The following is a 115,121-nucleotide window of genomic DNA, read 5'->3' as shown; positions in this document are numbered from 1 at the left end:
GAACCCGAACCCGAACCCGAACCCGAACCCGAACCCGAACCCGAACCCGAACCCGAACCCGAACCCGAACCCGAACCCCCGAACCCTGAACCCAAACTGCGAAATATGGTTTCCATCGAGTTCCTTCGGTTCAAAATGTGTCTAAAGGACTGCTACGGACCCCACAGCCCTTATGTTCTTTATTCAGCATAATTAAAAGGGCTAACGGACCATATCGCGCTTATTGCTTTTTCACCATCCATATATGAGATGAAATCTAGTAAATAGCGCCATCTGAGTCCGTAAGCTTGGTAAAATTGTGCTTTTTGTAGAAATAGGTGCGCCTCGGTCCGTTACAGCTGATTGATACCTCTACTTCTCACGCTCACAGCCACGGAATTCAAGTGTTTTTATCATATCAGCTTTATAATTCATGCTCCTAAACATACGTTAAACTCTAAGCTGATATGTCCGATAACGCTGCTGTCCTCCGGCCACATCCAGTAACTGTTGTTCGACCAAATGATGCAGAATTCGTCTGGAGTGCCTATCCGTTACCCTGAGATGCTTAGCAAGCTCGAAAGGTGTGAATGCCCTGAGCAGACGTCTTGCGTAACGAAGGGTCTCCGCTTCCAGCCAAGTTAATGTGGAACAAACATCCGTAGCAATGAATTTGCCGATAAAAGACAACACCAACTGTTGACATTGCTTGGGTTCTTCGATAATCGAAGGATAAGCAATAGGAAGAAAAGTCCAACTATCAAGTGCCAGTAAGCAATGCTGGCGGCATAGATCCTTGAAGCGTCTGACATCCAGATCTCTGGCGTGAGGTCCATATCCTTGAATCTCAATCCCGCCTTTTGCACCTCCAGGCATATAAGCCAAGTCCAGATAGCGGTACCCGTTATTGAAATCACGCACTTCCCATTCTGGAAACAAATGATCGAAATTACCGATTGCCGGAAACCATACCTTGCGGAGAAATTCAACTGTTCCGTGGCCTAATCCTTTGCCAAGTAGCTCCTTGCGCCTGTGGTTGCTCTCATTCTTCAGATTGCTAACTAACCATTCCTCGTACTGCTGCTCAAATCGCGTCATCGATACTCCTCCTTTAACACTCAAATTAGCGTTGATTCCCAAGCAAAAAAGCCGCTTCAATACTCAACCCTCTCCAAGAATCTAACTCGGAAGGGGCAGAGCATTACAAGCGGCGTGTGCTTCACAACCTATGTTTCTTATTATAGCGCTACAAATCCAGGAATCAATAAGTAGTTACAGAGGTTCTAATCGTGCAGTATACTATAGAGGATTTATATTTTTGTTTTCTTTTATTAAACTGTACAATGAGGTTCGGAGAATGCGTGAGGAAGAATGAATTGATAAAAGGGGAGAGTCCGATGACTAAGAATGAACAAGCCAGATTATTCAAAGTAACCTTAAGCGACTGGAACGGTGCGGTGCGTGGTCGGCCGACCCGGAAGATTGCAATTTCTGCAAAGGCGTCGCTGTACGATCTTGCGGCAGTTACGATTGAATCTTTTGATTTTGATCTGGATCATGCCTTTGGATTCTATGATAATCTTAAAAACTGGACACGCTCTGAGGAAGGCTATGAATTATTTGCTGATGTGGGGGCGGGGGATAGGTTTCCTGGAGTGCAAAAAGCAAAAATCAGTAAAGTTTTTCATACCCCCAAACAAAAGATGCTGCTCCTATTCGATTATGGCGATGAGTGGAGAATGATTGTTCAATATCTGGGAGAGACTGAAGTGAAGCCGGGACAAAAACTGCCTATGGTCACGGAGATCGAGGGAGAGGCACCGGATCAATATGGCGGCTTTGATGAAGATGAAGACGAAGAGGATGAAGAGGCATAACTGGAAATAAGATTCAGATCGGACAGGTATTAAAATCACGGGTGCGGGAGCCGGAGAAATGATGGAGGAATTAATCCACGTTATCCGGAACATTCCGAACCTTTTTTTATTTACACACTAATTTACAAACCAACGGTCGGTATGTATAATCAACAGTAATCATATTTTATATTAACCCAATCTTAACTATGTAAGGCAGAAGAGGAGAATAGCAATGAAGAACGCAGACCGGAGGAAGCAGACGATCCGGCAGCTGCTGGAGGGGACCAAGGAGCTGCTGCGGGACAAGAGCTGTCATGCCATTACCTTGAAGGATATTATGGAGCAGTCGCAATTATCTAAGGGGGCGATATTTCATTATGTGAAGAGCAAGGATGAGATTTTTGCCTGGGTGCTGGAGGAGCGGCTTGACGCTGTGAATGATCGTTTTGAAGAGGAAGTAAGAGGCAGCATTGATAAAAGCTTCGACGGGCCGATGCATGCCATCGCCAGAAGTCTTGCCGGATTGGAAGACAGCCATGAAGCGACTAACAAGGTGCTTCTATACCTGCTGGGCAAGGAGAATGAACCGGCGGTAGCGGAGGTGCTTGAGCATTTTCATGAGCGGTCGGTGTCGGTCTCTAGGCGGTGGATTATCACGGGGCAAAAGTACGGGGTGATTAAAGAAACGGTGAACCCTGATGAGACGGCGGAGCTGTTCGTTCTGCTGTCATTAGGTCTGCGTGTGCGGGCGTCCCTGCGTGCCTTTTCCGGGACCCTTTCTGCGAAAGAAATATCCGGTTTTATGGCTGGTATTCTGAAGAATTGAGATGAAGCAATATGAAGTAACAAGAAGGGGTGAGGTCAAATGGTTCCTTTTATAGCGCTTATCGTAACCTTTTTACTGTTCCGGATGGTTGGTCTGCTGGGTTTGACTTATTGGGATGACTGGCAGACATCTCTTCAATGGGCCGTATCCATTATGCTGCTATTTGGTGCTTCTGCCCACTGGGGACGGCGGCGCTCCGATTTGGTAAGAATGGTGCCGCCTGTTTTTCCTCAGAAAGAATGGATCGTGACGGTTACCGGGATGCTGGAAATGGCCGGAGCTATCGGCATCCTGTTGCCCGCTTTCTCAGCAGCTGCTTCTGTGTGTCTGATTTTACTTCTTATTGCCATGCTCCCCGCCAATATCTATGCAGCACGCATGAATATGACAATCGGGGGCAAGCCTGTGCCGAAATTAGCGGTCCGCGTAGGGATTCAGCTCATTTTTATCACTGCGGTACTGTTTGCTTCCCCGCTGCTCTTCCTGCCTTAACTGTGAATAGACTCCAGCTCCTCTTTTACAAATTGCATCAAAAGCTTCTTGGATGAGGATAGATACTCATCGTTACGTAATTGCAGCAGGCCTACGGGAATGGCGGCTTCCTTCAGCGTGACCTGGAGTCTCACCACATTAGGCGGTAACGGCGTAGATTCGAGGACGGCTCCTACAAAAGCGATTTGCTGGACGAAGCCCGCAATGGCAGAGATTTGACTTACGGTATGCAGAAAGGGAGTTTCGGTGTACCGGGAGAACTGCTTCGATAATTGGGAATGATATAGACAGGTAGCTCCCCCGGCAATGATTGGATAACCAAGCAATTCCTCGAAAGCGATCTCATCTTTTGCGGCCAAAGGGTGGTTGTTCCCTGCGATAAAAGATATCCGCTCCTGATACAAGGGTTCGAAGTGATACGAAGATAGGTCAACAGGCTCTCCACAGATGGCAAAATCCAATTGATTCTGAAGCAGGGCATGTGAGAGCGAAGCGGTGTTACCGATCACAAAATGGCAGGATACATTAGGCTTATGCTCCATGAACCGCAGCAGTGATTTTGGTAGTATCTGCTCTGTCAATGATTCCAGCCCTCCGATCCTGAGCGTACCGATCTCCTCTTTTTGCAGAGCTTTTGCCTGGTCCGCAACATAGTTCCAATGTCGGATCAGACTGTCGATTTCAGCGGCAAATATTCGCCCCGAAGCTGTAAGCTCAGAATCCCAGCCCCGTTTGAACAGCTTGATGCCCAGTTCCTTCTCCAGACGTTGAACCTGATTGGTGATTGTGGATTGTGCGTAGTTCAGTTTGGCGGCTGCTTTAGAGAAGTTTCCTTCTTGCAGGATAGTTTGAAATGTAGTTAGTTCTTTTAGGTCCATTAGCAGATATCTCCATCGGGTAATTTGAATTTACGTATCATTTAATTCAATTATACAGAATAAGAGGCGGGGAGTACAATGAAGTTACACCAGTAAAGGAGTGAAATGACATGCCTTTTGTCAGAGTCAGTTACTTGGAGAACAAATACGATGACCAACAGCTGCCTATCATTAGCCGCGAAATTATGAGTGCTCTAAGGGAATATTTTAACGTGCCGCAAGATGATTTCTTTCAAGTCTACCATGCCCATAAAGCAAGCGAATTTTATTACAGTCCTAATTATTTCAACATAGAGCGAACGGATGGGCTGCTCTATATTCAGATTACGCTCAAATCCGGGAGAAGCAAGGAGCAGAAAAGGGGCTTTTACAGCAAGCTGGCCGAGACGTTGTCGAGCACACTGGGCATCAGGAAAGAAGACGTCTTCGTCGTGCTGGTCGATACAGAATTCGAGGACTGGACGTTTGGCAATGGCATCGCACAGATGATTGAATGAATGTTCATATAAGGAAGAGAGGTATTGGGATGAAGCATCGGAGAATTGCATCGAATGCTCTTGAAGCATTTGGAGATATTGCTCCTTCGTTCGCCCGCTATTCGGAGGAGGTTCTCTTCGGGGAGGTATGGAGAAGGGAACAATTATCGCTTCGGGAACGCAGTCTCCTGACGATATCGGCCCTGGTTGCCGGTGGACTTACCGAGCAGTTACCCTTTCATATCCGTCTGGCCCTGGAGAACGGTCTATCCGAAGAAGAATTGATCGAGGCAATGACTCACCTCGCCTTTTATGGAGGTTGGCCGCGTGCCGCATCGGCGATACAGGTTGCCAAGGGGATTTTCGAGGAAATATAACCAAAAAAAGCGCATGTGAGCGAAAGCTCCGTGCGCTTTTTTTGGTTTAGACAATTTTTTTGATAAGAGGTTAGAAAATCGCTGTTTTTTCATTTTTTTTAGAGCTATACCCCAATTAGGTCCTGATGAATCGGTTTTTGTCGAGAATTGTTAAGAGTTTGTTTAGAGCTGTCTGATAGAATGGGCGCAGAAATGAAATTTTCTAAGGGGGCAGATGCTAGACTCCAGCAGAACTTGCAATATAGCGCACAGGATGAATGAACAAGGGGGAACGATACATTTGTTTAAGGGTAAGGGATTGAAAAAATATTTCTCGTTGTTACTCGTGATCAGCTTGGTTTGGACCGGAGCCTTTCCGGTATATGCGGGTTCAACAGACAATGGTGAGGCAAGCTGGGACAATGTTGGTCCGCTGCCAGACGACATCAACGTAAACGGAGTTGCTATTGGCTCAGATACTTTAGTTGCAGTGGGGGAAGCAGGAAGTATTGTTACCGCAAGCAGCCCTTCGACATGGGCAGTTGGTAATTCTGGGGTAAGCGAGGATTTGAATAGTATTATTCATAAAGGCGCAGGCGGCGAATTCGTTGCAGTCGGTGACAATGGGATCCTCCTAACGTCAACAGATGGCGTGTCCTGGACGCCCTCCGATGGCTCCGCCGGTTTTAACTGGAATGGAGTCAGCTACGGCGATGGAACATTAGTTCTAGTCGGCGATTCAGGAATGATTATGATCAAAAATGACAATCGCCCTGACTGGGAGATCGTATTCTCAGCCACTAATGAGAATCTGAACGCTGTGGCTTACGGTAACGGTAAGTTTGTAGCGGTGGGTGATAACGGTACAGTGGTAATGTCCAAAGATGGATCTGATTGGACCAAGGTGACAAGTAAAACAACCAACAAATTGAACGGAATCACCTTTGGCGGCGGAATGTTCGTAGCGGTTGGTGCGTCTGGAACTATTATTACTTCTCCGGAAAGTTCGAAAGGCGCAGCAAAGGTCCTTGAATCGAAAGTGAACCTGAATGGAATTACTTTCGGAAACAGCATATTTATGGCCGCAGGAGATGGCGGAAAAGTCTTCTCCACTACCGATCTGGGGCAAACGTGGAAGCCTGAGACTACAAACGCAACTGCTAATCTTAACGGCATTGTATTTTATCAAGTTCTTAATCAATTTATTGCAGCGGGTGATTCCGGAGAGATCATTATGTCTTATGTCATTCCTAACATCCCGCGGGTGCTCAGTTTGACTCCAGGGAATGATGAGACCGATGTAGCAATAGATGATAATCTGGTTGTGATGTTTAATCAGCCGGTGACGGCAGCCACTGGAGACGACAATAATATTAAAATTTTCAAGGCTGCGGATACATCTGCCCCGGTTGAAACCATCCCGGCGGATGATGCCAGCAGAGTAACAGTAAATCCAGCTACCAATACGGTAACTATTAATCCGGGTAAGGATTTTGATGCAGGGGCTAAATATGCCGTTACAGTTGACGCGAATGCTTTTACTAACGGTGCAAGCGGCAATGCAGCAATCACAGCGGAAGAGTGGAGCTTCACGACAGTTGCCGGGCCAGGTGATACGAAAGCTCCAACCGTAAGCGAGTATTCTCCTGAAAAGGGAGCAGTGGGAGTAAGTATTGACGCCAATCTGACGCTTACATTCGATGAGTCTGTAACGAAGGATAGCGGAAACATTGAGATTTACAAAAGTACGGATGAAGTTAATCCAGTAGAAGTAATTCAGATTGACGATGTTACAGTTCTTGATAAGGTTGTAACAATTGATCCTTATGCAAAACTAGAACATGGTACAACCTACTATGTAATCATTAGTGACGGAGCTTTCAAAGATCTGGCGGACAACCCTTATGTGGGTATTTCGTATAATGACACTTGGACCTTCACAACCGCCGAAGCGCCTGATACTACGCCGCCGGTGGTGAGTAGTTATTATCCTGCAGATGGAGCAAAGAATGTAGAGATCGGCACCAACCTGACCCTTACCTTTAATGAGGATGTACAGAAGGGTGAAGGCGAAATTGAGATCTACAGCGATATTATAAATGCCCCAATGGCGAGTATTCCTGTCACATCTGACATTGTAACCATTGACGGCAAAGTAGTAACGATTAATCCAGAGGATGATCTGGATTATGGTAGAAACTACTATGTACAGATTGATAATGGTACATTTACGGATATGTCGGGCAACAGCTATGCCGGTATCACTAACAATACAACCTGGCGCTTTAGTACCACCAGCGAACCGGATACGACCGCGCCAATCGTAAGCACATACTCGCCTATGAATGGGGCAACAGAGGTAGCTATCGGAGCTAACCTGGAGCTTGCTTTTAGCGAGAATGTGATGCCTGGTGAAGGCAGCGTTCAGATCTACAACAGCACGGCTGACAAATTGGCAGCTACGATCTCCGCCGGGGACGTAAGTATTCTGAATAATGTTGTAACCATTAATCCGGTAGACAATCTGGAGTATGGTACAAGCTACTATGTAAGAATCTCAGGAGATGCCTTCGCAGATCAATCCGGCAACTTCTATTCCGGTATCGCAGACGATACAACCTGGCACTTCACCACCACGGCTGCGCCGGATACTACAGCGCCAACTGTGACTGCATATTCCCCTGTACAAGGGGCAGAAGGTGTAGCGGCAACTACCCCATTGACTCTAACCTTCAGTGAGAGTGTACAGGCAGGGGCAGGCAATATTGTGATTTACAACAGTGCGAATCAAGAACCGGTGGCGAATATTCACGCCATTTCCACGAACGTAACCATTGAGGACAATGTGGTGACCATTCATCCGGCAGATGCTCTGAAGTATGGAACAACCTACAATGTACGAATTGGAAGCGGGGCCTTCCAAGATTTAGCAGGCAATCGTTACGCCGGAATCAAGGACAGCACCACGTGGCAGTTCACAACCACAGATGCGCCGGATCGGATCTCGCCAACGGTGATTACCTATTCGCCGGAGCCATGGGCCACCGAAGTGGCCGTGAACGCGAATCTGGTCCTTACTTTCAGCGAGAATGTGAAGGCGGCGGCCGGGAACATTGAGATTTTCCGCAGCTTAGATGATAATCATCCGGTCTTGACGATTCCAACACTTTCGGACATGGTAACGATCCTGAACAATGTCGTAACCATCAATCCGGCGGCTAACCTGGAGCATGGGACGAGTTACTTTGTACGGGTTACAGAGGGAGCATTCACAGATAACGCGGGCAATAGCTATGCCGGCATCTCAGGTATCAACGCCTGGCGATTTGTGACTACCAGTGCGCCGGATACAGCAGCCCCGGTAGTGACATCTTACAGTCCGGCAGGCAATGCAACGCATGTGCCTGTATCCGCTGCACTCTCACTGACCTTTAGCGAGAATGTGTTAGCTGGAAATGCCGCTATTGAGCTTGTAGATGCAGAGAATGGTGAAGTCGTTAAGTCGATTAAAGCGGACGACAAGACGCTAGTTTCGATTGCGAACTCAACCGTCAGCATCAACACGAACGGCCTGCTGAAGCAGGGCGGCAGCTATTACGTGCTTATACAACCTGGTGCTTTTACAGATGAAGCAGGTAACAGTTATGCAGGACTTGCGGATAGTAAGCTCTGGAGCTTCGCAACAGTTCCTGTTCCAGTCACGCCAACTGATCCTCCTACACCGGCACCGGGCGGCGGTTCAGGATCAGGGGGAGGAGCACCGGCACCGGCTCCGGTTCCAACACCAAGTCCTCAGACAGAAAGTATTAACGCAAACGTTGAAAACGGGGCTGCTCAAGGCTCCATGGTATCCTCCGTTGTCATTACCCGCACCAAGGATGCGAACGGTGTGAAGAGTGATACCCTTACGTTCACATTGGAACAAGCCATCCGCGCGGTCAATGAGCTTAAGGCTGCCGGTTCGAGTATTGCCAGAATCATCGTGCCTGATAAGAATGATGAGGTTGCCGGAACCAGACTGACCATTCCAGCAGCTTCCAGCAAGCAATTTGCTGATAATCAGATCATGCTGGATCTATTCACAGTGAATGCTGAGGTGAAGGTGCCGGGCAGCTCAATGGCTGGATTCGGTACAGATATTTATTTCAACCTCGTTCCACTGAAGACATCACAGCAGAGCGCAGAGGTTGAAGCACTTGCCAAAGCACAGGTGCAGAGTGTATCCCGCGGTGCGACAGTTACGTTAGTAAGCCGTCCTGTAACGATTGAGACCAATCTGCAGAGCCGTCCGGTTACACTGGTATTGCCGCTTGGCAACTCTTCGTTAACGGCGGAGCAACTGAAGGCACTTGCGGTCTTCATTGAACATAGCGATGGCACCAAAGAACTGGTAAAGGGCGAAATTGTACCTTTTGGACAGACCGGAAAATCAGGCATTCAATTTAGCATCAGCAAATTCAGTACCTTTACCGTTGTACTTGCACAAGATCCTGCGGTACAGGTGAAGGCGTATATGACGGGTTATGCCGATGGCACCTTCAAGCCAGGGAACAGCATCACCCGGGCAGAAGCGGCTAGCATCATTGCCCGCACCTTCAGCCAGTCAGCAGTCACTGCTGATGTAGCGTATTCCGATGTTCCTGCCGGACACTGGGCGGCAGAAGCAATCGGTCAAGTGACGCGAAGCGGCATCATGAAAGGTTATGGGGGAGGCAGCTTCAAGCCTAACCAGACGATTACAAGAGCCGAAATGGCGACCATCCTGTCACGCTTGATTACAAATGCCCAAGACCATGCGACCGGCTTCAGTGATATTGCCGGACACTGGGCACAGGCCGCGATTGAGCGGACGTCCCAGGCAGGCATGATTACCGGCTATCAGGACGGCACATTCCGTCCAGACCGGACGTTAACACGTGCGGAAGCCGTAACCATCGTTAACCGTGCTCTTGGTATCGCTCCGCTGACCAGCGCGGCCCAGAAATGGACGGATGTCCCAGCGAGCTACTGGGCATTCGGCAGCATCCAGGCAGCATCTGTAGATCATACTGCGGAATAAAAAATCACGTAACAAACAGCCCTTCCAACCGTCTTAGACGGGGAAGGGCTGTTTTGTGTTGTATGCTGAATGCCCTAGGCCGCCGTGAAAGCATGGGGGTTGGGGTGTGCGGCTGAATGTGTGCGGAAAACCGGACATATGCACAATAAGCGGCATCACCCTCGCGGGCGATGCCGCTTATGATTATGCTGACTCCCTACTTGCTTCCGGCCTCCCACCGCAGATTCCACTGATAACGCTGGTCCAGCTCCTCGTGCCCGCTGAAATACTCTACAAGTCGTTCCACGCAGAAGGATCCATCCGGCTGGCGGTGCAGCATGGCGATGGCACACATGCCTTTATCATTGTTGTGCTCGTCCAGTTGCACTTTGATCTCCGGCCCGCCCTGTTGGCGGATGGTTACCACGGCGCCAGCCTGCGACCAACTCGCCGCTCCCTCATAGATTAGGGCAAAAATAACAATCCGTTTGATCTCGGAGAGATAGCGGCTGTTAATCCGCAGATTCTCGCCTGTGGCAATTGTACCCGTACGGTCATCCCCGTCCAAGATGATGTATGGCGGCCGGCTGAAGCTGCCGAAGGACTCACCGAGCGCCTGGACAGCGCCTTTGAGCCCATTGCTCAGTTCAAACAGGCAGCCTAGATCCAGATCAATACTCTTCCTGCCGAACCAGCTGGAGGATTCGGTCTGAGCCCAGTTGAGATTGATGACAATCTCGCCCGCAGCTCCCGGTCCGTTCTGAAGCCGGACCGTCTCCCCGCGGTTCTTCAGCAGCCGGTCTCCCGGATTTTCAGTACCCCCCGGCCCCTGCTTAGGGCGTGACCGCAGCTCCGGCAGCACAAAAGGAGACTTCCGGGACGGAACCTCCGGTTCCGCCATCTCCGGTCTCCCCACCTCCGGTTTTACTGCCTCAACCAACGACTGAGCCTCAGCCGCCGGTATCCCATAGCTATGGCACAGGGCGTGCAGGCCGCCGGCATAGCCGGAGCCGACCGCGCTGAATCTCCATTCGCTCCGGTACCGGTAGAGCTCTCCGGCAACGATGGCCGTCTCCACCGAATAACCGCCTTCCAGCGGGTAACGGAGCAGCTCTGTTCCATCCGCAGCGTTCATGATCCGCAGATAAGCACCGTCCAAGGAAGAGAAGCTCTGCTGCCGTTTCTGGGCTTCATGGATCGTCAGCACAAACGCAATGCGCTCGTACTCCGCAGGGATCAGGTCCAGCCGGACCGCAATCTGTGCGCGGTCAGCCACGCCGGTACCAACCCTTTGTTCAGGTTGCAATAATACTACAGACTGATGATGTGCAGCGGGATTCCCATAGAATATAAGATCCGCCGCAGTAGAGACCCGCTGTGCCTCCGTAAGAAGAACAGCAGAGCTATCAATCTCAATCCCGGCTCCCGCAGCCTGCCAGCCCAGGCCGATGATGATATGCGTAAGGAGGGGGTTGTCTTTGGTTATGCTGTATTTTTGCCCCTTGATAAGCTCAAATGTCATGAGAACCAGCCTTTCCTATGAGTAGTTCAAGCATGTATAAGTGCGGGTGGCAGACTCAGAATCTGCCCCGGCTTCCGGCATCCAGATTGGGATCATTCAGATCCGTCAGCCGCTCCAGCGCCTGCTCGTAGATTCGTACAATATCCTGTATCTTCTGAAACTCGGGGTCCGAAGGGCCCAGGTTGTCCATGAACATGCGCTGCAAGATTTTTTGGTAAAAGGAGATACGGCTCCCGACCAGCTTGCATTCGTAGTCAATGACCTCTTCAATCGAGTGCTGCTGAACGAAGTCCATCAGATCATCTGCAGGATTATTACGGGACTCGCGTTCGTTGCGTGCTGCCACCGGTGTGTTCACATTTTCGAGATTGACGGTCGAGCGTATATCGGTGAACAGAATGCCTTCTTTTGCCAGCATGACCTGAAAAGGCTTGTGCTTGAACAGCTCCTGCGCGACCAGCGTACACATCGCCGGATTCCGCAGCAGCATCCCGTCGAATGGATGAAGCACCCACCCGTCGTCATCGCGGTACAGGCTGAACGTGAAGTACTCGCCGCCGTACTCATATTTCAGGTTGATCGAACTCTCTGAGGTAAGCTCATATTGAAATGCATCCATTCCGGGTTACGCCTCCTGTATCTACTATGAATTTCTATTAGCATAGCAGAATATAGCGAATTTTGGGAGAGATGGGTTTCACCCGAAGTTCTTCTTTGTGAGAAGACAAGATTAGTTTGAACTTTCAGGATTTTCGGCGATTTAGCAGTGTGCGAATTCGACAAATCGTGCTATTATCTTCTTGAATTTATGATTAAGGAGGGAATTTATGTTAAAAAAGATATTGATTATTGGATTATGTCTATCCATTCTGTGGGTTAACTATCCCGGCATGATGAATCCGGTATTTGCAGCAGTTGCTCCACCGTCCGCTACGGGAGGAGAGGAAAGTATTGTTGCAAGCGGCTACACCTCCGGGGCGACCTTGAAGCTGTATCTGACGAATGGAACCCTGAAGGCTACAGAGCCCACGGTAACAGCAGCTACATATTCATTCATAAATGTAGAGCCGAACCCTCTAGGCTATTATGTGACACAGACTGTGGGCGGTGTAGAGAGTATGAACTCGGCCTTCGTATCCGCGAGTCTGCGCACACCTACGGCCAGCGCAGGCATCGGCTATATTGATGCCGGAAATATCTATCCGGGAGCTTCTATTGCGTTATATGAGAGCAGCGGACAGGCCATATCGGCTGTACCTGTGGATCAGGGCAACGGCAAGTTCCGGTTCAGCGGATTGACGGCCAGAACTACCTATTATGTTACGCAGAGCATCAACGGGGTGGTTAGCGGGGGGTCAACTCTAGCAACCGTCCAGCCGTCAGTGCCAAATGCACCTGCGGCAATGGGTGAGGAAGAGAGCATACGTGTGAGCGGGTACACCTCCGGGGCGACCTTGAAGCTGTATCTGACGAATGGAACCCTGAAGGCTACAGAGCCCACGGTAACAGCAGCCACGTATTCCTTCATAGATGTGGAGCCGAATTCTCTCGGCTATTATGTGACACAGACGGTGGGCGGCGAAGAGAGTACGAACTCGGCCTTCGTATCCGCGGGTCTGCGTACCCCCACTGCCAGCGCAGGCATCGGCTATATTGATGCGGGGAGTATCTATCCGGGAGCGTCCATAACGTTATATGAGAGCGGCGGACAAGCCCTTCCGGCCATACCTGTGGAACAGGATAACGGCAAGTTCCGGTTCAGCGGGTTGACGGCCAGAACCACGTATTATGTGATACAGAGCATCAACGGGGTAACCAGCGCCAACTCTAATTTCGCAACCGTGCAGCCGTCAGTTCCGGATGCCCCGGCAGCAGCAGGTGAGGAAGAGAGCATCAACGTGAGCGGATACACCTCCGGCGCGACCTTGAAGCTGTATCTGGCGAACGGAACCCTGAAGGCTACAGAGCCCACGGTAACAGCAGCCACGTATTCCTTCAAAGATGTGGAGCCAAATTCTCTTGGCTATTATGTGACGCAGACGGTCGACGGTGAAGAGAGCGTGAACTCGGCCTTCGTATCCGCGAGTCTGCGCACACCTACTGCGAGTGCAGGCATCGGGTACCTTGACACCGGGAATATCTATCCGGGGGCGTCCATTACGCTATATGAGAGCGGCGGACAGGCCCTTCCGGCCGTACCTGTGGAACAGGATAACGGAAAGTTCCGGTTCAGCGGGCTAACGGCCAGAACTGCCTATTATGTCACGCAGAGCATCAACGGAGTGATTAGCGGGGGCTCAACCCTAGCAACCGTCCTGCCGTCAGTGCCGGATGCCCCGGCGGCAACGGGTGAGGAAGAGAGCATCAGGGTGAGCGGATACACCTCCGGGGCGAACTTGAAGCTGTATCTGACGAATGGCACTCTGAAGGCAACGGCTTCATCCGTTACGGCAGCTACCTACAAGTTCCTGAATGTGGAACCCCACACTATGGGCTACTACGTGACCCAGACGTTGGATGGGGAAGAGAGTGTGAATTCCAGCTTTGTGAATGCCAAGCTTAGAACCCCTGTTGCGGCTGCCGGTATCGCCTATGTCGATGTCAGCAATGTCTACCCTGGGGCAGATGTAACCCTATTCGAATACACTGGCATCGAAGTGTCTGATACCCCTTCCGATCTTGGAAACGGAGCCTTTCGCTTCAACGGGTTAACAGCAACACAGTCCTATTACGCTGTTCAGAGCATTAATGGTGTAATCAGTGAAGCAACCAGAATCGTTACTGTGCTGCCCCTGCCATCTGCCCAATTGACGGCTGGAGCGGGTAACCGGCAAGTAACCTTGAACTGGAGCAGTGTAACCGGAGCTACCTATTATAATATCTACATGCAAGCTCCGGGGGAGAAGCTTCAATTACTTGAGACAACAGACGCTGTAACAACGAGCTATGAGGCCCTCGGACTCGCTAACGGGAAAACCTATATGTTCGTGGTAAGAGCGGGGAATGCCGGGGGGTTAGGCACTAAGTCTAATGAGGTAACTGTAACGCCGGCGACAGTCCCATCTGCCCCTACAGGGATTTCAGCAGTTGCGGGAGACGGTTCGGCTACAATTACGTTTATACCGCCTGCAGACGATGGAGGTTTTGCCGTTACAGAGTATAGAGTGACAGCTTCTCCAGGTAACATCGTGGCCAAAGGAACAGGAAGCCCTGTTACAGTGACCGGATTGGTTAACGGGACAAGCTATACTTTTACAGTGGAGGCCGTCAACGCACTGGGCAGCAGTGAGGCTTCTGCCAAATCTAATACGGTTGTCCCGGCAGCCCCCTATAGTGGCGGCGGTACTTCACCTGCACAACCGACAGCCGCTCCTGCAAGTACAACTGCGGATGTCCTGGTGAACGGCAAAGTTGAAAGTGCAGGCACAATAGTTACATCTTCACGCGGTGATCAGACTGTAGCTACTATTATTGTGGATACCGGTAAGCTGCAGCAACGGCTCGCTGAGGAAGGCAAGCAGGCGGTTATCACCATCCCTTACAGCGGTCAGGCGGCTGTGGTCATTGCTGAGCTTACCGGCCAAATGATCAAGTTCATGGAGGACCAGCAAGTAACACTGCTGCTGCAGACCGGGGCAGGTTCCTTTACACTGCCAACCTCGCAGATCCAAATAGCTTCCTTGGCCCAAAAGCTTGACAGCTCTGCTGAGGATATTAAGGTGCAGATTGAAATATCCAGACTGCCGGAGAGCAAGCTGCAAGTGGTCAATCAAGCTGCTGCACAGGGATCATTTACTTTGGTAGGACCTCCGGCAGATTTTGCGGTACGGGCTATCCATGGAAGTGCAACTGCCGAAGTGTCGATATTCAATACGTATGTGGAACGCATGCTTGTTTTGCCTGACGGGATTGATCCAGACCAAATCACGACAGGCATAACCGTGGACCCGGATGGCAAGGTGCGTCATATTCCAACCCGGTTAGTCATCGCTGGCGGCAAGGTTTACGCGAAAATGAACAGCTTAACTAATAGCATCTATGCTGTTGTGTGGCATCCGCTTGAATTCAAGGATCTAACAGGACACTGGGCCCGCCAAGCCGTTAACGATATGGGTTCGCGGATGGTGATCGAAGGTACAGGCGGTAATCTGTTCAGTCCGGACCGCGACATTACCCGGGCTGAGTTTGTAGCCATTCTCGTCCGTGGCTTGGGAATCAAGCCCATGACCGGACAATCTGCCTTCGCGGATGTGAATCCGACAGATTGGTATCACGGGTTCATCCAGGCGGCCCAAGCCTATAAACTGGTTGACGGCTTCGCGGATGGCAAATTCCTTCCCAATGAGCGGATTACCCGCGAGCAGGCCACGGTCATTATCGGCAGGGCCATGTCGCTTACGAATCTGAAGACCAGGCTGGCTGTCCAGCAGACGAGTGAAAATTTGCGCTCCTATGCAGATGGGGCTGAGGTCTCTCCTTGGGCGGCAAGCGGCATGATCTCCAGTATCCAGTCAGGTATTATTAATGGAAGAAGCAGCACGATACTGGCACCGGCTGCTTATATTACCCGGGCTGAGGTTGCTACGATTATCCAGCGGTTGCTTCAGAAGTCAGATCTAATCTAAACCATACACTCAGCGGTAAAAGCTAAAAAGCAGCGATTCTCCTGTATTGGAGGATCGCTGCTTTTCATTTGCAGGCGCTTGTGTTCTACTTGGGCAAAGGTATAGCAGGCAGCTTCAACACCGCGCTTAGTCCTTCCCCAGGAGGACTCTCCAGAACAAGCTTGCCCTTATGGGCTTCGGCAATGCGGGCGACCATCGGGAGGCCAAGCCCGTGGCCCTGGCGGACGGGATGGGTCCGCTTCCCGGAGTAAGGCAGCAGGACCAGCTCCGGCAAGTGCTCCGCCGGAACTCCCTGACCATTGTCCGATACGGACAAGGCGAAACAGGAGTCTTCCCCGCTGCGGAGGATGCTAATCTCAATCCGGCACCCATCCGGGTTATGCCGGATGCTGTTCTGGACCAGATTGCTTACTGCACGGTAGAGCAGCTTCTCATCGCCCATCACTTGCAGGCGCTCGTCCATATTGCACAGGTCCAGTGAATAACGCTCCTCCAGGCCGTTATTAATGAAGTCGGATACCACGGTCCGGGCCAGAGCGGATAAGCGTACCGGCTTAAGCTGCAACGGCTGCATGTCATACTCCAGCATAGAGACGAGGTTCAGGTCGCTCACCAGCGACCTTAGCTGCTCGCCTTGGCGGCGGATTATGGCAGCCTGCTGGCGTTGCTCTCCGGTCAGGTTGTCCTGCTCCTCCAGATTGCTCGCGTAGCCCAGGATCATCGAGAGCGGGGTGCGGATGTCATGGGAGATCCCGGCGATCCAGTTGGAGCGGGCTTCATCCCGTGATTTCAGCTGCGAGCTCCGGGTCTGCAGGGTAGCGGAAGCCGAATTAATGCTCTCGGACAAATCACTGAAGAGTCCGGCAGTCTCCAGGTTAACCGGCTTGTCTTTGGCCAGGGCATGAATGCTGTTGATCAGGGGCCGGATATTGCGGATCAGCCGGGTGCCGATGAACAAGGAGAGGGCCACGGCCAGTACCACATTGCAGATCAGGAGCAGCAGCACTCTTAAGGGAAGGGAGCGCAGCCAGTCCGTCAGGTATCCGAGCTGGTATTTTTCATATGAATATTTAGGATAGCCTACGACAATAAGTCCTTCTGGATGCTCCCACATATACACAGGATATTCCAGCAAGTAGTAGCGTGAGAACTTCGCCACCTCTATGATGTTGTAAGCTTGCGGAACCTCCGGCGGCAGCTGCTCACTCCACGTTACCTTGCCTCCGGCATCCAGCAGCATGGCCCAGGCCCGGTTCTGCTGAAGCAGCGCGGCCGCCTTGGGATTCAGGGAGTACTTGCCGTCTGACCCTTGCAGAGCTGAGGATATTTCCCTTACGACCTTCTCCGGCGAAGCCTCCTGATGGGTCTCCTTGAAGATTAGCAAGCCGAGCAGAATCAGATTGAACAGGAGCAGGAGCGCAGAGACCAGCAGGGTGGAGCCTACGAATTTGCGTAAAATCCGGACCGCACTGTCCATTAGAGCGCCTCCAACACCAAGAGCTTATACCCAAGCCCTCTGACCGTCAGCAATTGTACCGGCTTCGAGGGATCGGCTTCGATCTTCTCGCGGATACGCCGCATATGCACCATTAAGGTATTCTCATACCCGTAGCTGTCATCTCCCCATACCGCCAGGCAGAGAGCATCGCTGGTCACAATCCGGCCGCGGTTCTCATAGAGCTTGACCAGAATGGCGTGCTCTTTAGCCGTCAGAGGCAGCTCCTGGCCGTCTCTTCGTACCACAGCGCTGTTCAGATCCACCACTTGCTCACCTGACTTGAAGACAGGCAGCCGTTCTGGAATCGGCGAGGCATATACCCGCTTCAGCACAGCGCTCAGACGCAGCATTAACTCCCTCGGCAGAAAAGGCTTGACGATATAATCGTCGGCTCCCAGGCCCAGCCCCAGCAGCCTGTCCTCATCTTCACCTCGCGCAGACAGGAATAGTACCGGCATATCAGAGAAGGTGCGTATGGCGGAGAGAAGCGAGAACCCGTCCCCGTCCGGCAGCATCACATCGAGAATGGCGATATCCGGCTTTTCCTGGCGGCACATGGCGAGGGCACTGCTATAATCTCCAGCCGCATAGATGCGGTAATACCCTTCTTTTCGTAAAAAAAGCTCGATCATCTCACGTATTTTCGGTTCGTCCTCAACGATCATTATTTTGCGGTTCTTCATGTTATTCAATCGTCATCACCCATGAATTAGTATACACGATCAGGCGGTGAAGAATGGAGGAACCGGTGTATTTAAGGTAGGCGTAAGGTTATCTTCAGCCTGGAGCAAGGGAAGGCCTCTATGCTTGGAAGCAAGAGCCAACTTGAGAGAAATGGAGCTGAACTGGAACCTATGAACACTCAACCAATTATCGAGACACAGCAATTGACCAAGACCTATGGGGGAACGCCCCGGGTGGATCAGGTAAATCTAAAGGTGCAGCAGGGAGAGATTTTTGGCTTCCTGGGTCCGAATGGAGCAGGGAAGACGACTACGCTCAAGATGCTGCTGGGACTGGTGCAACCCACCCAAGGAACCGTTAAGCTGTTCGGCCAAGAGCTGCGGAACCACCGGCTGGAGATTCTGAACCGGACGGGTTCCCTGATTGAGTCGCCTTCCTATTACGGACATCTGACGGGCCTTGAGAATCTGAGAGTCATGCAGCGGCTGCGCAGCCTGCCTGCCAAAAATATTGATAAGGTATTGCAGATTGTCCGGCTGGATAATCACCGGCACAAGCCTGCCGGGCAGTATTCACTCGGAATGAAGCAGCGCCTGGGTCTGGCTATGGCCTTGCTGGCTTTCCCGAGTCTGCTGATTCTGGACGAGCCTACGAATGGGCTCGATCCTGCGGGGATCGGAGAGATCCGGGAGCTGATTAAATCCTTGCCTGCCCAGTATGACATGACGATTGTGGTATCCAGCCACCTGTTGTCGGAGATTGAGCAGACTGCTACATCGGTTGGCATCATCAGTGACGGCAAGCTGCTGTTCCAGGGGGCGATGGCTGCGCTTCAGGCGCAGAACCGGGCGGCGGTTCACTTTCGGATCGATGATCCCGCCCGGGCAGTCCGGATACTGTCGGAGCACGGGTATAGGCCCATAATGCAGGAGCGGCAGCTGGTGTTCAGCGCCATGCCGGACTCTGAGGTGGCCCGGGTCAATGAAATTCTGGTGTCCGGCCAGATTGCTGTGAGCCGGATCGTGGAGTCGAGGAAGAGTCTGGAGGATATCTTCCTGGATCTTACCGGAAAGGAGCGGAGCCTGTGATGAAAGCCTTGTTCCTGGAATACTACAAAATCCGGAGGAGAAAGGTATGGGCGATGCTGACCCTCTTTCTGGCCGCCGAGCTGGGCTGGGCGGCCATGTCCATGAGCATCTCGATCTCGCGGAGTGCGGACAATGCTACCTGGGAAGCGCTGATTTTCAGCCTCTCGTCCATGAACGGGCTGTTCCTGCCGATTCTGTCGGCGATTGTGGTGTCAAGGATTTGCGACATGGAGCATAAAGGGGATACCTGGAAAATGCTGATGACTACTTCTGTCGGACGCCAGACGGTGTATGCCGCCAAATTCTTCTGTGCCGGAAGTTTGATCCTTTACGGCATTCTGGCCCAGGTTGTTTTTATTGCCGGCTTCGGTATGTTCCATAGACTCGCAGAACCGCTTCCGGCAGGCCTGCTGCTGCAGTTCACTGCGGGTACTCTGATTGCCAGTCTGCTGATTATTGCGATGCAGCAATGGATATCGCTGGCGGTGAAGAATCAGGCATTTGCCCTGTGTCTTGGCATGCTGGGCGGGTTCCTGGGGACGACCGCAAGCTTGTTCCCTGCCGCTGTCCGTCAGTTAGTCGTCTGGTCTTATTATTTGGATCTCAGTCCGGTGACTTATGTGTATAAGGCTTCATCAGGAACCTATGTTACCGGAAGCATGCCTCTGATTCAGTTAAGTGCAGCTCTGATACTGACACTGGTTCTGTATGTTGCCGGGAATACCCATGTCTCCAAACAATCGGTCTAAGGAGGAGAACTTATGCTTAGAAGTGTTGCTGCCGAATGGCCCAAGCTGCGCCGCTCGCGGATGGGGCTGGTGCTGGTCAGTCTGCCTGTGGTCAGCCTGATGATCGGCTGTGCTAATTTTGTGATGAACCGGGAGGCCTTACAGGGAGAATGGTATAGTCTATGGACTCAGGTAAGCTTATTTTATGGAGAGTTCTTCCTGCCGATTCTGATTGCCATCTGCTGCGCGTTTGTCTGCCGGCTGGAGCATGTGAACCGGAACTGGAACATGATCCTGGCTGCTCCGGTATCCATAACCAGTCTCTTTATAGCCAAGCTTGTTATTGTGGGCGTGCTGATTGCCGGAGCGCAGACGCTATTCCTTCTAATGTATTGGACGGCAGGACAGATGCTGTCTTTGACGGGGGACTTTCCAATGGACATCATCCTGTGGACCCTGCGCGGCTGGGTGGCTTCGCTGAGTATTGCTGCCCTGCAGCTCGGCTTGTCCATCCGTATCCGCAGCTTTGCCACACCCATCGGAATCAGTCTATGTGCGGTTTTTGTCGGGCTGGGCCTGTATGTGCTCAAGCTGGGGCTGCTGTTCCCATATTCGCTGCTGACCATTGGCATGGGCGTGCTTACCCAGCGCGGACTGACGGCTATGGAGAATCTGCTATTCTTTCTGATGAATGGAGTGTACCTTGTAGTTCTGTCAGTCTGGTCGATCCGCAGGCTGAGGTATAATGATGCGGGTTGAGCCCTGCCTGAACGATGGGAAACGGACAATGCATTCACTTGTTCCGGTATTCCTGCGGCGTACAGCCATAATGCTTCTTAAAGATTTTAATGAAGTGGGGAGGAGCCAGGAAACCAAGCTGCCCGCTGACTTCCGTGATTTTGAGGTCGGTGCTGCGCAGCAGGTGAACGGCCCGCTCCATTCGGGTATGGTACAAATAATCGCCGATTGTTTCGCCGGACACGGTCTTATACACTTTGGATAAATATACAGGATGCAGCTTCACATGGTCTGCAACCGTCTGAAGGGAGATCCCTTCGGCAAGATGCTCCTGGATGAATGTCCGAACCTTGGAGGCGATCTTCTGGTGGGAATCCTCAACCTGACGGGAGGCCTTTGCGCGCAAGGCAGCGATCTGCTTCTCGGCCCACTGGAAAATTCGCTGTCTTGAAAGCTGCGATTTCTTCCGCAGGAGCAGGTAGAACTCTTCACCGAGCTGGGTTTCCACATCTCCTTCCCCGGAGGAGAACGTCACGGCGAAGGAGGATGATAGATATAGAAGCGTTGTAAATAACTGGTCATGTGTCGGTTCGTTGTCAAGCTCGCTCACGGACAGAATCCGGCCGATCTTGGCAAGGGCCTCATCCCAGTTTTCCGATTCCAGTAAGGAAGGAAGAAGAGGGGGGAGGTGCAAATGGTTGAGGTTTTGCCCTTGCGATTGTGACTCGGATTCGTCAATTGTAATGAAGTAGCTTTTATTTTTGCCGACATTTCTTATAAGTGAGGATACAGAGGCTAGGTATGTTTCTGATATGTTCTCAGGGAATGTCTGGATGTTGCTTAGACAAATCGAAAGGGAGCCTGACAGGAATTTTTGCACGTTGTTTTGTACCTTGACCGCATAAGAATCGATTAGCGAAAGGTCTGGCGCTTCGTTGCTTTTGATCAGAAAAACAAGATAGCCTTGCTCGGTATTGCAATGCCATAGCTCGAAGAGCTCCTGAAACACCTCTTCGGTGATGTTGCCGACAGCGAACTCCAGAAGGGACAGCGATTGAAGATTGTATCTGGAGAAATCCTCCTCCAACCGGATGAGCATCAGCATATAGGAGTCGCCCGGGAGGAACGAGATATCAAGCATGGCCAGGCGTTCCTCCAATATGTCGGCCTGCATCGGTTTGTTCTGGAGCAGGTCTGTGAGCAGCTGGCTGCGCAGCAGCGGCTTGTTGGCGTGCAGCGTATGTTTAATCCGTTGGAAGGAGCTGATTTCGGCCCATTCCAGCTCAATATCGGTTATCGCCTGCCCAACGGCATGCGTCAAGGCAGCGATGTCAACCGGTTTTAACAAGTAACGGATTGTTCCATACTGAATCGCCTTCTGGGCATATTCGAATTCGTCATGTCCGGATAAGATGATGCACCTGATCTTGCGGGAGAAATGCCGGATGCGTTCGATGAGCTCAAGACCGTCCATCTCCGGCATCCGAATATCGGTAATGATGATATCAATGGCATGTCTCGTCGCGGTCTGGAGTGCTTCTTGGGCCGAGTAAGCCCGGTGCACCTCTTCAATGCCGTATTCTTCCCATGGAATGGTAAGTGCTAAGCTATCGACAACTGATGTTTCATCATCGACAATAAGTAATTGATACATACGGGGCCATCCTCCTAATCTTTCCTCTTGGGCCAATGCAGAATAACACATAAGCCGCCTAAAGTGCTGGGTTCGATCTCCATGCGGGAGGGCGCATCGAAATAAATCTGCATGCGCTGCCCGATATTCCACAACGCGCAGCCCATTTCCTCCCCGGGTGGCTGCTTGATACGTGTCATCAATTGTTGGATGCTTTCGCCCGACATTCCAATGCCGTCGTCCTCAACGATGAGCTGGTAATGGCCGGTGTCTTCGATTCCGGTAATCCGGATCAGCCCCTCGCCTTGCTTCTTCTCAATCCCGTGAATGACACTGTTCTCCACCAGAGGCTGCACCAGCAGCTTCGGTACGGACAGCAGCTTCATCGAATCGGGCACCCTGATTTCGTAATTCAAACGTTCCATGCGCAGACACAGAATGTTTAAGTAGTTCCCGACGACTCCCAATTCCTTCTCCAGTGTCGTCGTCGGCTTGTCCAGCCGGGTGGTGTACCTGAAATATTGAGCGAGATTCTGCGTCATCGCGGTGACAGCCTCGTCATTGCCGAGGCGCGTCATATTGTCGATGAAGAACAAACAATTATACAGAAAATGCGGATTGATTTGCGCTTGCAGCTGTTTAACCAAGGCTTCCCGCGACATGATTTTCTCCTTATATACCTTCTCGATCAAGTCCTCGATCTGCGCGGCCATCTCGTTAAAGTTAATATAGAGATAATCGAATTCGTTGTGGCTGCGTCTTACAATCCGGTGCGAAAAATCTCCGTGCTTCAGCAGCCTCACGCCCTTAAGCAGCTCGAGAATCGGAATTTGTACCTTCCTGTACAGGAACAGTGCTGTTACCACGCCGCCCATAAAGAGCATAGCGCAAGCGGCGTAGAAGTAATTCCGGGTTCTCTCAATAGGCCGCAGTGCTTCGTCCAATGGCAGATAATCTACCAAGTACCACCCCAGCTTGTCGGATTGCAGGAAATTGACCATATATCCGATCCCGCCTACCGTTATGATTTCAGAGCCTTCCATTCGATTGTTCAGGAGAGGCAGCAGCTGCGGCAAGAGCTCGTTCACTTGGTCGTCGCCCGAGTAGCCGCTTAGAATAACGGAGTCACCCTTGCGGTAGAAGAACGAATTATTACTGCTGCTGTCGGACCTGCTCAGCATTGCACGCAGATTATCCTGGGGGAAAGTAACCCGAATGGAGTACGACGGATGAATCCTATAAGCAACGAACTGCCCGGATTGTGTCTCCAATGTCCATTGATTATCCGGCGTAGCCTGCGGAGGGCTGCTGTCGGAGGATGGGGAGCCGATCCATTGATGCAGCAGGGAAGAATAGATGGAAATCTGATTGTTCCATCCTTCAGAGAAGCTTTGCAGCTTCATTTTGTCCGTCAGATCCTGAATCAATTTAATTTGATCATATTTGTCCATTAGATCGATGGAGGGCAGCAGGCCGACCTTAGAATCCGTCTCCAGCGCGGTAGCTACCATCGAGAGTTGTCCTACGTTATGATCCAGGTTCTGTATTAGAAAACGCATCCTGTTCAAATTGTTAGTTTTGATATCCTCTTTCACGGTGGTAAGACTGGTATTAATGGTGACTGTGTACATAACCATCACAATGACTGTGGATAGCAGGATGAGCGAAAGGATCGTATAGAATGTCCGGTACTGCTTGAACATGAGGCATCTTTCCTTCATTAGATAGACTGGTGTACACCCATTGTAGGATTCCTTATGTCTTTTTACAATGTCCCCCGGAGCGGATATTAAGATCGCGTTATTCACCTTTGGATCGCGCTATATCTGTATGGAGTTTAGGGGTCTTACAATAAAGGAGACATAGAAATTCATTTCACAGGGGGAGCTTATGGAAACCTATATTAACACATCATCCAAGAAAGCGGTGCGCCTGAAAAAAGTGCACAGAAATGACAGCTGGCATCTCTACCTAATGCTGCTTCCTGCTGTTGTGCTGACCGCTATATTTGTTTATGCACCCATGGGAGGCCTTGTCATGGCGTTCCAGGACTACAAACCTTATCTGGGCATCACAGGCTCCAAATGGGTCGGACTCGATCAATTTAAGTTCCTGTTCGAGTATCCGGACAGTGTTCAGGTGATCTGGAATACACTTCGGATCTCAGTGCTCAAGCTGATTTTCGGATTGATCTCAACGTTAACCTTCGCCTTGCTTATCAATGAGGTGCGCGTAAAATTTGTACGCAGTGCGGTTCAAACTCTGGTATTTCTTCCCCACTTCCTGTCGTGGGTCGTGCTTGGAGGTGTCTTCATTGAATTGTTGAACCCGGATTACGGGCTGGTCAACCGGCTGCTTCAAGCATTAGGTATGCAACCGATCTTCTTCCTTGGCGATAATAACTGGTTTTTGTTTACTCTGGTATCGAGTGAGGTATGGAAGGAATTCGGGTATGGATCGATTATCTTCATTGCGGCTTTGGCAGGGATTAACCCGGCCCTTTACGAAGCGGCGCAGCTGGACGGGGCAGGGAAGTGGCGGCAAATGCGGAGTATTACGCTCCCGTCACTTCTGCCCACGATTTGTGTAGTCTTTACGCTGTCGCTGAGCCAGGTGCTCAATGCCGGATTCGATCAGGTATTTAACCTGTATAACTCTCTGGTGTATGAAAAAGGAGACATTATCGACACGTTCGTTTACCGAATCGGTTTGATTGGCGGCAACTTCAGCTTTGGTACGGCAATTGGGTTATTCAAGTCTGTTGTGGGCTTGTTCTTGATCATCGGAGGCTACAGGCTGGCCTATAAAGTGGCAGGCTACAAAATATTCTAAGGAGCGTATCATATGCATGCAACTAGAACGAAAGAACGATGGTTTTATTCCATAAATAATCTATTCATGCTGTTTCTGGCAGCGATTTGTATTTTACCTCTCATCCATGTCGTATCCATTTCATTGAGTTCAAGCCCTGCTGTCCTGTCGAACCAGGTGACATTTTGGCCCATTGGTCTCAATTTTAACGCTTTTGAGAAAACGCTGGGGGACCCCCGTTTACTCAACTCCCTCTGGGTATCCATGCAGCGGGTCTTTCTAAGCTTGTCCCTGGGCTTGCTGATCAATTGTTTGGCGGCATATGTTTTATCGAAAGAAGGGGGACGGGGCGGAATTGCCGGGTATAAAGCGTTTGTAGCTTTTTTCGTCATCGCTATGCTCTTTAATGGAGGGATGATCCCCACTTACCTGGTTGTGACCAAGGTGGGGCTCTACAATTCCATTTGGGCGCTTGTGCTTCCAAGCTTGGTGAATGTCTTTTATTTAATCCTGATTATGAACTTCTTCAAGGCATTACCGAAGGAGCTGGAAGAAGCGGTCTTCATGGATGGTGCCAATCATTGGCAGGCTTTTTCGAAATTGTTCTTGCCGCTCTCGCTTCCGGTACTTGCGACGGTTGGATTGTTCACGGTTGTTCATGACTGGAATGAATGGCTTGCCGGTTCGATCTATATGAAGGCGGATAATCTTCCGCTTAGCTCGTTCCTGAAGACGATTATCGCCGTTCCGATGGTGAACGGGAATAATGCCGCAGACATTGCCAAATTAAACAGCCGTTCGATCAGTTCTGCACAAATTCTGGTTGGAGCGCTGCCCATCCTGCTCATTTATCCGGTGCTGCAGAAGTTCTTTACGAAGGGCTTGGTGATTGGGGCGGTCAAGGAGTAAGCACAAAATCATGGATATTGTGGAGGTCACGAGAATGATAGGAACATGGCATGCGATAGTGGAAACGAAGATTGCCAAGCTGAAAATTACTTTCAGCATAAAGGATACAAATGGAGAGTATTCCATATCGGCAGTAGTGGAATCCTTCCCGGTAGCATTGGATTTCGATCACGTTACAGTGGAAGGCAGCGGTCTGCGGGCATCCGGGAGAGCGAAGTCCCTGCAGGAGGGGGAGGCTTACCTTGAACTGATATTCTCACAAAATAAGTTCACAGGAACTCTTAATATTCCAACTTTTGGAACCCTTTCCTTGGCGGGAGAGCGTGGCCCAGGGACATCTTTGACTGATTTGTTAGAACAAGAACTGGACCAGTATCGTATGACTGGAGTCGTGGAACGAACAGAGGAGAGTATTGCGGCAGCTGTGGAGCAACTGCTCGGCCAGTTGTCCTTGCAAGAGAAAGTGGGGCAAATGAGCCAGTGCCTGGCGTCGGACTTCTCGTTTGGGGAGGAGGTTGCTTCTGAACCGCCGGAGAAGCTCGTTGCAGAGGGGAAGGCCGGTTCCATTCTCGGGGCTTTCGATATCAACCGTGTGCTTGAGCTGCAGCGTATTGCTGTTGAGCAATCACCGCATAACATCCCGTTATTCTTCAATGCCGATGTCATTCACGGCCATCAGACCATCTTTCCGGTGCCACTCGCCTGGTCTTGCAGTTGGGATACAGAAGGAATTCAGCGGGCATGCGCGATTGCGGCAAAAGAAGCTTCCTCCGCAGGCATTACCTATAATCATGGCCCGATGGTAGACATTACGCGTGATCCGAGATGGGGCCGTGTCGTTGAAGGTGCAGGAGAAGATCCTTATTTGGGCGCCCGGATTGCAGAAGCACAAGTAAGAGGCTTTCAGGGCAATTCCCTATTTGATCAGGACACGATTATTGCCTGCTTAAAGCATTTTATCGCCTATGGTGCGGCGGAGGGCGGCCGTGATTATAATACAGTCGATATCTCGGAAGGCACGCTAAGGAATGTTCATTTGCCTCCGTTCCAAGCGGGAATTCAGGCCGGTGCCGGCTCGGTCATGAATGCATTCAATATTTATCAAGGCGTTCCGGCGGCTGGAAGCAAGTTCCTGATGAAGGATTTGCTCAGGAACGAGCTCGGCTTCGATGGCATCCTGCTTTCCGACTATGGGGCTATCGAAGAAATCTCGATTCATGGCTGCGCCGAGGATGAGGCCGAAGCTGCCCGAATGGCGCTTGATGCTACGATGGATATCGAGATGGTAACCCGCGCATTTGCGAACCAATTACCGAAATTGATCGGGGAAGGCATCGTGAAGGAAGAGCAGCTGGATGAGGCAGTCCGGCGTATTCTCACCTACAAATATAGAATCGGCATTATGGATGATCCATTCCGGTATATCCGGCCGAAGAAAGCACTGGAGTGTCAGTTCTCTGAGGAACATCTGCAGGAGAGCAGGGCGCTTGCGCGTAAATCGATCGTGCTGCTCAAGAACGACGGAGTTCTTCCATTGAATGCAAGTTCCGGTACGGTTGCGTTGATCGGTCCGTTCGCAAGAAGCAAGGATTTGCTGGGTACATGGCAATTCTCGAGACATGGGAATGCGACGGTTACCCTGGAACAAGGTGTAACGGAAGCTGTTAGCGGAAGACGGGTGTTCATTGCCGACGGCTGCGCAGTTGACCAGCCCATTGACGGTGGATATGAGGCTGCACTGCAGGTTGCTGAAGAAGCGGATGTAATCGTATTGGCGTTGGGAGAATCCAGCCGGATGAGCGGAGAAGCCGCTTCCCGTATGAATATTACACTCCCTGAGGTTCAATTGAAGCTGGCCGAAGAGATAGCGAAGCTCGGCAAGCCGACGGTGCTGGTCTTAACGAATGGGCGTCCTTTGATACTGGATTGGTTCGATCGTCATGTCAATGCTATCGTGGAGACCTGGTTTCTGGGGTCCCAAGCTGGACATGCTATCGCCGACGTGTTATTCGGCCAGTATAATCCTTCGGGAAAACTGACGATGAGCTTCCCTAGGCATGCAGGTCAAATTCCAGTCTATTATAATCATTTCAATACGGGAAGACCGGCATCACAGGAGAAGCACTTCAGTTCCAAATATTTGGATGGTTCCAATGATCCGCTGTATCCGTTCGGATTCGGGTTAAGCTATACTACCTTTGACTATTCGGAGATTAAGCTGGATAAGCATGTACTGAAGCGGGCAGACAGTCTGACAGTTCAAGTTACAGTTGCGAATACGGGGCAGGCTCAGGGTGAAGAAATCGTTCAGCTGTACATTCAGGATATCTGCGGCAGCGTCGTCCGACCGGTCAAGGAGCTGAAGGGCTTCGAAAAGGTATGCTTATCCCCAGGTGAAAGCAGGGAAATCCATTTTATAATTACGGAAGAGGATCTGAAATATTATGCCGCGGATCTTACCTTCAAAGCGGAAGCCGGTGATTTCAAGATTTATGTGGGTCCGAATTCGCGGGATGTTCAAGAGGTGAGCTTTCGGCTGGAATAAGTGACACCTATGTTTGGATTAGGTTATCTGAAGTTAAGAATGCGTTATATCTGTGGAGTGACAGCGATTTTATAATCAAAGGGTAAGATAGAAAACAAATACGGGGGGTTCAGTATGAATCACACAAGAAAGAAGTTGTCAGCATTACTCGCAGCAGTCCTCATGTTAGGAACACTGGCGGCTTGCTCCGCGCAAGACAAAAACTCGGATGCAGCAAGTCCGGAGAGCACGGCCGGAGCGGAGTTAAACATCGTAAACGGCAAGATTGAGCCTGCGGTCACCATAAAAACCATCAGAGCTGAGGATCCGACCGGGAGCTTCAGAGAAGGAGAGAGCTGGTCTGATAATGTACACACGCGCTGGGCTAGAGATACACTTGGAGTCAATATTGAAACCTTGTGGGGATCGGCCATGGCGGATGGGTCATACAATACGAAATTAAAGCTGATGCTTTCTGCCAATGATACATTACCGGATGTATTCGTCGTCTACGATAAAGATGTTGCGAACATGTTTATCGAATCTGGCAAAGTGCTGGATGCAGGGGCTGCTTTTGAGAAGTACGCCTCTCCGGTCTGGAAGGAAGCGATGGCTGAGAATGAAAGGGCATGGCTTCCGTTTACCAGAGACGGACAAAAATTCGGCATTCCGATTATCAGTAATTCGATGGGAAGCCAATCCGCGATGTGGATTCGCCAAGATTGGCTGGATAAACTGAATTTGAAGGCTCCCACGACCGTTGAGGAATTGGAGCAGGTCATGGATGCCTTCGCGAACCAAGATCCTGACGGCAATGGACAGAAGGATTCGGTTGCGCTGGCGTTCGGCATGAAGGATAAAGTTAGCGGCTATGTCATTGGAGATGGATCGTGGATTTATGGGTTGTTTGGAGCAATTCCTGAAAGATGGTATCCGGGAGAAGACGGCAAACTTCAGTACGGATCTGTTCAACCCGGTGTGAAGACAGCGCTCTCGAAGCTTAAGGAATGGAAAGACAAAGGTTATATTGCAACCGATGTCGCGCTTCATGATATCAATAAAATGGTGGAATTGGTTGCTGGGGGGAAGGTGGGTATCATTGGCGGCCAAAGCTGGTTTATGACCTATCCGGGAGCGCTGGCGCTTGGCTCGAATCCGAATGCAATGTTTACCCCGTTCCCGCTTCCTAAAGGGGCCGATGGTACGAATATGAGAACTGTCAATGATCCTTATAACGGTGTTATCCTGATCAGCAAGGATATATCGGAAGAAGCGCTTCAAGCCTTATTTCACTACCAGAATAAGATGTTTTCCGCTTATGAAAGTGACGATCCGTTTATCTTCAAAGGTTACCAAGAGGGCTACGACTATGTAATCAAAGATGGTAAGGCTACCGCTGATACCAAGGATATTCCCGGCGGCAAAATAGGGACGGACAAGTATACGCTGACGGGTGTATATGCCATGTATCCATCTAAAATGTTGGCAGTTGATCTCAAACTGGCAAGAGGTGAGGAACTGACCAATAATGATCTGGCAGTCTTGGCGAATGTCGGGATCGTATCGGGTGATATTACTCCATTGGACATGACGACAAGAAAAGGATTACTGGTTATTTCTGAACAAACATCCGCGGATGTACCGGATTATTTCCAGGGTCCAACTACAGACACGATGTTATCCAGAAGCGAGCTGCTTAAGAAGCTTCAAATGGACACTTATACAGAAATTCTATATGGGAAGAAGCCGGTGGAAGCTTTCGATGAGTTCGTCAGTAAGTGGAAATCCTCCGGTGGTGACGAAATCACGAAGGAAGTCAACGAATGGTATGATTCTGTAAAATAATACGGTGTAACGGCCTTGGTTAAGAAATTCCAGGGCCGTTTTAAATGAGATTGAACTCATATATTGGATTGTAACTCTTCCCCGCTACGACCCCAAAAATCTGTGAAGGAGAGAATTAGGATGGAGAAAGAAATTCCTACTGCCATAACACAAGGTGATGTTTTGTTTGATATAGATGAGGTTGATGGACAAATTTCCATGTTCGACCGGAGCTTTGCGGGAAGCATTGTTCTTCCGCTGTTCAGGAAAATGGATGAGACTATTAAGGGGAAAGTCACGGTGAACGATATCGAGCTGGACAGGGTCTGGTTGCGCACGTTCACGCAAATAAAAAATACACAGGTGCTTGGATTGCCTGTACGTCACATCATACGGGAGTATGGAAGGACATATAAGGTTCGAATCGAGGGATTCGTAGACATGACAGGGGTTATGATGGAGCCGCAAGAGATCACCGTTACGACTCTGCCCCGTAAAGAACCCGTATCCGGATATGAAGAGCATGACCGTGTGGCGTTAGAGGCCGCCAGAGAGGGCATTGTGCTGCTTAAGAACGAAGGCAATATACTTCCACTAAGCAAGGGTGAGCTGCTGAATGTGTTTGGCACCGGCTTGTTCGATTTTCGCGCGGGTACTGTAGGTGCGGGTAAAATTAACCCCCGATACCTGATCAGTATGATTCGGGCCATTGAGGAGCACAGCGAGTTCACTTTGAATTCTGAAGTCCAGGCCTTATATGGAAACGGAACAGAAACACTACCAGACAAGGGGATTTTGGAATCCGCATATCGGCAGTCTAAGGTTGCCCTGATCGTGATCTCCAGGAGATCCGGAGAATATCTGGACAACAGTGCCGTCCCGGGCGAGTATTACTTGTCTTCCGACGAGGAGGCAATGATTAGCGCTGTCTCCGGAACCTTTGAACAGACGATTGCTATTGTGAACTCGGGGTATCCGATGGATATGGCCTGGGTGGAGAAGTATAACATCAAGACGCTGATCAATTGCGGATTTGCCGGGATGTTCGGCGGGCTGGCTTTGGTTGAAATTCTTGACGGAAGAGTTAATCCTTCAGCCAAGCTGCCCGATACATGGAGCTATGACTATTACGATCATCCGGCAAGCCGCAACTTCTATGATGCTGTGGACGGGAAGCCGGTTCTGAACAGCAGCTTGCCGCAATTTGTAGACACTTATTATGAAGAGGATATCTATGTGGGATACCGTTATTTCGAGACATTCCGGAAAGCGGTAGCCTACCCCTTCGGATTCGGGCTTAGCTATACGACCTTTGGCCTGAATATCAGCAGCTTGGAGCATGGCGATGAGGGAACGACATTGAAGGTGCAGGTTAAGAATACAGGAAATACCTCAGGGAAAGAGGTCGTCCAGGTATACGCAGAAGAGCCGGACGGAAAGCTGGAGAAGCCGTCCCGTAAGCTGATTGCTTTTGCCAAGACGGAAGCCTTGAAGCCTGGTGAAACGCAGGAGATTATTTGCCATATTCCTATTGTACGTTATGCTTCCTTCGACTCAGATACGGCTTGCTGGCTGATGGAAGAAGGCCGCTATATCATCTGGGCGGGTACATCAGTGATGCATGTGCAAAAAGCCGGAGAATTCGAGCTCACAGAGAATCGTACGCTGAAGAAAGTCGTTAACCGAATGGTCCCTCCTGTTCCTATTCAGACGCTGTCCAAGCTTGATCCCGAAGCGACCTATCCCCAAGGGGCCTTCTCCGGGTTAAAGCCGGATGCTACTGAGCTTACACCGAAGGCGAATCGTCCGAAATATCAAGATAAGTTGCCGGTTGCCACAGAAGTACCGGACACCATTATTAAATTTACGGATGTGATAAAGCAGCCGGAGCGGCTGGACAGCTTTGTGAAGCAGCTTTCCGACGAAGAGCTGGCACGATTGTCTGTGTGCGGATCCAGCGGCTGGGGCATGCATGAGAAGGGCGAGGCCGGAAGGGTATTCCTGCTGGACCGCTATGATATGAAGCCTTTTGTGGTCGCCGATGGCAACAGCGGGGTTAATCTGAAACAACCGAATATAGGGATGCCGACCAGTACTGTCGTATGCTCTTCATGGAATACGAAATTATCCTATGAAGTAGCCAGAGTCATAGCCGAGGAAGCATCGGAAAATAACATTCATATGATCCTCGCTCCAGGGATGAATATTCACCGGAATCCGCTTAACGGCCGTCACCCGGAGTACTTCTCCGAAGATCCTTACCTTACAGGCATGATGGCAGGTTATTTCAGCAAAGGTCTGGAAGAGCACGGGGTATCCAGCTGCTTGAAGCATGTTGTTGCGAACAACTGCGAGACAGTCCGCAACCGCAATCACAGCTTGATCACGGAGCGCGCACTGAGAGAGATCTATCTGAAAGCCTTCGAGGTGGCGCTTGAAGTCCATCAGCCGGATTCCATCATGACGGGGTATAACGCAGTGAACGGCGTGTTTGCAGCCGCCGATGAAGAGATGATTCAAGGCATCTTCCGGGAAGAACTCGGATTTGGCGGGTATGTCATGACGGATTGGGGATCTTATGAAACCGCAGATATAGTTGAAGCTGTACAGGCGGGGAATTGCTGGATGACGCCGGGTACGAACGACGACACGTATGTTCTCCCCATTGTGAATGGCGTGAATGAAGGAAGAATTGAGCGGGTTCGTCTGGAGAAGAACGTGTGGTATCTTCTCAAAGTCGTTCTTAAGAGGGCACAGGGCTAAGGAACAGCATACCATTTATCAGAAATGAGGAGAAGTTTATGGGGAGAAATATCCGTGAAATCGTGGAACAGCTGACGCTTGAGGAGAAGGCGGGACTATGCTCCGGAGATACATTCTGGACGACGAAGGCGGTTCTGCGTCTCGGCATTCCTTCAATTATGATGACGGACGGTCCGCATGGTATTCGGAAGCAGGCTGGAGCGGCAGATCATCTCGGACTGAACCAAAGCGTGCCGGCGACCTGCTACCCTTCGGCGGCCGGATTAGCAAGCTCATGGAACCGGGAATTGATTCGCAGCGTCGGGGAAGCGCTGGGGAAGGAGGCTCAGGCAGAAGGGGTTTCGATTCTGCTGGGCCCGGGTGCGAACATCAAGCGTTCGCCGCTGTGCGGCCGGAATTTCGAGTACTTCTCTGAAGATCCATATCTGACCGGCGAACTGGCGTCTGCACATATTGAGGGCGTACAGAGTCAGGGGATCGGCTCGTCGATCAAGCATTTCGCCGTGAACAACCAAGAGCATCGCCGTATGACGGCAGATGCAATCGTAGATGAACGGACGCTTCGGGAAATCTATTTGCCCGGCTTCGAGATCGCTGTGAAGAAAGCTCAACCCTGGACTGTCATGTCTGCTTACAATCGTGTAAACGGAACCTATTGCTCAGAGAATGAGGCATTATTAACTTCTATCCTGAAGGAAGAATGGGGCCATGAGGGAATCGTGGTGTCGGATTGGGGGGCTGTGAACGAAGCTGCTGCAAGCGTTGCTGCAGGTATGGAGCTGGAGATGCCGTCGAGCCATGGAATCGGGCAGAAGAAGATCATAGCGGCAGTGGAAAGCGGGGAGCTCGGTGAAGAGGTCCTGAACCGTTCGGTGGAAAGGCTGTTGACGGTTATTTTCAAGGCTGCAGACCAGAAGCAATCGGGTGCTGCATACGATCAAGAGGCTCACCACCAATTGGCGCGTGAAGTCGCGCGGGAAACGATGGTGCTGCTGAAGAATGAGGATCAGCTGCTGCCTCTGGTGAAGACGGGCAAGATTGCGATCATCGGCGCGTTGTCGGAGCGGGTACGTTATCAAGGCGGCGGGAGCTCTCACGTGAATCCCACCAGGCTTGATTCGATTCAAGAGGAGATCAGGAAAGCGGCAGGCGAAGGTGCAGAGATAATTGTCGCACAAGGCTATGATCTGGATAGTGATGACAGTGATGAGGTGTTGCTGGACGAAGCAAAGCGAATCGCGGGCGAAGCGCAAACCGCTGTTCTGTTCATCGGCTTGCCTGACCGGTATGAATCGGAGGGCTACGACCGGAAGCATCTGGACTTGCCGGCGAATCAATGCCGCCTGATCGAACAAGTCGCGTCCGTCCAGCCGAATATCGTAGTGGTGCTGAGCAACGGAGCCCCGGTGGTTATGCCTTGGCTCGGGCGGGTAAAGGCAGTGCTGGAAGCATATTTGGGCGGACAGGCGCTGGGCGGAGCTATCGCCGACCTGCTGTTCGGCGACGCGAATCCAAGCGGAAAGCTGGCCGAGACATTCCCTAAGCATGTGAAGCAGAATCCGTCACATCCATATTTTCCAGGGGAAAGGGATCGGGTTGAGTACCGGGAAGGATTGTTCGTCGGATACCGGTATTATGAAGCGAAGGATATCGAGCCGCTATTCCCTTTCGGTTACGGCTTGAGCTATACAACATTCGAATACAGCAATCTGAAGCTGGCCTCGAAGGAGATTACAGACCGGGATACGCTGCAAGTCAGCGTAGATGTGAAGAATACGGGCAGCCGGTCCGGCAAGGAGACGGTTCAGCTGTACGTCCGCGACGTGGAATCCGGCGTTATTCGTCCGGAGAAAGAATTGAAGGGCTTCACGAAGGTAGAATTAGCGCCCTCTGAGACGAAGACGGTAACGTTTACGCTAAATAAACGCAGCTTTGCCTATTACAACGTTGACCTGAGCGACTGGCACGTGGAATCGGGTGAGTTCGAACTGTTGATCGGAAGTTCCTCCCGGGATATTGCAAGCCGGACTTCTGTTACAGTTCAATCGACGCAAGAATTCATCGCACCGATCCACCGGAATACAACGATTGGCGAGCTGATGGGCAATCCGAAGACCGCACCGATTCTTGAGCAGCTGAGAAACAGGAACAAGCAGACGGGATTTGCACCCTCCGACGCCGTTTCATCTGAGATGATGGCTGCCATGCTCCGGGATCTGCCGCTGCGCACGTTCTTGTCCCTTGTTGGAGGGGAGATGAACGAGGAACTGCTGCCCGAGCTGCTAGACCAGTTGAATCAGGTAGCAGGTTCGGTTCAATGAGTGTGTGAAGATAAGAAATGAAGGAAGAGTATTTGCCGGATCTGATCTGACTTGATCCACTCATATGTTATAACAGTAAAAGCTAAACAGAGCAGCGATTCTCCTGTGATTGGAGGCTCGCTGCTCTGTATTTTCGCTCAAAATGTTTCTAGTTGAATGTCAGTTGTAGAGCTGCCGGTTATTATTTGCTCATATCGTAATCCGGCATTCCAATGGTAGAGAACCACTGACGGATCTGCTCCTGGTCCTTGGAGAAGGTAAGGCCCAGCTGAAGCAGGATTCTTGCCTTTTGCGGGAGTAGATCGCCTGCACCGATGATGCCTTTGGCTCCGGTGTCGTATACTGCCCCTGAGCCTGCTCGCGTAGCGCTTACGAATAGAACACCCTTCTCGATAGCCGCCGTACGGGCTGCTTGCTGCGCGGTAGAGATCCCGCCGGCACCATGGCCCGCCGTTACAATCCCTCTAACTCCTTCATTAGCCAAGGCTGTAATGGGCGCAGCGGAGGCTTCTGTATAGCTGTATACAACATCAACCTTAGCCAAATCCTCTGGCTGGATCGTACTGAGATCAAAAGGAGTTTTCCACTTCTCTGTTCCGGCATCCCTGACGCGGGCTGGCGCACGAACCGCACGAATCCGGTTCTCGTCTACCGTTCCCAGAGCGCCGTACCGGCCCCCGTCAAAGGTATCCAGGCGCAGCGCATCCGTCTTGGTAACTTCCCTGGCTGCAAAGAATTCATCGTTCATCATCAAAACTGTACCATAGTAAGTGGTTTTCTGACTTGCAGCCAGCCGGATTGCATTCAGCAGATTAGCTTCTCCGTCGAAGGAGATCGTATTGGATTGTCGCATGGACCCGGTGAAGATAACAGGCTTGGGACTGCGGACAGTGAGATCAGTCCAGTAAGCCAACTCTTCCATGATGTTGGTGCCGGTAGTAACAACTACAGCATGAACAGCCGGGTTGGCCAGTTCCTTGTCGATAGCGATGGTAAGGTTGTATAAGTCCTTGGAGGTGGTTTGCGCCGAGCTGATATTGCTTAGCTCTGTACTGGTGACATTGGCTATTTTGGATAGCTCGGGCTGTAGTCTTTGGATAATATCATTAATGGGTACCTTTGGCGTTCCGTACGTCTGAAACAGCTCTCTGGAAGGAGAAGTGGAGGTGATGGTTCCTCCGACACCGACTACTACGACATTCGGTATGATTCTCCCGGGAGTGGTGACTTCGGCGGCCTTCGTGATAGAAGGGAAGGATAACATGGTGAAGAGAACCAACAGAGCGGTAAAGAGACTTAGACTTCTTTTGTGCATAAGATTCATAAGTGACCTCCTCTTAATTTGATTTCTGTGTAAGTATATATGACATTATTCATAATTGTCAAAATGATAATTTTACTTATATGTAAAATAAATTCATAAATATGCATAAAAATTTAATAAAAATTAATTTTATGTGATTATACAAAACATATAAATGACACATACTTTACATTTAAGTCCGTAACGATGAGCGATCGCCCATCAGGTGTATAGAGGGAAATTCATCTGGAGCTGCAATTGCCGCACAAAAAGGCCGCTTTCATGCTCTTCCCCTCCTTAAAGCTGACGCGGATGGGTAGGGCAATAAAAGCGGCCGCTGCTTCACAACCTGCCTGTGGGAATGCGGTCAATCGTCCGGATGCCCATTGCTCATCCAGCTGTCCACACGCAGATCCCCAGTATAATCCTCGCGCGCAGAGATTTCAGCAAGCTTCTGCTCAGCTTCTTCACGAGTGGTGAAGCCGCCGATGACAGCAGCGAAATCACCAGAGGCTGTCTTCAGGAAGGTAACATCGTCATCCAGATAGATCTCTTCCAGGATAGCCAGTGATTCTCCCGGAGGCATTCCTTCACTGCGTACATAGTAGACTTCCTTAGATGCAGGGGCCTTGCCCTCTGCTGTCAGCTTCAGCTCAAGCGTACCCGGATTGCTGTATTCGGTAAGGGTATGGCGGGTACCTTCCTTCAGTTCAACCACGAACCGCGTGGCGGAATCATCCAGGATGATATTTCTGTACACATCACTGACCAGCGGAGAGGCCAGGATATCCTGTTCCAGCGCATCATAATCGAAGCTGCGGACACCGTTAAAGGTGAAGATCAGACGGTCCGGAGCCTCACTCTGGTCGACTGTATAGGAAGGTACACTTGCGGCTGTATCGCCTTCCTGATCGAATACAATGCGGACGGTATCCTCTGCAGTAACGGTGCTCACGGCGGCTCCGTCGGTCCGCTCGCCTCCAGTCCCGAATTGCAGCACCTTCACGATGCTTCCGACTACGGGAACCTTAGACAGGGCGTTTGCTACATCGGGAATATTAACGACAAGCAGGCAGGCAATGATGGCTGCGGCCAGCGAGCTGTATCGTTTCAGCCGGACTGTTCTTCTCCGGGCCACTGCCTTTCTCTGCGCTGCCTCCAGAATGTCTCCAAGCTGTGTGGGAATTTCAATCTGTGCATAGCGGTCTTTTCCTGTCATATTCCCTCGACCTCCCCATCCTTTAAGTGAGCCTTCAGTTTGCCGATTATCTTGTAGAACCTGGTCTTGACGGTGTTCTCCGGCAGCTCCAGAATGTCCGCCATATCCTTAAAGCGCAAATCCTCAAAAAATTTCAGGATAATATACGCCTTCTCTTCCGGCAGTAGTCTGTCAAGAGCCTGGTACAGATCCAGCTTCTCTTCCAGTGGAACTGCATGCTCATCCCCGGTATAGCTCTGCGGGTGATCCTCCATGTAAGTCACCCGTTTGTTTCGGTTAAGATGGTCAATAGCGGTGTTGATGACAATCCGGGTCATCCAGGTCTCGAAATACTGCGGTGTCTTCATCCGTCCGAACGCAAGATACCCCTTATAGGTAGCCTCCGAGACAATTTCTAGCGCTTCATGCTCGTTTTTAACATAACAGTAGGCCTTGCGGAACAGGTTGTTCCGGCAGTCTTGAAGTTGTTCAGCGAATGGTTGGTATACTTGCGGCTGGGCTTTCAGTTCTTTCACTCCTTTATTGGCTTCTTGAAGCATTTGATTGACCATTAGACCGTCAAGGGGTGAAAATAGTTTCAACATCCTGCAAAAAGAATAAACCTGCGGGCACAGAGCCGCAGGCTGTAAAAGATTCTCGCTGAAACGGTACCGTTCTTTAAAAGGACGGCAAAGCCGTTTCCATTTGTCCCGAAGATTACCTTGTCTCCAGATAGGCGATGCCCAGCGCTCCAGTGACCGGATTGCGGTAGGTCTCACACTCCACATCGAAGACCTCGCGGATTAATTCCTTCGTCAGAATATCCTCCGGGGCTCCGCAGGCCGCGACCCGGCCTTCCTTCATAACATACAGATAGTCGCAATATTCAGCGGCCAGGGTGAGATCATGGAGGGCGGCGAGAATGCCGATATCCAGCTTTCGGACGATATTCAGAATCTGCAGCTGGTATTTGATATCCAGATGGTTGGTCGGTTCGTCCAGAATCATGAATTCCGGCTGCTGGGCCAGCACACGCGCCAGAATGACCCGCTGCTTCTCGCCGCCGGATAAGGAATTATAGCTGCGGCCAGTATGCCCCTCCAGATTGACCTTGCGGAGTGCGGCCGAGACAATGTCAGCGTCCTGCTGGCTGTCGGTTTCCAGCATGCCTTTGTGGGGCGTCCGGCCCATTGCCACCATCTCACGAACGGTGAAGTCGAAGCTCAGCTCGTTGAACTGGCCGACTACGCCCAGCTTCCGGGCAACAAGCTTCGGGCTGGCCTTGATCACATTAAGCTCAGAGAGGAAGACATCGCCCTGGCGCGGTTTAATGACTTTATAGATGCTCTTGAGCAGCGTCGATTTGCCGCAGCCGTTCGGGCCGATCAGACCGACGAATTGCTTATTTTGCACCCTCAGCGAGACCTCCTGCACAATCTTCGCCTCACCGAAAGAGACGCTTAGCCGTTCAACATTCAGATTCATCAGCTTTTCCCTCCGAAGGCATAGCCTTTTCTAATCAGCATGTACATGAACATCGGCGCGCCAATCAGGGCGGTAATGATCCCGATCGGCAGCTCCACATTCGGGACGATGGTCCGGGCAATGACGTCCGTCCAGATCAGGAAGATCGCCCCGAACAGAATCGACGCCGGCAGCAGCCTGCGATGGTCCGAGCCTACCAGTCCCCGCACCAGATGGGGGATAATCAGTCCCACGAAGCCGATCATCCCGCAGCTTGCTACCATAACGCCGGTAATCAGCGCTGTGAGAATCATGTAGACTCTGCGGTAGGCACCCAGATGAATGCCCAGCGTAACCGCCGCCTCATCTCCTAGCAGCATGGCATTCAGCACACGGAACTGCGAGAGGAACAGGATAACGGCGAGGATGACGGTGACCGAGATCAGCGGCAGCTTGTCCCAGCTGGAGGCGGCCAGGCTGCCCATCGTCCAGAAGGTAACTGTCTTAATGCCTTCGGCATTGTTCGCGAAATAGACAATGAAATTGGCAAAAGCGGTACATAAAGCGTTAATGACCATCCCGGCCAGCACCAGCTTGACGGAGGTCATTTTGCCGCCCGCACTGGCAAGTGTGAGGACCAGCAGAGATGCGCCAACCGCCCCTGCAAAAGCCCAAAAGGCGACTCCCGACTGGCCGAGCAGCCCCATCGAGCCGAAGCCGATCAGGATGGCGAAGGTTGCGCCCAGCGAAGCGCCGGAGGAAATACCGAGTATGTATGGATCAGCCAGGGGATTCTGTACCGCCGCCTGCATGATCGTCCCGCACAGCGTAAGTCCGGCGCCGATGAACATCGCCATCAGGACGCGCGGGAAGCGGATTTTCCAGATAATATCCACGAAAGAACCGTTCGTCAGCTCCTGCATATCTCCAATCTGGATGCCTGTGATGTGATGAAGCAGAATCCGGTAGGATTGGGAGACAGGAATGTCCACCTGTCCGAAGGAGACCGCAGCCCCGGCAGACAGCAGGGTGATAATGAACAGGACGCCTATAACAGCCATGAAGCCGTAACGGGAATGAATGAGAGATTGCTTAGGCTGTGAAGGTACGGCTAGATCAGTATGCATGACAATGGGAAGGCTCCTTTACATTAAAAGATTAGTATGGACGGACTCATCAGAAGACACTGTGAGCAGAATATCGTAACATGTTTTTAAATATAAAGGATATTGAGAACGATTGTCAATGATAATAATTCTCATTGACATGCTGTCCAACTTTCTATATTCTACGGAGGTATCCCCTGCAAGGCTATGGGCTTAATGCCCTACCCGCAGGATAACTAACATACATACAGAAAAGGGGAACCAAAGAATGAAGAAAATATTCAAACGATATGTACCGCTGCTGGCGGTTCTGGTGATGACAGTTATGCTGGCGGCTTGTTCATCAAGCACAAGCAATACGAAGGAAGCGGCGGCAACGGCTGCACCTGCATCGGCCAGTCCTGCACCGGCGGAGACTGCACAGGCAGCCAAGACGATATATCCTCTTACCATCGAGAATCACACGAATAACGGGGAAGGCACCGAATGGACGACTAAATCGCAGACCTTTGATAAGGCTCCCGAGAAGGTAGTAGCGAATACCCAAGGTGCGGCGGAGCTGCTGATTAAGCTGGGGCTTACCGACAAAATGGTTGGGGTTGCGGCTCTCTACGGTGCAGGCGATCCGGCGGTTCAAGAGGAATTCAAGAAGATTCCTGTCATCTCCCAGGACTATGCCAGTAAAGAACTCGTTGTGGGCGCAAGCCCGGATCTGGTGATGGGGCGCGGCGGCCTGTTCGCAGATGCGGATTGGGGAGTCGGGACGGTAGGCGGACTCAATGAGCTGGGCATCAAGACCTTCGTGCAGAGCACCAGTCTGCAAGGGGCAACACTTGACAGCCTGTACAAGGATATTGAACAGCTCGGCCAGATCTTTGATGTGCAGGAGAAGGCTACTGCATATATTGCAGAGCTGAAGGAGCGTGCAGCGAAGCTGAAGGAAGGGGCAGCAGCAGGAGGGAAGACCTTTGCTTACGTCTCTGACGGGGGCAACGGCGCGATCGCCGTCTATAGCGGGAATGTGGATACTTTTGCGGGAGATGTGCTGGGACTGCTTGGACTGACCAACAGCTACGCGGATGTGACCGGTGAGATCAGCAAGGAGCAATTAATCGCGACCAACCCGGATGTCCTGCTGATCTCGGTATACACAGGCGGTATTGATGCTGACCAGTCGATAAAAGCGTTCTATGCCGATCCGTCACTGCAGAGTCTGAAGGCAATCCAGAACAAAGCGATCTATAAAATTGACTTCAACCAGTTCTGGGGCTATAGCTATTCCATCTTTGACGGGGCGGAGAAGCTTGCGTCTGAGCTGGCTGCCGGGAAGTAAGACGAAGCTGCCTAAGCGGGAGTTACTCCGTCCATAAGAGCTAATAAATGCCTGGAAAAAAGCAGCCTGAGCTGTCACGGTAAAGTGACGGTTCAGGCTGTTTGTTGGTTTATGCTTGTGCACTCTCATAAATATTCATGACCACCTGCTGAATCGGCAGCTCCTTGACCGAAATATCCGAGAAGCCGTGCTTGCGGGAGATATTCTCGATGAACTCGCTGATCGAGATGCGGGCGGTGTCCACCTCCAGCGTAACCTGGAAGTCTGACGGCCGCTCTACCACCTTGGTGTAATCGTTGTCGAAGGGGGTGTTCTGCACAGACTCTACAAAGGTAAAGCTGACCTGCTTCTTCTCTCCCAGAAAGACTTTAAGCCGCTGCAGCGAATCATCGAACACCTTCTCGCCATGGTTAATGACGATGACCCGGTGCGCCAGCTCCTCCACATCCTCCAGATCATGGGTAGTCAGGATACAGGTCATATTCAGCTTCTTGTTCATCTGGCGGATGAATTCGCGGATCTTGACCTTGGCGATCACATCCAGCCCGATCGTCGGCTCATCCAGGAACAGGATGTCCGGCTGGTGCAGCATGGCCATGACGAATTCGCATTTCATGCGTTCGCCCAGCGACAGCACCCGGGTAGGCTTCTCAATGACCTGGGAGATTTCCAGCAGCGCCGCGAGCTCCTCCAGCCGATGATTGAAATCCGGGGTGGAGATTCCGTAGATGGCCTTGTTCATATTGAAGCTGTCGATGGGCGGAATATCCCAAATGAGCTGGGATTTCTGGCCGAAGACAGCTCCGATTTTGCCGACATACCGCTTCCGGTCACGGGCCGGGGAATAGCCGAGGACCGAAATCTCCCCGCTTGTCGGGTAGAGTGCGCCGCAGAGCATTTTGATCGTCGTCGATTTGCCGGCCCCGTTAGGCCCCAGCATGCCGCAGATTTCGCCCTGCTCAATGGCAAAGCTGATATCGTTCACAGCCTGGACCGAGACTTCTTCACGCTTGAAGAAGCTCCTGAAAGTCTGTCCCATACCTGCGCCCCGCTTATAAGTGGTGTATGTCTTCGTTAAATGCTTCACATCTATAACCGGCATCAGCCGCCAACCCCCTCATATAATCTGATCATGTGCCGGTAGACCCAAATGCCTGCCCAGAGAAAGACAAAGCAGGGCAGTATCGCTGCAAAATCACTGGCTCCTACCCGGCCAAGCAGCGCCGAGGCCGGGAGGAAGCCGACCATGCCCACAGGAATGATCATCGTCGCTGCCGCCTGCACCGCCTTCGGGAAGATCGGCAGCGGATACTTGCCGACACTCAGTACACTGTCGGCCAGCTCGGAAATCCGCGAATTACCGACCCATTTGAAAGACATCGCCGCCATCATCAGTGATAATCCGGCCAGGACTGCCGTTCCGGCGAAGAACATGCCTGCGAATTGCAGCCAGGCTAAGGCCGGAATCGCGCCTACATGCCAGGCGGAGAACACGAATAACGCCGCTCCGCCCAGGAACAGCCCGGCACTTTCGGTGGAGAAGGTCGTAGCCACAAGGTAGAACAGCGGATTCAGCGGCTTAAGCAGCACTACCTCGAAGCTGCCCTCCCGGACATGCGACATGGTGGTCCACATGACCCCTCCGAAGACAAGGCTGGAGAGGCCGCTGGACATCGTGAATACGGACTGGATCAACAAGACCTCGTATAAGCTCCAGCCGGGGAAGCTGGTGCCTGCCCGGTAGATCAGCAGGGTCACCAGCGGAAACAGTATATTACCGATGAGGGTAATCAGACTGCTGACGATGAAGTTCATTCTATAAGCCGAAGCCGTCTGCACGGCGGAGTACATGCACTGCTTGTATACCTCTACATACCTTTTCATGTCAAGAATGTTCCTTTCTTCGGTGCATTCATTCACGCGCCGACCGCGGTAAACTGCTTCATGGCCCGGCGGCGGACCAGCTCATTGCACCCGAACATTACCATTACAGCCGCTCCCTGCATGCCGACAGCCTCCGGGATGGATAACTCCAGGCCGCCGAGTGAATAATGGCCGGTGAACACCATGGCAGGCATATAAGCAATGTATTGAAATGGCAGGAACAACTGGGTCACCTGTAGCCAGTGCGGGAAGAAATCCAGCGGAATCAGCGCACCTGAGAAAATCCCCGACACCAGCATGAACGCGCTCCGTATGCCCCCTGACTGCACCAGCCAGAAGGAGGTGAGGCCAATCGTATAGTTGACATAGAAATTCATCAGAAAAGCGAGCAGCACGGACACTATGGTCCACGGCAGGCTTGCCGGCCGCATATCGATGCCGAAGATAAAGATAAAAATCAGCAGGCACGGCAGAAATTCAAACACGAAGCCGAGGAAGCGGTGTCCGAGCTTCTGGAACAGCGCGAACGAACGGTGATCGACCGGACGCAGATGGAAGGTCAGAAACTTGCCGGTGCGGACAAGCATCGACAGATTCCAGTCGGCGAAATCCATGATCAGGTAGCCAATCAGCGCCGTTGCCCCGAAGTAGCGGATCATTTGCTGGAGATCAAGCCCGCCCAGTGTAGCCTGCCCTCCATAGACTGCGGTCCAGATGAAATATTGCACCATGAAATAGACAGGACCGACAATTACGGACACCAGGGAGTGGGTGCGGTAGGCACTCCACTCCTTATAGGTTACCGCCGCCACGGAGCGGCAGATCCTCCAGTTATGCTTAAGGCGGTTCATCAGATCACGCCTGACCAGATGATATTGGTGACATTGAACAGCGCCTCCGCGTACCAGTTATCGTCCTTGAACGGCACGAACCATACCGCAGCAAGCTGCTCGGCAGGGTCCATCACCATACAGCAGGCTCCGGCTCCTTCATGGAAATAACTGCCCTCGGAGTAAAAGAAGGCGGGACCCTTCCGCATATCCAGTCCAATGCCGTAGCTCCGGTCTTTGACATCATTGCCCCAACAGTAGTCGGGAACCCCGTAGAGTGTACGGGTGGTGAGCTTCTCGACGGCTTTACGGCCGAGAATGCGGGTCTCGCCCAGTCGGCCCATGCCCAGCAGCATGTTGGCGAAGCGGATCAGGTCAGCCGGTGTGGAGGACAGCCCTCCGCCGGTGCTGGATACCGTCTCCCACAGCTTTTCTGCCGCAGAGACCTCGGGCTGGATGCCTTGGGCCAGCTCATTCAACTGCTTCTCCCGCATTTCGTTGCGGATAATGAAGCGCCCCGCCAGCTCCGGCGTCGGCTCCCACATCGTATCCCTCATGCCGAGCGGCTTCAGGATGTTCTCCTCTATGTACTGCTCGGCGGTAACGCCAGTCACCTTCTTGATAATCTCGCCAAGAATACAGAAGCCGAAGGAGCAGTATTGCCATTCCTCGCCTACCTTCTTATTCACGCCGCAGCTCAGCGCGGCGGTGATCCAGTCCGGCTCCCCGTCCTCCGGCCTGTAGCTGTCGAAGTATTCGCCGATAAGCTGCCAATAGCTTTTGTGATAGGGAATCATGCTGCCCGCGCAGTCGGGAAACAGGCCGGAGGTATGGGTAAGCAGGCTGTAGATATCGATTTTGGCAAAGAGCTCCACGTTAAACGGTTTCAGAAAAGTGCCGACGGGAAGGTCCAGCCGGAGCACGCCATCCTCCACAAGCTTGGCTATGGCCACGGAGGTAATGGCTTTGGTGATTGAAGCAATTCTATGAACGGTAGTCGGCAACAACGGCTCCGTCCGCTCTTCGCGGTAGGAGAGGGGGCCGATGGCGCCGTGCATGAACGTCTTGCCGTATCTGGATATACAATATGAGGCGGCTTGAATCTTTTTGTCATCGATCAGTTGCTGGAAGTGGGTATGCAATACCCCGATTCTTGTTGCGTCATAATTCACCTCTGCCGGTGAGCAGTCGGTAATGCCTGGAGTGTACAGCATAAAGGTATATGCCTCCTCGAAGGTTGTGGCGCTGAGCGAACCAGCTATGCCCAGGGAAATACGCCCAGGCTTCAGTATATCTTCCATATAGTTTTAGTTACAATGGGAAGTTTGGTTTATAACCAATTTCTCCGTCTCAAAAAGAGGGGTGAACAGGACAAATAGAGAAATAAAAGCATGATAAATATTTCACAGAACGGAAGGACAATGAATCACATCATGACAACAAAGCCGTTAACCAAAAGTATTACGTTCATGCAAGCCCTGGCCCTGGTGGTCGGGATGATTATCGGATCGGGGATTTTTTTGAAGCCCGGAATTGTATTGAATAATGCGGGTAGCCCATGGATGAGTATTCTGGCCTGGGGTGTTGGAGGGATCATTACGCTGGCTTCGGCGCTTAGTGTGGCGGAGATCGCTGCGGCCATTCCAAAGTCGGGAGGCCTATATACTTATTTAAGTGAATTGTACGGAGGGGTATTCGGCTATCTGCTTGGCTGGGTGCAGGCGGTGATCTCCTATCCGGCTTCTGTGGCGGCGCTGGCTATTGCCTTCGCGACCTATTCGGGTTACTTCCTGCCGCTGAATGCATGGCAGCAGAAGCTGCTTGCCGTGGGCATTCTGGCCTTTATTCTGCTGATGAATGTTATAGCGACGAAGTTCGGCGGGATCATTCAGACGGTGGCTACGGTTGGGAAGCTGATTCCGGTGGTGGGCATTGTGGGCGTCGGACTGTTCTCGGATCTGGCTCCAGGCTTCGGCGGCATCGGTACAGCGGCTGCGGGTGCAGGCTTCGGGGCTGCAGTGCTCGGCACACTCTGGGCTTATGACGGCTGGATCAGCGTAACCAATATGGCGGGAGAGATCAAAGACCCGGCCAGGACGCTGCCGAAGGTCATTTCGATCGGTGTTATTTTTGTCATTGCCGTATATGTGTTGTTCAATATTGCGGTGTTCCAGGCGCTGCCCTATGACCAGATTGTGTCGTCCCCGACTCCGGGTGCCGATGCAGCAGAGGCGCTGTTCGGTAGCGGCGGCGGAGCCTTTATTACGGCAGGCATTATTGTCTCTGTGCTGGGTGCGCTGAACGGTTATCTCATGACCGCAGCACGGGTGCCGCATGTGATGGGGGAGCGGGGACAGCTTCCGTTCTCACGGGTGCTGAGCAGCATTCATCCGAAGTTCCAGACACCGGCGAATGCGCTTGTTTTTCAGAGTATACTGGCCGTGATCTATATCTTCTCCGGGACCTTCAATACGCTGACGGATCTGCTGGTGTTCGTGCTCTGGATCTTCTTCACCATGGGCGTGTTCGGCGTGTTCCTCCTGCGCAGGAAGTTGCCGCCCGTACAAGGCCGCTATCGCGTGCCGCTCTATCCGTTCACCCCGATCCTTGGCGTAGCAGGGGGGCTCTATATTCTGGCCAGCACGATCATCAGTGATCCGCTGCGCTCGCTTATTGGGATTGGCATCACGCTTGCCGGACTCCCCGTGTATGTGGTGATGATGATGCGGAAGAATCGCGTGTAGACAGCTGTTCATAGCCGGGGGTGAGAAACTTTTAATAAAACAGTTGACAGCGCCCGTTCAAAAAAGTATACTATGAAAGTACTTTTGAGCGGACGCAGTCAGCTTAGAGATCATCGTCTAGAAGAATCATACATAGACACCATACGGACTCTTAGCTCAGTTGGTAGAGCAGTAGACTCTTAATCTATTTGTCCAGGGTTCGAGCCCCTGAGAGTCCATCCCTTAAAAAACGGCAGAAATGCCGTTTTTTTGCTGTGCAGGAAATTATAATTCCTCCTGTTGTGGACAAGGTCAGTCTACATTTGTGGAAAAGAGCTCTTTGAATGATTCGTAGAGTGACTTGGTTGCTTAATGGGACTGAAGGGTCGCCGGGAGAGCAGGAGTGTATCTAATTTCATCGGTAAAAGGCTGAATGTATGCGAAAAACCGAGTACAAACGGCTGGTACAGCGGTATATAGGCCAAATGTATGCGGGAAACAGCATACATTGTGCTGGCATGCAGGCGCGTGGGTCAAATGAGGAGCACTAATGCATCTCATTAGGCCCAATCGCAGGTTAAATCAGCAAATCAGGTACACTACTAGTGCTAGTCCGTGGATAGCAAGCCCATCCGAACGCCGTTACATATGCTCCGCAAGCTGCACCTCGAACCCGTCTGGGTCCAGAATATAGAAGAAGCGCAGGCTGGGATTCGGCGCGATGGGGCCGCGGGCTACCGGGATTCCTTCCTTAGCAAGTTCGGCCATAGCCTTGTCGAGCGATGCGACCTCGAAGCCTACAGACACTCCGCACTCCGGCTTCACCGGCGGGTCATTACCCTCTATCAGCTCAAGCTTCGGCTGCCCCTCTATCCCCAGCATGACGATCTGCTTCCCTCTGCTCTCAAATCTGCGCTCCACAGGAAGCCCTAGAATCCGGTGATAGAAATCAAGGGAAGCCTCCAGATTGCGTACCCTGAGTGTAATCCAATTCATCGTGAGCTCCATCATGATCCATCCTTTGCTGTACATTTCAATTGCTGCTAAGATAAGCTATCCGCATATTTTAACATATTTGATCAGGAGGTTATAACAATGAACATAACAACTATAGAAGCTGGCGGCACGATCATCGCTGTAGTGAGCGGCAACGAAGCCGTGGTAAGTGATGTCCAGAGTGCGCTGGATCTTATGGCAACGGTACGCTATGAGACCGACTGTGACCGGATTGTGATCCATAAGGCGCTGCTGAGCGAGGAGTTCTTCGACCTCAAGACTCGGCTGGCCGGTGAGATTCTGCAGAAGTTCATAAACTATCAGGTGAAGGCAGCCGTGGTGGGTGATTTCAGCAGCTATACCAGCCGCAGCCTGCGTGATTTCATCTATGAATGCAACAACGGGAAGGATGTATTTTTCGTAGCGGATGAGCAGCAGGCAGTTGAGCGGTTGAGCCGGGTCTAGATTCTCGCAGCTTAAGAGCTGAGGGCTGCATCCGTTAGCCTGGTCCTCTATGCAGCTCATAGTGGAACCGGAAACCCCGGATATGATAAGCTCATGGAATCAGGGCAGCCCTGAACTAAGGAGGGGAAAGATATGAGCAGCTTAATAGCAGGTGAGGTCTATTCCGGGTTTCAAGTGATACGCAAGGAGTACATACGGGAAATCGAATCCTCCGTATACACGCTGGAGCATCAGCAGAGCGGCGCACGGCTGCTCTATGTACAGAATCAGGATGACAATAAGGTGTTCAGTGTTACGTTCCGGACTCCGCCTGCGGACAGCACGGGAGTGTTTCACATTCTGGAGCATTCGGTCCTCTGCGGCTCCGGCAAATTCCCGGTAAAGGAACCGTTCGTGGAGCTGCTGAAGGGCTCGATGAAGACGTTCCTGAACGCTTTTACCTTTGGCGACAAAACGATGTATCCGGTAGCCAGCCAGAATGACCAGGATTTCGCCAATCTGATGGAGGTCTATCTGGACAGCGTCTTTCAGCCGAACATTTACAGTCAGCCGGAGATTTTCGAGCAGGAGGGCTGGCACTATGAGTTGCCCAATTCCGGGGATGAGCTGATCTATAAGGGTGTCGTCTACAATGAGATGAAGGGCTCGTATTCCTCGCCGGTGACGGTGCTGATTGACCGGATCAAAAAATCGCTCTACCCGGGTACGATCTACCGTCACTCCTCCGGCGGCGATCCGCAGCATATCCCTGCATTGACCTATGAACAGTTTCTGGAGGCGCACCGGAATTATTATCACCCCTCGAACAGTTATTTCTATCTCTATGGTGACCTGAATATCGAAGCACGGCTGCAGTTTATCCATGAAGAATATCTCAGCCGCTATACCCGCAAGGCTATGGATACTTCGATTGCACTACAGGCACCGACCGGCATGACCCAGCTTACGGCGGAGTATCCCATTCTGGAGACGGAAACGGCTGCCGACAAGACATACCTGAGCTTGAATTATGTAATTGGGACCTCTCTGGACCGGGAGCTGAATCTGGCCTTTGCCATTCTGAAAAGCATGCTGATGGACAGCAATGCGGCCCCGCTGAAGCAAGCGCTGCTGGAGAGCGGCCTGGGCAAGGATGTGGTTGCTTTTTATTCAGATAGTATGGTTCAACCTATGCTGGGTATTGCCTTGACACATTCTAATCCTGAAGCCATGGAGGAGTTCGTGAATCTGGTCAGAGCAACTCTGAGCCGCCTTGCTGCGGACGGTCTGGATGAGAAGCTGGTGCTCGCTGCGGTGAACAGCAAGGAATTTGAACTGCGTGAAGCCGATTTCAGCCAATATCCGAAGGGTCTCACCTACAACATGGAAGTGATGAAGGCCTGGCTGTATGACGGCTTGCCGTCCACGTATCTGGAATATGAAGCGGCGCTTGCGGCGATCCGTGAACAAAGTGCCAACCGTTATTTCGAGCGCCTGATTGAGACCTACCTGCTGAACAGTAACCACTGTAGTGTCGTTGTCCTCCAGCCCTCTCAGACTCTTGCAGGGGAAAAGGATGCGGCAGTCCGCAGCCGTCTGGCGTCATATAAAGCGTCTTTGGCCCCGGCACAGCTGGATGAGCTGGTGCTTAGCACGCAGAAGCTGCTGGCCCGGCAGAATACTCCTGACCCCGCAGAGGAGCTGGAGAAGCTGCCGAAGCTGACCCTCCAGGATGTTAACCCTATTGCCCCGGCCGGGGTACCCACAGTGGAGGTTGCGCTGGACGGGATTAAGGTGCTGCATCATGAAGTGGCTGCCGGTGCAATTGCCTATATCAAGCTGTACTGGGACACCAGCGTGCTTGCAGCACAGCAGATTCCTTATCTGGAGCTGCTGGCGAGAGTGCTCGGACAGCTGGAGACGGAAGCCTACAGTATTGAGGAGCTGACCAGTGAGATCGGGATTACTACGGGCGGCATTCGTTTCCAGAATGAGGTGTTCGGAGCCGGGAAGTCTGCGGAAGGAAGCTATCAGGCCAAATTCAGCGCGCGGATCAAGGTCATGCAGGGCAACATCGGCGGTTCCCTGAAGCTGCTGCATGAGCTGCTCTACGGCAGCAATCTGGATAACCTGTCCAAGCTGCAGGAGATTGTCCGCCGGGAAGCCTCCGGGATGGAAGCGATGCTGACCCAGAAAGGCAATGAGATTGCAGCCAGCCGGGTGCTGTCCTACTTCTCGGACCGGGGGATGTACGAGGAGCAGCTTGGCGGCGTGGCGTATTACCGCTTCATCAAGGAGCTTGCCCGCAGCATTGACCAGCAGGCTGAGGGGCTTGCAGATACCTTGAAGGAAATCTGCGGGTTGTTGTTCAATACGCAGAATCTGACGCTCTCCCTCACCGGTACGGCGGATTCGTATGCGGAATTCGCCGCACATGTGCAGGAGCTGGACCTGAGCAGACGGGTGGTAGAGTCCCAGCCGCTCTTATCTGCACAGGGGCAGGCGGTCAACGAAGGCTTCATGTCCGCGAGCCAGGTGCAGTATGTAGTCAAAGGTTATGACTATAAGAAGCTGGGCTTCGCCTATTCCGGCAAGCTGCAGGTGCTTAAGAAGATCCTCAGCCTGACCTACCTGTGGAATACGGTCCGGGTCAAGGGCGGAGCATATGGCGGCAATCTGCTCCTGCGCCGCGACGGGGTAATCCTGTTCACTTCCTACCGCGATCCGAACCTGCTGGAGACGCTGGAGGTCTATGACCGGGCCTCTCAGTTTGCCGGAGAATATTCGGCTGATGAAGCGGAGATGGAGAGGGCGATTATCGGGACCCTTGCCATGCTGGACCAGCCGCTGAGTCCCGGCGCTACAGGCCGTCAGGCGGACCGGCATTATTTCGAGCAGATTACGGCGGAAGACCTTCAGCAGGAGCGTAATGAAATCCTGTCGGCCACCGCCGGGGATATCAGGAGCTATGCCAGTCTGCTTGAGGCGGTAACGCAGCAGAATTACTTCTGTGTGGTCGGAGGCGAATCCAAGCTGAAATCGGCTTCAGGTGCCTTTGGCAGCCTGGAGGAACTGGTGAAATAAGCGGGAGCGGCTACGATTAACCAGCTAACACACAATAGGGTGCCTCAAGAGCTGTTGACACAGCCGGGGCGCCCTGTTTGCTGCCGGTTAAAGTTTTCTTTGAATATTTGACTATTTAGTTTTAGAATATAAAGATTACTGACTTTTAGGAGGAACACAAGTGGAACTTGGAATAAGCACCTTTGTCGAGACAACGCCTGATGTGAATACCGGAGTGACTCTAAGCCATGCGGAGCGGCTGCGCGAAGTGGTGGAGGAGATCGTGCTTGCGGATCAGGTCGGACTGGATGTATACGGCGTGGGTGAGCATCACCGGCCTGATTTTGCAGCTTCATCGCCTGCTGTGCTGATGGCGGCGGCTGTACCGCTGACGACCCGAATCCGCCTGACCAGTGCGGTCATGATTCTGTCCTCAGCCGATCCGGTACGGGTATTTCAGGATTTCGCAACACTGGACGGAATATCGGGCGGCCGTGCCGAGATTATGGTGGGCCGGGGCTCGTTCGTCGAGTCGTTTCCTCTATTCGGCTATGATCTGAAGAACTACGAAGAGCTGTTTGACGAGAAGCTGGATCTGCTGCTCAAGCTGCGGGAGCCCGGCAAGGTGAGCTGGAGCGGCAAGCACCGTCCGGCCATAACGAATCTGGAGATCTATCCGCGTCCGGAGCAGAATCCGCTGCCGGTATGGATTGCGAGTGCGGGAACTCCGGAGTCTGCGGTCCGTGCGGGTACCCTGGGTCTGCCCTTTGCCCTGGCGATTATCGGCAATGTGAATCCTTCCGATTATGCCATGCATGTACGGCTCTATAAGGAGGCAGCAGCCAAGGCGGGTCATGATGTGTCCAAGCTTCCAATTGCTTCACACTCTCATGGTTATGTTGCGGAGACGGACGAGCTTGCGGTAGAGGCCTTCTTCCCGTCTACACATGCGCGGACGAATATCCGGGCGGTGGAGAAAGGGCTGCCTTCGTATCACCGTGCGGATTACGATGCTGCCCGCAGCTTTGACGGTGCTCTATATGTGGGCGACCCGGACACAGTTGCCCGCAAAATCCTCCACCTCTACGGGCACGTAGGGATCACCCGCTTCCTGCTGCATGTCCCGCACGGCTCTATGCCGCATGCCCAGGTGATGCAGGCCATCCGCCTCTTCGGGACAGAGGTAGCGCCTAGGGTGCGGGAGGGAATTAAGCGGTTGAAGCAAGCATAGCTCCTGCTAGAGCAAGAGCGCTACTGCTATGAAATCCTGCCTGAAATACAACATTCTCCCCACTAAACAGGTCTTGATCGAAGATTGTTGCAGGAAAGGCAGCATTTCCCCTCTTTTGTGCGGATTAGCTCGAGAAATCCTGTATATCATGCAACATCTCTCCCGCATACCCAGGTATACAGGACTGGAAGTTGCAGATCCTGCAACACTTTAGATTTGTTGCGGTGACAGCAGCGATCAGCCGGTGATTTATCAGGCGTAGTTTTGAGTTCGGAACTTATATTCGGAATATACAGAAGAGGACCCCGCGGCACTAGGCCTGGGGTCCTCTTCTGTATATGAAGCTATGAGCTTAAATGAGCATGGATCTGATCAAGTAATCGAAGCCTCATAGATGGCCTGGATCGACGCAGCGAGGGTGTGGTCAAATTCCTCTTCCGTCTGCTGATCGCTGAGCCCCTGGGATAAGGCGCGGGAGAAGCTGGCAATCACTCCATGCTGGCGGGCCAGCTTCTCGTTGGCTTCAGCCTGGGTATACCCTCCTGAGAGTGCTACGATCCGAATCACATGGGGATCTGCGGCGAGCTCACTGTATAAATTATCCTCTGTCGGGATCGACAGCTTGAGCATGACCTTCACGCCATCTGGCAGCTCAGACAAGCGTGCGGCCAGTTCATGCTTCAGCAATTGCTCTGACTCCTGCTTGTCCTTGCTGAGGATATCTACTTCCGGTTCAATAATCGGAACGAGTCCGAAGGCGGCGATCTGCCGGGCTAGCTCGAACTGCTGCTCCACGACTTGCCGGACACCCTCCGGGTTCGCCTCATGGATCACGGAGCGCATTTTGGTACCGAAGATATGCTTGCTGACTGCCCGCTTCAGCAGATCATCGAGGGCGGGGATAGGCTTCATGAGCTGGACTCCGTGCTGAGGAGCGGCCAGTCCCTGGTCTATTTTGAGAAAAGGCACGACGCCCTTCTGCTCCCACAGGTAATCGGCGGTATATTGCCCGTCTATGAGGCGGTCCATCGTGTTCTCGAACAGAATTGCACCTAGAATATGCTCCCGGTTAAAGGCGGGACTCTGAATAATGCGTGTTCTCATGCTGTGAACCATGGTGTACATCTCTTCGTCCCCTGAATAACGGTCTTCCTTAATACCGTATTGCAGCAGCGCTTTGGGGGTGCTTCCTCCGCTCTGATCCAGAGCAGCTATAAAGCCTTGGCCAGTGTGAATCCGGTCCAATTGTTCAGTATTCATGGTTAGGTTCATTCCCTTCTGCAAAATGAGATGGTTACTGTACCCTGTCTAGTATAGCACTTGCGCATAAGGACATACATGGGGGTCCGGCAGAGCTTTCCATTTGAGTTGAGAGATATGGTATGTTACCTTGTTCAATAGGATGGTATGATAGAAAGTGGGGTGAATTTAATTATGACAAACGAAACTACCAATGAGACCACGAATGAGCCGGTGAACGGTGAAGCGGAAGCTGCCGGGCAGGCCATGACCGAAGAGAATTGGAATGAGCTGCTCAAGGCTGTTTTTCATAACGGCATTGTAGCGCTCAAAATGAGCTTCAGCGATGTGGAAGGACAGGTGCTGAACCTGGACAACTACGGCCCGGTATTTGTATTCCGTGTGAAGGATAAAGATAACGCTGATTATTACTGCGGCTTCTTCCTTCGTGAGCTGGCTGGCCGGTTCCAGTCCGGCAATAGTCCGGAGATCTGGATGGCGTCCTTCTTCCACGAGCTGATGAAGACCAAGGGAGGCAACTCCATGCCTAAGCCGCTCGCCAGTGAAGAGGAAGCCAAGGCCGCTGTTGATAATGTGCTGGTTCCGATGTGTATCGCCGCTGTAACGGAGGAGTTCGCACCGGAGCAGGTGCATGCCGGACTGGCCTGGAACGAGGAGCATGGCCCGGTCTTTGAAGCAGGCTTCCCTGCAATCACGGACGGAAATAACGTATGCGCTATCCCGCTCCATCTGTTACTGACGCATCTGCAGCTTAACCGTGATCCTTCGGAGCTGCTCGTGCAAGGGATGTATAAGATCCGCGAAGAGCACGGACTCGAGTAGTACGACAATCAAGGTATCATCTTTGCAAAAGCATGAACCGCCTCCGTTGGAGAGCGGTTTTTTGCTGTGTTTGGTCTGACAAGGCAGTGTCTTCCGAAGGCCAGACCCCTCCTTTTCCTCCAGGTTCGCTGAATTGTCAAATTTCTGGTTCTTCCGGGAAGCAAAAACGATATATATGGGATGTAGCAGAAGAAGGCGCTGCCATTATCCATGTCCGAAACCGGTTGGGTAAGGTTTCAACTGCACGAACGTACGCGTGCATTGAAATAAGGCTGGCCATTTTGAAATCAATAGAGGAGGGCAATAATGCTTAAAAGAGGTAAAGTCTTAAGTCTGTTCATGCTGTTCACGTTATTCATCGCACTGGTTCCTGCGGGGAGCGCAAGCGCAGCAACCTGGAATCTGGCCTGGAGCGATGAGTTCGACGGCTCCTCCCTGAACACCGCTAACTGGACGGCTGAGATTGGCACAGGTACCGGCGGCTGGGGCAACAATGAATTGCAATACTATACGAACCGTTCACAGAACCTTAAGGTTACCGGCGGCAACCTGGTCATCACGGCGCAGAAAGAATCCTATGAAGGCATGAATTATACCTCGGCGCGGATTAAGACACAGGGACTCAAGAATTTCACCTACGGCAAAATCGAAGCCAGAATCAAGCTGCCTTCCGGGCAAGGATTATGGCCTGCGTTCTGGATGCTCGGCTCCAATATCAACACCCCGCCCGGCTGGCCTGCCTGCGGTGAGATCGATATTATGGAGCGGGTAAATAATAACGCTGCTGTCAACGGTACGGTGCACTGGGATGCAGGCGGCCATGCCGAATTCGGAAGGGTATCCGGTAATCTGGACTTCTCCCAATACCATGTATACAGTGTGGAATGGGATTCGAAGTACATCAGATGGTTCGTCGACGGCAACCAGTTCAATGAATTCTATATTGAGAACGGAACCGGCAACACGGAGGAATTTCAGAAACCGTTCTTCCTGCTGCTGAATCTTGCGGTAGGCGGCAACTGGCCTGGTGCTCCGAATGGAGCTACCAGCTTCCCGGCACAGATGCTCGTGGATTATGTGCGGGTGTATCAAGCGGGCGCTCCTTCGAGCGGAATTGTCAGCGGCGGAGTCTACACCTTGATGAACAAGGCAAGCGGCAAGGTACTGGATGTGACAGATGTTTCTACAGCAGACGGGGCCAAAATGCATCAGTGGACCAATTACACCGCCGCCAATCAGCAATTCAGAGTGGAGAGCACGGGAGACGGCTTCTACAAGCTTACAGCGATGCATAGCGGCAAGCTGCTGGATGTGCCGAATGCCTCCACGGCAAGCGGAGTCCAGCTTCAGCAGGCGAATGACAACGGCAGCAACGCCCAGCGGTGGAGCATCGTCGATGTGGGCGGCGGATACTACAAGCTGATCTCCAAAGCGAGCGGGCTGGCCATGGATGTCTCGAACTCCTCCACCGCAGACGGAGCGGTCGTGCAGCAATGGACGGACAACGGAACCGACGCCCAGAAATGGCAGCTTACCAAAATTAATTAGGAGTGGAAGTTCCAAAGTCCAGATAAATAAGCAAGAAGCCCCGCAAGCCTGTCGGCTGGGCGGGGCTTCTTGCTGTTTGCGGCAAGCTTCTATTTCTTCGCAAACAGCTCGATACTTTGTGTCTCCACAATTGGATTCCAGATACGCTCTACCGATAGAGTAAGCGGCTGCGGATAATCTGCAGCTTGACTGTCAAAAGATAAACTTATCTCACTGGTTCCCGTACCATCTCTAGAGATCATGGTGCCGCCGAAGTCGATTAGTGGCGTTTCCCGATTCGTTCTATTATGCACCTGGCCGTTCGCATCGGTGAATTTGTCGGCCAGTTGTGCGCCGATGTTCTCCGCCTGTACCGCCCCTTGCGAATCGGTGAAATAAGACAGATGGGTCACCTTACGCCGGAGCAGAATCTCTGCCGCTGTTGCATGATGTTCTTCCTTGGATGTGACCATTTCCCAATCGTTTGCCGGTGCTTCAATCACTTGCTGCTTGTTCAGATCGACCACAAATTTCATACGGTCCGGCTCCAGCGCCGAGATCCCGGCAATCTTCAGCGTGGTGGAGTCCGGCTGGTTAAGCTGGGTATACCTGAACACCAGCGTTGCCTGCGAGTGGTCTTTGTACACCTCGGAATTATCGGCCGTGATTCTGCCCGGATAAACCAATTTCTCGGTTTGACTCCCGGTCGTTGCGATCAGAACAGGATTCAGCAGGCTGAAAATCTGTTTGGTGTTCGCCTCGTCATACTCCAGATCGACATAAGTATTGAACGGAGTATACTGCACTTGGCGCACTTTGATCTGTTGACCGTCCACTATAAGCGTGCGATTCACAGGGAGTGTGCGTACCTGGTCTTTGAATTCGTCTGGGTCAAGCTGAAACGATACCTCCAGGCTGGTCCGATACTTGTTGCTGCTGGAAGTGAGCGCCTGGTCGGATGTTTTGGTGAGAATTAGAGTAAACTTCAGATCCTTGGAATCAGTGATGGAAGCCGGATAGTTAGTGGAATAAATAAAATTCTTGTCTTCGCCGGGCTGAATTCTGGATTCGCCACTGTACACTAATTCGAGGGCCGCGCCCCGATGCGGATCTGGAACCTCATAATCACCGAATTGAATTTTTGTATGCCCATAATCGACTACTTTATCCGTACCGTTGTGTACATTGAATAGGATATACACTTTACGGCCATCCGTGACGGCGCCATCCACATCCATGCGGTATCCATTGTTTGTTGCGCTTTGACGGACCGGTTGAACCAAATTTCGTTCCAGGATGCTGCCAACCAGCCGGTTTTTTAATGGCTGTTTGCGATAGTCCGCAAAATCATTCCAGCTTGTGGTACTGGCCGCCTGCACTGAACCGCCGAGGATCGAATCGTCTGTACCTCCGGCCGGCAAGCCGATGGATGAGACAAACACAAAAATGGCTGCGGCTGCGGCTAATACGGCGCCGGCCCCATAGGAATAGAAACGCCGTTTGCTGCGTTTTTTCCCTTGCGCCATTCCACTGCGCATTGCATTATGAATTTTCAATTCCTGAATCTCCTCTGCATGAAGATGGACCTCCTGGGCATCCTGTTTCAGGACACGCTCTTCTTTTTCCAACATTTCTGTCACCTCCGATTTGCTCACAGATATTTCCGCAACAGCCTAAGTCCTTCACGCAGCCAGGTTTTGATCGTGCCTTCGGGCTTATTCAGTACCTTGGCAATTTCAGTGGTCGTCATATCCTGGTAATACTTGAGCATCACAGCATGCCGGTATTTCGGCTTCATCCGGCTCATCGCCCGCTCCAGATCGAGACGGTCACTGCTCCTCATCTCCTGGGCTTCCTTCTCCTCCAGCTTCTCCGCCAGCACGACGCGTTTTTTACGCCTTAGCTCATCCATGCAGCAGTTGATGGTAATCCGCAGCAGCCACGGTGTGAAGGCCTGCTCGTTCTTAAGCTGTTTGCGCTTCATCCAGGCCCGGCACGAGGCTTCCTGCACCGCTTCCAGGGCATCTGCTTCTGAGCGCAAATAGCTGTACGCGAGCGTATACAGTTTACGGTGCTCACTTGCAAGCCGCTCGAAGAACACCTCTTCATCCATCAGCGCCAGATCTGCTGCATTGGCTTTGTTCATTGTCTTCCCCCCATTCACCATCCCCTCTTCCTTATTGTGTTGGTCTATGGAAGAAGTCGTCCTTTAAATATGTTTTCATAAGTAAGACGGAGCTAACCGGAAAAACGATTGATTTTTATTAAAACACATATCAGTTAGGCCAACCAGTGACAAACAGGCCGCAGCCAAGCGCTATAATTGTACTACTATAAATATCCAGAATTGTGGTACTGTTAATTGTAAGCGCTACGATTGTGGCGGAGAACGGGAGGCGGTCGATATGAAAGGTTCTCGAAGCGCCTGCCTGTATCTGCTTCTGATCATACTGTATATAGTGCTGGGTGGTTGTTCACGGAACTCAGGCGAAGACTCTCAAGGGGCAGAAGACAAGGTTGAGACGGCACCGCTGCAAAGCCCGGGCGTACAGAATCTGGTTTTTCACAGTGAGGCCCTCGACCGGGATATGCGGCTCAGTGTCTATCTTCCTGCAGGGTATAATGCCTCTCAGCGTTATCCGGTGCTCTATTTCATCCATGGCTACGGCAGCCGGGAGACGGATATTTTTGACGGACTGAACCTTCAGCAGAATGCAGAACGACTGATTGAGGCCGGTCAAATCGAGCCGCTCATTATCGTCGCTCCCCAGATGGACAACAGCTATGGGCTGAATGCTGTAGCTAATCCGGGTGATCCCGCAGCGCTGGGCGGTGAACGGTATGAGGATTATCTGGTAAAGGATGTTGTGGAGTATACAGATTCACATTTCAAAACTCTGGCTGAGCGCGATTCCCGCTATATTGGCGGTATATCGATGGGCGGTTTTATCAGCCTGCATTCGGCGTTTTTGCATAGCGATGTCTATAGCAGGGTTGGCGGGCATAGCCCGGCGCTGTTCCTGGATGACTGGTCTCTTGCCGGAGGCGAGAACGGCCTGGTCCAGTTTCTCTATCCGACGGAAGCGCTGCGGCAGGAGCGTGACCCGCTTCTTTTGGCGCAGAACAGGGACTTATCGAAGTTGAGTATCTACCTGGACTGCGGGGCGGAGGATAGCTACCGGTTCTATGAAGGCACGGAGCAACTGTATACCCTACTTAAGGAGAAGGGCGTGCCGGTAGAATATCACCTCAGAGCAGGCCAGCATGACGGGGACTATTGGAAGAGCCACATGGACGAATATTTGAAGTTCTATGCCGGGAGGACAGATGGATCATGACGCTTACGAATTACAATTTGAATTTTGAAAAGCTGTGTGCTACATATAAGTTGGGCTTACTTTAACTGCGTATATGAACTAACCCAAGGGAGATGAAGCCGAAGTGGAAAAGATTAAAGTTACCTATGAATCGGTGGACCAGTATATTGCCGCCTTTGCGCCGGAGATCCAGGAGCTACTGCAGAGCTTGCGTAAGGTCATTTCGGAAGCCGCGCCGGAGGCAGTGGAGAAGATCAGCTATCAGATGCCGACCTGGTTCCTGCATAAGAATCTGGTGCATATTGCCGCCTACAAGACGCATATTGGGTTCTACCCGGCACCCAGTGGAATCGAAGCCTTCAAGGAGGAACTAGCGCAGTACAAAGGAGCCAAGGGTTCGGTACAGTTCCCCATCAAGGAGCCGCTCCCCTATGATCTCATTGCCAGAATCGTCAAGTTCAGAGTGGAAGAGAATCAGCAGCAGGCTGCAGAGAAGCGGAAGAAGAAATAAGAGGGCGGGTTCATGTTGATCCAACATAAAAAAAGGGGCTGTCCCGAAGCCGTGAATTGGCTACTTGGGACAGCCCCTAATAGTTGACGCTACGCTTGATGGTGAATATAACTTAATTGTATTCGGTGTATGAATCCCAGTCCCTACAGCGCCTTATCGTCTATGCTGTTCAGCCAGCCCTCAATCTCTCCGATGACGGAGCCGATGCAGCCATCCTCGAACGGGGAGGTTAATCCGGCAAGCTTCACCAGCTCCGTGAAGGAGCGGCTGCCTCCGGCCTGGCAGAGCTTCAGATAATCCGGCCAGGCCGAGGTGAAGTCCTCGTTCGAGCGTTTCCAGAACTGGAAGGCGCAGAGCTGGGCCAGGGTATAGTCGATATAGTAGAACGGGGAGCGGAAGATATGGGCCTGCTTGTGCCAGAAGCCGCCTTGCTCCAGATAAGCATTACCGTCATAGTCACGGTGCGGCAGGTATTTCCGTTCTATGTCCCGCCAAGCCTGTTTGCGTTCCTGCGGCGTAGCTTCCGGATGCTCGTACACAAAATGCTGGAATTCATCGACAGATACGCCATAAGGAATGAACTCCAAACTGTCCGCCAGGTGGTTGAAACGGTACTTGTCCGCCTCCTCCTTGAAGAACAGGTCCATCCATGGCCAGGCGAAGAACTCCATACTCATCGAATGAATCTCAGCGGCTTCGGAGGTCGGGAACGTATATTCAGGAACCTCCATATTCCGGCTGGAATACGCTTGGAACGCGTGCCCGACCTCATGGGTCAGTACATCGATATCGCCGGAGGTTCCATTGAAGTTGGAGAAAATAAACGGAGCACGGTAGTCGCTGAAGAAGGTGCAGTAGCCGCCGAATTCCTTGCCTTTTTTGCTGACCAGATCCATCAGCCCGTTCTCCTGCATGAAGCTGAAGAATTCACCGGTCTCCGGGGACATCTCCTGATACATCTTCGCACCATTCGCCACGATCCAGTCCGGGTCTCCCTTAGGGGTAGCGTTGCCGGAATTGAACTTAATCCCCTCATCGTAAAATTTCAGTCCGTCCAGCTGAAGGCGTTCGCGCTGGCGCTGCTTCAGCTTCCCCGCAACCGGCACGATATGCTCATGCACCTGCTTGCGGAAGCCTGCTACCATCTCAGCATTATAATCGGTACGTCCCATCCGGTCATACCCGAGCTCCACGAAGCTCTTGTATCCCAGCTTGGCAGCGATTCCCGCCCGGACCTTCACCAGTTCGTCATAGATCCGGTCGAATTCGGGTTCATGCTCTGCCATGAAGGCATTACGGGCTTCGAATACGCCTTTGCGAACTTCACGGTCCGTGGAAGAATCGAACGGAATCAGCTGTGCCAAGGTGCGTTCTTCGCCCTGGAACATGATTTTGGCGGACGCGATCAATTGGGAGTATTCGGAGGACAGCTTATTCTCCAGCTGCAGATCTTCAATCACTTCAGGGCTGAAGGTACGCAGTGAGATTTCGGCCAGGCTTAACAGCTGTGTTCCCCATTCCTGCTCGAACTCGGCTCTGTACTTGGAGTTGACGAGGGCTCTGTAATAATCCGTGATGTACTCCTGGATCACCGGTCCGGTCTCGTCCATATAATCCTGCTCTGCCTTGTAGAATGCATCCTCCGTATCAATGGAGTGGCGGACACTCACGAGCGTCTCCATCGTATCGAAGCGGCTGCGCAGCTTATTGATTGCTGCCACGGCAGCTTTTTGCTCCTCCAGATTGCCTGTCTCCAGGTCCTTCAGCAGCGTGGTGAACTCCTGCTTGAATTGCTCCACATCCGGGCGTTCGTATACATATTCTGAGAATTTCATTTGCTGTATCGCATCCTTTCTTTACCATATAGATTCTATTATATAATCGGCGCCCGCAAAAAACTAATGTTCAGGCCGTAAAGTTTGATTATAGCTAATTATGGGTGCAGCAGCGTCTAGTGGTTGAATGGATATGGAAATTATTTTAGAATAGAGGTAATCTGCACCAATTCCAGAATCCCGGGAGGTGATGACCCATGTTTCGGATGAGTCAGTATGTGAACGGCACGCTCCATGCAAAGCCTGTGAAATAACTAAGGCGAAAGCTTGGCATGGAGCGGATTTATTCGCCTGTAGTATGTTTTAAGAAATACAGTTATTTATACACAGGCTTTGCCCTTAAAAGATTAATATATTTTAAGGAGCGAGCCAGAGATGCAATGTATAAATGCAGCAAAGCTATTGCCAGAACACCTGCTGAAGGAAATTCAGCAATATATTCAAGGGGAAGCCCTGTATATTCCAACCTGCCCGAGCAAACGCCGAAAATGGGGTGAAAGCTCAGGAGCAGCCAATTACTATAAAGTCCGCAATGCTGAGATCCGTAGCCGCTTCCAAGAAGGTGCAGAGTTGTACCAATTGTGCGAGCAATACGGGTTATCCATCGACAGCATCCGCAAAATTGTATATTCCAAGAACCCGCAGAGCTGATCTGCGGGTTTTTTGCTGCTCAGATGATACGCCATTCTCGACTGAATCCTCTAAATTAGACGGACCCATTAGAAGTGTAGCCAATTGCAGACGAGGTTGCGGACTGAGATTCCGTTATTGCAGCTTAAAGCCGCTAGAGTGCAGCTTGCGAAAAGGCCATTGTATAAGTTATTTTACAAAAATATACTGTAGCTGTAGGGAGAGAAGGCAGGAGGCGGTGGCGGTGAAAATCACGATTGAGCAGGTGCCGGAGGGCGGGGAGCCTGAAATTATTCTCAGGTGCAACGACCCGGATGAAGCCTTGCTGGGGCTGATCTACTCGGTGAACGCAGGCGCAAGGAAGCTGATTGGTATGAACGGGCTGCAAATGCACATCATCCATCCGCATGAGGTTTATTATTTCGAGGCGGTGGATCATAAGGTGTTCATCTACTGCCAGGAGAAGGTGTATGAGTCAAGGCTGAAGCTGTATGAGCTGGAGACGGAGTATGAGTCTGGCGATTTTTTCAGGGCCTCCAAATCCAGCATCCTGAATGTGGCCAAGATCGAGTCGCTCCGCCCGGTGCTCTACGGAAGATACGAGGCGCTGTTGCACAACGGTGAGAAGGTCTACATCTCCAGACAATACGTCCCGGTGCTCAAACGGAAGTTAGGGTTATAGCTGCGCTGTCCAAACTTGACTAGGAGGAAAACTCATGATTACAACCAGAAAGTATGTGTCTTTGTTCGTGAAGGATCTGCTGGTGGCTTGCGGGGGTCTGATGGTGCTCGCGGCGGTTGTGCTGGCTCTGAACTCAACGGAGATGATCCGGGGCTCGCTGCTGGTGCAATTGTTCCTGGGGGCTGCGGCATTTACCTGCTTCCGCTATGCGCTGGTGAATACGTATGAGGTTGATCCCAAAGTGCAGACGATCAGCTTCTACCTCTGCTTCATCCTTGCTGATGTATTGGTGATTCTCTGGCTGTGGCTGTTCGCGGATGGCCCGCTGATGGATAAGGGAGTGCTGGTGCCGTTCGTCATTGTTATTCTGGTGGTCAAAAGTATGGTGTACGCGATGATGCACATCGACGGGAAACGGGAAGCCAAGCAGCTTAATCAGAAGCTGTATGAGTATAAGCAGGACGGGGAGCAAAAAGAAGAAGAGCTTTAGGAATCTCTGGTGATAGGGGTTATGAAAGCCATCTTGGAGGGGAAGCGGCCCGGGTGGCTTTTTTGGTGCTAAGTAAGGTTGGGGATTTCTGTTACCTTTTGCAGACTGAACCGTAATAAGCCAAATGCTATACATAATCTTCCATGGAGATGATCTTATGCTGCTTCACAAGGTATCCCTGACAGAAATGATGAGCCGGATTCACGAACCCGGATATTCACCCGAAACTGTGCTTGACCCGTACTTGGAGCGTTACAGACAGGTTGAGCCGCATATCCATGCATTTGTCCCTGAGGCTGAGGCTGAAGGGCGTCTGGATTCGGAAAAAGCTCTGCTGCAACGTACCTACAGCGGAGATGAGCGTAAACCGGCCCTCTTCGGCATTCCTGTGGGCATTAAGGATCTGCTGCATGTAGACGGCCTGCCGACCCGGGCGGGATCACAGCTATCCGCTGAGCTGTTAGCCGGTGCCCAGGGATCTCTGGTCGCTAAGCTGCGTGCCCTAGGGGCCGTGATTGCAGGCAAGACGGTGACCGAGGAATTCGCCTATAACGGGCCGATTGCTACGCTTAATCCGCATAATACCGGGCATACTCCAGGAGGTTCCAGTGCAGGCTCCGCCGCAGCGGTGGCTGCGGGGCTCTGTCCGCTGGCAGTGGGCACACAGACGCTGCGTTCGGTGATCGCCCCGGCGTCCTTTTGCGGAGTGGTCGGCTTCAAGCCCAGCTACGGGAGGGTTCCGCTGGATGGGGTGCTGCTGTTCTCACCGTCTTTTGACTCAGTAGGGTTCTTCACACAAAACTTGCCTGATATGGAGGCTGCGGCGGCCTTGCTTGTCCCGGACTGGGAGACTCCTGCTGCCCCAATCCCCCGCAAGCCGGTTCTGGGCATCCCCAAGGGAGTCTATATGGAGCTGATGAGCGCGGAAGTCAAAGGGCTGTTCGGGGCTCAGATCACAGGACTTGAACAGCTTGGATATGAAGTCCGTTACGTCCAAATGCCGTGGGAGGATGAACTCATCTACGGAAATGCGATGCTGCGTTTCATTGAGGGTGAGCTGGCACGGGAGCATGAGCATAGATTCGCGGAGCATAGAGCGGAATACGGTCTTCCCGTGCAGGAAGCGATCCTTAGAGGGCAGCAGATTCCGGAGGAGGAGCTGGAGCAGTACCGAACCCGGCAAAGGGAGCTGAGGCAGGATCTAATGGAGCTGATGGAACAAGAGGGAATCGATCTGTGGGTCTCTCCGGCCCAAGGGGGGACTGCGCCGAAGATTGAGGAGCGGAATACGGGCTGGGCAGGGATGCCTGCGGTCTGGGGCTTCGCGGGAGTGCCCACGGTCAGTCTGCCTGCGGCAACGCTTGAAGGCATGCCGCTCGGCTTCCAGTGTATAGGAAGATATGGAGAAGACGAGGAGTTGTTAGCTTGGGCACGGCAGCTATGGCTGTGTCTGGCGGGTGAGCAACCGCTCCCCGTGGAATAAGGAGCGGTTACCGGTTGGTTACGGTGCCGGTTATTTTGTTTTGGGGTCCCCGCAAAGTACCTGAATATCCATCGAAGCTAAAGTCTCACTTTGTGGGGTTTCTTGGGGAAGCAGCGCCGCTTCAGGAACCGTACGTCGATCTCCCCGCTGCCGCCGGTATTCGGCTTCAGGCGGAGAGGGAAGGCGTTACGCTTCAGCAAGAGCTTCACCTGGCGCGGCGTGAGGCATGGGCGGAGCTGGAGCAGCTGGGCGGCGGCACCGGACACGATGGGCGTGGAGATGCTCGTGCCGGACAGCTTGAAATACCGCTTGCCGACCTTATTGCGCGGCAGTTCACGGACCAGCTGGGAGCCGGGGGCACGCAGCGAGATCACTGAATCGCCGGGGGCGACCAGATCCGGCTTCACCTTGCCGCCGGGAGCGGGCCCGCGGCTGGAATAGACGGCGATCCGGTCATCCTTCTGCGTCAGCGTCCGGCGGTCATTGACGGCTCCGACGGTGATCGCGGAGGGGCTGATCCCGGGGGACTCAATAGTCCGGCGCCTGGGGCCGGCATTACCGGCGGCGATGACTACGGTGAGCCCGGATTTGCCGGCTTTTTCAACAGCCTGGACGAGAAGGTCATCCTTGACATGCGGAGCCACCGGTCCGCCGAAGGACATGGAGAGGATGCGCAGCTTCAGCTTTTTGCGGCGGGTGATGCAGTATTCAATTGCCTTGATAATGGTGGAGTCATAGCCGTTCCCATACTTATCCAGCACCTTGATTCCGACAATCCCCGCTTCCGGCGCGGGTCCCCGGTACTTGCCCCGGCTGGACCAGCCGTTACCGGCGGCATCCCCGGTGATATGCGTGCCGTGTCCGTTGTCATCATACGGGCATTTCCGGTGATTGATATAATCCTTGAACGCCAGAATGCGGTTCACCGGCCGGGTCAGATCGGGATGCGGATAGACTCCGGTATCAAGCACAGCGATGTTGATGCCTTTGCCGGTAAGCCCTCTTGAGCGTCTAACCGCTGTAGCGCCTATGGATGGAGTTGCAATGTTGAGCGTAGCCTTCTTGATTCCATCCAGATAGACTTTATGGACTCCGTTCCAGCGGCATACATGCTCCAGACATTTCAGGGATACCTGTGAAGCCACGGCCTGGTGCAGCCGCAGATGATGCTTGACCGGGAGGACATGCCGTCCCAGATGCGTCCTTAGTTCGCGGAGTCCCGCTGGAGTAATCGGTTGTCTGAACTGTATGATCACCGGTATAGCAGCATTTGCAGCACTAGTGGAATAAGCACTGCGGATCTTATGCTTCAGGGGCCGGTTGAGCTTGGCGGCGTGATGCCTGACCCATGATGGTACACTCTTCATAATGTAATCACCTCTATGAAGCAGTGTATGCGGCCAGCTGCCCTGTGGGTACGAAACCATGAATGAGTACAGGGATACATTTATGTAAATAACAGGCAAAAGTGCGTTTCGGTTGATTCTTCTCTTGCATTTACTACTGTATTCCAATAGAAAGTGGTGAAGCAAATGAAAGAATCAGAGAAGAAGGCATTGCTGGCAAAACGTCAACTGATGGCTAAAAAAGCAAGAGCAGCGGCGGTAGTAAGACCCAAGAGACGGCGGATCAGACAGGTGCTTAATAATTTCATCGTGCTTGCAGTGAACAATAACAATGTCCCTTACGAAACGCAGGGCTGGACGGCTACACTGACCCGGAGCTCCGGCACTGTGATCACGGCTCAGTTCGATGAATTCGGCGTCGCCCAGTTTAATACGATCAGTACGCTGACAACAGTCAGCTACACGCTCCGAATTATCGATGCGGATAATGTGCAGCGCACACAGAAGTTCGTCCCGTCGAACCGCGAGTTTTTTGTAGCACGCTTCTAAGGTGGCGGACCTATTTATATTCTATGAACAGAGCAAGATAGAAAGCCAGATTGCATAGTGTAGCTGTGAATGACTGAACGAAAGAGCTGTTTCCGGGGCCGGAGGGCTGATGGGGGCAGCTCTTTTTTGAAAGAATTTATATGTTTTGGGGTCCCCGCAAAGTATCTGAGTCATCATCCAAGCTAAAGCCTCACTTTGTGGGGTTTATTTTGCGGATACGTGTGAGATAATATTTCGTTTGTCAAGCATTAAGGCGAGTTGGCGTTAAAATATTGGCTTAATGTACAATCCCGTCCACTGAATTCAGTTCTTATGACAATAAACCTTCCATCAATGTTCAAAAGCGGGGGCATACCCTATATAATATCGCCATAGATGTATATCAGGGATTATGGAACAGATTGCAAAGTGAGCAGCAGCTATGAGCTGAAGATGCCCCGGAAAGGTCTGAGGAATGATGAGCCTGGAAGCCTTGAATGAACGTGTGAACACGGATCTCGCTTATCTCGCCTATGGCGGCGCGGATTGGGTCCGCCCTGTGGAGCATGATGAAGGCCATGTCTATGATGTCGTCATTGTGGGCGGGGGCCAGAGTGGGCTCGGTGCGGCTTTTGGCTTGCTGCGCGAACGGATCTCGAATCTGCTGATCATCGATGAGAATCGTGACGGGCTGGAGGGGCCGTGGGAGACCTATGCCCGGATGGTGACGCTTCGCACACCCAAGCATCTGACCTCGATTGATCTCGGAATTCCGTCGCTGACCTTCCGCTCCTGGTGGGAGGCTCAGCATGGGGCGGGGGCCTGGAGTGAGGTGGACAAAATCCCGCGCGGCCAGTGGATGGAGTATCTGCGCTGGTACCGGCAGATTCTGAAGCTGCCGGTACGTAACGAGGTGCAGCTAAGGCTGGTCGAGCCTGGTGACGATGGAATCTACCGTCTGCAGGTTACAGAGGCGGGTAAGCCGCCTGGAACACTGCTGGCCCGTAAGGTGGTGCTGGCTACAGGTATTCAAGGCGGAGGGCAGTGGCATGTTCCGCCAATGATTGCAGATCATCTGCCGGAGCACCTGTACGCCCACACCTCCCGGCAGATTGACTTCGCTGCCCTGCGCGGCAAGCGGGTGGGGATTCTAGGCGGCGGGGCGTCCGCCTTCGACAATGCCAATTACGCGCTTCAGGAGGGCGCGGCTGAGGCCCAGGTCTTCGTCCGCCGGGCGCAGCTTCCGGGGGTGAACCCGATCCGCCAGATGGAGGGCTCAGGTATGATTGAGCGGTTCCATACCTTGGCGGATGCGGACAAATATGCAGTGATCTCGCATTTCTTCCAGTATAATCAGCCGCCGACAAGCGATACCTTCCGCCGTGCAGCGGCATGGCCCGGCTTCCGGCTGCACCTCGGCTCGCCGTGGCTGAAGGTGGAGGCTTCGGGGGAGCAGGCGGTGGTGACTACGCCCGCGGGAGAGTTCAGCTTCGACTATCTGATTGTCAGCACGGGCCTGCTTAGCGATCCTGCCCTGCGGCCGGAGCTGCGGCAGGTGGAGCCTCATATTGCCCGCTGGAGCGACCGGTACACGGCGCCTGCGGGAGCGGCGAATCCGCTGCTGGATGCGCACCCTTACCTTAGCCCAGGCTTTGCACTTCAAAGCCGGGACGAAGCAGGCCGCAAGCTGCTGCATGGCTTATTCGTGTTCAACTATTCCGCTCTGGCCAGCTGCGGGTTATCAGCATCGGCCATCTCGGGCCTGCGGAATGCGATTCCTAGACTGGTCAGCGGCGTGGCTGACCAGCTGTTCCTGGATGACCGGCAGCAGATCCTACAGGCTTATTATGAGTACGATGAGATTGAATTTACAGGCCAGTAAGACGGCCGGAAGAGGCTGTACCTGAGGCGGGCTATGACCTCTGGTGCAGCCTCTTGGCGTGCAGAGCGAATAGATGGGGCCAGTGCCCGAGAGCTGACGGGCAGCCGGGTCAGGCAGTAATTCTGGCGTACAGCGCGAAGAACAGCGCCAGCTCGCCCATGATCAGGACATTCGGTACATGGACTATAAGATCCAGCACATAGAAGCAGGCCAGAATGACGGTCAGCCCTGCCAGCGGCTTCATTTCCAGCCGATGCTGCTTATGCCTGTAGACCTGGAAGACCAGTGTCGTGGAAGCGAAGTAGAGCAGCACCGAGCCGAACAACAGGTTCAGCATCTGCCCATAATGAAGCTGATTCAGGAACAATAGCTGGATTGACGAAGCGAGCATACATAGCGACAGATAAATGAACAGATGCCCGTAGATAATGGTCTGTCCGGCAGTCTGGATATGCATATCGACCTTCTTCTCCAGGTTGTCATAATACTGCCACCATATGGCGATGATCAGCACAAAGGTGAGCGCAGCGAAGCCGACAGATGGCCCGGTCCAGCGGCTGGATTGCAGCACGGCGAGGATGCTGACCACAGATTCGCCGAGCAGGATCAAGGCGAACAGGGAGAAGCGCTCCAGCAGGTGATGGGTATTGGGGGGCGTCTTCACCAGAATCCTCCGTCCCGTCAGCGGGAGAATGATGTCCAGCATAATTCCTGCGTACAGTACCGCATACCGCAGCCAAGAATCGAAGAACAGGGAGCAGGCCGAAATCGCAAGTCCAATCCAGAAGCGTGATCCCAGATAGCGGGCCGTGTCGCGCAGATGCCCGCTTTCTCTGGAATGGCTGTAATGATACTGGACCGCGGTCATGATCCGGAGTCCGAGGTAGCCAATCAGAAACGGCAGATAGTTGGCATCGAAATCTACGGACAGGCTGGCTGTCATAATCAATACGAAGAACAACTGGATAATCAGAAAAATCCGGTGCATCACCGTATCCTGACCATAGCGGTTAACGAAAAGCGTCTGGCCGACCCAGGCCCACCAGATCGGAATGAAGATCAGTACGAATTTGCCCAGTGTCTCAAGGGACAGGGCCTCGTCTTCTACATGCAGCAGCACATGGCTGGCTTTGGAGACCGCAGCGACAAACAGCAGATCGTAGAAGAGCTCCAGCCAGGTTACCTTTTTGATGATCATTGCGTTAGTCCCCTTTGCTTGCCGAATGTTTGCCCGGAGCCGTCCGGTTTACAAGTATAATAATGGCTCTCCACAGAAGAAGGCAAGAATATCTGTGACAACTGGAGAGGTTGCCCTGGCGGCAATTGACCTGACGGGCACACTCATTGATAATAAAGAGGTTCATATTCTTGAGAGAATGGGAGTAGAAGCATGTCATATCGCAATATGGAAGAATGTATTATTGACCTGGAGAAGCACGGGCATTTAATTCGCATACATGAAGAGGTGGACCCGCATCTGGAGATGGCGGCGATACATATGAAGGTCTATGAGGCTGGCGGTCCCGCCCTGCTGTTCGAGAAGGTCCGGGGCTCGAAGTACCGTGCGGTCTCGAATCTGTTCGGAACAATCGAGCGCAGCAAGTTCATCTTCCGCGACACTTGGGAATCGTCGCAGGCGGTCATCGCCCTGCGCAGCAATCCCATGAAGGCGCTCAAGCAGCCCTTGCGGTATATCGGGACAGGCCTTGCCGCCCGTAAAGCGTTGCCGATCAAGAAGGGCAGCGGCGTGCCGGCCGGATTCGAGGAGATTCAAATCTCCGATCTTCCGCAGATTAAGCACTGGCAGGGCGACGGCGGGGCATTCGTCACGCTTCCGCAGGTGTACTCCGAGGATCCCGATAAGCCGGGCATTATGAACTCCAATCTGGGGATGTACCGTATCCAGCTTAGCGGCAACGAATATGAGCTGAATAAGGAAGTGGGCGTCCATTATCAGATTCACCGCGGCATCGGCATTCATCAGGCCCACGCGAACAGACGCGGCGAGCCGCTGAAGGTAAGCTGCTTCATCGGCGGCCCCCCTGCGCATACGCTCTCGGCGGTGATGCCGCTGCCGGAGGGCTTAAGTGAAATGACCTTTGCCGGGCTGCTCTCGGGGCGTCATTTCCGCTATAGCTATGTAGACGGCTTCTGCGTCAGCAGCGATGCTGACTTCGTGATTACCGGAGAGATTCATCCCGGGGAGACGAAGCCGGAGGGGCCGTTCGGCGATCATCTGGGCTACTATAGCCTGACTCACCCGTTTCCGGTGATGAGGGTACACAAGGTTTACGCCAAAAAAGGGGCCATCTTCCCCTTCACGGTGGTCGGCCGTCCGCCGCAGGAGGACACTGCCTTCGGAGAGCTCATTCATGAGCTGACTGGCGGGGCGATCCGCTCGGAGATTCCCGGCGTGAAGGAGGTACATGCGATAGATGCTGCGGGAGTGCACCCGCTGCTGTTCGCGATAGGCAGTGAGCGGTATACCCCGTATCAGCAGCTTAAGCAGCCTGCAGAGCTGTTGACGATCAGCAACCGGATTCTCGGAACCGGCCAGCTCAGTCTGGCGAAATATCTGTTCATCACGGCAGAAGAGGACAAGCCGGTCAGCACACATGATATCGCCGGGTTCCTGACCTACATCCTGGAGCGGATCAATCTGCGACGTGATATTCACTTCCAGACGAATACAACGATCGATACGCTGGATTATTCCGGCACCGGGATCAACAGCGGAAGCAAGGTAGTCTTCGCAGCCGTAGGGGAGCAGAAGCGGAGCTTGTGCACGGAGGTGCCTGAGGTTCTTCAGCGGGTGGAGCAGGGCTGGGGCCCGGCGGCGATGATTATGCCGGGGATTGTCGCCATGCAGGGGAAGCCGTTCCGGGATTACTCCTCGGCGGCAGAGGAAATCTCCGGCCTGAGCGCTGCGATTGCAGCTCAGGGGGCGCTTGATTCCTGCCCGATGATTATTCTGTGCGATGACAGCAGCTTCATGTCGGAGTCGCTGAACAACTTCCTGTGGGCGACCTTCACCCGCAGCAATCCGTCCCATGACATCCATGGGGTGAACAGCACGGTGGAGCATAAGCACTGGGCCTGTGATAATGTGATCATCGATGCCCGGGTGAAGCCGCATCAAGCGCCGCCGTTAATTCCTGACCCCGAGGTGCAGCAGAGGATTGAACGGGTATTTAGTGAAGGAGCAAGCTTGGGTGGACTGCGGAGCCGTAAGGGGTGAAGCAGCACTTCTATAACCGCTGAAAAGAGGGGTTGTATGGCTGAGCTATTCGGGGTGCTTTTCGAAGTTATGTTGGATTTCCTGCTTTACCGTAAGGACCGTAAACGGAGGAGAGAACGAAGAAGAGAGCGAAGAATAGCGCGGAGAATGAAAAGGCAGGGGCGTTTGTAGACGCCCTGTCTTTTATTTGGTGGGTGTTGGATGTTAGGCGCATAAACGTAATTTTTTGGTTTAATGACGTTTATGCGTTTTTTTGTTTCGGCCGAAAAAATGTAGGCGAAAAACCGAACACAATGTGCTGGGCGAGTGCTCGTGGGCTAAATGTAGGCGAAAAACTGGGCTCAACCGAATGTGGAGTGTAGCTGCTCAGTTCTGGTTGCTTGGCCAAGTGTAGGACTTGATGATGTCTTGGCTGCCGTCCATTCTGTGAAGCTTGAAGGTGAAGACATTGTCAGTACGTCCGGTGAAGTAGATATAGTCTCCCGGGAACATAAAATCGGGCTGCTCTACTTCGCGCTGGCGCTCTGCACTGAGCAGCTGCTTATATAACACAGTCTGCTTACCGGTAGCGCGGTCAACTAGGGTCAGGAAGGCAGTGTCTGTAGGGCGTACCAGCAGAACATCCGGGTATACGGCTTCGACATTGTAGTAGACATCCTGGGCAACGGTTGCACCCAGCAGTTTCGGTATATCTACGGTCTCGCTGACCGCTCCGGTCCCATCCTCAATGAGCCTTAGTGTGCGGCCGTCATTGAATACCAGCTTGCCTTCGGCCCAGACCGTGCTTGTGCCGAAGGAGGTATGGACATTCGTATGCCCTTGGCGGATCACGCTGTTGTTCTTCACTAGATAGGTATAATACTCCGCATGCACATGGGGCTCGCCATACGAATTGACGACTTGAAGCAGTGTCAGACCGGCGGGTGTGCGCTCGAAAGTGAAATCCACTACATCCAGTCCTCTGCCGAGAACAGCAAGCTTATGCTTAGTGTTCTGCTTCGTAGTCAGATAGAGCTCCCCGCTGTCCAGCGACAAGGAGTACACTCCGCCGTCGAACACTTCTGAATAACCGCGGTACATATGCAGACCGTTGGCCCGTATTGTATTGGTGGCAGCATCCCATCTTACGGGTCCGCCTTCAAGGGCCGCCACCACAAACTTGACGGGCACATACAACTGCTTATCCGCCATATAAGGTGTACCTCCAAGGGAGACCTTCTTCCCGTCCAGTACGCCGGTGGATTGACCAAGCTTCATGCTGAAGCTTTTGTTCCACCCGCTGAAGGTGGCGGTTTTGTCCGCGTTATTCCACTTGACCTTAAGTCCCATGATTGTGACCAGGTTAGCTGGCATATAAGAGACCCCGTTCTTGATCTGTGCGGTGCCTCCGGCCATGCCTGATGTTCCGCTTCCGCTGTTGTAGGTTAATTGGAGCTGCACGTCCGGGGCGGGCTTGGCCGAAGCCGGAACGGCTTCAGCTCCTCCGGCCAGAGCCAGTGCAAGTGCGGGGAGGAGTAATAACCTCCGGGTGAACTTCATGTTCATCATCCTTTCTGGGGGCGCGGCGGCTGCTAAATCAGCCGTCCCCCGTACCGTGACCCATAGGCTGAACCACGGATTGTACAGTAGCCTTTGTTACAGATTCATAACCCTCCAGGGGGTGAATAGCTATAACGGCCAAGCTACATGACATTAGAAGCATAATCATTTTTCTTATCATTGGATTCTTGCACCTCTCCAATCAGAAGTCTGTATTGTTCTGTCTGTTCCTCAGTGGCTTGATGCCGGAATTGTTCAAACAGATTCACACATTTAATGATTATGCTATCACTCTTTATTTTAGCAGAAGATTCCAGACTTTGCAGAAGGAAGGCCATTCCTTCCAGGCGGTGATTGCGTAAATAATAGTTGGCTAATTCCGCTAGAAAGGTAGAGTACTGGTCGGCCAGGATCTGCTGGTTGTGAAGCTCGCCGAAGTCCTTCAGGTTGGTCCGGTAAGGGATATAGGAAGGGAACTGTTCAAGCACCTCATCCACATTCCAGGAGAAGCGGTTGGCTGAGATCACAATATGGTACAGGGCTACAAAGATCTCACTGGCATGCGGAGCAATATAGGCCACATATTCAGGCAGCACTCCATAGTCGCCGGACATCATCCGGTAGAGGAGGGTATTGGCCGTGCCCCACTCCTGGAATTGGTCCAGGATGTGCCGGGTGTCTTCCCCTTTTTCGCGTATCCAGCTCCTATCCATATATAGAGCTACGTATTTCAGCGCCGATTCATAGTCCCGGAATTCTTCGCACACGCTTGCCCGCATCAGATGCGAATACAGCGCGTAGAAGAATACTGGCTTCTCCGGGCATTTATCCTGGCGGTCTCTGCGCTGCGACCGGTGCAGATGGTGGTAGCTGAGCATGGCAAGACGGTGCATCTCCTGAGCCAGCGCGTCCACCTTGTCCCATTTGTGCAGCGAGTAATAGACATGCATCAGAGCTTTCAGTCCATCGAGCTGATCAGACACCTCAAGGCGTTCAATATAACATTCGAATAAAAGAGCAGCCTGGAGGTTGAGTGTCTGGCTGTCTCCTAGGGCAATGCGGAACAAACGGTACTGGCAGAGGGCCAGCCGCTCGGAATGCTGATACTTCTCGCTCGCGCTGATATTCTTGTACAGCACGGCTGCCGCCTGCCAGTGATGCTGCTGGAACAAGTCCTCGGCCACTTCAAAAAGCATCGGAGCATAGGTTAGGTTGTCCAGCAGATTTTTGACTACTAGCTCTATACAGTCCAGCCGCCCCAGCTCCGCCGAATTCAGGATGAAGGGGCGCAGCCGCCGCCAGGTGGGTGCCGAATATAAAAAGCACTCATCGACATACATGCTATAGAAATGATCCTCCGGCAATGACATGCCCCGGGTGATCAATTTCAGGTGATTCATGGCAATCGGCTGCTGACCGCTAAGGATACGGCTTAAGGTGCCGGAATTAACGCCGGACTGAATGGAGAACTGGTTGATGGACAACTGCTGGGAATAGAGATAAGCCTCAAGATGACTGCGAATCGTTGTGAGAGGCTTCAAGGGATCACCGCCTGACTGAATTCCATATTTTGGATTATTGTATATGTGTATAATATAAGTCATTATTCCAATGGTCAATAGAGTGATGGGGAGAAACCGTGAACAATGGAAAAAAGCATTCCCGTGGTCCCAGGAACGCTTAGTCTTGATAGGCGGGCAGACAGCGGATCAGGCGGTGTAAATCCCTGCTTCATTCTTGATCCTGCGGCGTTCGATGACTTCTTCATAATCCTTAATCAGTCTGTCAAAAATCTGCTCCCAGGAGCGCTGGAGGGCTTGGTGCCGGCCTTCACGGCCCATTGCGCTCCGCAGCAGGGGCCTGGCGGCGGCGGTGCAGATCTGCTCTGCCATGGCTGCCGGGCTGCGCGGCCCGAACAGCATGCCGGTGACACCGGGTGCGATCAGCTCCCGCGTTCCGCCTGCATCTGCGGCGATCACGGGAAGCCCCGACGCCATGGCTTCAAGCACGACGTTGCCGAAGGTCTCCGTGCAGGAGGGGAAGACGAACAGATCGGCGGAGGCATACAGCTCTGCCAGCTCTTCGCCGTGTCTGGCACCGGTGAAGGTGACATTCTCCTGTGCCTGCGATTTAAGCTCAGGCAGTAGCGGGCCATCGCCGACAATCACCAGCTGAACCTTTGAACGCACGGACTCCGGCAGGAGCTGCATAGCCTGAAGGAGGGTGGTGAGATCTTTTTCCGGGGCAATCCGTCCGACATAGAGCATCATCAGCGCTGCTCCCTTGCCGTAACGCTCCCTGGTCTCTTCGCTTCGTCTCTCCGGCGAGTAGAGGGTACAGTCCACGCCTCTGGACCATAAGCGCAGTCGTGTGAAGCCCTCCATGCGCAAGCTGGTTAGGGTCTCGCGGGAAGGGGCCAGGACGGCATCGCAGGACCGGTGATACCACTTCATGTATTTCCAGTAGATCGGGAGGATTCTTCTCATTTTGTAATATTCGAGGTAACGGTCGAAGTGGGTGTGATAGGAGGCGACATGGGGGAGCTGCTGCTTGCGGGCATACCGGAGGCCGGTTAAGCCGATATTGAACGGGGTGGCGAGATGGAGCAGGTCAGGGGCGAACGCAGCCAGTTCACTCTGCATGGAGGACATGCCGGGCAGGGCCAGCCTGCACTCGGGATAGAGGAAAAAGGGGATGCTGGCCACGGGTCTGACAGGATCGGGGTAGCTGCTCTCCGGGGCGGATTTTGGCGTGAACAGCAGATGTTCAATTCCCCGGCGGTGCAGGTGGCTGGTCAGCCGGCCGAGTGTACGGGCAACGCCATTCGTCTGCGGAAGAAAAGTGTCCGTGAATAGAGCCAGACGCATCGGTATCCCTCCCAGTAATCTTGTTGCCTTGATCTTAACAACCAACTATTACTTGGAGATCAACCGCAGGTTAAACATCTTGCATGAAGAGGGGAATTTACAGGGAGGGCAAGGGAGGACTAGGGAGGACTAGGGAGGACTAGGGAGGACCGCGGAGGACAAGGGAAGACCAGGGTAACAAGGTTAAAGGAAGCGTGGATCGGGTATACATGAGGTATCAGGAATGAAGGAGGTATAAGGAGATGAGCAAAGATCTGCCGCCAGAGGTTCCGCCGAAGGTTGTCCCCGATGTGAAGCCGGATATCCTCCCGGAGCCGGTTGTGATCCCGCCGGAGGTTGTGCCAGAGAAGCATCCCGAAATCGTACCGCCGGAGCAGCCGGATATGGTGCCGCCGGCCCCGCCCGAGATTCTTCCGAATGATCCGCTGTAAGCTGGAATGCTGTCTGACAGAAGGATAATGTATAGATTGTGCTGAGCGCCCGGGGAACCGGGCGTTTTTATGATTATATAGGAAACTATAGTTTCCTGCTGCTGTGGAAAAGGTGAGTGTAAATTTGTGGATATGAGTTCTTGGAAAGAAGGAGAATGTATGTGAAAAACAGCATACATTGTGTTCGCGAGCAGGCATATGGACCAAATGTATGTGAAAAACAGCATACATTGTGCTCGCAAGCAGGCACACGGTCTGAATGTATGTGAAAAACAGCATACATTGTGTTCGCGAGCAGGCATATGGACCAAATGTATGTGAAAAACAGCATACATTGTGCTCGTAAGCAGGCATATGGGCCAAATGTATGTGAAAAACAGCATACATTGTGTTCGCGAGCCGGAGGGGCGTTCGGACAAGCAAAAAGTCACTGTAAAGGGAAATAGGTGGATTTTTCCAATTGTTTGCGGCAGGCAGCCGTCTCCTCAGCCGGAAAAGGGTGCGGCGGTAATAGAGACGTTGGCTGACGTTTGGTAGGCTCAACCTCAACTCCCAGGGAGACTTGTCCAGATCGGCTCGGCGTATTGATTCTGCAGATTCATGCTGCAATCCTTGCCGGTATCGTAGGAGCGGTTGCCCAGTGCCAGTGTGAACTGCTCAAGCTTGCGGCTTGCCGCAGCGGAGTCCTCCGTACACTCCAGCCAATCGGCAAGCGCTCCGAGCACCGTCCGTCCTTCCGCAAGGGCTGCCTCCCACAGCTCCCACACAGATTCGGTCTGCACCTCGGAATATAGTGCGGGATGCCGCCACCGGGAGTGCCGCTCATTCAGATAATCCAGCCGTTCCTCGCGGGCAGTGAGCTTCCGTGAGAACAACCGGCGGGTCCGGCCACAGGTGATAGCCTTCTTCCAGCCCTTCGGGTCATACAGGCATTTCTGAGCCAGCACCATATCGCGGTACGCGCTCTGCCAGATCTCTGCGGGCAGTCGATCCATAGTCTCCGGGTAATGCTTAAGGGCGGTGGCATGAAGAATGCGATGAACCGGCTCAGGCAGCCGGGCACCTGTGTCAATTGTAGCCCAGGCAGCGTGCTGCCAGGTGTTCATCCCGTGCAGCTGCTTCATGAACAAAGTGTCCAGGTCAATCTCAAACCGCTGATGGGCACGGTACTTATAGCCCGCCTTCCAGTTAATATAGGGATGGAGGTTGCGGTCCAGCAGATGATGGGTCAGGAAACCGAGGAAATAGAGCTGGGCCTGGGCCGCTTCCGTTCCTTCAAGTCTCCGGGCAGCCTCCCAGAAATCAACAAGTACAGGCCCGCAGCTCTGCGTATGCATCTGGTCTCCGAGATGAAGTGCCCCGGTATCTCGTCTCCAAGGAAGAAAGCTGTGATACAGCAGGAAATCCGGACCCTGACAGCCGAGATTGTAGAGCTTCTGCTGTTGTTCCAGCAGTTGGAGACACGGGAAACGGCTGCTGAATTCTCCGGCCAGCTGCTGGCCGAATTCAATATGCATCCAGATATTGGGCATGATTGATCCTCCTACTAGTTATGATGGATACCGTGCAGTGATAATCTGAATCCATTGTAATGCCTATATGTTAAAACAAAATAAGAAATATGTGTGAAATTAGGCAGAGCTGTACATTCCCGTACATTAAGGTAGACATGGGTAGACATGATCACGGGCACAAGAGTATTCTTATATGGCCTTAAGACAACCATAACACTGTAATATGCAACTGGCAAAAGGAGGCCCATACCTATGAAGTCCCGTTCCTCTCAACGCGTTAAAATGCCTCCGGGATTCTGGACAGGAATAAGCCGCCTGGGGATTGCTGCCCGCGACGTAGCCCGCCAGGCACAGCTCCCTGTAACGATAACAACAGAAGCCACGGTTACCACTGCCCAATATTTCGCAATCTGGCAGGCGTATTCCGAGCTTGCCGGGGATCTTGCGTCAGGCATTACCAGGCTTGCGGCCGCCTTTGACACCGCGCAGTATCCTCCCGCCGTATTAGCGACGTATCACGCCCGTGACTACCGCGATGCCTTGCACCGCATGGTCAGGTACAAACAGATGTGTCCGCCCGAAAGCCTACGGATGACTGAGGAGAACGGGCAGTGCACCATAGAACTGGAGTGGGGGCCTACAGGGCTGCCCGGTCCGCCGGTGCTGGCGGGGATCACGCTGGCTTTTCTCTTGGAGCTTGGAAGAAAGGGGACGGGTCAGCCCTTGAAGGCGCAGGCCGCCGAATTTGTCAACTCCATGGGCGATGAACAAGTGCTTGAAGCTTATTTCGGCTGCGCGATTCAAACAGGCGGGAAGTATAACCGCTTGACCCTGCTGCAAAGCCATCTGGACCTTCCCTTTGTTTCTTATAACAAAGAACTGCTGGAGATTCTTGCTCCCGCACTGGACCGCTCACTCGACGAACAGCTTGGCAGCTTCTCTGTATCCGGGAGGGTCAAGGTGATCATTGCACACTGTCTCGCAGGTGGATGTCCCGACCTCCAGACAGTTGCGAAGGAGCTTACGATGAGCGTGCGGACCTTGCAGCGCCGGCTGACTGACGAGAAGACGACCTTCAAGCAGCTATTGACACAAGTCAGACATGAGCAGGCACGGGAGTACTTGGCAAATCCTTCGCTTGATCTTAAAGAGGTGGCGTTTCTGACCGGGTATGAGGATCAGAACTCTTTCTTCCGTGCCTTCCGTCACTGGGAAGGGGTTACGCCTTCACAGTGGCGTGCGGAGCGCCTGAATGGACACCTAAATATATGAACACCTGAATGCACGAATGTGCTGAGCTGTAACTTTTGGCGTGTCCGGCAAGAAGCTTGGCGCAAGGTGCTAGTTACTGAATGATCCCAACGAGATAATATAATCACTATCCGCAACACAAGAAGATATGAATAAGGAGAAGTGCATTATGGAGATGGGATTACACAATACAACAGCACTAGTTACAGGATCAACGAAGGGTATAGGAAAAGCCATCGCCATAGAGCTTGCCAAAGAAGGCGTCAACGTGCTGGTCAATGGGCGGAATAGGGAAGAGGTGGAGCAGACTGTCCGTGAATTGAAGCTGAATTACCCGGCCACCGCTCCCCAGAATGCCGCAGCCGATATTGCCGATCCTGAACAAAGACAAGCCTTATTCGCCCAATTCCCCAGCGTTGATATTCTGATCAACAGTATGGGCATTTATGAATTGATGCAGTATGGGGAAGTGGACGATGATATCTGGGAGAAGTATTTCCGCACGAATGTGCTCGCTGCAAACGGATTAACGAAATTATATTTACCTGGAATGTTGGGCAGGAATTATGGCCGTGTGATCTTCATTGCCAGCGAAGAGGCGGTCATGCCCTCAGGACAAATGCCTCAATATGCGATGACCAAATCCATGCTGCTGTCCTTGGCCAAAAGTATATCTAAAGTGACAGCAGGGACAGAGGTTACTGTGAATACCATCATGCCTGGACCTACACTCTCAGAAAAGGTGCATCACATCATTGACGGTATGTATCCTGACGAAAATTTAACTTTTGCAGAAAAAGAGCAGAAATTCATGGCGGCCAATCTGCCGCAATCCGAATTACAGCGTTTCATCAAGCCGGTGGAAATCGGCAGGCTGGCTGCCTTTGTATGCAGTCCTTATGCGGCGGCCTTTAAAGGTTCTCCCATCCGCATGGATGGAGGGATGGTGCCGACTATATATTGATGGAGGTGTACATGCTCAACAGCAAACAGCGGCACACGGGACGTTTAAGCCCCGGGGTGCCGCTGTTTTGTTGTATCGAGGCCGGATTCAGCCTAGTTTGATCATGTCACGGAATACGCCGGGAAAAGAATCAGGGATCGCTATCGCCCCGACGCACTTCTCATAGAACGGCAATGCGTCCTCGACCCAGCCGATGATGGCGTAGCCGTAGCCGTTCTGGCGCATCGCGGACAGGCATTCCAGCAGCAGGGCCTTCCCGATGCCCAGGCCCCGGTAATCGTCCAGCACGCCGGTCGGGCCGAAGAAGTTCTTCATCACGACATCGTGGCAGGCGAAGCCGATGACTGAGCCCTCCTTCACGGCGATATAGCAGTGGACGGGCAGCGGCGAGAAGGCGGTCTCGCATTCATTCCGCCAGCTGTCCGTGAAATGATGGCCGACAAAATCAACAATGGCCTGCTTATCTCCGGTCATCGCCCGTTTGACAGTAATGCCTTCACCCCGCAGACGCTCCAGCAGCGCCCCGTTGTCCGGCAGATCGTATAGCTTCACAAGCATATCAGGCATAAGGTTCCCCCGCTTTCTGTTCAATAATCTCAAGATCGGTAATCATCCCGCGCAGATCCGCTTCGAATAATTCCGGCCGGTAGAACCGGGAGCGGATGAACAGCTCCGCCATTTGCGGCGGAAGCAGCTCGGCAAGCACGGTCTGCATTCTTAGCTTGGCCCTCCGCAGATCCCCGTATCCGCTCCGGTATTTGTCCCGGAGGAAGGTCACCACTTCCTCGCTGTCCGGCGACATCGCTCCGCGGAAGAGGAAGGTGTGCAGCGGGGAGCGGCGCTGCGCCGGGATCTCATACTGAATCATGGCGTCGATCAGCTCAGCTGTCAAGCGGTTCTTGTTCACATCCGCAAGCAGCTGCGGAATTAGGGAATAATAATCGGTTAACGCATAATCCGCCCATTCTTCACCGGTCAGCCGCTCTGCGGGCAGCCCGTGGAACTGGTGCAGGAACCGGACCAGGAAGGAAGAGATATCCGCTCCGGCCTTCCAGCTCTGCTCTGCGGCCAGGAAGGCCGGATAACGCGAGGTCTCGAACAGTCCGTATGGACTGCCCAGCGAGAACGGGCAACCCCAATTCGTATGGATAATACCATCCAGCTGCTCCGAGCGGGCCAGCTCAATCCAGTCCTGCACATTCCTGACCCGGTTATGAATCACCGGATAATTCTGGTCGCCGTTATCATCCCAGCAGCGTACAGAGGAGGCGCCGAGGGTCTCGATGCCCGCGTCCCTGAGCTTGTGGAGAATCAGCCGGGCATCCGCCTTCATCCGGTGTCCGCCGTAGATCCAGACGACAACTACAACCCGTTTGTCCAGCACGGCTATCTCTTCCGCAGTAGCGTGCATGATCATATCATGCCAGATCATCGGTATCTTGCCGAGGCTGACCGTCTTCTCGGCCAGCTGATTGACGAAGCGGATGAAGGAGGCCTCCGGAGTAAGCCCGGACCTCCTGCAGTCTTCACAGGTGCCGAGCGTCCAGACTTCATCACAGCCCAGATGAAGATATTCGCTGTGCGGATGAAGGGCAGCCACTTCCTCCAGAATGCCGGCCATCATCTCGAAGGAGCCTGCACGGTGCGGGCACAGCTCCGAGACCGTCTCCGGGACCTCGCGCAGACCGATATAAGCCGGATGCTTCAGGATATATTCCAGATGGCCGAAGGACTGCTGCTTCGGAATCACGGTGACGAAGTGGTCATGTGCGGTCTTGAGCAGCCGCTGGTGTTCTTCTTCAGTGAAGGCAAGCTCAGGATGCCGCAGGAAATCCAGCTTACGGAAGGGCAGCTTGTCTTCATATTCGATGACCAGCGTATTGATCTTATAATCGGCCATCTCTGCGATATACTCCAGGATATGCTCATAGGTCGGGTAGACCGTGCGCAGATCGAGATAATCGCTGCGCAGCTTCAGCTCCGCCCAGTCGGCAACCGTAAGTGCAGGCACAGTGCCTTTGCCGGAGGTTATCAGCTGCTCCAGCGTCTTAATGCCGTAGAACAGGCCGGACGCACTAAGCGCATACAGCTCAATCCGGTCCGTGTCTGTAATCAGCACGTAGCCGTCATGCTTGCCCTCAACCCGCCGGGCCATCAGCGGGTTGAGCGGGGTACCGCCCGTGACCAGGGAGAATACACCGCTGCCGTCATGCGTAGTACGCACCGTCACCTCTGTGAATATCCTTTGCGCTGCCGTGAGCAGCCGGACATCCTTCACGGGGAGCTGAAGCTGCACCTTCCAGCCGCGAATACCGCTGACCGGCTCCGGTCCCCGGCTCTGCACCACCTGAGGCTCTGGAATCAGCTGAGGGTTCATAGCCAGCGGACCCGGCCTTTGAAGCGTTCAATGAAGCGGTTATTCCACTCATCCCCGCCGGGAGCGTTGCCGCTGCGCCAGACCGGCACCTCGATCCCTTTCGCTCCGAGACAGGCCGCTGTAGTCATCATCAGGGAATTGAGCAGAAAAGCGTTGGCGAAGGTGGAGGTCGAACCCATCTTCGGTTCAATCCCGTCAATATGCAGCGCAGCGTCCCCGGGCTTCACCTTGCTGTCCAGGACATAGTCGCACAGCTCATACAGATTCTGCCCTGAAGGGTGGCGGGCAATATGATCCTTAGGCGTAGCTTCAGCATGGCCGACCGAAGTAACGGCAATCGTTGTGACTCCCCGGCGCCGGGCTTCTACAGCCGCATCGACACAGGCGGTGTTAATGCCGTAAGCATTGGCAAGAATCAGAATATCGCCCTCGCCCAGCCGGTTGTCTTCAATAACAAGTGTTCCGTAGCCGGGAGTGCGTTCAACGGCCATCGAGCGCAGGGCGCCGTTCGAGATCATTGTGCCTTCATCTAATATGGCGCTGATATGCATCAGGCCGCCGGCGCGGAAGAAGACCTCAGTCGCATTCATATTGGAATGGCCGCCCGGGCCGTAGAGGTAGACCAGCTTGTCCTGTGCGATATGATCCGCAAGCAGCTCTGCCACCTGCTGCAGCTTGTCCTGCGGTTCGTTCCGGATCTCATTCAGCAGCTCAACAATAGTATCCATATAAGCGGACATAATATCTGGCTTGGCGTTCATCTGGATTCCTCCTAAAAGTTTATAAGTACAAGCCCGTGTGTGCTTGCCTAGAAGATAACAAAGCGGGCAAACCAAGTAAATCAACTATTTTGCGCAAATCCGCACCGTTTTTGACCGATTTGCACCAGCAGTGTACCAGATGACCGGGGAACGCTGATCATCCGCAGCGGCAGGTAAAAATTTTTCTGAACGGGTCAGGATCGTGACTTATGTAAAATTCTTTGCTTTTCTATAATGAGAGATAAGATCACGCAAGAGGGGGGACAGAGCCTTTGAAGACGTCAGTTACCTTACCGCAGTCCCATCAGACACCAACCGCCGGCAGCAGAAAAAGAAAACGGATAGAAGCGGGGATGGGCTACTTTTTCGTCGGTCCCATGCTGCTGGGGGTGCTGGTATTTACGCTTATTCCGATGATATTCTCCTTCATGCTCAGCTTCACCAAATGGTCATTCGTTACCGGGTTTGATAAGATCCGCTGGAGCGGCCTCGATAATTTCCGCCAGCTGTTCCAGGATGAGGTGTTCCTGAAGTCGCTGGGCAATAACTTCATTATGCTGCTGGCCGTACCCGTCGGGATGGCGATCGCGCTGATCCTCGGGGTCATTATCACGAGTCATGTATATGCGCCGGGTGCCTTCAAGGTCATCTACTTCATGCCCCAGATATCCAGTGTAGTTGCTGTGGCGGTAGTGTGGCAGGTACTCTTCCATCCTTCGTACGGTCCGGTCAACGGTTTCCTGTCGGCGATCGGGGTGGACAATCCGCCCAAATGGCTGGCCGACCCCACGTATGCGCTCCCATCGGTCATGCTGCTGATGATCTGGATTGACCTTGGGGTCTCGCTGATTATCTACATTGCCGGGATCAAGAATATCCCTGCCGACCTGTATGAAGCGGCGACGATTGACGGCGCCTCCAAGCTCGCCCAGTTCCGCTCCATTACCTTTCCGCTGCTGACGCCGACGACCTTTTTCCTGCTGGTGACCGGGATTATCGGCAATTTCAAATCCTTCGCCCTGGTCAAGGTGCTGACGGACGGCGGACCGGCTAACTCCACTTCTGTCGTAGTGTACGATATGTACCAGACCGCATTTGTCGATCTTCAGACCGGTTATGCTTCATCCATGGTCATGATTCTGTTCGTCATCGTGCTTGCCATTACCGGCCTGCAGTGGCTGGGACAGCGTTATTGGGTCAATTACTAGATAAGGGAGGCACATACCTGTGAGAATAGGCAATCTGGACTGGGGAAAAGCCATCATCACCCTGATCATGGCACTGCTGGGCATTGTGTTTCTGCTCCCTTTTATATGGATGCTGTCCGCTTCGCTCAAGCCTGAGGCCGATGTGTTCAAATATCCGATCGAATGGATTCCGCAGACATGGAGGGCGGCGTTCAACTATCATTCCGTCTGGTTCGGCAAAGCCAACTTCACCCTGTATTACTGGAACTCGATTAAAGTCACAGCGCTCACGACACTTCTCTCCGTAGCGGTGTCCAGCATGGCGGCCTACGGCTTCACCAAGATCCGTTTTCCCGGCAGAAATGCACTTTTCGTACTGGTGCTGGCCACTTATATGATTCCTGCGGAAGCCACGCTGGTGCCGCTGTTCATTATCTTCCGCTCCACCGGTCTGTACGATACACATCTGGGCCTGATCCTGCTTGGCGGGTTCAGCGTGCTGGGCACCTTTCTGCTCCGCCAGTTTTTTGCCTCACTCTCGAATGAGTATATCGAATCGGCGCAGATCGACGGCGCGGGACATATCCGTATCTTCCTCTCGATTCTGTTCCCGCTGGTCCGTCCCGCCATTGCCACTTATGCCATTCTGCGGTTCATCTGGACCTGGAATGATTTTCAGACGCCGCTGGTCTTCTTGAACAGCAAGACACTCTATACGCTTCAGCTTGGCATGAATGCCTTCGCTGACCGCAACGGCGCCTTCTATTCGCTCATCATGGCGGCTTCGGTCTCGGCGATTGTCCCGCTGCTGGTCGTGTTCATCCTCGGGCAGAAGCAGGTGATCGAAGGTATTTCCTTGGGGGGGGTGAAGGGGTGAGGGCTGGCAAGTTCCCGGAAGCTGCATAACCGGAAGACAGGCGGGCGGATAGGACGGTCAGGAAGTGCATGAGAACTGCATGGAACTGTAGACCACATTAGAAGGGGTGTTAGTTATGAAAAAGAATGTGTTCGCTCTGGTATGGATCATCGTACTTCTGGTAGCCCTGGCGGGCTGCGGCAACTCAAACAACACAAATGGTGCATCTCCCACTTCCGGCAGCACGGCTGGACCGGAGGCGGGGGAGAGTGCCGCACCTTCAGCAGAACCGGTAACGATCAAAGTCGCCAACTGGTCGCCTGCGGCGGATATGGAACCGATTCTGCAGGCGTACGAGGATTCCCATCCGGGAATCACACTGGAATACGTGGAGCTGGCTGACAACGGTGATTCAGTGGCCGGAATGAAGAAGCTGGATCTGCTCGTCGCGTCCGGCGAGAACCTGGATGTGGTATTCATGCCGGGGGCAACCGATTATTCACAGCGTGCCGGACTCGGACTGCTGGCTCCGCTGAATGACCTGATCAGCAAGGAAGGCATCACGCTGACAGATGAGTATACGGTTGATCCGTCCGTTGACGGTAAAGTGTATGCCCTGCCGGATACGCTGGAGAATTATTTCGTCCTGCTGAACAAGGACAAGCTGGATGCGGCGGGCTTAGCCGTTCCCACCGAATGGAGCTGGGACGATTACCTTGATTACGCAGCCAAGCTGACCAGCGGCACCGGGCCGTCCAAGACCTTCGGTACGTATTTCCATACCTGGGCTATGTACTGGGAGCTGGCCGTCATCAATCAGGAGAAGGACAATAATCTGGTCAACAACGGCGCCCTAAATATCGACAGTGCGGGTATCCGCCAGTCCCTGGAGCTGCGCAGCAAGGCAGAGGCATCGGGAGTAGCGGTGCCATATGCCGACACCATCTCCCAGAAGCTTGCGTACCGCTCGGAGTTCTTCACCGGACATGCCGCGATGATCGTGACCGGCAACTGGATGATCGGCGAAGCAGGCGGCTCGGAGGAGTTCCCGGCTACGTTCACTACCGCATTCGCTCCGATGCCGTCCAATAGTGCCGGACAACCTGCGGGAGTCAGCATTGCCAACGGCAACTATGTAGGAATTCTGGAGAAGTCGGCACATCAGCAGGAAGCCTATGATTTCATCCGCTGGTACTCCACAGAGGGCGAGCAGATGCAGAATGTATATTCCGCGTGGAAGAAGCAGGATGTGGACAAGTTCATTGCCGGCGTCAAATCGGGTGCCATGAGCCCCGACAAGATTGACGAAGCCTCACTGGCCTATGTAATTAAGAATGCCAAGCCCGCACCGCTCAGCGTGCCGCCGACCTATCAGGGCGAGCTGGAAACAGCCTTTACCAAAGAAACCGAGCTGTACATCCTGAAACAGCAGGATCTGGAGACTACCATCAAGAAGGCGCAGGCTGAGCTGCAGAAGATTGTAGACGCCAACAAGTAAAAATTGGAAGCGCTGAATAGCCCTTTTTTACCCGGAATAATAGATTGAAATGAGCTGCTGGAGGCGGAAAGCTGATATGATAGAGGCATAGAAAACGATAGTCTGATTGTGAAGGAGGATTGCCATTGCTGCCTAGAGGATGGAGACTCGGTTTTCGCAATAAGCTGCTCGTCGCTTCTCTGCTCTGTCTGCTGCTTCCCGCCTCTATTACCTTGTATATCTCCAATTCCTACACCGAGCATATCCTCCGCTCCCAGGTGATTCAGAATGAACGCCGTTCGCTGGAGCAGGAGAGCCTATATATCTCTAACCTTCTCAGCAATATGGTGCTGGTGGCGAATTATATCCAGTTCGACCCCGGCATCACTCTTATTCTCAAAGAAAACTGGCAGCGCAATAAGCTGCACGAGCCTGATACCGCCAAGCACATTCTCGATTTCAAAGAGGTTACGGACAAGCTGAACAGCGTCACTTCCATGATGGAAAAAACGTTCGTCACCGTCCTCACCTCAGATGGACAATATTATTCAAACTATGCTTACGCCAAGCTGGATATCGGCGCACTGCTGAAGCAGCCCTGGATGGAACAAGCCCGCCAGCAGCCTGCCTTCGAGCTGTATTGGGCGGGTGTGCTTGCCAACTATATTCCGACCGCTGCCCCAAGCAGCCCGCAGGTGCTGACCATTGCCAGGAATCTCAAGCTGTCCTCCAATTCAACCTATGCTACCTTGATCATCAGCATCGCCGAGAGCCGGATCAGCCAGATTTTTAATGACAACCGGCAGGGCCAGGAGACGCTGCTGATTGCGCCTGACGGAACCGTTCTTGCCGCCAGGGACAAGACCCGGCTGGGCCGGCCGTTCGCGCTTATGGATGCTGTGAAGCATTCAGAAGGTTCCGGGTTTATGGATTACCGGGGCGAGCAATATCTGCTGAGCAGCCTGGAGATTCCTTACGGGAATTACCGGATTGTCAGCCTGTCGCCATACCGTGAGGCCGTGAGCCAGATCAGTGCCACCCACCGCTGGAGCAGTGCCGTGCAGATCGTATCAGGCGCTTTTTTCCTGCTGATTCTGGTTCTGCTGGTCCGGCAGTTCACGAAGCCGGTGATCCGGCTGGATCAGGTGGCAGCACGGGTGGACAGAGGAGAGCTGGGCATCCGCTCAGGCGTCCGCGGCTATGACGAGATCGGACGGCTGGGCAAGTCCTTCGACCATATGCTGGACCGGGTGGAGCGGATGATTATCCAGATCAAGGTGGAGCAGGCGCAGAAGCGCAAGGCCGAGCTGGCCATGCTGCAATCGCAGATCAATCCCCATTTCCTGTTCAATATTCTGAATTCGATCCGCCTGCGCATCATGATGCGGGGCGATGAGGAGAATGCGGAGCTGCTGTTCTCGCTCTCCCGGCTGCTGCGGATGACCATTCAGCAGCGGGACGAGTACACCACCCTGCATGATGAGCTGCATATTGTCAGGAGTTATGTGGAACTGCTGAATTTCCGCCAGTCCGAGGAGGTGTCGCTGGATACAGACTGTACTTCGGAGAGCCTTGGCGTGAAGATCCCCCGGTTCCTGCTGCAGCCGGTCATCGAGAATGCCTACATTCATGGTCTGCATCAGGAGAGCGGACGTATTCTGATCCGGACCCGGACGCAGGATCACCGGCTGCTCATCGAGATCGAAGACAACGGGCAGGGGATGGATGAGGTGACCCTGGACCGCCTGCGCGCCGAGTTAGGCTCTGAATGGCAAGAGAAGGAAGCGATGCCGTCCAGCAGACTGGCCCATATCGGCATGTCCAATGTCTATGAGCGGCTGTATCTGACTTACGGTGCAGCCTTCCAGATCACGATTGACAGCCTGCCCGGACAAGGGACGACCTTCCGGTTCGTGCTGCCTGAAGAGATTCCGGATCAAGGCTATGAAAGGGAGCGTGGAAGCGATGTATAGCGTAATGCTGGTGGATGATGATCAGCCGGTACTGGACTTTCTCTCGGCAATGATTCCTTGGGACGAGCTTGGATTAACGCTGCATTCGGCCTGCAAGAATGGTCTGGTTGCCCTGGAGAAAGCGCAGGCCGATATGCCCGATATTGTCATTACGGATATTGGCATGCCCTATATGGATGGTCTGGAGCTGATCCGCGAGCTGAAGCTGCGCAGCGAAGAGCTGCGTGTGGTGGTGTTGTCCTGCATGGATGATTTCACATATGCCCAGCAGGCGGTGAAGCTGATGGTGAGCGACTATATCCTGAAGGAGATGATCAGCCGCGAGCTGATTACCGGGCTGCTGCGGGAGCTGGGCGAGGATCTGCGCCGCAGGGATGCGGACAAAGCCCAGACGCTGAAGTGGAAAAGCATGGCCGAGCATCAGAAGGTGCTGCTGAAGCAAAGTGTGCTGCGGCGCATCGCTGCCCGCGAACTGCCGGACAGCGAATGGCGGGCAGACGCCGCCGAGCTGGGAATTATGCCGGATCTCACGGCCCATGTAGCCGTGCTCTGCCGGATCAGCGGCAACGCCGGTGAGAATGAACCGGAGGAGCTTGCACTAATGTCATGGGTGGAATCCGCCGCCGAAGCCGTGCGGCAGGAGGATACCGCTGCCGTGTGCCTGCCTTACAGCGGCCGCGACTGTGTGCTGGTCTTCAGCGGCGGTATGGGCAATGGAGCGGACTCAGGCCATATCTCCATGCTGGGCAGGCTGCGTTCCGCCATTCAAGCGCTGCCGGGGGTTACGGCTTCCTTTCAATATTTATGTATACCGGCGGGCAGCGGGCATTTCCGGGAGGGGATCATTGATCTGCTTAGTCAAGGCCGCGAATATGCCTTCTATCTGAAGCCGGGAGAGCTGAACGGCCTGAAGATGCTCCCGCCGTTCACGGAGGAGGATCTGTTCCTCTATTATGCCGAAGCCTCGCAGGAGATCCGTGAGGCCTTCCTGGAGGAAGCGGCGGACAGGCTTGCGGCCTTGCTGTCGAAATGGATGGATACCATCCGTGCCAGACGGTATGCGCCGCGCCAGGTGAAGGAGTGGATGCTCAAGCTGCTCTACGATAACCAGATGCGTCTGATGGCCCGCCAGCAATACCAGTCCACCTTTTCCCTGGAGCTGCTGCATGATACCCTGACGGCCATTGATCATATTGATCATCTGGAGGAATGGTCTCAGCAGTTCTTCAGCGAACGGCTGCCGGTGATCCGGGAGATGTACCAGGAGACCCGCCGGGACGAGATCAAGAAGGTGAAGCAGTATGTAGACCGCCATCTGAACCGCAAAATCACCCTGGAGGAGGTGGCGGAATACACGCATTTGAATTCGAGCTATTTCAGCCGCCTGTTCAAAAAAGAAACCGGAATGAGCTTCATCCACTATGTCACCCATACCAAAATGGAGCAAGCTAAAGAATGGCTGGACCAGTCTCCGCAAAGTGTGGAGCAGGTAGCGGAGCAGCTTGGATACGAGAATAAAAGCTATTTCACGAAGCTCTTCAAGCTGCATACAGGCACTACGCCCGGAGAGTTCCGGGGGGAGGAAGGCAGCCGGTCTGCACAGACATTAGGCACAAGGAGGCACTACCCATGCTGAGCATCAAACCGATTCATACGGAACTGTCGGGCGCTATGCTTGTCCGCGTATACAAGAACCGCTCGCAGCTCGGAGCTGCTGCCGGGCGTGAGGCAGCGGCGGCCATCCGGGCGCTGCTGGCCTCCAAGGCACAGGTGCGGATCGTGTTCGCCGCTGCACCCTCCCAGAATGAATTTCTTGCAGAGCTTGCCGCTGCGCCGGATCTGGACTGGAGCCGGATTACCGCGTTCCATATGGATGAATATATCGGCCTGCCGGCAGGCTCTCCGCAGAGCTTCGGCAGCTTCCTCCGGGAGGCGCTGTTCGGCAAGGTACGGCCGGGAACGGTCCATTATCTGAACCCTGCCGCCAGCCCGGAAGCCGAATGCAAGCGTTACGGACGGCTGCTGGCGGAAGCGCCGATCGATATCGTCTGCCTTGGCATCGGGGAGAATGGTCACCTGGCCTTCAATGATCCGCCCGTGGCAGATTTCAATGACCCGCTTCCTGTGAAGCTGGTGGTACTGGATGAGGTCTGCCGGAACCAGCAGGTGAATGACGGGTGCTTCCCCAGCCTGGCGGAAGTACCGCAGCAGGCCTTAACGTTGACGATTCCGGTCCTGCTGTCTGCGCAATGGCTGTTCTGCATGGTGCCGGGCGCTTCCAAGCGCGGTGCAGTTACCCGCACGCTGCATGAATCGGTCTCTACGGCATGTCCGTCCACGATCTTGCGCGAACACGGGGATTGCCGGATGTTCGTGGACACCGACTCCTTCGGGGCGGTCCTCTCATGAACATTGACGCGCTGCATTACCGGACAGGCGAACCCGTTCGGGTTACGCTGCAGGAGGGCTTCATTGCTGCAATTGAACCTCTTGATACGGAGCTGACGCTGGAGGAACGGGCGGAGCTGCCCATGGTTGCGCCGGGCCTGGTGGATCTGCAGATCAACGGCTATGGCGGATATGATTTCAATCATCCGGCACTGGGTGCAGAGGATGTCAAGAAGGCGGTCCGCGCTATATGGGGGGAGGGGGTGACCGGCTTCTACCCGACTGTGATTACCGGCGCCCCGTATACCATTCTCGGAGCGATGCGGGCGATTGCCCGGGCCTGTGAAGAGGATGAGGCCAGCGCGGCGACGATCAAGGGCATCCATCTGGAAGGCCCGTTCCTCTCGCCGGAGGACGGGCCGCGCGGGGCACATGCGCTGGAGCATATCCGTCCGCCGGATACGGCCTTGTTCGACCAGTGGCAGGAGGCTTCGGGCGGACGAATCTCCATTGTGACGCTGTCCCCCGAATGGGAGGGGAGCGCGGAATTCATCCGCCACTGCGTACGGTGGGGAGTGACGATCTCTATCGGGCATACGTCTGCGGATGCCGCGCAGATTGCCGGGGCGGTGGCCGCCGGAGCGCGGCTGTCCACGCATCTGGGCAATGGCGCCCATGCTATGCTGCCGCGCCATCCGAACTATCTGTGGGCCCAGCTCGCCGCAGATGAGCTGTGGTGCACATTGATCGCCGACGGCTTCCACCTCCCGGATGAGGTGTTGAAGGTGGCGATGAAGGTCAAGGGCCAGCGGGCGCTGCTGGTCAGCGATGCCGTTGCCCTCGCCGGGCTTGCGCCCGGCAGCTACGACACGCCGGTCGGCGGCCGTGTCGTGCTGACCCCGGCGGGCCGGCTGCATCTCGCCGGCGAGCCCGGGCTGCTGGCGGGCTCGGCGCAGATGCTGCTGCGCCACATCGCGCGCCTTAGCGCCGCGGGCCTGGCCAGCCTGCCGGACGCCTGGGACATGGCGTCCGTGCATCCGGCAGGCTTCATGGCCCTGCCTGCGGCCCCGGGCCTGGCCGCCGGAGCGCCGGCGGATCTGGCGCTGATCCGCCGCACCGGGCCGGGTGGCGGCGGGCTTGCGCTGACGGCGCTGTGCCAGGCCGGCGGCTGGGTGTACCGCCGGGAGTGAGTGAGCGGCGGTAGGGTGAGCACAGGCCCCCGGTTACGGGGGCCTGTTATGATTTGGAAGTGAATCGCTCAAGTTGAACGATTGCAGAGGGCGGGGGTGGCATGGGCTGAGCAAGGGGATGGCTGTTGCGCCAGCGTCTGCTCCACGCCAGTAACATTAATAGTAAATGTATTCGGTTTTCCGCCTACATCCGGCCCGATTACCTTCGCGCAGCGTATTGTATTCGGTTTTCCGCCTACACTCGCACTATGTCCGCACTAGAGTCAACGTCTGCGCCAGCGCCTGGACCAGCAGCTGCATCAGCATCTACAAATGTATCTGCATTAGCCTCAGCACCAGCCTCACCGTCTGGATCATCCCCACTCTCAGGAAATAGTTGGATTTTAGGCACTTGTTCAGGGGCGGAAGGGGCCACACCCAATCGTAGTTGGAAAAAAGGCACTTAATATGCTGACATCAGAGCCTTAGAGGGAGTTTGCACAGGAATAAATGTCATAAATCCAATTAATTTCCGCGAACGCTCCAAATGAGCCAGATTAAGATACGTTTTTCCAACTAATTCCTCGCACCCATTCACACATCCCGCGCACATTCACACATCCCCCCGCGCACATTACCAAATCCCGCACCCATTCACACATACAGTAGTTGCACATGCCATTCTGGAGCTGTTGGCCCACCCGTCAGGGTAATTTGTCCGACAACAAACGCAGTAAAAGAACAAAACTAATCCTCCAGCAGACGCCCGTTGTCATGCCACTGGCCGTACATTTTGTTAACTCTGGTGTTCTCTATGAATTTGTCCAATCTACGTTGGAACAGCTCCGGCTGGCGGATATAGCTCTGAATGGTGTCGATCCGTACCCGCTGATACAGCGCCGGAAAGGCCAGGAAATGGCGATACACCTGCTCGTCCTCCTTCAATCTCTGTTCAATCAAGGGATCGATTCGAAAAGCTCCGACATCCATATCCGGCAGGCATCGCCGTCCCTCGTCGCGCATCAGCCCCAGCTTCTCCAGCCTTCGGACGCGCTCCTTATTCAGCTCGGTCCATGAACTGCGCTTGCTGCGCGGGGATAATCTCTGTACCAGATTCGAGTCAGCCGCCGCCTTCTTCACCCCGTCAATCCAGCCGAAGCACAGCGCTTCTTCGACGGCGTCCAGATACAGTATTGTCCCCGGGAGCGGCTTCAGACTGACCTCTACCCAGCAACACCCCTCCGTCGTACTGTTCACCAACAGCCACTTTCTCAAATCTTCTCTCGTTGCAGCTTCAAGTCTATTTTCGCTACTCATAGATATGGTTCATTCCCTTCTGTCTTCTGCTTCCGGCTCTCTGTCTGCCCTCTGCCCGATCGAAATCCTGCACATTATGCAACTTCTCCTTCAAGAAAATGCCCCTAATCCGGAATTGTTGCACAAATGACAGCATTCCCTCTACTCTAAGTGGCTAGGCGGCGAGAATTCCTGCATTTTATACAACATTCCTGCCCTTACACCAGTATCCATAAAGCAAAGTTGCAATTAGTGCAACATCCTCCTAATTCCTTAAATTTTGCCGCTTTGTTAACATTTTCGCAACACATTCTTTACGCTGCGCATACACAACTTGAGAGAGTAATTAATATCCGGCTTTTACAATGAGGTTATTAGCATAATATACCTATTGCATAATCAGGCTTGATATGAAGGGATGATACTTTTGAAGGGGAAGCGGCTGCACTTTTCGATGAAATGGAAGCTGATCTTGAGTTTCTCGGCGATTACACTTATTTTTCTGGGCGTGGCTGTGTACCAGGGACATAAAATCAAGCAGGTCGAGCGATCCATGGAACGGCAGAAGAGCGAAATGGAGAATAGAATTACGGTCTCAACCATCACCCAGCAGCTGCAGGAGCTGAACCGTGCGGAGACTTCCTTGGCGGATTCCAGTGACCTGGAGCAGGCAGAGCCCTTGAAGGAGAAGCAGCAGCAGCTGTCCACGGAGCTGGCCAAGGTAAATTTTGAGCTGGGTACGCCTGCTTCTGCGAGCTATAAGCTGCTGTCTGCCCAGGCCGCAGAATACAGCGCTCTGACGAAGGAACTGGTAACCACAATGTCGGACGAGACCCTTGACCCGCTAAGTGTTTTGGAGAAAATCGATGGTATACATACGAAGGCGCTTGCGCTGAATCAGGACATGCTGAAGACTAACGCTGAGCTGTACACCGCTGCTGCTGCCAATGCTGATCAGGCCCAGGGGGTCTCCTTCGCCCTGCTGGATGATACGGTATCCATCGTGACGTACGCTGCGATCGCAGTGTCCCTGTTCATGCTGGTGCTCGCCTGGCTGCTGATCCGCTCGTTCCTGTCACCGGTGCGCAAGCTGCAGGCGGCGCTCAGACAGATCGCGGAGGGCGATTTGCGGCAGCAAATTAACTCCCCGTACAATGATGAGCTGGGACAACTGAGCCATCATTTCGACCATATGGTCAGCAGGGTACAGGGGATGCTGCGGCAGACCTTGTCAGCGGCAGGCTCGCTTGCTGATTACGCGCAATCTTTTCAGGGGTCTTCGGCGGTTACAGCGCATACGAACCAGAATATTGTCAGAACCATCCAGGAGATTTCGCTTGGAGCAGACCAGCAGGCTGTCCAGTCGGAGCAGAGCTCACAGCTGCTGGAGGAGCTGGCCTGCGGGGTTCAGGAGATTGCCGATTATACGGATGTCATGCTGACTACGAGTGAAGCCGCTAACCAGAACAGGCAGCAGGGCTCGGAGACCGTTACGGCGCTGCGTCAGAGCTCCCAGGATTCCCGGGTGTCCATCAGCAAGGTCTATGGTGCGCTGGACAAGCTGGTGAGCCAGTCCAAGGATATCTCGCGTATTACCCATTCAATCACCGAAATCTCGAAGCAGACGAATATTCTCTCACTGAACGCAGCGATTGAAGCTGCCAGGGCGGGGGCAGCAGGCAAAGGCTTCGCCGTGATTGCCGATGAAGTGCGGCAGTTGTCCGTACAGACGAATGACTCCTCGGTACTTATCAGCAGGATTATTCAGGAGCTTGGGGCCGGTATGGCGGATTTCCAGGGACATATGATGGAGACCCGGGACCGTCTGGAGCAGCAGGACCATCAGGTGGAACAGACCCTGGCTTCCTTCGCCGCTATCGACGAATCGATTACAGGTATCAGCATACAGATCGGGCAAATTCACCACAAGGTGGAACAGACGCGTACCCTCAATTCGCGGCTTGCCGAATCTGTACATTCTGTTGCGGCTGTAGCTGAGCAGACGGCGGCCGGAGTTCAGGAGGTGAACGCCTCCAGCACCCAGCAGGATCAGGCCATCGGGGACATCGCCAGGCAGGCCGGGGAGATTAATGAAATCTCGCAGCGGCTGTTCCGGGAGATCAATGTGTTCAAAATATCGGAGGCTGCTGAGGCCGGATTCGAGCTGGGAGCAGCGTCTGAGCTAGAGCCGGACCCAGATCCGGACGCGGGTTCAGATCCAAGTTCAACACATGCAGCTCCAAAGGTTCGCGGGATGGTGCAGGAATCGGAAGAGCAGCAGGAAGCGGAGACAGCCGGGGAAATCCAGCCCAAGCTACAGCGGGAGATGCATACGAAGCAGACGGAACAGACAGCAAAAAGGGCAGAAGCCGGAATTCACCAGCCCCTGCCTGCGGGAATACCGGTGCAAGATAAGCCTGCGCCCGGCCTGAGTATGCTTGTTAACGAACCTGATAAAGAGATCTCCAAAGAGCTGGAGGAGGAGCTACTGGTCCTGGCGAAGTGAATGGGTCAGCGACGAGACCAGCTCCGGGAACCACTCTGATAAGGACAGGAAGCTGAAGCCCGCGCTGCGGGCTTTTGCCGTATCCATGAACCAGGATGCACCGATGCCAAAAGGCGATTGATCCGTCTCCGCCGCCTCCCTCTGGACGATAGCCGTCCTTCTGGTGATCTGCTCGATGATGGAGATCACTCCGCCAATGGTGAGGGTGCCGTCCGAGCAGGCGTTCACCGGTCCCGTGACGGCTGAGCCTTCCCGGCCCAGCCAATGCAGGAAATCAGCCGCTTCATCCGAACGGATGAACGAGATCTCCGCCTGCGGATTAGGGATGCCAACCGGCCTTCCCGCCAGAACATGCTCGATGTGAAAATGCAACCGGCGCGTATAATCATCCGTGCCCAGCACAATCGGAAAACGTACCGCAGCCACCGGGAAATCGGCTGTCTGGAGCAGAACGGCTTCGGCTTGTCTTTTGCCTTCCTGGTAACTGATATCCGTCTTCCCGCCAGACTTCAGCGGATAATGCCAAGGATCGAAGTCCGTTTCAGCCAGCGCCTCCGGCTGCGGATCGTACATGGATAAGCTGGAAGTCAGGATATACCGCTTGGCCCGCCCCGCCCAGATCCGCACAGCTGCCGCCGCCTCATCCGGCGTGTAGCAAATGTTATCGTAGACGATATCCCATACAGTGTCCCCGACAGCCTGCTCAAGCGCCGCTTCATCCGTCCGGTCCGCGGCCAGCCGGGTGACACGCTCACCGAAGGAATCCTCTGTTAGGCCCCGGGTCAGAATGGTGACCTCGCTGTCCTGGTCCTGGAGCAGCAGCTCCACCAGCCTTTTGCCGAAAAATCTCGTCCCTCCAAGCACAAGCACCTTCTTCATGGGATCACCTCTCCTAAGCTATAGTCAGAGCTACTGCTCCATTCATCCGTATTATGCAGCCATCCGAAGCTCACCGTATGCAGGCGCTCCATGGGTATAGGCGTATCTCGCGTTGTCTGTATACATGGAATACAAGGACTGAACCGTAAAGGTGCTTACAGCAGCGGTTACCTCCCCGGCGTTCTCCTGTCGGAGCAGCTCCAGCAATACTGGAATCTGTCCTTGCTCATAGGCCTCAGCCAGCGCCCGCAGATACCCCCGGTAATCGGCATCCTGCGGAAGGGCGGGGCCTTCATGCTGGATCAGCTCCTCCCGGACCTTGCTCAAGGCCTGGCGTGCACGGTGCAGCGCCGCTTTGACCGCGCCTTCCGTGGTTGCCAAGAGTCCGGCGGACTCAGCGGCTGAATACCCCAGCACATCGCGGAGGACCCAGGCGGTCCGCTGCGGCGGCGAGAGATGGGCGAGCAGCGCCTGAAAGGTCAGCTCCGTCTCGGTCAGCTCCTCCAGGGCTGCCGCCGCAGAAGCTGGATCGGATGACACTCCAGACCTTTCCATGGCACGGATGAGCGACCCCTGGCGGCGGGAGGCGTCAATCCAGGTATTCTTGGCAATCCGCAGCAGCAGGGCTTCGGGATTGGGGCTGACGGTGAACTTGCGGTAGCCCAGCGCTTTGACCCAAGTCTCCTGCGCCAGATCGTCGGCGTCGAAGCGGGAGCGGGTGAGCGACAGGCAGTACCGCTGGAGTGTTGTTCCCAGCTCCTGAAGATGTCTTGTATCCATAGCTATCATATCCGTTGTCCGGTGATGTTCAAGCATCGTCATAGTGGCCCTCTCCTTCGATGGGTTGTGTTGCTTCTATTATATAAACGAACGGCACAATGTAAAAGATACGCACTCCCGCTATTTCCGCACATGCTGCGTCTTCCGTATCTTTTCGGGCAGGCTGGCCGTTTACAGGGTATCCACACTAAGACAGATCAGAGGAGGCACACCAGAATGAGTGTAATACCCTATGTGATTGAACAGACGGCTAGAGGAGAGCGGTCCTACGACATCTATTCCCGGCTGCTGAAGGACCGGATTGTATTCGTAGGTGCGGCAATCGATGACGGGCTAGCCAATAGCATTATCGCGCAGTTGCTGTTCCTCGCGGCGGATGAGCCGGAGAAGGATATTCAGATGTTCATTAACAGCCCCGGAGGCTCGACTACCGCAGGCTTCGGTATTTATGATACGATGCAGGTAATTAAACCTCAAGTCAACACGATCTGCACCGGTTTTGCTGCTTCGTTCGCTTCACTGCTGCTGCTGGCGGGAGCAACTGGCAAACGGTCCGCGCTGCCCAACAGCGAGATTATGATCCATCAGCCGCATGGCGGGGCGCAGGGGCAGGCGAGCGATATTGCCATCAGCGCCAGACGTATTCTCCAGATCCGTGAGAAGATAGTCGGGATCACCGCGCAGCGGACCGGCCAGCCGCCGGAGAAGGTGGAGAAGGATATGGACCGGGATTATTTCATGTCGGCTGAGGAGGCACTGGAATACGGAATTATTGACACGATCATCACCCATCTGTGAGACGAAGGAGAGGAAGAGCATGCTGGAAGCGCTGAAGGGACAGGAAGTTCATATTCATTTTTTGGATGGTACAAGTGTTAGGGGAGGCGTACTGGAGGAACTGGATGATCGGTTCGTGAAATACAGTACGGAGTATCAGTCCCTCTACATTCCCATTACCTCGATCCGGGCGGTAGAGCTGCAGACCAAGGAGCGCGAGCGTCCGCGTGTCGGCTTCGGGCAATAACCGGGAGCTGCAGGTAAAAGCGTACAAAACCCCGTCATCCCTGCTCAGAACGAGCGGAGACGACGGGGTTTTTGCGCTTGTATAGGAAATTATAGTTTCCATCTGCTGAGGATAAGGCAGGTGTAGAGGTATGGAGAGTCTGCATATGACCCGAATGTATGCCAAAAACAGCATACATTGTGCTCGCACGCAGGTGTATGAACCGAATGTATGCGAAAAACAGCATACATTGTGCTCGCACGCAGGCGCATGGCCCGAATGTATGCCAAAAACAGCATACATTGTGGTGGCACGCGGCCTTCTATTTCTCACTGAAACGGTACCGTCCTTTAAAAGGACGGCAAAGCCGTTTCCACTTGTGCGCGTAAGTTCTGGCAGCCGTATGAACGCCAGTCCCGCTTATATGGATAACGAGAAGGCAGGCTCCAGGCGGTGTACTCCCTTCGGGGAGTAGCTCAGGGCTGAGCTTAACCCGCACAGGTCCGCCAACAGATAGATAATGCTTAGCCACATCTCCGTGCCTTGCAGGCCGGTCTCCTGCTGCCGGGACAGCTGGAAGGCGAAGCCGCGCCCGGGAACCCAGAAGGGCAGCACTTCGCCGAGCAGCTTCTCCGCCCAAGCGCGGATCTCCGCCTGCCGGTAATCACTCTGCTTCTGGCAGAGCCAGAGCGGGTGGACGACATCCAGCACGTTGCAGGCATTGAGCGCGTCCAGGCGGAAGAAGCGGCGGTCCCGGCTGTGAGCCAGCACGGTATCGATGCTGCGCTCCGGGTACGGCAGGGGCAGACCGAACTGGGCGTAGGTAGCGCGGGTAAGCCGGTAAAAGCCGTTCACCGGCTGCAGCCACCCCTCCTTCGCAGTAGGCAGACCCCACAGCCCGGAGTCCTGGCGGGAATGCGTCGCCAGCCAGCCGAAGAGATCATCCGGGCGCTTGCCGGAGCCGAAGGACTTCAGGTTGTGATAGAGGCCGGTAGCATAACAGTCGATCCAGTCGCCAGCGCCCCAGGCATTGTCCGCCCATGGCAGACTATTAAGTTGATGATACAGTGTAGCAGTATCCATATTCTCTACAGCGGCAACGTGATAGGGCAGAGCAGACCCTAACACCTCAAGTGCGTACCCTACAGCGAGTAGATGATAACGCGAGAGATGATCAGCTAACCGCTCCGGCTGATCCTCCGGTCCGGGCGGCGACCACGGGTCGGGCAATAATCCGGTCCGAGTATCCTGGAACTGCTCTAATGTGGCGATCAGCTCTTCCTTCGTCCAGCCAGGCGGCAGACTGCCGAACATTGCAGCAATCTCCACAGCATCACAGTACGCCCGTACGGTCCGCCCCGCTCCCGGCCGGTCCCGGAACAGCTTCTCTCCCTCTATTGTTTCGGAGTAGAACTCCAGCAGGGAAGTTAGCTGCTCCTGCACCTGCCTGCTGAAGTCTGCCAACAGTCCATAAAGTGTCCTAAAAGAGGGGGCAACTCCATCACCCGGCCCTGCGTTATCTCCCGCTGGCTCAACGCCCTCACCGAACAGTTCAACGCCTGTCTCCAACCGCTCACCGTTTTTCCCCAGCCCCTCACTTACTTCCTCCCTCTGCCCAGATTCTCCCCCCAAATTAGCCTCCTCAATTCCCATTCCATCCTTCATCTTCATCACTGATTCCTCCTTGTCCTTGGTGGGCTCAGCCGTTGCAGCTGCCTCTCCGGCCAGCCGGCTGCGGATCAGCTTGGCCGGATTGCCGCCGACAATGCTGTACGCCGGTACATCGCGGGTTACTACTGCACCCGCCGCAACAATGCTGTGCGAGCCGATCCGCACCCCGTCAAGAATCACGGCATTAGCCCCGATCCACACATCATCTCCTATGACAATGCCCTTGACTGTCAAAGGCTGGCGGAAGACCGGAACATCCGTCGCAGCATAGCCGTGATTGAAGCCATATAGACTTGCATGGGAAGCGATCCGCACGCCATTGCCCATGGTAATATCGCCTGACAATATGCTATAGCTGTTCATAGAGCAGTCGCTGCCTGTGACCAGCCGTGTGCTGCGGATAATCGCACCTCCTGCAATGTAGCTCCGGTCGCCGAGCGCCAGCTGATCCGGCAGCACGATGGCTTGCGGCGAGACGAAGCAGGCTTCTCCGAAGGTGCAGGGATAATCCGCAGCAAGCTGCTGCTGGTAGCGGTCCTGCTGAAGCCGTTCTTGTTCGGACAAGCCAATCCAAGGCATGTAATCCAGGGCTTGTGCTTGGGTGGACAGGGTTTCAGTCATCTGGTATCTCTCCTTCATCATTCCAGCCGTTAATGTCCTAAGTGTAGCAATCAATGCAGGGGAGTGGCATGGTATAATGAACAGAATTGGCATGTCAAAAACGCTTCAGTATTAATCTCTGGTTGATCCCATTCCTGATTGATCCCATCTCTGGTAAATGGCAAACCGAGAAACGGAGGAGCTATACATGGAGGAGATTCCGCAGAATCTGGTGATGGATATCCACTGGATTCATGACAAGACCACCTTCCCGCACTGGAAGGATATCCGTCAGAATATACATGTACACAGCCTGTACTGGATTCAGGAGGGGGAGGGGGTGTTCCGGACAGACACAGAGGAGCATCCGGTGTCGCCGGACATGCTGTTTTATCTGCGGCCGGGCCTGTCCATGGAGATGAGCAGCGGAGGCGGGGAGCCACTGAGGATCACCATGATCTTGCTCTCGCTGTACACGTTGTCTCCGTCTGCGGACAATCAGGGCAGGGTGGAGCCGCTTCATGCGCTGCCCTTGCCGTTCCGCCTGAAGCCCGGGAGGGAGCCGGGCAGAGCGCTGGATGAGCTGTTCCGCCGGATTGCCGGCGATTTTGTTCCCGGTAGTCCTGGAAGCCAGCTTAAGACTCAGGCGCTGCTCTATCAGCTTTTGTACGAAATATTTCAGGCTAAGGATGGCGTCCATCCAGACCGTGGACAGGGCTATGAACTGTTTGTACGGATGAAGGAGGAGCTTGAGCGGCGCTATAGTGACCCCTTGCAAATCCATGACCTGGCGGTGCGCTACGGGATATCCTCCTCGTATGTCCGCAGCCTTTTTCAGCAATATCTGCACAAGAGTCCCAAAGGGTATTTAAGTGAAATCCGCTATGAGTATGCTAAGAAGCAGCTGCTGTACACCAGGCTAACCCTGAAGGAGATTGCGGCCGCCTGCGGATACAGCGATGAGTTTCATTTCAGCAAAGCCTTCAAGCAGCTCAGCGGACAGCCGCCGTCTGCGATGAGGTCCCGCTAATCCCGCAACGGCTAGGCAAGACAGAGGTATGGGATAGAGAGGGTTACGCATAATAAACGGATGGACCGGATCAGATTAGTCAACACTGAGCGGCCTTTACAGTTATCAGTTAACGGCAGCGAAAATCGGGTAATTTATTATCATGTGTCTCATTTGCACTTTTGTCCGGCTGGCCTTACTTAAATTTGAAATAAAAAAGTTGAACCACAACGCCGTTGTGATATAATTATCCGGTTGGTCTGATGGACTGGGAAGTAGACAAGACTTCAAGCGATGTTAGATTATATTAACGTTAAAATCGCAGGAAAACGAAGGATTTCAGTGTAATGAAGTGAATTACAGAGTATTAATGGAGAAAACCGCAGATTTTACACGGAACAACTCATTTTTTGTCGGATTTTATTGATTTATTGAGAAAGTTTCTGTATAATCAGCGTTGTTGATTTTTCATAGGATGTAGCCTGTTCCAGAGCAGCAAGGCTAATAACTAATAACTTAAGCATAATTAGGGGGTTATTAATTTGGGAAAAGCGTTAATTATTGGCGCTGGCGGTGTAGCGAGCGTTGTTGTTCATAAATGCTGCCAGAACCCGGATGTATTCGAAGAGATCTGCATTGCCAGCCGTACGGTGTCGAAGTGCGATGCGCTCAAGGAGAAGCTGGACGGGGGCCTGACTAAGATTTCTACGGCCAAGCTGGATGCTGACAACACGGAAGAAGTCATTGAGCTGATCAAGAGCTTCCAGCCGGATGTCGTGATTAATGTGGCTCTTCCTTACCAGGATCTGACGATCATGGATGCCTGCCTGGCTACCGGAGTGCACTATGTGGATACAGCGAACTACGAACCGCAGGATACGGCGAAGTTCGAATATTCCTGGCAATGGGCTTACAAGGAAAGATTCGAGAAGGCCGGAATTACAGCGCTGCTCGGCAGCGGCTTTGACCCTGGCGTAACCGGTGTGTTCACGGCTTATGCGCAGAAGCATTATTTTGACGAGATTCATACGATTGATATTGTGGATGCGAATGCGGGCGACCATGGTTATCCGTTCGCGACCAACTTCAATCCTGAGATTAATATCCGCGAGATTACTGCGAACGGACGTTACTTCGAGAATGGCGAGTGGATTGAGACAGCGCCGCTGTCCGAGAAGAAAGTATACGATCTCCCGGAGATCGGCCCGAAGGATATCTATCTTTTGTACCATGAAGAGTTAGAATCCTTGGCAGTTAACATTCCTGGCGTCAAAAAAATCCGCTTCTGGATGACCTTCTCTCAGAACTATCTGACCCACCTGAAGGTGCTTGAGAATGTCGGCATGACTTCTATTGAGCCCATTAATTACGAAGGTAAAGAGATTATTCCTTTGCAGTTCCTGAAGGCCATTCTGCCTGACCCGGCTTCCCTGGGACCAAGAACCAAAGGTAAAACCAATATCGGCTGTATCATTCAAGGAACCAAAGACGGCCAGCCTAAAACCTATTATGTCTACAATGTCTGCGATCATGAAGAGTGCTATAGAGAGGTTGGCTCACAGGCCATTTCCTACACTACCGGCGTTCCTGCGATGATCGGGGCGATGATGATTATCAAAGGCATCTGGAACAAGCCGGGCGTACACAATATCGAAGAGTTCGACCCAGATCCATTCATGGATGCACTTAACAAACACGGTCTGCCTTGGCAAGAAGATTTCTCGCCGACGCTGCTGGATTAAGGCGCATGACCATGAAGAACAAGGACATCGATATTGATATCAGCAATCTGCCGTCACCTGCCTATCTCGTGGACGAGCGTCTGCTGACGAAGAACCTGGAGACCCTGAATTATGTGCAGGAGAAGAGCGGAGCCAAGATTCTTCTGGCGCAAAAAGGCTTCTCCATGCACGCCATGTACCCGCTGGTCGGCAAATACCTGCATGGCGTAACCTCCAGCTCCCTGTTCGAAGCCCGGCTGGGCTTCGAGGAGATGGGCAAAGAGGTCCATGTCTATGCTCCGGCTTATGTGGACCGCGAGTTCGATGAGCTGCTTCGCTACAGCGACCACATGGTGTTCAACTCGTTCGACCAATGGAGCCGGTTCAAGCAGCGCGTGCAGAACGCGTCGAAGCGGATTAGCTGCGGCATCCGCGTCAATCCGGAGTATTCCGAGATTGAAGTGCCGCTCTATGATCCTTGCTACAACTTCTCCCGTATGGGCGTAACCCTGCCGAACTTCCGGCCGGACGAGCTGGACGGCATTGACGGCCTGCATTTCCATACCATGTGCGAACAGAACTCGGATACGCTGGAGCGTACGCTTAAGGTCGTAGAGGAGAAGTTCGGCCAGTACCTGCATGGTATGAAATGGCTGAACTTCGGCGGCGGGCATCATATTACCCGTCCTGACTATGATCTCGACACCTTGATCAAGTGTATTCTGCACATGAAAGAGACTTATAATGTAGAGATCTATCTGGAGCCGGGCGAGGCCGTTGCCTTGAATACCGGTTATCTGGTTGCAACGGTACTCGACACCATGCATAACGGCATGGATATTGCGATTCTCGATACTTCGGCGGAATGCCATATGCCGGATGTGCTGGCGATGCCTTACCGCCCGGGCATCATCGGTGCCGGAGAACCGGGCGAATTCGCTCACACTTACCGGCTTGGCGGCATGACCTGCCTGGCAGGGGATGTCATCGGCGATTATTCCTTCCCGGAACCGCTCAAATACGGCGACAAGCTGATCTTCACCGACATGGCGCATTATTCCATGGTGAAGAACCACATGTTCAACGGCGTTAACCTGCCGGCTATCGCTTCCTATAATGAAGCAGAAGGCCTCAAGGTGATCCGCGAGTTCGAATACAGTGACTTCAGCGGCCGGTTGTCTTAATCGGTTGATGATAATAATAGAAGCGCCCCTTCAGCTTTTGCTGAGGGGGCGCTTTTGTGCACAATTTAAACCGGACTAACAATCAGTGCGGGACCGTGTTTAGCGGAATCTTTTTGCCAAAAAATACGAAAGATTCGATTTCTTTATCATTTATAATATTATCAAACGTTTTTAGTGTAATCAGCTGGTTGCTCTCATAATAACTTGAAGACATTCCGGTAAAAATGCGGGTTGTCTCTGAAGTGCCGTCCCTAAAGTTAATTGTGATAGGCAGTTTATCCAAAGATTGGTTTGGACCAATTTTTTCTGATTTGAAGGCGAATTTATTAATCTTTTGTAATGAATCACTCTCAATCTTCAATGTGATTGAAATTGGCGAGACAGAGATCGTCTTTAAGGTTGCCTTATAACCATACAGTGAAATGCCCTGATTGATCTGATAAAGGGTAGAGTACTCTTTGAAATCTAGCTTAAGTGAGGTTTCCCATGAACCAGAAACTACGGTTTCAAAAATACCGGGAAACGGATCGGCAGCTTCTAAATCTCTAAAAATAATATCAACAGTTTGACCAGCTATGGAATTATCGGTCATTATATTCATAACCAAACTAATTTTGTTGTCATAAGGATTCCCGTCATCGAGTACCTCGTATCCTGTACTGTACGAGCTTTGATTAGAGTTGATATGGGCATGAAAACGATAGCGGGCTGCATTCAAAATAGTGCCTTTAGGAGCGGTAAAGTCCATTAAAATGTAAGTTAGATTGCTGTCACCGATCACCTGCTTAATGGCAACCGACCCCTGCTTATTTTTAATTATTTTATTTATTGTATAAGCGCCATTGGACATATGTACAACCTGATTCTTATTGGAGGGTTTAAGAAATTGAATCAGTGCTTCATCAAGTCCTGTATATACTGCTGCAAAAGCTGTAGTGGTTAAACCAACCATCAGTACAGCAGCAATTATAGTATATCTTCTAAGTTTTATAGGAGAAGTTTTTCTTTGACTTCTATGTTCGATCTGGCTACTTGTTAAAAGATTTTGAAAGATTTTTTCTTTTTGATCATTTGTTGGAGTCAAAGCTTCAAAAACCTTACGGATATTTTTAATCTTCAATATAATTCCCTCCCAAATCCATCTTAAGTCGTTTGCGGCCTCTAAATAATTGTGTTTGGACCGTGCTTTCTTTGCGACCTAACATTTCAGCGATTTCCTTTACTGTGTAATCCTCTAAATAGTATAGATACAAAACGGTTTTGTATTTTTCGGGGAGTGAAAGAAGTTTTGAAACGACTTTACCCGAAGGCTCAATGCCATTCCAAATGACAATCTCCGGCAAAGGTTCCAATGCCACACGGCGGGTTCTCCACCAATGTTTAAGAATATCTTTGCAGTAATTCCTAGTGGTTACTGTCAACCACGCTTTTTCATGCTCGTGGTCGTTAAAGACCATTGGAGTGTAAATTAATTTGAGAAATACAGATTGAACAGCGTCTTCAACATCAACAGGATTTTTTAAATATATATAGCAAAGCCGGTAGACCATATCTGCATGTCGTTGATAGAGTTCAGCGAATTCTTTATCTGTGTCTAACAAAGAGCTGGATTTCATTATTTCGCCTCCTATTAAACAACACGATTGAAGGTTTCAAAATATCTCAAAAGGCGAATTTTAGATTAAAAAAAGACCATTCTCCATTTGAGAATAGTCCGCTAATATTCTTGTGTCAGGAGAGAATCCCCTTACTTCATACTAATCGCAATCCGGCTCTCCTGCGGCAGCCAGTCAACCTTCGCCCCAAGCTGTTCGCTGATGAAGCGCAGCGGCAGGTAGACGGTGCCATTCACTACAAACGGCGGCGTGGCCAGAGTGACACTTTTACCATTGACGGTGGTGGCTCCGTTCACGGTGTTAATGACGATGGTTAGCGGAGTTTTATCGGCAGCGGTACCGGTGATCGTTACTACTTTGTCCATGGAATAACCGATAGTAGCTCCCATCTTGGTGAACAGCGAACGCAGCGGAATGAAATTCTGTCCGTTACGGGTAATTACACCGTTCGTGAAGGCGATGGATTCGCCGTTCAGGCTAACGGAGATTGGCTTCTGCATCGGGACAGGCTCTTTGTAGCTAAATTCATAGGTACCGTAACCGAGTTCAGCATTCTTGTTCACGCCCCAGCCCCAGAGAGTGCCGTCATTCTTCTGCATAATGACATGTCTTCCGCCGCCTTTTATCGACTGGATACCCGAAGCAAGCAAGGTGAACTTTGCATCCGGCGATATACGGTCTGCAGCAATCGAAGCTGCATAGACTTTGCCGTCTGAGGTCAGTGCGACAATGGAGCGTTCAACAATGTAAGCATCGGTCACCTTGCTGATCCCTGAGAAGACAACCGGAACGGGGTGATCCTGGTACGTAGTTCCATCCGAATATCCGGTGACCGTGGAGCCCCAGAACCATAGATGGGATTGCCCGTCAACTGCGAGCCGGCTGCGCCCATTGTTGTACAGCGCCCGAATATCTTTTAAGCCGGAAAAAGGAGTTGCAGTTATCTGGGCCGGGTCACTATAGGTTTCCGGTACATAGCTATCCTGGTCCGGCCAGGTCCAGACGCTGCCATCCTTACTGAGCGCATAATTCTGTTCGAGCTGGACAATATCCTTCAGATTGGGAACTGGTGTAAAAGTGGCAAGTTCGTCAATGCTGGTCCAGACCGTCCCGTCTGTCTTCAGGAACAGATAACGCTGCCAGTCGCTAAACTTATTGTTAAGCTTGTTGCTCTCGGAATATTGAGAGACAGCTGCAACGTGATCCAGTCCCGGAACAGGCGCAAACGGAGGAGTCGTATTGTCGTCAGTTGACGTAACTGAAGTATATACTGCACCCTCTCCAGTGACTGCCAAATGACGCGGGTATCTGCTTTGGAAATTAGTCAACTCCTTTAATTCCGGCACAGGTGTAACTTCGATGGCCATAGTCCGGGCGTTGCTAGTCCATCTCCAGACCGAGCCATCCTTGGTGGTTACCATTGCACCGTTCCATAGCGGGAAAGAAGCCTGTACATCACTTAGTCCATGTACCTGCGTTGGTACAGACTTCGTCTCACCCCAGACCCACAGGGTCCCGTCATCTTTAATCAGATAATCGGGTCCGTAGGAAGCGATGCCGGAGCCACCGCTACTAGGTGCTGCTGTTGCAGCCTCGGGAGTCCAAAGTGTCAGACACGCCGTCAAACCCATAACCATGCTCACGAGCAAATTTCTTTTTTTCATCATGATATCCTCTACTCTCTATAGGAAATTACTGAATTAGGTAAATAAATGAATATATTACCTTGAATATAGACGCTGCACAGGCGCAAAAAGTTTCTTTGAAAATTAACCGTTGTTGGCGGTGCTCCTGTGGTACAATAATTTAGTCTGTTTTTTGGAATTGTCCGTACTTGAGGAGGAAATTAGCGTTAATGAAACATGCACCTTTTATAGCCGTGGAAGGCCCGATTGGAGCCGGTAAAACCACCCTCGCCACGATGCTCGCCACCGAACTGCAGCTTCCGGTCATTAAAGAAATTGTCGACGAGAATCCGTTTCTGGACAAGTTCTATCAGAATATGGACGACTGGAGCTTCCAGCTGGAGATGTTCTTTCTCTGCAACCGGTTCAAGCAGCTAGAAGACACAACTGTGCAGTACATAGATCAAGGGAAGCCGGTCATTTCGGATTATCATATCTATAAGAATCTGATCTTCGGGGAACGGACGCTGAAGGGATCGAAACGGGACAAATACCGGGAGATCTATCATATTCTGACCGACGATTTCCCCAAGCCGAACATCATTCTGTATATCCGGGCAGATCTGGATACGCTGCTGGCCCGGATTGCCAAGCGCGCGCGTACATTTGAAGAGATCATTGCCCCTGCCTACCTCCAGCAGTTAATTGAGGATTATGACGATGCGATGGCCTCACTGGCCCGCCGCGAACCGTCCACCGTAATTATCACCATCGACGGCAACCAGGTGGATTTCGTGGAGAAGCCCGAAGATTTCACCGCCATCGCCGAACAAGTAAAGGAGCTTATGAAATGAATAGTTACAACATCCCGGATAACGCAATTATCACTGTAGCGGGCACAGTAGGTGTCGGCAAATCGACGCTGACCGCAGCACTGGCGGAGCGCCTGAACTTCCAGACTTCGCTGGAGCAGGTGGATCATAACCCGTACCTGGAGAAGTTCTATCACGATTTCGAGCGGTGGAGCTTCCACTTGCAGATCTATTTCCTGGCGGAACGCTTCAAGGAGCAGAAGAAGATGTTCGAGCTGGGCGGAGGGTTCGTGCAGGACCGTTCGATCTATGAGGATACCGGGATTTTTGCGAAAATGCACGCCGACCAAGGCACCATGTCCCCGACCGATTATGCCACTTACACCAGCCTCTATGAGGCCATGGTGATGACGCCATACTTCCCGCATCCCGATGTGCTGATCTATATTGAAGGCAGTCTGCCTTCGATCCTGACCCGCATCAATGAGCGCGGACGCGAGATGGAGATCCAGACTGACGTCTCCTACTGGGAGCATATGCACGGCCGCTATTCCCAGTGGATCAACGAATTCAGCGCCTGCCCTGTGCTGCGCCTGAATATTGATGAGTATGATGTGAAGAACCCGGCTTCCATGTCGGAGATTCTGACCCGGGTCAGCGCGGTAATTAACCGGAGTGCGGCGGGGAAATAAAGAGATAGAGTGAAAAAGCAGCACCAGGGGTTTATCCTGGTGCTGCTTTTTTGCGTCCATCACAGAATGTTAAAATACAATGGTTTCGGGGATTGTGCCTTTGGGATATTTTTCCTCCCATACAGTTTTGTCCATATAGGCTTGATACCACATGTCGGCAATTACATCCGGATCATTGATTGCGCCAGTACCTGACTCCTTAATCAACAAGCCTAAAGAACGGTGACCAACAAAAATGCCTTGAGCAGCCAATGAAGTATGGAGATTAGCTACATAATTGCGCAGCCCTGAAAAAGCAATACCGATATTCCCCATGATTGGGACAGGGTGCATGGCAGATAATCCTGTGGTAAAGAGTAGGGAACCCTCTTTCTTAGCGAGCATATCGGGGAGAACAGCATTGACAACTTGGACGGCACTGACCACATAGGCCTCAAATGCGTCCCTTACATTCTCTACGGTTAACTCCAATACAGAGGTGGGAGGATAGTTGCCTGCTGTGGGACTGAATTCCAGTACATCAATCTGGCCATACTGTGCTTTAATGTTACTGATCGCCTGTTCAATTTGTTCTTTACTGAAAATATCCGCTATGAAATAAGAGGCCTCAATACCCTCCGCTTTCAATTCATCCACCATTTCTTGCAGCTTTGCGGCGTTTCTTGCGACTAATGCCACTTGGAAGTCATTCTTTCCAAAGCTCTTCGCAATAGACATTCCTAATCCCTTACCTGCACCAATGATCGCTAGTGTTTTCATATCTGATTCTCCTTTTATGAATAAGTGAGTGTAATTGACAATTTTAATTGTAAAATCTACAATTAAAACGTTCAATGGTTGATATGATTCAACATGACATTTAAACATCATTTTATATAAAATTGACTATTATTTATGAGGGAGTGGCTTATTATTGGGTAAGGATAAGGTAGATCTGCGTATTCTTAAAACGCGAAAAGCGATTAAGGAAGCCTTCTTGCGACTAGTGCAAACCAAAGGTTACGAACGAATTACTGTACAAGACATTGCCGACGAAGCGATGATAAATCGAAACACATTTTATTTACATTATGTAGATAAACCTGAATTCATGGATAAGTTATTTCAGGAGAGCGTACAGAATTTGAATGCTTGCTTGAGCCTGGAGGTAAGCTCGATCCATGAGATGGACAAGGATATGTTCGGTACGATGATAAAAACGATTTTCGACAATATCGATGCAAACATGGTATTCTTTAAAACCATGCTGACTCAAAACATTCACCCAAACTTCCCCATCTACTTAAAAGATGCTTTTAAAACGTTTATCTTCGCCGGAATCAGCGATTTCCACCACGATGCAAAGATGGAAATTGGTCTTGAGTACATGATATCGGGATTGGTAGGTGCGATATGTCTATGGATTGTTGAACGCGAGAATTATAAGACGGATGACTTTATCGACCATCTGAGTGAAATTCATTATCATAACATGGTTGACTTGCTGAAGAATACTAGATAGAAAAATAACTAATCCACACCAATAAACCGCAACTGAGCCGTTCTCAGTGCGGTTTATTTTGCTTTTCAGACATTTTCTCTTAAAAATTCAGGACTTTTTTCGTTTTCCGAGTGTATTAACCCTATTTTGGGGCATTTGACGCAGCTTTTGTCGAGATTTGTTAAGAGTTTGTTTAGAGCCGCCTGATAGAATAAACGCAGATATGAAAAAATAGGTAGTTTTATAACTAGTATTTTTTGTCCACGGGAGGGCAGGCCGAAAGGAGAATGCGGAAGCATAGGGAGTGAATCTTAGACTACAGCGAAGCTTGCTGCACGCCGGACAGGACATGATGAACGAATAAGGGGGAGCACCAATTGTTAATGAGCAGGAGATTGAAGAGATATACCTCGCTAAGCTTAATTCTTAGTATGTTGCTATCGTTAATACCCAGTTCCTTTAGCGGACTGGCACAGGCTGCGGGTGATGATTATGAAGTCACGTTTCCAAACGGACAACATGTTGGGAACCTAAGCTATCCTGCGGACAATACATTCCTCAACTTTTATACCGAGGTGGAAGGCTTCAAGCAGACAGAGAAAGACAAAGATGCCAAATATGATTGGGTCAAGGGAGATATCTTTGCGGGTGTCGATGATAATGAAGCAACGGTTGAATTCCAGGTGAAGGTAGCCGACAATACCATTCTAAAGAATATGGCGGAGAGCGGACATGCGGAGATGCTTACAGGATTCTCCGTGCTGCGGCGTCACTCCGGGTTCTTATGGACCCGTCATTCGTCCATTACAGTAAACATTGACGGAAAAAATATTATTAATGAACGAACGGGCAGCAGCCAGCGGTATAACAAGTCGGCCAAGTCCCTCATCAAACCGAATTCTGTTATTACCATTAAGGTCTGGGGTGAAGGCGACGACGACGGTGAAGCAGCCGGTGTACGCGGATTTTACCTCAAGTTCCAGGATCTCAAACGTCCGGTCATAGATAACTATACCTTCACCGGGAATGGTGCAGAGCGGCTCAACGAGAATATTAACCAGAAAGAGCTGTATGTCAAAAGAGATGAGAACATCACCCTAAGCTACAACTTCAGCGAGCCGGTCAGACCGAGCACGGTAGTGAAGGCCAATTCTGATTATTTCCTGCGGCACAAGCTGTTCATTAATGATCCGGACACCGGACTTCCGGCGGCCGGACAGCAGCAGTATCTGCAGAATATATCCTTTAATGAGAACAATCTGAGTTCATACCAGAAAAAAATTGCCTACAGATATACGGGAGTTCCTTTCCATAACAGCAGTAACCTTCCGCTGAGACCCTTAATTACCGGGGGAACCACTGGCGGTGCGCAGATGGATCTGTCGCTGGAGAATAAATTGAAAGAAGCCGTGCTCAGTGATGCAGCTGGCAATAAAGCGGTTTTCAATCTCAACGCTGTGCCAAGCAGCGGCAGCAATTCCTGGGTGGAGCGCAAAGCCGGGAACCCGTTTGACTTCGACCGGGGCGGATACCGCGTCATTGTCGATGCTGTGCGTCCGAAGTATTCCAAGACCGCGAACGGCATTCAGCCGGAGATTCTGACCGGGGTTACGCTCAACAAGGGAGATGTCATTGACTTCACCCTGCAGATGACCGAAGAGGCGATTGCCAAAACCGGCTGGGATGAGAAGAAAACCTTCATCCTCTTCAATAACGGAATGAAAGCCTATTATGTTATAGGCAGGAATACAAAAAATTGGACCTTCCGCATGACCGTGCCTGACGGCAAAACGGTGGAAACCCCATTGCTTAAGGCCGTAGCCATATCCAATGATGCCAAGGGCGGCAGCGAGCCGATCCAGATGGATACCGATGTCATTCAGGATTACGCAGGCAACCTGATGATTCAGCCTGCTAACTTCGATGGAGTACACGAAGAGAAAATTAATCCTTACGGCAGTGATCTCTCACTCGCCAACTCCAAGATTGACTGGGCGAACCTGTTCATCGACAACACGGAGCCGGTGATCGGTTACCGGTTCGAGACAGGCGGTGCGACGGATACAACCTATGCCAAAAAAGGCAAGGTGACCATCGACGCCAACGATCCTTCCATTAAAGTACCGCATCTTGATCCTACTGTAGCTGACCGTGGAACAGAGCGGCCGAGCCGCGGGATATACCGCCCTTCCAATATGAGTGCGGAAGCCTCACCTTCGGTAGGTCTGGTGTACTACTGGTGGAGCCAGGATAAGGCTGATCCATTCGCTGGTGTAGCCGGAGATCATTATGCAGCGCTTAAGCGTTACGCACTCTCCGCCAAGCAGCCGTCGGAAGAGCTGTATCCGGGAGAATTCGAGAATGTAGTGCTGTCGGTAGTGAATAACAAGACGAACCTGCTCGCTCCTCCGGCGGAAGCCTTCGAGGAAGGGAACAGCGGCGAGTGGTATCTGCATACATGGACTGCCGATATGTCTTGGGATTCTGCCAGAGAATTGATGCAGCATAAGAAGAAAGACATTTACAAGAATACCCATCAGGCGCAGTATGACGCTTGGATAGAAGAAGCACCGGGTTCCAAGGCAGATAAAATCTTCTATGCCGATAATCAGGCGCTGGCGGCTGTTGGACAATACGGCGATAAGAGTGTCTGGCCGCTTGAGGATTTCAAGAATGACGACTCTAACTGGAAGCATGAAGTTGGCGTGCTGAAGCTGGACAACCAGGGACCTGCCATTACGCTGGCCGCAGAGGATACAGCTACGGTACAAGCTCTTGTGAAGGACCCGCACAGC

General features: G+C 52.6%; 92 protein-coding genes and 1 tRNA gene (1 of these 93 cut by a window edge). 54 read left to right on the top strand and 39 right to left on the bottom strand.

Annotated elements, in window-relative coordinates; translation table 11 throughout:
- Positions 1–429 precede the first annotated feature (429 nt).
- Positions 430–1,077: a hypothetical protein gene (locus tag C173_RS13390; protein ID WP_036725478.1), complete on the bottom strand. Its 648-nt coding sequence runs from the start codon at positions 1,075–1,077 to the stop codon at positions 430–432.
- A gap of 299 nt (positions 1,078–1,376) precedes the next feature.
- On the opposite strand from C173_RS13390, the gene C173_RS13385 reads away from it, so the two are divergent.
- The 3 genes from C173_RS13385 (at position 1,377) to C173_RS13375 (ending at position 3,156) form a co-directional block, all read left to right on the top strand.
- A complete protein-coding gene (locus C173_RS13385; protein ID WP_051478033.1) occupies positions 1,377–1,856 on the top strand; it encodes an IS1096 element passenger TnpR family protein in 480 nt (159 codons plus the stop codon).
- 214 nt (positions 1,857–2,070) lie between these two features.
- The gene (locus C173_RS13380; RefSeq protein WP_036725476.1) at positions 2,071–2,664 is read left to right on the top strand and encodes a TetR/AcrR family transcriptional regulator; all 594 of its coding nucleotides are present in this window, start codon (positions 2,071–2,073) and stop codon (positions 2,662–2,664) included.
- A gap of 39 nt (positions 2,665–2,703) precedes the next feature.
- Positions 2,704–3,156 carry a hypothetical protein gene (locus C173_RS13375; protein ID WP_036725475.1) on the top strand — a complete coding sequence of 151 codons (453 nt, stop codon included), beginning with the start codon at positions 2,704–2,706 and terminating at the stop codon, positions 3,154–3,156.
- Here C173_RS13375 and C173_RS13370 read toward each other — a convergent pair.
- Entirely contained in the window at positions 3,153–4,034 is an 882-nt protein-coding gene (locus C173_RS13370; protein ID WP_036725474.1) for a LysR family transcriptional regulator, read from the bottom strand. The two genes, C173_RS13375 and C173_RS13370, sit on opposite strands and share 4 nt — an antisense overlap.
- Before the next feature lie 110 nt (positions 4,035–4,144).
- Between C173_RS13370 and C173_RS13365 the strand changes: the two genes are divergently transcribed.
- The 3 genes from C173_RS13365 (at position 4,145) to C173_RS13355 (ending at position 9,925) form a co-directional block, all read left to right on the top strand.
- On the top strand, positions 4,145–4,531 hold the full coding sequence (locus tag C173_RS13365; protein ID WP_036725473.1) for a tautomerase family protein: 387 nt from the start codon (positions 4,145–4,147) through the stop codon (positions 4,529–4,531).
- 29 nt (positions 4,532–4,560) lie between these two features.
- On the top strand, positions 4,561–4,887 hold the full coding sequence (locus tag C173_RS13360; RefSeq protein ID WP_036725472.1) for a carboxymuconolactone decarboxylase family protein: 327 nt from the start codon (positions 4,561–4,563) through the stop codon (positions 4,885–4,887).
- Between the two features lie 325 nt (positions 4,888–5,212).
- Entirely contained in the window at positions 5,213–9,925 is a 4,713-nt protein-coding gene (locus tag C173_RS13355) for an Ig-like domain-containing protein (protein ID WP_235191883.1), read from the top strand.
- 196 nt (positions 9,926–10,121) lie between these two features.
- Here C173_RS13355 and C173_RS13350 read toward each other — a convergent pair whose 3' ends face one another.
- Together C173_RS13350 and C173_RS13345 are read right to left on the bottom strand one after the other, a co-directional pair.
- Positions 10,122–11,426 (bottom strand): TerD family protein, encoded by a 1,305-nt coding sequence (locus C173_RS13350; RefSeq protein ID WP_036725468.1) that lies wholly within the window; start codon positions 11,424–11,426, stop codon positions 10,122–10,124.
- 55 nt (positions 11,427–11,481) lie between these two features.
- Positions 11,482–12,045, bottom strand: coding sequence for a hypothetical protein (locus tag C173_RS13345; protein WP_036725467.1), 564 nt, complete (start codon positions 12,043–12,045; stop codon positions 11,482–11,484).
- A gap of 208 nt (positions 12,046–12,253) precedes the next feature.
- Here C173_RS13345 and C173_RS32870 point away from each other — a divergent pair, with 208 nt between their 5' ends.
- On the top strand, positions 12,254–16,051 hold the full coding sequence (locus tag C173_RS32870; RefSeq protein ID WP_051478032.1) for an S-layer homology domain-containing protein: 3,798 nt from the start codon (positions 12,254–12,256) through the stop codon (positions 16,049–16,051).
- A gap of 85 nt (positions 16,052–16,136) precedes the next feature.
- On the opposite strand, the gene C173_RS13335 is transcribed toward C173_RS32870, so the two are convergent.
- Complete coding sequence (locus C173_RS13335; RefSeq protein ID WP_036725466.1) at positions 16,137–17,528, bottom strand: sensor histidine kinase; 1,392 nt, start codon at positions 17,526–17,528, stop codon at positions 16,137–16,139.
- Positions 17,528–18,241, bottom strand: coding sequence for a response regulator transcription factor (locus tag C173_RS13330; RefSeq protein ID WP_036725464.1), 714 nt, complete (start codon positions 18,239–18,241; stop codon positions 17,528–17,530). The genes C173_RS13335 and C173_RS13330 overlap by 1 nt, the downstream gene beginning before the upstream one ends.
- Before the next feature lie 162 nt (positions 18,242–18,403).
- Here C173_RS13330 and C173_RS13325 point away from each other — a divergent pair, with 162 nt between their 5' ends.
- The 3 genes from C173_RS13325 to C173_RS13315 are packed head-to-tail and all read left to right on the top strand — an operon-like array spanning position 18,404 to position 20,808.
- The gene (locus C173_RS13325) at positions 18,404–19,321 is read left to right on the top strand and encodes an ABC transporter ATP-binding protein (protein ID WP_036725544.1); all 918 of its coding nucleotides are present in this window, start codon (positions 18,404–18,406) and stop codon (positions 19,319–19,321) included.
- Positions 19,318–20,070 (top strand): ABC transporter permease, encoded by a 753-nt coding sequence (locus C173_RS13320; RefSeq protein ID WP_036725462.1) that lies wholly within the window; start codon positions 19,318–19,320, stop codon positions 20,068–20,070. The genes C173_RS13325 and C173_RS13320 overlap by 4 nt, the downstream gene beginning before the upstream one ends.
- A gap of 12 nt (positions 20,071–20,082) precedes the next feature.
- Positions 20,083–20,808 carry an ABC transporter permease gene (locus C173_RS13315; protein WP_036725460.1) on the top strand — a complete coding sequence of 242 codons (726 nt, stop codon included), beginning with the start codon at positions 20,083–20,085 and terminating at the stop codon, positions 20,806–20,808.
- 34 nt (positions 20,809–20,842) lie between these two features.
- Here C173_RS13315 and C173_RS13310 read toward each other — a convergent pair whose 3' ends face one another.
- Entirely contained in the window at positions 20,843–22,441 is a 1,599-nt protein-coding gene (locus C173_RS13310) for a response regulator (protein ID WP_036725458.1), read from the bottom strand.
- 14 nt (positions 22,442–22,455) lie between these two features.
- Positions 22,456–24,141: a sensor histidine kinase gene (locus C173_RS32865; protein ID WP_081751158.1), complete on the bottom strand. Its 1,686-nt coding sequence runs from the start codon at positions 24,139–24,141 to the stop codon at positions 22,456–22,458.
- Between the two features lie 211 nt (positions 24,142–24,352).
- Between C173_RS32865 and C173_RS13300 the strand changes: the two genes are divergently transcribed.
- The 6 genes from C173_RS13300 (at position 24,353) to C173_RS13275 (ending at position 35,572) form a co-directional block, all read left to right on the top strand.
- Complete coding sequence (locus C173_RS13300; RefSeq protein ID WP_036725541.1) at positions 24,353–25,252, top strand: ABC transporter permease; 900 nt, start codon at positions 24,353–24,355, stop codon at positions 25,250–25,252.
- A gap of 243 nt (positions 25,253–25,495) precedes the next feature.
- On the top strand, positions 25,496–26,140 hold the full coding sequence (locus C173_RS34475; RefSeq protein ID WP_051478029.1) for a carbohydrate ABC transporter permease: 645 nt from the start codon (positions 25,496–25,498) through the stop codon (positions 26,138–26,140).
- A gap of 34 nt (positions 26,141–26,174) precedes the next feature.
- Positions 26,175–28,685: a glycoside hydrolase family 3 N-terminal domain-containing protein gene (locus tag C173_RS13290; protein ID WP_051478038.1), complete on the top strand. Its 2,511-nt coding sequence runs from the start codon at positions 26,175–26,177 to the stop codon at positions 28,683–28,685.
- A 114-nt stretch (positions 28,686–28,799) separates the two neighbouring features.
- Positions 28,800–30,509, top strand: coding sequence for a hypothetical protein (locus C173_RS13285; protein WP_036725454.1), 1,710 nt, complete (start codon positions 28,800–28,802; stop codon positions 30,507–30,509).
- A gap of 120 nt (positions 30,510–30,629) precedes the next feature.
- On the top strand, positions 30,630–33,251 hold the full coding sequence (locus C173_RS13280; protein WP_036725453.1) for a glycoside hydrolase family 3 protein: 2,622 nt from the start codon (positions 30,630–30,632) through the stop codon (positions 33,249–33,251).
- 38 nt (positions 33,252–33,289) lie between these two features.
- Positions 33,290–35,572: a beta-glucosidase family protein gene (locus C173_RS13275; RefSeq protein ID WP_036725451.1), complete on the top strand. Its 2,283-nt coding sequence runs from the start codon at positions 33,290–33,292 to the stop codon at positions 35,570–35,572.
- Between the two features lie 181 nt (positions 35,573–35,753).
- On the opposite strand, the gene C173_RS13270 is transcribed toward C173_RS13275, so the two are convergent.
- The 5 genes from C173_RS13270 to C173_RS13250 all read right to left on the bottom strand — a co-directional run bounded on the left by C173_RS13270 (position 35,754) and on the right by C173_RS13250 (position 40,664).
- A complete protein-coding gene (locus C173_RS13270) occupies positions 35,754–36,896 on the bottom strand; it encodes an asparaginase (RefSeq protein WP_036725449.1) in 1,143 nt (380 codons plus the stop codon).
- A 346-nt stretch (positions 36,897–37,242) separates the two neighbouring features.
- Positions 37,243–38,094, bottom strand: coding sequence for a hypothetical protein (locus tag C173_RS13265; protein WP_036725447.1), 852 nt, complete (start codon positions 38,092–38,094; stop codon positions 37,243–37,245).
- Positions 38,091–38,645, bottom strand: coding sequence for a sigma-70 family RNA polymerase sigma factor (locus C173_RS13260; protein ID WP_442792641.1), 555 nt, complete (start codon positions 38,643–38,645; stop codon positions 38,091–38,093). The genes C173_RS13265 and C173_RS13260 overlap by 4 nt, the downstream gene beginning before the upstream one ends.
- Positions 38,646–38,790: 145 nt before the next feature.
- The gene (locus tag C173_RS13255) at positions 38,791–39,558 is read right to left on the bottom strand and encodes an ABC transporter ATP-binding protein (protein ID WP_036725446.1); all 768 of its coding nucleotides are present in this window, start codon (positions 39,556–39,558) and stop codon (positions 38,791–38,793) included.
- On the bottom strand, positions 39,558–40,664 hold the full coding sequence (locus C173_RS13250; protein WP_036725444.1) for a FecCD family ABC transporter permease: 1,107 nt from the start codon (positions 40,662–40,664) through the stop codon (positions 39,558–39,560). Before C173_RS13250 ends, C173_RS13255 begins: the two co-directional genes overlap by 1 nt.
- 247 nt (positions 40,665–40,911) lie before the next feature.
- Between C173_RS13250 and C173_RS13245 the strand changes: the two genes are divergently transcribed.
- A complete protein-coding gene (locus tag C173_RS13245; protein ID WP_036725443.1) occupies positions 40,912–41,976 on the top strand; it encodes an ABC transporter substrate-binding protein in 1,065 nt (354 codons plus the stop codon).
- A 109-nt stretch (positions 41,977–42,085) separates the two neighbouring features.
- Here C173_RS13245 and C173_RS13240 read toward each other — a convergent pair whose 3' ends face one another.
- From C173_RS13240 to C173_RS13225, 4 genes are read right to left on the bottom strand one after another with little or no spacing between them, the layout of a single operon-like run.
- Complete coding sequence (locus C173_RS13240; protein ID WP_036725441.1) at positions 42,086–43,078, bottom strand: ABC transporter ATP-binding protein; 993 nt, start codon at positions 43,076–43,078, stop codon at positions 42,086–42,088.
- Entirely contained in the window at positions 43,078–43,860 is a 783-nt protein-coding gene (locus C173_RS13235; RefSeq protein ID WP_036725439.1) for an ABC transporter permease, read from the bottom strand. Before C173_RS13235 ends, C173_RS13240 begins: the two co-directional genes overlap by 1 nt.
- A gap of 32 nt (positions 43,861–43,892) precedes the next feature.
- Positions 43,893–44,711, bottom strand: a complete 819-nt coding sequence (locus C173_RS13230) for an ABC transporter permease (RefSeq protein WP_051478027.1) — start codon at positions 44,709–44,711, stop codon at positions 43,893–43,895.
- A complete protein-coding gene (locus C173_RS13225) occupies positions 44,711–45,904 on the bottom strand; it encodes a serine hydrolase domain-containing protein (protein WP_036725436.1) in 1,194 nt (397 codons plus the stop codon). The genes C173_RS13230 and C173_RS13225 overlap by 1 nt, the downstream gene beginning before the upstream one ends.
- A 219-nt stretch (positions 45,905–46,123) precedes the next feature.
- On the opposite strand from C173_RS13225, the gene C173_RS13220 reads away from it, so the two are divergent.
- Positions 46,124–47,434 carry an APC family permease gene (locus tag C173_RS13220; RefSeq protein WP_036725536.1) on the top strand — a complete coding sequence of 437 codons (1,311 nt, stop codon included), beginning with the start codon at positions 46,124–46,126 and terminating at the stop codon, positions 47,432–47,434.
- Positions 47,435–47,579: 145 nt separating this feature from the next.
- Positions 47,580–47,652: transfer RNA gene (locus tag C173_RS13215), tRNA-Lys, on the top strand.
- Positions 47,653–48,055: 403 nt separating this feature from the next.
- On the opposite strand, the gene C173_RS13210 is transcribed toward C173_RS13215, so the two are convergent.
- Positions 48,056–48,445, bottom strand: a complete 390-nt coding sequence (locus tag C173_RS13210) for a VOC family protein (protein ID WP_235191882.1) — start codon at positions 48,443–48,445, stop codon at positions 48,056–48,058.
- 63 nt (positions 48,446–48,508) lie between these two features.
- On the opposite strand from C173_RS13210, the gene C173_RS13205 reads away from it, so the two are divergent.
- From C173_RS13205 to C173_RS13195, 3 genes are all read left to right on the top strand, one after another.
- Positions 48,509–48,874 carry a DUF4180 domain-containing protein gene (locus tag C173_RS13205; protein ID WP_036725435.1) on the top strand — a complete coding sequence of 122 codons (366 nt, stop codon included), beginning with the start codon at positions 48,509–48,511 and terminating at the stop codon, positions 48,872–48,874.
- Positions 48,875–49,006: 132 nt separating this feature from the next.
- On the top strand, positions 49,007–51,937 hold the full coding sequence (locus C173_RS13200) for an insulinase family protein (RefSeq protein ID WP_036725434.1): 2,931 nt from the start codon (positions 49,007–49,009) through the stop codon (positions 51,935–51,937).
- 160 nt (positions 51,938–52,097) lie between these two features.
- Positions 52,098–53,147, top strand: a complete 1,050-nt coding sequence (locus C173_RS13195; protein WP_036725432.1) for an Atu2307/SP_0267 family LLM class monooxygenase — start codon at positions 52,098–52,100, stop codon at positions 53,145–53,147.
- 372 nt (positions 53,148–53,519) lie between these two features.
- Here the strand turns inward: C173_RS13195 and C173_RS13190 are convergent, their stop codons facing one another.
- Positions 53,520–54,407: a fructose bisphosphate aldolase gene (locus tag C173_RS13190; RefSeq protein WP_036725430.1), complete on the bottom strand. Its 888-nt coding sequence runs from the start codon at positions 54,405–54,407 to the stop codon at positions 53,520–53,522.
- Positions 54,408–54,581: 174 nt separating this feature from the next.
- Here C173_RS13190 and C173_RS13185 point away from each other — a divergent pair, with 174 nt between their 5' ends.
- Positions 54,582–55,229 carry a hypothetical protein gene (locus C173_RS13185; protein WP_036725428.1) on the top strand — a complete coding sequence of 216 codons (648 nt, stop codon included), beginning with the start codon at positions 54,582–54,584 and terminating at the stop codon, positions 55,227–55,229.
- A 306-nt stretch (positions 55,230–55,535) separates the two neighbouring features.
- Entirely contained in the window at positions 55,536–56,777 is a 1,242-nt protein-coding gene (locus C173_RS13180; RefSeq protein WP_036725427.1) for an RICIN domain-containing protein, read from the top strand.
- A gap of 89 nt (positions 56,778–56,866) precedes the next feature.
- Here the strand turns inward: C173_RS13180 and C173_RS13175 are convergent, their stop codons facing one another.
- A complete protein-coding gene (locus tag C173_RS13175) occupies positions 56,867–58,387 on the bottom strand; it encodes a DUF4179 domain-containing protein (protein ID WP_036725425.1) in 1,521 nt (506 codons plus the stop codon).
- A gap of 20 nt (positions 58,388–58,407) precedes the next feature.
- Positions 58,408–58,902, bottom strand: a complete 495-nt coding sequence (locus C173_RS13170) for a sigma-70 family RNA polymerase sigma factor (RefSeq protein ID WP_051478037.1) — start codon at positions 58,900–58,902, stop codon at positions 58,408–58,410.
- A 259-nt stretch (positions 58,903–59,161) separates the two neighbouring features.
- Between C173_RS13170 and C173_RS13165 the strand changes: the two genes are divergently transcribed.
- Together C173_RS13165 and C173_RS13160 are read left to right on the top strand one after the other, a co-directional pair.
- Complete coding sequence (locus C173_RS13165; protein ID WP_081751156.1) at positions 59,162–60,094, top strand: alpha/beta hydrolase; 933 nt, start codon at positions 59,162–59,164, stop codon at positions 60,092–60,094.
- Positions 60,095–60,197: 103 nt separating this feature from the next.
- Positions 60,198–60,584: an iron chaperone gene (locus C173_RS13160; protein WP_036725422.1), complete on the top strand. Its 387-nt coding sequence runs from the start codon at positions 60,198–60,200 to the stop codon at positions 60,582–60,584.
- A 143-nt stretch (positions 60,585–60,727) separates the two neighbouring features.
- On the opposite strand, the gene C173_RS13155 is transcribed toward C173_RS13160, so the two are convergent.
- Positions 60,728–62,419, bottom strand: a complete 1,692-nt coding sequence (locus C173_RS13155) for a M3 family oligoendopeptidase (RefSeq protein ID WP_036725420.1) — start codon at positions 62,417–62,419, stop codon at positions 60,728–60,730.
- Between the two features lie 375 nt (positions 62,420–62,794).
- On the opposite strand from C173_RS13155, the gene C173_RS13150 reads away from it, so the two are divergent.
- From C173_RS13150 to C173_RS13135, 4 genes are all read left to right on the top strand, one after another.
- Positions 62,795–63,070 carry a CD3324 family protein gene (locus C173_RS13150; protein ID WP_036725418.1) on the top strand — a complete coding sequence of 92 codons (276 nt, stop codon included), beginning with the start codon at positions 62,795–62,797 and terminating at the stop codon, positions 63,068–63,070.
- Between the two features lie 223 nt (positions 63,071–63,293).
- On the top strand, positions 63,294–63,731 hold the full coding sequence (locus C173_RS13145; RefSeq protein WP_036725417.1) for a LytTR family DNA-binding domain-containing protein: 438 nt from the start codon (positions 63,294–63,296) through the stop codon (positions 63,729–63,731).
- Positions 63,732–63,765: 34 nt separating this feature from the next.
- The gene (locus C173_RS13140) at positions 63,766–64,221 is read left to right on the top strand and encodes a hypothetical protein (protein WP_036725414.1); all 456 of its coding nucleotides are present in this window, start codon (positions 63,766–63,768) and stop codon (positions 64,219–64,221) included.
- 157 nt (positions 64,222–64,378) lie between these two features.
- Entirely contained in the window at positions 64,379–65,704 is a 1,326-nt protein-coding gene (locus C173_RS13135; protein WP_051478026.1) for an amidase, read from the top strand.
- 77 nt (positions 65,705–65,781) lie between these two features.
- Here C173_RS13135 and C173_RS13130 read toward each other — a convergent pair whose 3' ends face one another.
- Entirely contained in the window at positions 65,782–67,071 is a 1,290-nt protein-coding gene (locus tag C173_RS13130; RefSeq protein ID WP_051478025.1) for a S8 family peptidase, read from the bottom strand.
- A gap of 165 nt (positions 67,072–67,236) precedes the next feature.
- On the opposite strand from C173_RS13130, the gene C173_RS13125 reads away from it, so the two are divergent.
- Entirely contained in the window at positions 67,237–67,599 is a 363-nt protein-coding gene (locus C173_RS13125) for a hypothetical protein (protein WP_051478024.1), read from the top strand.
- Positions 67,600–68,056: 457 nt separating this feature from the next.
- Positions 68,057–69,460: an NAD(P)-binding domain-containing protein gene (locus C173_RS13120; RefSeq protein WP_036725525.1), complete on the top strand. Its 1,404-nt coding sequence runs from the start codon at positions 68,057–68,059 to the stop codon at positions 69,458–69,460.
- A 109-nt stretch (positions 69,461–69,569) separates the two neighbouring features.
- On the opposite strand, the gene C173_RS13115 is transcribed toward C173_RS13120, so the two are convergent.
- Positions 69,570–70,658: a low temperature requirement protein A gene (locus C173_RS13115; protein WP_036725413.1), complete on the bottom strand. Its 1,089-nt coding sequence runs from the start codon at positions 70,656–70,658 to the stop codon at positions 69,570–69,572.
- Here C173_RS13115 and C173_RS34985 point away from each other — a divergent pair.
- Together C173_RS34985 and C173_RS13110 are read left to right on the top strand one after the other, a co-directional pair.
- On the top strand, positions 70,651–70,908 hold the full coding sequence (locus tag C173_RS34985) for a hypothetical protein (RefSeq protein WP_235191885.1): 258 nt from the start codon (positions 70,651–70,653) through the stop codon (positions 70,906–70,908). The genes C173_RS13115 and C173_RS34985 overlap by 8 nt on opposite strands.
- Positions 70,851–72,698 carry a UbiD family decarboxylase gene (locus C173_RS13110; protein ID WP_036725411.1) on the top strand — a complete coding sequence of 616 codons (1,848 nt, stop codon included), beginning with the start codon at positions 70,851–70,853 and terminating at the stop codon, positions 72,696–72,698. Before C173_RS34985 ends, C173_RS13110 begins: the two co-directional genes overlap by 58 nt.
- Positions 72,699–73,064: 366 nt before the next feature.
- Here C173_RS13110 and C173_RS13105 read toward each other — a convergent pair whose 3' ends face one another.
- The 3 genes from C173_RS13105 to C173_RS13095 form a co-directional block, all read right to left on the bottom strand.
- Positions 73,065–74,246, bottom strand: a complete 1,182-nt coding sequence (locus C173_RS13105) for a copper amine oxidase N-terminal domain-containing protein (RefSeq protein ID WP_235191881.1) — start codon at positions 74,244–74,246, stop codon at positions 73,065–73,067.
- A gap of 134 nt (positions 74,247–74,380) precedes the next feature.
- The gene (locus C173_RS13100) at positions 74,381–75,778 is read right to left on the bottom strand and encodes a hypothetical protein (protein ID WP_036725409.1); all 1,398 of its coding nucleotides are present in this window, start codon (positions 75,776–75,778) and stop codon (positions 74,381–74,383) included.
- 168 nt (positions 75,779–75,946) lie between these two features.
- Positions 75,947–77,104, bottom strand: a complete 1,158-nt coding sequence (locus C173_RS13095) for a glycosyltransferase family 4 protein (RefSeq protein WP_036725408.1) — start codon at positions 77,102–77,104, stop codon at positions 75,947–75,949.
- 242 nt (positions 77,105–77,346) lie between these two features.
- Between C173_RS13095 and C173_RS13090 the strand changes: the two genes are divergently transcribed.
- Complete coding sequence (locus C173_RS13090) at positions 77,347–77,535, top strand: hypothetical protein (RefSeq protein ID WP_036725406.1); 189 nt, start codon at positions 77,347–77,349, stop codon at positions 77,533–77,535.
- Between the two features lie 545 nt (positions 77,536–78,080).
- Here C173_RS13090 and C173_RS13085 read toward each other — a convergent pair.
- Positions 78,081–79,067: a zinc dependent phospholipase C family protein gene (locus C173_RS13085; protein ID WP_036725405.1), complete on the bottom strand. Its 987-nt coding sequence runs from the start codon at positions 79,065–79,067 to the stop codon at positions 78,081–78,083.
- A gap of 234 nt (positions 79,068–79,301) precedes the next feature.
- Between C173_RS13085 and C173_RS13080 the strand changes: the two genes are divergently transcribed.
- Positions 79,302–80,321, top strand: a complete 1,020-nt coding sequence (locus C173_RS13080) for an AraC family transcriptional regulator (RefSeq protein WP_036725403.1) — start codon at positions 79,302–79,304, stop codon at positions 80,319–80,321.
- 148 nt (positions 80,322–80,469) lie between these two features.
- A complete protein-coding gene (locus C173_RS13075; RefSeq protein ID WP_036725401.1) occupies positions 80,470–81,264 on the top strand; it encodes an SDR family NAD(P)-dependent oxidoreductase in 795 nt (264 codons plus the stop codon).
- A gap of 87 nt (positions 81,265–81,351) precedes the next feature.
- On the opposite strand, the gene C173_RS13070 is transcribed toward C173_RS13075, so the two are convergent.
- Genes C173_RS13070 through C173_RS13060 form a run of 3 tightly spaced genes read right to left on the bottom strand, consistent with a single transcriptional unit; the run spans position 81,352 to position 84,402 of the window.
- A complete protein-coding gene (locus tag C173_RS13070) occupies positions 81,352–81,831 on the bottom strand; it encodes a GNAT family N-acetyltransferase (protein WP_036725400.1) in 480 nt (159 codons plus the stop codon).
- Positions 81,824–83,641 carry a family 20 glycosylhydrolase gene (locus tag C173_RS13065; protein WP_051478023.1) on the bottom strand — a complete coding sequence of 606 codons (1,818 nt, stop codon included), beginning with the start codon at positions 83,639–83,641 and terminating at the stop codon, positions 81,824–81,826. The genes C173_RS13070 and C173_RS13065 overlap by 8 nt, the downstream gene beginning before the upstream one ends.
- The gene (locus tag C173_RS13060; RefSeq protein WP_081751153.1) at positions 83,638–84,402 is read right to left on the bottom strand and encodes a sugar isomerase domain-containing protein; all 765 of its coding nucleotides are present in this window, start codon (positions 84,400–84,402) and stop codon (positions 83,638–83,640) included. Before C173_RS13060 ends, C173_RS13065 begins: the two co-directional genes overlap by 4 nt.
- A gap of 353 nt (positions 84,403–84,755) precedes the next feature.
- Between C173_RS13060 and C173_RS13055 the strand changes: the two genes are divergently transcribed.
- The 7 genes from C173_RS13055 to C173_RS13025 all read left to right on the top strand — a co-directional run bounded on the left by C173_RS13055 (position 84,756) and on the right by C173_RS13025 (position 93,473).
- Positions 84,756–85,610 (top strand): carbohydrate ABC transporter permease, encoded by an 855-nt coding sequence (locus C173_RS13055; RefSeq protein WP_036725519.1) that lies wholly within the window; start codon positions 84,756–84,758, stop codon positions 85,608–85,610.
- A 67-nt stretch (positions 85,611–85,677) separates the two neighbouring features.
- Positions 85,678–86,466, top strand: coding sequence for a carbohydrate ABC transporter permease (locus tag C173_RS13050; RefSeq protein WP_051478036.1), 789 nt, complete (start codon positions 85,678–85,680; stop codon positions 86,464–86,466).
- A gap of 115 nt (positions 86,467–86,581) precedes the next feature.
- Positions 86,582–87,943, top strand: a complete 1,362-nt coding sequence (locus tag C173_RS13045; RefSeq protein WP_036725399.1) for an ABC transporter substrate-binding protein — start codon at positions 86,582–86,584, stop codon at positions 87,941–87,943.
- 125 nt (positions 87,944–88,068) lie between these two features.
- Entirely contained in the window at positions 88,069–89,895 is a 1,827-nt protein-coding gene (locus tag C173_RS13040; RefSeq protein ID WP_051478022.1) for a cache domain-containing sensor histidine kinase, read from the top strand.
- Entirely contained in the window at positions 89,867–91,531 is a 1,665-nt protein-coding gene (locus tag C173_RS13035) for a response regulator transcription factor (protein ID WP_081751151.1), read from the top strand. Before C173_RS13040 ends, C173_RS13035 begins: the two co-directional genes overlap by 29 nt.
- Positions 91,525–92,304: a glucosamine-6-phosphate deaminase gene (locus C173_RS13030; protein ID WP_051478021.1), complete on the top strand. Its 780-nt coding sequence runs from the start codon at positions 91,525–91,527 to the stop codon at positions 92,302–92,304. The genes C173_RS13035 and C173_RS13030 overlap by 7 nt, the downstream gene beginning before the upstream one ends.
- On the top strand, positions 92,301–93,473 hold the full coding sequence (locus C173_RS13025) for an N-acetylglucosamine-6-phosphate deacetylase (protein WP_051478020.1): 1,173 nt from the start codon (positions 92,301–92,303) through the stop codon (positions 93,471–93,473). Before C173_RS13030 ends, C173_RS13025 begins: the two co-directional genes overlap by 4 nt.
- Before the next feature lie 726 nt (positions 93,474–94,199).
- Here the strand turns inward: C173_RS13025 and C173_RS13020 are convergent.
- Positions 94,200–94,769, bottom strand: a complete 570-nt coding sequence (locus C173_RS13020) for a YdeI/OmpD-associated family protein (RefSeq protein ID WP_036725396.1) — start codon at positions 94,767–94,769, stop codon at positions 94,200–94,202.
- 433 nt (positions 94,770–95,202) lie between these two features.
- On the opposite strand from C173_RS13020, the gene C173_RS13015 reads away from it, so the two are divergent.
- Positions 95,203–97,254 carry a methyl-accepting chemotaxis protein gene (locus tag C173_RS13015; protein ID WP_235191880.1) on the top strand — a complete coding sequence of 684 codons (2,052 nt, stop codon included), beginning with the start codon at positions 95,203–95,205 and terminating at the stop codon, positions 97,252–97,254.
- Here the strand turns inward: C173_RS13015 and C173_RS13010 are convergent.
- Together C173_RS13010 and C173_RS13005 are read right to left on the bottom strand one after the other, a co-directional pair.
- Positions 97,234–98,133 carry an NAD-dependent epimerase/dehydratase family protein gene (locus C173_RS13010; protein ID WP_036725392.1) on the bottom strand — a complete coding sequence of 300 codons (900 nt, stop codon included), beginning with the start codon at positions 98,131–98,133 and terminating at the stop codon, positions 97,234–97,236. The two genes, C173_RS13015 and C173_RS13010, sit on opposite strands and share 21 nt — an antisense overlap.
- Positions 98,134–98,184: 51 nt before the next feature.
- Positions 98,185–98,955, bottom strand: coding sequence for an RNA polymerase sigma factor (locus tag C173_RS13005; RefSeq protein WP_051478019.1), 771 nt, complete (start codon positions 98,953–98,955; stop codon positions 98,185–98,187).
- Between C173_RS13005 and C173_RS13000 the strand changes: the two genes are divergently transcribed.
- Both C173_RS13000 and C173_RS12995 read left to right on the top strand, forming a co-directional pair.
- The gene (locus tag C173_RS13000) at positions 98,899–99,711 is read left to right on the top strand and encodes an ATP-dependent Clp protease proteolytic subunit (RefSeq protein ID WP_327196450.1); all 813 of its coding nucleotides are present in this window, start codon (positions 98,899–98,901) and stop codon (positions 99,709–99,711) included. The two genes, C173_RS13005 and C173_RS13000, sit on opposite strands and share 57 nt — an antisense overlap.
- A gap of 19 nt (positions 99,712–99,730) precedes the next feature.
- The gene (locus C173_RS12995; RefSeq protein WP_036725389.1) at positions 99,731–99,937 is read left to right on the top strand and encodes a hypothetical protein; all 207 of its coding nucleotides are present in this window, start codon (positions 99,731–99,733) and stop codon (positions 99,935–99,937) included.
- Between the two features lie 399 nt (positions 99,938–100,336).
- Here C173_RS12995 and C173_RS12990 read toward each other — a convergent pair whose 3' ends face one another.
- The gene (locus C173_RS12990) at positions 100,337–102,208 is read right to left on the bottom strand and encodes an acyltransferase (RefSeq protein WP_051478018.1); all 1,872 of its coding nucleotides are present in this window, start codon (positions 102,206–102,208) and stop codon (positions 100,337–100,339) included.
- A gap of 157 nt (positions 102,209–102,365) precedes the next feature.
- On the opposite strand from C173_RS12990, the gene C173_RS12985 reads away from it, so the two are divergent.
- The 3 genes from C173_RS12985 (at position 102,366) to nspC (ending at position 106,101) form a co-directional block, all read left to right on the top strand.
- A complete protein-coding gene (locus C173_RS12985) occupies positions 102,366–103,217 on the top strand; it encodes an AraC family transcriptional regulator (RefSeq protein ID WP_081751149.1) in 852 nt (283 codons plus the stop codon).
- 521 nt (positions 103,218–103,738) lie between these two features.
- Complete coding sequence (locus C173_RS12980; RefSeq protein WP_036702452.1) at positions 103,739–104,938, top strand: saccharopine dehydrogenase family protein; 1,200 nt, start codon at positions 103,739–103,741, stop codon at positions 104,936–104,938.
- Between the two features lie 26 nt (positions 104,939–104,964).
- Positions 104,965–106,101, top strand: coding sequence for a carboxynorspermidine decarboxylase (nspC, locus tag C173_RS12975; RefSeq protein WP_200869540.1), 1,137 nt, complete (start codon positions 104,965–104,967; stop codon positions 106,099–106,101).
- Between the two features lie 82 nt (positions 106,102–106,183).
- Here nspC and C173_RS12970 read toward each other — a convergent pair whose 3' ends face one another.
- From C173_RS12970 to C173_RS12960, 3 genes are all read right to left on the bottom strand, one after another.
- Positions 106,184–107,221, bottom strand: a complete 1,038-nt coding sequence (locus C173_RS12970; protein ID WP_036725386.1) for a hypothetical protein — start codon at positions 107,219–107,221, stop codon at positions 106,184–106,186.
- Positions 107,211–107,717 (bottom strand): RNA polymerase sigma factor, encoded by a 507-nt coding sequence (locus C173_RS12965; RefSeq protein WP_036725384.1) that lies wholly within the window; start codon positions 107,715–107,717, stop codon positions 107,211–107,213. The genes C173_RS12970 and C173_RS12965 overlap by 11 nt, the downstream gene beginning before the upstream one ends.
- Before the next feature lie 131 nt (positions 107,718–107,848).
- A complete protein-coding gene (locus C173_RS12960) occupies positions 107,849–109,354 on the bottom strand; it encodes a stalk domain-containing protein (RefSeq protein ID WP_235191884.1) in 1,506 nt (501 codons plus the stop codon).
- A gap of 218 nt (positions 109,355–109,572) precedes the next feature.
- Here C173_RS12960 and C173_RS12955 point away from each other — a divergent pair, with 218 nt between their 5' ends.
- A complete protein-coding gene (locus tag C173_RS12955; protein ID WP_036725381.1) occupies positions 109,573–110,196 on the top strand; it encodes a deoxynucleoside kinase in 624 nt (207 codons plus the stop codon).
- Positions 110,193–110,846: a deoxynucleoside kinase gene (locus C173_RS12950; protein ID WP_036725379.1), complete on the top strand. Its 654-nt coding sequence runs from the start codon at positions 110,193–110,195 to the stop codon at positions 110,844–110,846. Before C173_RS12955 ends, C173_RS12950 begins: the two co-directional genes overlap by 4 nt.
- A 69-nt stretch (positions 110,847–110,915) precedes the next feature.
- Here the strand turns inward: C173_RS12950 and C173_RS12945 are convergent, their stop codons facing one another.
- Positions 110,916–111,605: an SDR family NAD(P)-dependent oxidoreductase gene (locus C173_RS12945; RefSeq protein ID WP_036725376.1), complete on the bottom strand. Its 690-nt coding sequence runs from the start codon at positions 111,603–111,605 to the stop codon at positions 110,916–110,918.
- A 154-nt stretch (positions 111,606–111,759) separates the two neighbouring features.
- Here C173_RS12945 and C173_RS12940 point away from each other — a divergent pair, with 154 nt between their 5' ends.
- Both C173_RS12940 and C173_RS12935 read left to right on the top strand, forming a co-directional pair.
- Positions 111,760–112,347, top strand: a complete 588-nt coding sequence (locus C173_RS12940; protein ID WP_036725375.1) for a TetR/AcrR family transcriptional regulator — start codon at positions 111,760–111,762, stop codon at positions 112,345–112,347.
- A 410-nt stretch (positions 112,348–112,757) separates the two neighbouring features.
- Positions 112,758–115,121 carry the 5' end (the start) of a hypothetical protein gene (locus C173_RS12935; protein ID WP_036725374.1) on the top strand. It continues 3,189 nt past the right edge of the window, so only the first 2,364 of its 5,553 coding nucleotides appear in the window; it begins with the start codon at positions 112,758–112,760; its stop codon lies beyond the right edge, outside the window.

This window comes from Paenibacillus sp. FSL R7-277, from assembly GCF_000517965.1.
Taxonomy (GTDB): domain Bacteria; phylum Bacillota; class Bacilli; order Paenibacillales; family Paenibacillaceae; genus Paenibacillus_AQ; species Paenibacillus_AQ silagei.
This window is presented reverse-complemented; position numbering and strand designations above follow the sequence as displayed.

What these genes read in the sequence shown, in the direction of transcription:
- C173_RS12965 (WP_036725384.1), bottom strand. Translation starts at nt 107,717, where the DNA reads ATGAAATCCAGCTCTTTGTTAGACACAGATAAAGAATTCGCTGAACTC.
- C173_RS13230 (WP_051478027.1), bottom strand. Translation starts at nt 44,711, where the DNA reads ATGAACCGCCTTAAGCATAACTGGAGGATCTGCCGCTCCGTGGCGGCG.
- C173_RS13260 (WP_442792641.1), bottom strand. Translation starts at nt 38,645, where the DNA reads ATGGTCAATCAAATGCTTCAAGAAGCCAATAAAGGAGTGAAAGAACTG.
- C173_RS34475 (WP_051478029.1), top strand. Translation starts at nt 25,496, where the DNA reads ATGCAGCGGGTCTTTCTAAGCTTGTCCCTGGGCTTGCTGATCAATTGT.
- C173_RS13225 (WP_036725436.1), bottom strand. Translation starts at nt 45,904, where the DNA reads ATGCTGTACACTCCAGGCATTACCGACTGCTCACCGGCAGAGGTGAAT.
- C173_RS13000 (WP_327196450.1), top strand. Translation starts at nt 98,899, where the DNA reads ATGTCTTGTATCCATAGCTATCATATCCGTTGTCCGGTGATGTTCAAG.
- C173_RS13055 (WP_036725519.1), top strand. Translation starts at nt 84,756, where the DNA reads ATGGGCTACTTTTTCGTCGGTCCCATGCTGCTGGGGGTGCTGGTATTT.
- C173_RS13105 (WP_235191881.1), bottom strand. Translation starts at nt 74,246, where the DNA reads ATGATGAACATGAAGTTCACCCGGAGGTTATTACTCCTCCCCGCACTT.
- C173_RS12945 (WP_036725376.1), bottom strand. Translation starts at nt 111,605, where the DNA reads ATGAAAACACTAGCGATCATTGGTGCAGGTAAGGGATTAGGAATGTCT.
- C173_RS13175 (WP_036725425.1), bottom strand. Translation starts at nt 58,387, where the DNA reads ATGTTGGAAAAAGAAGAGCGTGTCCTGAAACAGGATGCCCAGGAGGTC.
- C173_RS12995 (WP_036725389.1), top strand. Translation starts at nt 99,731, where the DNA reads ATGCTGGAAGCGCTGAAGGGACAGGAAGTTCATATTCATTTTTTGGAT.
- C173_RS13255 (WP_036725446.1), bottom strand. Translation starts at nt 39,558, where the DNA reads ATGAATCTGAATGTTGAACGGCTAAGCGTCTCTTTCGGTGAGGCGAAG.
- C173_RS13380 (WP_036725476.1), top strand. Translation starts at nt 2,071, where the DNA reads ATGAAGAACGCAGACCGGAGGAAGCAGACGATCCGGCAGCTGCTGGAG.
- C173_RS13180 (WP_036725427.1), top strand. Translation starts at nt 55,536, where the DNA reads ATGCTTAAAAGAGGTAAAGTCTTAAGTCTGTTCATGCTGTTCACGTTA.
- C173_RS13120 (WP_036725525.1), top strand. Translation starts at nt 68,057, where the DNA reads ATGAGCCTGGAAGCCTTGAATGAACGTGTGAACACGGATCTCGCTTAT.
- C173_RS13065 (WP_051478023.1), bottom strand. Translation starts at nt 83,641, where the DNA reads ATGAACCCTCAGCTGATTCCAGAGCCTCAGGTGGTGCAGAGCCGGGGA.
- C173_RS13360 (WP_036725472.1), top strand. Translation starts at nt 4,561, where the DNA reads ATGAAGCATCGGAGAATTGCATCGAATGCTCTTGAAGCATTTGGAGAT.
- C173_RS13130 (WP_051478025.1), bottom strand. Translation starts at nt 67,071, where the DNA reads ATGAAGAGTGTACCATCATGGGTCAGGCATCACGCCGCCAAGCTCAAC.
- C173_RS13015 (WP_235191880.1), top strand. Translation starts at nt 95,203, where the DNA reads ATGAAATGGAAGCTGATCTTGAGTTTCTCGGCGATTACACTTATTTTT.
- C173_RS13060 (WP_081751153.1), bottom strand. Translation starts at nt 84,402, where the DNA reads ATGAACGCCAAGCCAGATATTATGTCCGCTTATATGGATACTATTGTT.
- C173_RS13350 (WP_036725468.1), bottom strand. Translation starts at nt 11,426, where the DNA reads ATGACATTTGAGCTTATCAAGGGGCAAAAATACAGCATAACCAAAGAC.
- C173_RS13030 (WP_051478021.1), top strand. Translation starts at nt 91,525, where the DNA reads ATGCTGAGCATCAAACCGATTCATACGGAACTGTCGGGCGCTATGCTT.
- C173_RS13075 (WP_036725401.1), top strand. Translation starts at nt 80,470, where the DNA reads ATGGAGATGGGATTACACAATACAACAGCACTAGTTACAGGATCAACG.
- C173_RS13240 (WP_036725441.1), bottom strand. Translation starts at nt 43,078, where the DNA reads ATGCCGGTTATAGATGTGAAGCATTTAACGAAGACATACACCACTTAT.
- C173_RS13280 (WP_036725453.1), top strand. Translation starts at nt 30,630, where the DNA reads ATGGAGAAAGAAATTCCTACTGCCATAACACAAGGTGATGTTTTGTTT.
- C173_RS13010 (WP_036725392.1), bottom strand. Translation starts at nt 98,133, where the DNA reads ATGAAGAAGGTGCTTGTGCTTGGAGGGACGAGATTTTTCGGCAAAAGG.
- C173_RS13005 (WP_051478019.1), bottom strand. Translation starts at nt 98,955, where the DNA reads ATGACGATGCTTGAACATCACCGGACAACGGATATGATAGCTATGGAT.
- C173_RS32870 (WP_051478032.1), top strand. Translation starts at nt 12,254, where the DNA reads ATGTTAAAAAAGATATTGATTATTGGATTATGTCTATCCATTCTGTGG.
- C173_RS13110 (WP_036725411.1), top strand. Translation starts at nt 70,851, where the DNA reads ATGTCATATCGCAATATGGAAGAATGTATTATTGACCTGGAGAAGCAC.
- C173_RS12990 (WP_051478018.1), bottom strand. Translation starts at nt 102,208, where the DNA reads ATGACTGAAACCCTGTCCACCCAAGCACAAGCCCTGGATTACATGCCT.
- C173_RS13190 (WP_036725430.1), bottom strand. Translation starts at nt 54,407, where the DNA reads ATGAATACTGAACAATTGGACCGGATTCACACTGGCCAAGGCTTTATA.
- C173_RS13090 (WP_036725406.1), top strand. Translation starts at nt 77,347, where the DNA reads ATGAGCAAAGATCTGCCGCCAGAGGTTCCGCCGAAGGTTGTCCCCGAT.
- C173_RS13035 (WP_081751151.1), top strand. Translation starts at nt 89,867, where the DNA reads ATGAAAGGGAGCGTGGAAGCGATGTATAGCGTAATGCTGGTGGATGAT.
- C173_RS13325 (WP_036725544.1), top strand. Translation starts at nt 18,404, where the DNA reads ATGAACACTCAACCAATTATCGAGACACAGCAATTGACCAAGACCTAT.
- C173_RS13115 (WP_036725413.1), bottom strand. Translation starts at nt 70,658, where the DNA reads ATGATCATCAAAAAGGTAACCTGGCTGGAGCTCTTCTACGATCTGCTG.
- C173_RS13335 (WP_036725466.1), bottom strand. Translation starts at nt 17,528, where the DNA reads ATGGACAGTGCGGTCCGGATTTTACGCAAATTCGTAGGCTCCACCCTG.
- C173_RS13080 (WP_036725403.1), top strand. Translation starts at nt 79,302, where the DNA reads ATGAAGTCCCGTTCCTCTCAACGCGTTAAAATGCCTCCGGGATTCTGG.
- C173_RS32865 (WP_081751158.1), bottom strand. Translation starts at nt 24,141, where the DNA reads ATGAAGGAAAGATGCCTCATGTTCAAGCAGTACCGGACATTCTATACG.
- C173_RS13045 (WP_036725399.1), top strand. Translation starts at nt 86,582, where the DNA reads ATGAAAAAGAATGTGTTCGCTCTGGTATGGATCATCGTACTTCTGGTA.
- C173_RS13290 (WP_051478038.1), top strand. Translation starts at nt 26,175, where the DNA reads ATGATAGGAACATGGCATGCGATAGTGGAAACGAAGATTGCCAAGCTG.
- C173_RS13245 (WP_036725443.1), top strand. Translation starts at nt 40,912, where the DNA reads ATGAAGAAAATATTCAAACGATATGTACCGCTGCTGGCGGTTCTGGTG.
- C173_RS13310 (WP_036725458.1), bottom strand. Translation starts at nt 22,441, where the DNA reads ATGTATCAATTACTTATTGTCGATGATGAAACATCAGTTGTCGATAGC.
- C173_RS12985 (WP_081751149.1), top strand. Translation starts at nt 102,366, where the DNA reads ATGGCAAACCGAGAAACGGAGGAGCTATACATGGAGGAGATTCCGCAG.
- C173_RS13140 (WP_036725414.1), top strand. Translation starts at nt 63,766, where the DNA reads ATGATTACAACCAGAAAGTATGTGTCTTTGTTCGTGAAGGATCTGCTG.
- C173_RS13020 (WP_036725396.1), bottom strand. Translation starts at nt 94,769, where the DNA reads ATGAGTAGCGAAAATAGACTTGAAGCTGCAACGAGAGAAGATTTGAGA.
- C173_RS13365 (WP_036725473.1), top strand. Translation starts at nt 4,145, where the DNA reads ATGCCTTTTGTCAGAGTCAGTTACTTGGAGAACAAATACGATGACCAA.
- C173_RS13135 (WP_051478026.1), top strand. Translation starts at nt 64,379, where the DNA reads ATGCTGCTTCACAAGGTATCCCTGACAGAAATGATGAGCCGGATTCAC.
- C173_RS12950 (WP_036725379.1), top strand. Translation starts at nt 110,193, where the DNA reads ATGAATAGTTACAACATCCCGGATAACGCAATTATCACTGTAGCGGGC.
- C173_RS13165 (WP_081751156.1), top strand. Translation starts at nt 59,162, where the DNA reads ATGAAAGGTTCTCGAAGCGCCTGCCTGTATCTGCTTCTGATCATACTG.
- C173_RS13050 (WP_051478036.1), top strand. Translation starts at nt 85,678, where the DNA reads ATGGCACTGCTGGGCATTGTGTTTCTGCTCCCTTTTATATGGATGCTG.
- C173_RS13385 (WP_051478033.1), top strand. Translation starts at nt 1,377, where the DNA reads ATGACTAAGAATGAACAAGCCAGATTATTCAAAGTAACCTTAAGCGAC.
- C173_RS12960 (WP_235191884.1), bottom strand. Translation starts at nt 109,354, where the DNA reads ATGGTTATGGGTTTGACGGCGTGTCTGACACTTTGGACTCCCGAGGCT.
- C173_RS13070 (WP_036725400.1), bottom strand. Translation starts at nt 81,831, where the DNA reads ATGCCTGATATGCTTGTGAAGCTATACGATCTGCCGGACAACGGGGCG.
- C173_RS13170 (WP_051478037.1), bottom strand. Translation starts at nt 58,902, where the DNA reads ATGAACAAAGCCAATGCAGCAGATCTGGCGCTGATGGATGAAGAGGTG.
- C173_RS13375 (WP_036725475.1), top strand. Translation starts at nt 2,704, where the DNA reads ATGGTTCCTTTTATAGCGCTTATCGTAACCTTTTTACTGTTCCGGATG.
- C173_RS13185 (WP_036725428.1), top strand. Translation starts at nt 54,582, where the DNA reads ATGACAAACGAAACTACCAATGAGACCACGAATGAGCCGGTGAACGGT.
- C173_RS13150 (WP_036725418.1), top strand. Translation starts at nt 62,795, where the DNA reads ATGCAATGTATAAATGCAGCAAAGCTATTGCCAGAACACCTGCTGAAG.
- C173_RS13155 (WP_036725420.1), bottom strand. Translation starts at nt 62,419, where the DNA reads ATGAAATTCTCAGAATATGTATACGAACGCCCGGATGTGGAGCAATTC.
- C173_RS13210 (WP_235191882.1), bottom strand. Translation starts at nt 48,445, where the DNA reads ATGTACAGCAAAGGATGGATCATGATGGAGCTCACGATGAATTGGATT.
- C173_RS13205 (WP_036725435.1), top strand. Translation starts at nt 48,509, where the DNA reads ATGAACATAACAACTATAGAAGCTGGCGGCACGATCATCGCTGTAGTG.
- C173_RS34985 (WP_235191885.1), top strand. Translation starts at nt 70,651, where the DNA reads ATGATCATTGCGTTAGTCCCCTTTGCTTGCCGAATGTTTGCCCGGAGC.
- C173_RS13085 (WP_036725405.1), bottom strand. Translation starts at nt 79,067, where the DNA reads ATGCCCAATATCTGGATGCATATTGAATTCGGCCAGCAGCTGGCCGGA.
- C173_RS13125 (WP_051478024.1), top strand. Translation starts at nt 67,237, where the DNA reads ATGAAAGAATCAGAGAAGAAGGCATTGCTGGCAAAACGTCAACTGATG.
- C173_RS13275 (WP_036725451.1), top strand. Translation starts at nt 33,290, where the DNA reads ATGGGGAGAAATATCCGTGAAATCGTGGAACAGCTGACGCTTGAGGAG.
- C173_RS13285 (WP_036725454.1), top strand. Translation starts at nt 28,800, where the DNA reads ATGAATCACACAAGAAAGAAGTTGTCAGCATTACTCGCAGCAGTCCTC.
- C173_RS13270 (WP_036725449.1), bottom strand. Translation starts at nt 36,896, where the DNA reads ATGAATCTTATGCACAAAAGAAGTCTAAGTCTCTTTACCGCTCTGTTG.
- C173_RS13235 (WP_036725439.1), bottom strand. Translation starts at nt 43,860, where the DNA reads ATGAAAAGGTATGTAGAGGTATACAAGCAGTGCATGTACTCCGCCGTG.
- C173_RS13265 (WP_036725447.1), bottom strand. Translation starts at nt 38,094, where the DNA reads ATGACAGGAAAAGACCGCTATGCACAGATTGAAATTCCCACACAGCTT.
- C173_RS13370 (WP_036725474.1), bottom strand. Translation starts at nt 4,034, where the DNA reads ATGGACCTAAAAGAACTAACTACATTTCAAACTATCCTGCAAGAAGGA.
- C173_RS13390 (WP_036725478.1), bottom strand. Translation starts at nt 1,077, where the DNA reads ATGACGCGATTTGAGCAGCAGTACGAGGAATGGTTAGTTAGCAATCTG.
- C173_RS13200 (WP_036725434.1), top strand. Translation starts at nt 49,007, where the DNA reads ATGAGCAGCTTAATAGCAGGTGAGGTCTATTCCGGGTTTCAAGTGATA.
- C173_RS13220 (WP_036725536.1), top strand. Translation starts at nt 46,124, where the DNA reads ATGACAACAAAGCCGTTAACCAAAAGTATTACGTTCATGCAAGCCCTG.
- C173_RS13025 (WP_051478020.1), top strand. Translation starts at nt 92,301, where the DNA reads ATGAACATTGACGCGCTGCATTACCGGACAGGCGAACCCGTTCGGGTT.
- C173_RS13095 (WP_036725408.1), bottom strand. Translation starts at nt 77,104, where the DNA reads ATGCGTCTGGCTCTATTCACGGACACTTTTCTTCCGCAGACGAATGGC.
- C173_RS13250 (WP_036725444.1), bottom strand. Translation starts at nt 40,664, where the DNA reads ATGCATACTGATCTAGCCGTACCTTCACAGCCTAAGCAATCTCTCATT.
- C173_RS13315 (WP_036725460.1), top strand. Translation starts at nt 20,083, where the DNA reads ATGCTTAGAAGTGTTGCTGCCGAATGGCCCAAGCTGCGCCGCTCGCGG.
- C173_RS13345 (WP_036725467.1), bottom strand. Translation starts at nt 12,045, where the DNA reads ATGGATGCATTTCAATATGAGCTTACCTCAGAGAGTTCGATCAACCTG.
- C173_RS12955 (WP_036725381.1), top strand. Translation starts at nt 109,573, where the DNA reads ATGAAACATGCACCTTTTATAGCCGTGGAAGGCCCGATTGGAGCCGGT.